At 71.4% G+C, this 114,304-nt stretch carries 106 protein-coding genes and 1 riboswitch (1 of these 107 running past the window's edge); of the genes, 32 read left to right on the top strand and 74 right to left on the bottom strand.

The window, feature by feature from the left end; genetic code table 11:
* The first annotated feature begins 92 nt into the window (after positions 1–92).
* The 5 genes from P3T39_RS20405 (at position 93) to P3T39_RS20425 (ending at position 4,805) form a co-directional block, all read left to right on the top strand.
* Entirely contained in the window at positions 93–1,919 is a 1,827-nt protein-coding gene (locus P3T39_RS20405; RefSeq protein ID WP_280699801.1) for a 5'-nucleotidase C-terminal domain-containing protein, read from the top strand.
* Positions 1,920–2,076: 157 nt separating this feature from the next.
* Positions 2,077–2,592 carry a GNAT family N-acetyltransferase gene (locus P3T39_RS20410; protein ID WP_280699803.1) on the top strand — a complete coding sequence of 172 codons (516 nt, stop codon included), beginning with the start codon at positions 2,077–2,079 and terminating at the stop codon, positions 2,590–2,592.
* Between the two features lie 143 nt (positions 2,593–2,735).
* Positions 2,736–3,233 carry an adenosine-specific kinase gene (locus P3T39_RS20415; RefSeq protein WP_280699805.1) on the top strand — a complete coding sequence of 166 codons (498 nt, stop codon included), beginning with the start codon at positions 2,736–2,738 and terminating at the stop codon, positions 3,231–3,233.
* Between the two features lie 234 nt (positions 3,234–3,467).
* Entirely contained in the window at positions 3,468–4,076 is a 609-nt protein-coding gene (locus P3T39_RS20420) for a rhomboid-like protein (RefSeq protein WP_280699807.1), read from the top strand.
* A 267-nt stretch (positions 4,077–4,343) separates the two neighbouring features.
* Positions 4,344–4,805 (top strand): hypothetical protein, encoded by a 462-nt coding sequence (locus tag P3T39_RS20425; RefSeq protein WP_280699809.1) that lies wholly within the window; start codon positions 4,344–4,346, stop codon positions 4,803–4,805.
* An 89-nt stretch (positions 4,806–4,894) separates the two neighbouring features.
* On the opposite strand, the gene P3T39_RS20430 is transcribed toward P3T39_RS20425, so the two are convergent.
* The 17 genes from P3T39_RS20430 to P3T39_RS20510 form a co-directional block, all read right to left on the bottom strand.
* Positions 4,895–6,352: an aldehyde dehydrogenase family protein gene (locus P3T39_RS20430; protein ID WP_280699811.1), complete on the bottom strand. Its 1,458-nt coding sequence runs from the start codon at positions 6,350–6,352 to the stop codon at positions 4,895–4,897.
* A 287-nt stretch (positions 6,353–6,639) separates the two neighbouring features.
* Positions 6,640–8,100 (bottom strand): glutamate synthase subunit beta, encoded by a 1,461-nt coding sequence (locus tag P3T39_RS20435; protein WP_280699813.1) that lies wholly within the window; start codon positions 8,098–8,100, stop codon positions 6,640–6,642.
* The gene (gene gltB, locus P3T39_RS20440; RefSeq protein ID WP_280700008.1) at positions 8,093–12,625 is read right to left on the bottom strand and encodes a glutamate synthase large subunit; all 4,533 of its coding nucleotides are present in this window, start codon (positions 12,623–12,625) and stop codon (positions 8,093–8,095) included. Before gltB ends, P3T39_RS20435 begins: the two co-directional genes overlap by 8 nt.
* A 675-nt stretch (positions 12,626–13,300) precedes the next feature.
* Positions 13,301–14,044: a VIT1/CCC1 transporter family protein gene (locus P3T39_RS20445; RefSeq protein WP_280699815.1), complete on the bottom strand. Its 744-nt coding sequence runs from the start codon at positions 14,042–14,044 to the stop codon at positions 13,301–13,303.
* Between the two features lie 174 nt (positions 14,045–14,218).
* The gene (gene lgt, locus P3T39_RS20450) at positions 14,219–15,154 is read right to left on the bottom strand and encodes a prolipoprotein diacylglyceryl transferase (protein WP_280699819.1); all 936 of its coding nucleotides are present in this window, start codon (positions 15,152–15,154) and stop codon (positions 14,219–14,221) included.
* A 119-nt stretch (positions 15,155–15,273) separates the two neighbouring features.
* Positions 15,274–16,131, bottom strand: coding sequence for a thioredoxin domain-containing protein (locus P3T39_RS20455; RefSeq protein ID WP_280699820.1), 858 nt, complete (start codon positions 16,129–16,131; stop codon positions 15,274–15,276).
* Positions 16,132–16,174: 43 nt separating this feature from the next.
* Positions 16,175–16,690, bottom strand: coding sequence for a MauE/DoxX family redox-associated membrane protein (locus P3T39_RS20460; RefSeq protein ID WP_280699822.1), 516 nt, complete (start codon positions 16,688–16,690; stop codon positions 16,175–16,177).
* Between the two features lie 212 nt (positions 16,691–16,902).
* Positions 16,903–17,154 carry a hypothetical protein gene (locus P3T39_RS20465; RefSeq protein WP_280699824.1) on the bottom strand — a complete coding sequence of 84 codons (252 nt, stop codon included), beginning with the start codon at positions 17,152–17,154 and terminating at the stop codon, positions 16,903–16,905.
* A 218-nt stretch (positions 17,155–17,372) separates the two neighbouring features.
* Positions 17,373–18,182 carry a tryptophan synthase subunit alpha gene (trpA, locus tag P3T39_RS20470; protein ID WP_280699826.1) on the bottom strand — a complete coding sequence of 270 codons (810 nt, stop codon included), beginning with the start codon at positions 18,180–18,182 and terminating at the stop codon, positions 17,373–17,375.
* A 2-nt stretch (positions 18,183–18,184) separates the two neighbouring features.
* Entirely contained in the window at positions 18,185–19,414 is a 1,230-nt protein-coding gene (gene trpB, locus P3T39_RS20475; protein WP_280699832.1) for a tryptophan synthase subunit beta, read from the bottom strand.
* 405 nt (positions 19,415–19,819) lie between these two features.
* Positions 19,820–20,632: an indole-3-glycerol phosphate synthase TrpC gene (gene trpC, locus P3T39_RS20480; RefSeq protein ID WP_280699834.1), complete on the bottom strand. Its 813-nt coding sequence runs from the start codon at positions 20,630–20,632 to the stop codon at positions 19,820–19,822.
* A gap of 272 nt (positions 20,633–20,904) precedes the next feature.
* Entirely contained in the window at positions 20,905–21,357 is a 453-nt protein-coding gene (locus P3T39_RS20485; protein ID WP_280699838.1) for a DUF2752 domain-containing protein, read from the bottom strand.
* Positions 21,358–21,486: 129 nt separating this feature from the next.
* Positions 21,487–21,741 carry an HGxxPAAW family protein gene (locus tag P3T39_RS20490; RefSeq protein ID WP_280699839.1) on the bottom strand — a complete coding sequence of 85 codons (255 nt, stop codon included), beginning with the start codon at positions 21,739–21,741 and terminating at the stop codon, positions 21,487–21,489.
* Positions 21,742–21,854: 113 nt separating this feature from the next.
* The gene (locus P3T39_RS20495; protein ID WP_280699842.1) at positions 21,855–22,481 is read right to left on the bottom strand and encodes a TIGR02234 family membrane protein; all 627 of its coding nucleotides are present in this window, start codon (positions 22,479–22,481) and stop codon (positions 21,855–21,857) included.
* Between the two features lie 89 nt (positions 22,482–22,570).
* A complete protein-coding gene (locus P3T39_RS20500; RefSeq protein ID WP_280699844.1) occupies positions 22,571–24,085 on the bottom strand; it encodes an anthranilate synthase component I in 1,515 nt (504 codons plus the stop codon).
* A 53-nt stretch (positions 24,086–24,138) separates the two neighbouring features.
* Positions 24,139–24,513, bottom strand: a complete 375-nt coding sequence (gene hisI, locus P3T39_RS20505; protein ID WP_280699846.1) for a phosphoribosyl-AMP cyclohydrolase — start codon at positions 24,511–24,513, stop codon at positions 24,139–24,141.
* A gap of 144 nt (positions 24,514–24,657) precedes the next feature.
* Positions 24,658–25,131 carry a hypothetical protein gene (locus tag P3T39_RS20510; RefSeq protein WP_280699848.1) on the bottom strand — a complete coding sequence of 158 codons (474 nt, stop codon included), beginning with the start codon at positions 25,129–25,131 and terminating at the stop codon, positions 24,658–24,660.
* Positions 25,132–25,296: 165 nt separating this feature from the next.
* On the opposite strand from P3T39_RS20510, the gene P3T39_RS20515 reads away from it, so the two are divergent.
* Together P3T39_RS20515 and P3T39_RS20520 are read left to right on the top strand one after the other, a co-directional pair.
* Positions 25,297–25,848: a hypothetical protein gene (locus tag P3T39_RS20515; RefSeq protein ID WP_280699850.1), complete on the top strand. Its 552-nt coding sequence runs from the start codon at positions 25,297–25,299 to the stop codon at positions 25,846–25,848.
* Positions 25,849–25,876: 28 nt separating this feature from the next.
* A complete protein-coding gene (locus P3T39_RS20520; RefSeq protein WP_280699852.1) occupies positions 25,877–26,521 on the top strand; it encodes a TIGR03085 family metal-binding protein in 645 nt (214 codons plus the stop codon).
* Between the two features lie 45 nt (positions 26,522–26,566).
* Here the strand turns inward: P3T39_RS20520 and hisF are convergent, their stop codons facing one another.
* The 8 genes from hisF to hisD are packed head-to-tail and all read right to left on the bottom strand — an operon-like array spanning position 26,567 to position 32,377.
* Positions 26,567–27,337, bottom strand: a complete 771-nt coding sequence (hisF, locus tag P3T39_RS20525; RefSeq protein ID WP_280699854.1) for an imidazole glycerol phosphate synthase subunit HisF — start codon at positions 27,335–27,337, stop codon at positions 26,567–26,569.
* Positions 27,334–27,768 (bottom strand): RidA family protein, encoded by a 435-nt coding sequence (locus P3T39_RS20530; protein WP_280699857.1) that lies wholly within the window; start codon positions 27,766–27,768, stop codon positions 27,334–27,336. Before P3T39_RS20530 ends, hisF begins: the two co-directional genes overlap by 4 nt.
* Entirely contained in the window at positions 27,765–28,490 is a 726-nt protein-coding gene (gene priA / locus P3T39_RS20535; RefSeq protein WP_280699860.1) for a bifunctional 1-(5-phosphoribosyl)-5-((5-phosphoribosylamino)methylideneamino)imidazole-4-carboxamide isomerase/phosphoribosylanthranilate isomerase PriA, read from the bottom strand. Before priA ends, P3T39_RS20530 begins: the two co-directional genes overlap by 4 nt.
* Positions 28,491–28,528: 38 nt before the next feature.
* Positions 28,529–29,164, bottom strand: coding sequence for an imidazole glycerol phosphate synthase subunit HisH (gene hisH, locus P3T39_RS20540; protein ID WP_280699862.1), 636 nt, complete (start codon positions 29,162–29,164; stop codon positions 28,529–28,531).
* 17 nt (positions 29,165–29,181) lie between these two features.
* The gene (locus P3T39_RS20545; protein WP_280699864.1) at positions 29,182–29,334 is read right to left on the bottom strand and encodes a hypothetical protein; all 153 of its coding nucleotides are present in this window, start codon (positions 29,332–29,334) and stop codon (positions 29,182–29,184) included.
* Positions 29,331–29,924 carry an imidazoleglycerol-phosphate dehydratase HisB gene (hisB, locus tag P3T39_RS20550; protein ID WP_280699870.1) on the bottom strand — a complete coding sequence of 198 codons (594 nt, stop codon included), beginning with the start codon at positions 29,922–29,924 and terminating at the stop codon, positions 29,331–29,333. Before hisB ends, P3T39_RS20545 begins: the two co-directional genes overlap by 4 nt.
* Before the next feature lie 6 nt (positions 29,925–29,930).
* Complete coding sequence (locus tag P3T39_RS20555; RefSeq protein WP_280699872.1) at positions 29,931–31,073, bottom strand: histidinol-phosphate transaminase; 1,143 nt, start codon at positions 31,071–31,073, stop codon at positions 29,931–29,933.
* Positions 31,070–32,377 (bottom strand): histidinol dehydrogenase, encoded by a 1,308-nt coding sequence (hisD, locus tag P3T39_RS20560; RefSeq protein ID WP_280699874.1) that lies wholly within the window; start codon positions 32,375–32,377, stop codon positions 31,070–31,072. The genes P3T39_RS20555 and hisD overlap by 4 nt, the downstream gene beginning before the upstream one ends.
* A 91-nt stretch (positions 32,378–32,468) precedes the next feature.
* Here hisD and P3T39_RS20565 point away from each other — a divergent pair, with 91 nt between their 5' ends.
* The 3 genes from P3T39_RS20565 (at position 32,469) to ybaK (ending at position 35,391) form a co-directional block, all read left to right on the top strand.
* The gene (locus P3T39_RS20565) at positions 32,469–34,028 is read left to right on the top strand and encodes an oxidoreductase (RefSeq protein ID WP_280699877.1); all 1,560 of its coding nucleotides are present in this window, start codon (positions 32,469–32,471) and stop codon (positions 34,026–34,028) included.
* Between the two features lie 107 nt (positions 34,029–34,135).
* The gene (locus P3T39_RS20570) at positions 34,136–34,864 is read left to right on the top strand and encodes an LON peptidase substrate-binding domain-containing protein (RefSeq protein WP_280699879.1); all 729 of its coding nucleotides are present in this window, start codon (positions 34,136–34,138) and stop codon (positions 34,862–34,864) included.
* A gap of 20 nt (positions 34,865–34,884) precedes the next feature.
* Complete coding sequence (gene ybaK, locus P3T39_RS20575; RefSeq protein WP_280699881.1) at positions 34,885–35,391, top strand: Cys-tRNA(Pro) deacylase; 507 nt, start codon at positions 34,885–34,887, stop codon at positions 35,389–35,391.
* Positions 35,392–35,437: 46 nt separating this feature from the next.
* Here the strand turns inward: ybaK and P3T39_RS20580 are convergent, their stop codons facing one another.
* The 4 genes from P3T39_RS20580 to P3T39_RS20595 all read right to left on the bottom strand — a co-directional run bounded on the left by P3T39_RS20580 (position 35,438) and on the right by P3T39_RS20595 (position 39,878).
* Positions 35,438–36,250, bottom strand: coding sequence for a hypothetical protein (locus tag P3T39_RS20580; RefSeq protein ID WP_280699883.1), 813 nt, complete (start codon positions 36,248–36,250; stop codon positions 35,438–35,440).
* Between the two features lie 153 nt (positions 36,251–36,403).
* Complete coding sequence (locus P3T39_RS20585) at positions 36,404–37,204, bottom strand: ABC transporter permease (protein WP_280699885.1); 801 nt, start codon at positions 37,202–37,204, stop codon at positions 36,404–36,406.
* Positions 37,205–37,394: 190 nt separating this feature from the next.
* On the bottom strand, positions 37,395–38,495 hold the full coding sequence (locus P3T39_RS20590; RefSeq protein ID WP_280699887.1) for an ABC transporter ATP-binding protein: 1,101 nt from the start codon (positions 38,493–38,495) through the stop codon (positions 37,395–37,397).
* 171 nt (positions 38,496–38,666) lie between these two features.
* On the bottom strand, positions 38,667–39,878 hold the full coding sequence (locus tag P3T39_RS20595; protein WP_280699890.1) for an NYN domain-containing protein: 1,212 nt from the start codon (positions 39,876–39,878) through the stop codon (positions 38,667–38,669).
* Between the two features lie 186 nt (positions 39,879–40,064).
* Here P3T39_RS20595 and P3T39_RS20600 point away from each other — a divergent pair, with 186 nt between their 5' ends.
* A complete protein-coding gene (locus tag P3T39_RS20600; protein WP_280699891.1) occupies positions 40,065–40,874 on the top strand; it encodes a hypothetical protein in 810 nt (269 codons plus the stop codon).
* Here the strand turns inward: P3T39_RS20600 and P3T39_RS20605 are convergent.
* Complete coding sequence (locus P3T39_RS20605; RefSeq protein WP_280699893.1) at positions 40,864–41,892, bottom strand: aspartate-semialdehyde dehydrogenase; 1,029 nt, start codon at positions 41,890–41,892, stop codon at positions 40,864–40,866. The genes P3T39_RS20600 and P3T39_RS20605 overlap by 11 nt on opposite strands.
* A 139-nt stretch (positions 41,893–42,031) precedes the next feature.
* Entirely contained in the window at positions 42,032–42,904 is an 873-nt protein-coding gene (locus P3T39_RS20610; protein ID WP_280699896.1) for a dihydrodipicolinate synthase family protein, read from the bottom strand.
* 72 nt (positions 42,905–42,976) lie between these two features.
* On the opposite strand from P3T39_RS20610, the gene P3T39_RS20615 reads away from it, so the two are divergent.
* Together P3T39_RS20615 and P3T39_RS20620 are read left to right on the top strand one after the other, a co-directional pair.
* On the top strand, positions 42,977–43,870 hold the full coding sequence (locus P3T39_RS20615) for a LysR family transcriptional regulator (RefSeq protein WP_280699898.1): 894 nt from the start codon (positions 42,977–42,979) through the stop codon (positions 43,868–43,870).
* A gap of 140 nt (positions 43,871–44,010) precedes the next feature.
* Positions 44,011–44,661: an RDD family protein gene (locus P3T39_RS20620; RefSeq protein WP_280699900.1), complete on the top strand. Its 651-nt coding sequence runs from the start codon at positions 44,011–44,013 to the stop codon at positions 44,659–44,661.
* A gap of 96 nt (positions 44,662–44,757) precedes the next feature.
* Here P3T39_RS20620 and dnaE read toward each other — a convergent pair whose 3' ends face one another.
* The 5 genes from dnaE to P3T39_RS20645 form a co-directional block, all read right to left on the bottom strand.
* Entirely contained in the window at positions 44,758–48,291 is a 3,534-nt protein-coding gene (gene dnaE / locus P3T39_RS20625) for a DNA polymerase III subunit alpha (protein ID WP_280699902.1), read from the bottom strand.
* A 284-nt stretch (positions 48,292–48,575) separates the two neighbouring features.
* Positions 48,576–49,196, bottom strand: coding sequence for a dienelactone hydrolase family protein (locus P3T39_RS20630; RefSeq protein WP_280699904.1), 621 nt, complete (start codon positions 49,194–49,196; stop codon positions 48,576–48,578).
* 150 nt (positions 49,197–49,346) lie between these two features.
* A complete protein-coding gene (locus tag P3T39_RS20635) occupies positions 49,347–50,222 on the bottom strand; it encodes an ABC transporter permease (RefSeq protein WP_280699906.1) in 876 nt (291 codons plus the stop codon).
* Positions 50,219–53,026, bottom strand: coding sequence for an alpha/beta fold hydrolase (locus P3T39_RS20640; protein WP_280699909.1), 2,808 nt, complete (start codon positions 53,024–53,026; stop codon positions 50,219–50,221). Before P3T39_RS20640 ends, P3T39_RS20635 begins: the two co-directional genes overlap by 4 nt.
* A 152-nt stretch (positions 53,027–53,178) precedes the next feature.
* The gene (locus tag P3T39_RS20645; RefSeq protein ID WP_280699911.1) at positions 53,179–53,556 is read right to left on the bottom strand and encodes a hypothetical protein; all 378 of its coding nucleotides are present in this window, start codon (positions 53,554–53,556) and stop codon (positions 53,179–53,181) included.
* Between the two features lie 163 nt (positions 53,557–53,719).
* On the opposite strand from P3T39_RS20645, the gene P3T39_RS20650 reads away from it, so the two are divergent.
* On the top strand, positions 53,720–54,769 hold the full coding sequence (locus P3T39_RS20650; protein WP_280699915.1) for a mechanosensitive ion channel domain-containing protein: 1,050 nt from the start codon (positions 53,720–53,722) through the stop codon (positions 54,767–54,769).
* Here the strand turns inward: P3T39_RS20650 and P3T39_RS20655 are convergent.
* The 4 genes from P3T39_RS20655 to P3T39_RS20670 all read right to left on the bottom strand — a co-directional run bounded on the left by P3T39_RS20655 (position 54,766) and on the right by P3T39_RS20670 (position 57,554).
* On the bottom strand, positions 54,766–55,221 hold the full coding sequence (locus tag P3T39_RS20655; protein ID WP_280699917.1) for a GNAT family N-acetyltransferase: 456 nt from the start codon (positions 55,219–55,221) through the stop codon (positions 54,766–54,768). The two genes, P3T39_RS20650 and P3T39_RS20655, sit on opposite strands and share 4 nt — an antisense overlap.
* Position 55,222: 1 nt before the next feature.
* A complete protein-coding gene (locus P3T39_RS20660) occupies positions 55,223–56,161 on the bottom strand; it encodes an RluA family pseudouridine synthase (RefSeq protein WP_280699919.1) in 939 nt (312 codons plus the stop codon).
* Between the two features lie 145 nt (positions 56,162–56,306).
* A complete protein-coding gene (lspA, locus tag P3T39_RS20665) occupies positions 56,307–56,855 on the bottom strand; it encodes a signal peptidase II (protein WP_280699921.1) in 549 nt (182 codons plus the stop codon).
* 192 nt (positions 56,856–57,047) lie between these two features.
* Positions 57,048–57,554, bottom strand: coding sequence for a TraR/DksA family transcriptional regulator (locus P3T39_RS20670; protein WP_348534366.1), 507 nt, complete (start codon positions 57,552–57,554; stop codon positions 57,048–57,050).
* 588 nt (positions 57,555–58,142) lie between these two features.
* On the opposite strand from P3T39_RS20670, the gene ileS reads away from it, so the two are divergent.
* On the top strand, positions 58,143–61,271 hold the full coding sequence (gene ileS, locus P3T39_RS20675) for an isoleucine--tRNA ligase (RefSeq protein ID WP_280699923.1): 3,129 nt from the start codon (positions 58,143–58,145) through the stop codon (positions 61,269–61,271).
* Positions 61,272–61,580: 309 nt separating this feature from the next.
* Here the strand turns inward: ileS and P3T39_RS20680 are convergent, their stop codons facing one another.
* The 16 genes from P3T39_RS20680 to rsmH form a co-directional block, all read right to left on the bottom strand.
* On the bottom strand, positions 61,581–62,966 hold the full coding sequence (locus P3T39_RS20680; protein WP_280699925.1) for a DivIVA domain-containing protein: 1,386 nt from the start codon (positions 62,964–62,966) through the stop codon (positions 61,581–61,583).
* A 49-nt stretch (positions 62,967–63,015) separates the two neighbouring features.
* The gene (locus P3T39_RS20685; protein ID WP_280699927.1) at positions 63,016–63,306 is read right to left on the bottom strand and encodes a YggT family protein; all 291 of its coding nucleotides are present in this window, start codon (positions 63,304–63,306) and stop codon (positions 63,016–63,018) included.
* Between the two features lie 76 nt (positions 63,307–63,382).
* Positions 63,383–63,991 carry a cell division protein SepF gene (gene sepF / locus P3T39_RS20690; RefSeq protein ID WP_280699929.1) on the bottom strand — a complete coding sequence of 203 codons (609 nt, stop codon included), beginning with the start codon at positions 63,989–63,991 and terminating at the stop codon, positions 63,383–63,385.
* A 217-nt stretch (positions 63,992–64,208) separates the two neighbouring features.
* The gene (locus P3T39_RS20695) at positions 64,209–64,997 is read right to left on the bottom strand and encodes a YggS family pyridoxal phosphate-dependent enzyme (protein WP_280699931.1); all 789 of its coding nucleotides are present in this window, start codon (positions 64,995–64,997) and stop codon (positions 64,209–64,211) included.
* Entirely contained in the window at positions 64,994–65,728 is a 735-nt protein-coding gene (gene pgeF, locus P3T39_RS20700; RefSeq protein WP_280699933.1) for a peptidoglycan editing factor PgeF, read from the bottom strand. Before pgeF ends, P3T39_RS20695 begins: the two co-directional genes overlap by 4 nt.
* The gene (ftsZ, locus tag P3T39_RS20705; protein WP_280699935.1) at positions 65,725–66,924 is read right to left on the bottom strand and encodes a cell division protein FtsZ; all 1,200 of its coding nucleotides are present in this window, start codon (positions 66,922–66,924) and stop codon (positions 65,725–65,727) included. Before ftsZ ends, pgeF begins: the two co-directional genes overlap by 4 nt.
* Positions 66,925–67,286: 362 nt before the next feature.
* Positions 67,287–68,054, bottom strand: coding sequence for an FtsQ-type POTRA domain-containing protein (locus P3T39_RS20710; protein ID WP_280699937.1), 768 nt, complete (start codon positions 68,052–68,054; stop codon positions 67,287–67,289).
* Positions 68,047–69,153, bottom strand: a complete 1,107-nt coding sequence (murG, locus tag P3T39_RS20715; protein ID WP_280699939.1) for an undecaprenyldiphospho-muramoylpentapeptide beta-N-acetylglucosaminyltransferase — start codon at positions 69,151–69,153, stop codon at positions 68,047–68,049. The genes P3T39_RS20710 and murG overlap by 8 nt, the downstream gene beginning before the upstream one ends.
* 6 nt (positions 69,154–69,159) lie before the next feature.
* Positions 69,160–70,425 (bottom strand): putative lipid II flippase FtsW, encoded by a 1,266-nt coding sequence (ftsW, locus tag P3T39_RS20720; protein ID WP_280700009.1) that lies wholly within the window; start codon positions 70,423–70,425, stop codon positions 69,160–69,162.
* 176 nt (positions 70,426–70,601) lie between these two features.
* Positions 70,602–72,032 (bottom strand): UDP-N-acetylmuramoyl-L-alanine--D-glutamate ligase, encoded by a 1,431-nt coding sequence (gene murD, locus P3T39_RS20725; RefSeq protein WP_280699941.1) that lies wholly within the window; start codon positions 72,030–72,032, stop codon positions 70,602–70,604.
* Positions 72,029–73,090 carry a phospho-N-acetylmuramoyl-pentapeptide-transferase gene (mraY, locus tag P3T39_RS20730; protein WP_280699943.1) on the bottom strand — a complete coding sequence of 354 codons (1,062 nt, stop codon included), beginning with the start codon at positions 73,088–73,090 and terminating at the stop codon, positions 72,029–72,031. The genes murD and mraY overlap by 4 nt, the downstream gene beginning before the upstream one ends.
* A complete protein-coding gene (gene murF, locus P3T39_RS20735) occupies positions 73,087–74,490 on the bottom strand; it encodes a UDP-N-acetylmuramoyl-tripeptide--D-alanyl-D-alanine ligase (RefSeq protein ID WP_280699945.1) in 1,404 nt (467 codons plus the stop codon). Before murF ends, mraY begins: the two co-directional genes overlap by 4 nt.
* Positions 74,487–76,085, bottom strand: a complete 1,599-nt coding sequence (locus P3T39_RS20740) for a UDP-N-acetylmuramoyl-L-alanyl-D-glutamate--2,6-diaminopimelate ligase (RefSeq protein WP_280699948.1) — start codon at positions 76,083–76,085, stop codon at positions 74,487–74,489. Before P3T39_RS20740 ends, murF begins: the two co-directional genes overlap by 4 nt.
* A 257-nt stretch (positions 76,086–76,342) precedes the next feature.
* Positions 76,343–78,460 carry a penicillin-binding protein 2 gene (locus P3T39_RS20745; RefSeq protein ID WP_280699950.1) on the bottom strand — a complete coding sequence of 706 codons (2,118 nt, stop codon included), beginning with the start codon at positions 78,458–78,460 and terminating at the stop codon, positions 76,343–76,345.
* Positions 78,457–79,056: a septum formation initiator family protein gene (locus P3T39_RS20750; protein WP_280699952.1), complete on the bottom strand. Its 600-nt coding sequence runs from the start codon at positions 79,054–79,056 to the stop codon at positions 78,457–78,459. Before P3T39_RS20750 ends, P3T39_RS20745 begins: the two co-directional genes overlap by 4 nt.
* 129 nt (positions 79,057–79,185) lie before the next feature.
* Positions 79,186–80,157 carry a 16S rRNA (cytosine(1402)-N(4))-methyltransferase RsmH gene (rsmH, locus tag P3T39_RS20755; RefSeq protein WP_280699954.1) on the bottom strand — a complete coding sequence of 324 codons (972 nt, stop codon included), beginning with the start codon at positions 80,155–80,157 and terminating at the stop codon, positions 79,186–79,188.
* Between the two features lie 494 nt (positions 80,158–80,651).
* Between rsmH and P3T39_RS20760 the strand changes: the two genes are divergently transcribed.
* The 4 genes from P3T39_RS20760 to P3T39_RS20775 all read left to right on the top strand — a co-directional run bounded on the left by P3T39_RS20760 (position 80,652) and on the right by P3T39_RS20775 (position 86,322).
* Complete coding sequence (locus P3T39_RS20760) at positions 80,652–81,191, top strand: carbonic anhydrase (protein ID WP_280699956.1); 540 nt, start codon at positions 80,652–80,654, stop codon at positions 81,189–81,191.
* Positions 81,192–81,600: 409 nt separating this feature from the next.
* Positions 81,601–82,551: a MoxR family ATPase gene (locus P3T39_RS20765; RefSeq protein WP_280700010.1), complete on the top strand. Its 951-nt coding sequence runs from the start codon at positions 81,601–81,603 to the stop codon at positions 82,549–82,551.
* A 1-nt stretch (position 82,552) separates the two neighbouring features.
* Positions 82,553–83,932: a DUF58 domain-containing protein gene (locus P3T39_RS20770; RefSeq protein ID WP_280699958.1), complete on the top strand. Its 1,380-nt coding sequence runs from the start codon at positions 82,553–82,555 to the stop codon at positions 83,930–83,932.
* Entirely contained in the window at positions 83,929–86,322 is a 2,394-nt protein-coding gene (locus P3T39_RS20775) for a DUF3488 and transglutaminase-like domain-containing protein (protein ID WP_280699959.1), read from the top strand. The genes P3T39_RS20770 and P3T39_RS20775 overlap by 4 nt, the downstream gene beginning before the upstream one ends.
* A gap of 89 nt (positions 86,323–86,411) precedes the next feature.
* Here the strand turns inward: P3T39_RS20775 and P3T39_RS20780 are convergent, their stop codons facing one another.
* The 3 genes from P3T39_RS20780 to P3T39_RS20790 form a co-directional block, all read right to left on the bottom strand.
* Positions 86,412–86,795 (bottom strand): DUF3040 domain-containing protein, encoded by a 384-nt coding sequence (locus P3T39_RS20780; protein WP_280699960.1) that lies wholly within the window; start codon positions 86,793–86,795, stop codon positions 86,412–86,414.
* 294 nt (positions 86,796–87,089) lie between these two features.
* Entirely contained in the window at positions 87,090–87,842 is a 753-nt protein-coding gene (locus P3T39_RS20785) for a methyltransferase domain-containing protein (protein WP_280699961.1), read from the bottom strand.
* Between the two features lie 160 nt (positions 87,843–88,002).
* Positions 88,003–88,608: an SAV_6107 family HEPN domain-containing protein gene (locus P3T39_RS20790; protein WP_280699962.1), complete on the bottom strand. Its 606-nt coding sequence runs from the start codon at positions 88,606–88,608 to the stop codon at positions 88,003–88,005.
* A 663-nt stretch (positions 88,609–89,271) separates the two neighbouring features.
* Between P3T39_RS20790 and P3T39_RS20795 the strand changes: the two genes are divergently transcribed.
* Complete coding sequence (locus P3T39_RS20795; RefSeq protein ID WP_280699963.1) at positions 89,272–89,898, top strand: DUF4126 domain-containing protein; 627 nt, start codon at positions 89,272–89,274, stop codon at positions 89,896–89,898.
* A gap of 97 nt (positions 89,899–89,995) precedes the next feature.
* Entirely contained in the window at positions 89,996–91,444 is a 1,449-nt protein-coding gene (locus P3T39_RS20800) for an NAD(P)/FAD-dependent oxidoreductase (RefSeq protein WP_280699964.1), read from the top strand.
* 7 nt (positions 91,445–91,451) lie between these two features.
* Here the strand turns inward: P3T39_RS20800 and P3T39_RS20805 are convergent, their stop codons facing one another.
* Together P3T39_RS20805 and P3T39_RS20810 are read right to left on the bottom strand one after the other, a co-directional pair.
* Positions 91,452–91,883: an SRPBCC family protein gene (locus P3T39_RS20805; RefSeq protein ID WP_280699965.1), complete on the bottom strand. Its 432-nt coding sequence runs from the start codon at positions 91,881–91,883 to the stop codon at positions 91,452–91,454.
* Positions 91,884–91,979: 96 nt separating this feature from the next.
* A complete protein-coding gene (locus P3T39_RS20810) occupies positions 91,980–92,351 on the bottom strand; it encodes a tetratricopeptide repeat protein (RefSeq protein ID WP_280699966.1) in 372 nt (123 codons plus the stop codon).
* A 174-nt stretch (positions 92,352–92,525) separates the two neighbouring features.
* Between P3T39_RS20810 and P3T39_RS20815 the strand changes: the two genes are divergently transcribed.
* Positions 92,526–92,771 carry a DUF2630 family protein gene (locus P3T39_RS20815; protein ID WP_280699967.1) on the top strand — a complete coding sequence of 82 codons (246 nt, stop codon included), beginning with the start codon at positions 92,526–92,528 and terminating at the stop codon, positions 92,769–92,771.
* A gap of 18 nt (positions 92,772–92,789) precedes the next feature.
* Here the strand turns inward: P3T39_RS20815 and P3T39_RS20820 are convergent, their stop codons facing one another.
* On the bottom strand, positions 92,790–93,659 hold the full coding sequence (locus P3T39_RS20820) for a hypothetical protein (protein ID WP_280699968.1): 870 nt from the start codon (positions 93,657–93,659) through the stop codon (positions 92,790–92,792).
* A gap of 109 nt (positions 93,660–93,768) precedes the next feature.
* A complete protein-coding gene (gene metF, locus P3T39_RS20825; protein WP_280699969.1) occupies positions 93,769–94,683 on the bottom strand; it encodes a methylenetetrahydrofolate reductase [NAD(P)H] in 915 nt (304 codons plus the stop codon).
* A gap of 149 nt (positions 94,684–94,832) precedes the next feature.
* Here metF and P3T39_RS20830 point away from each other — a divergent pair, with 149 nt between their 5' ends.
* Positions 94,833–95,939: a polyprenyl synthetase family protein gene (locus P3T39_RS20830; RefSeq protein ID WP_280699970.1), complete on the top strand. Its 1,107-nt coding sequence runs from the start codon at positions 94,833–94,835 to the stop codon at positions 95,937–95,939.
* 85 nt (positions 95,940–96,024) lie between these two features.
* On the opposite strand, the gene thiE is transcribed toward P3T39_RS20830, so the two are convergent.
* The 3 genes from thiE to P3T39_RS20845 form a co-directional block, all read right to left on the bottom strand.
* Entirely contained in the window at positions 96,025–96,669 is a 645-nt protein-coding gene (gene thiE, locus P3T39_RS20835) for a thiamine phosphate synthase (protein WP_280699971.1), read from the bottom strand.
* Positions 96,669–97,034, bottom strand: a complete 366-nt coding sequence (locus tag P3T39_RS20840; protein WP_280699972.1) for an Rv2175c family DNA-binding protein — start codon at positions 97,032–97,034, stop codon at positions 96,669–96,671. The genes thiE and P3T39_RS20840 overlap by 1 nt, the downstream gene beginning before the upstream one ends.
* A gap of 64 nt (positions 97,035–97,098) precedes the next feature.
* Positions 97,099–98,283, bottom strand: a complete 1,185-nt coding sequence (locus P3T39_RS20845; RefSeq protein ID WP_280700011.1) for an FAD-dependent oxidoreductase — start codon at positions 98,281–98,283, stop codon at positions 97,099–97,101.
* 120 nt (positions 98,284–98,403) lie between these two features.
* Positions 98,404–98,517: riboswitch (TPP riboswitch) on the top strand.
* On the opposite strand from P3T39_RS20845, the gene thiO reads away from it, so the two are divergent.
* The 4 genes from thiO (at position 98,511) to pknB (ending at position 102,506) form a co-directional block, all read left to right on the top strand.
* The gene (gene thiO, locus P3T39_RS20850; RefSeq protein WP_280699973.1) at positions 98,511–99,662 is read left to right on the top strand and encodes a glycine oxidase ThiO; all 1,152 of its coding nucleotides are present in this window, start codon (positions 98,511–98,513) and stop codon (positions 99,660–99,662) included. (Overlaps the previous riboswitch by 7 nt.)
* Positions 99,659–99,868, top strand: coding sequence for a sulfur carrier protein ThiS (thiS, locus tag P3T39_RS20855; RefSeq protein WP_280699974.1), 210 nt, complete (start codon positions 99,659–99,661; stop codon positions 99,866–99,868). The genes thiO and thiS overlap by 4 nt, the downstream gene beginning before the upstream one ends.
* 2 nt (positions 99,869–99,870) lie before the next feature.
* Positions 99,871–100,668 (top strand): thiazole synthase, encoded by a 798-nt coding sequence (locus P3T39_RS20860; protein WP_280699975.1) that lies wholly within the window; start codon positions 99,871–99,873, stop codon positions 100,666–100,668.
* Between the two features lie 119 nt (positions 100,669–100,787).
* Positions 100,788–102,506, top strand: a complete 1,719-nt coding sequence (pknB, locus tag P3T39_RS20865) for a Stk1 family PASTA domain-containing Ser/Thr kinase (RefSeq protein ID WP_280700012.1) — start codon at positions 100,788–100,790, stop codon at positions 102,504–102,506.
* Positions 102,507–102,523: 17 nt separating this feature from the next.
* Here the strand turns inward: pknB and P3T39_RS20870 are convergent, their stop codons facing one another.
* Positions 102,524–103,153, bottom strand: a complete 630-nt coding sequence (locus tag P3T39_RS20870) for a sulfite oxidase-like oxidoreductase (protein WP_280699976.1) — start codon at positions 103,151–103,153, stop codon at positions 102,524–102,526.
* Between the two features lie 201 nt (positions 103,154–103,354).
* Here P3T39_RS20870 and bfr point away from each other — a divergent pair, with 201 nt between their 5' ends.
* Positions 103,355–103,834: a bacterioferritin gene (gene bfr / locus P3T39_RS20875; RefSeq protein WP_280699977.1), complete on the top strand. Its 480-nt coding sequence runs from the start codon at positions 103,355–103,357 to the stop codon at positions 103,832–103,834.
* A 30-nt stretch (positions 103,835–103,864) separates the two neighbouring features.
* Here bfr and P3T39_RS20880 read toward each other — a convergent pair whose 3' ends face one another.
* Together P3T39_RS20880 and P3T39_RS20885 are read right to left on the bottom strand one after the other, a co-directional pair.
* Positions 103,865–104,113, bottom strand: a complete 249-nt coding sequence (locus P3T39_RS20880) for a (2Fe-2S)-binding protein (RefSeq protein WP_280699978.1) — start codon at positions 104,111–104,113, stop codon at positions 103,865–103,867.
* Between the two features lie 163 nt (positions 104,114–104,276).
* Positions 104,277–105,626 carry a 3-deoxy-7-phosphoheptulonate synthase class II gene (locus tag P3T39_RS20885; protein ID WP_280699979.1) on the bottom strand — a complete coding sequence of 450 codons (1,350 nt, stop codon included), beginning with the start codon at positions 105,624–105,626 and terminating at the stop codon, positions 104,277–104,279.
* A 313-nt stretch (positions 105,627–105,939) separates the two neighbouring features.
* Here P3T39_RS20885 and P3T39_RS20890 point away from each other — a divergent pair, with 313 nt between their 5' ends.
* Together P3T39_RS20890 and P3T39_RS20895 are read left to right on the top strand one after the other, a co-directional pair.
* Entirely contained in the window at positions 105,940–107,874 is a 1,935-nt protein-coding gene (locus P3T39_RS20890) for an anthranilate synthase family protein (RefSeq protein WP_280699980.1), read from the top strand.
* Positions 107,875–108,094: 220 nt separating this feature from the next.
* On the top strand, positions 108,095–108,790 hold the full coding sequence (locus P3T39_RS20895) for a DNA alkylation repair protein (RefSeq protein ID WP_280699981.1): 696 nt from the start codon (positions 108,095–108,097) through the stop codon (positions 108,788–108,790).
* Positions 108,791–108,837: 47 nt separating this feature from the next.
* Here the strand turns inward: P3T39_RS20895 and P3T39_RS20900 are convergent, their stop codons facing one another.
* From P3T39_RS20900 to P3T39_RS20910, 3 genes are all read right to left on the bottom strand, one after another.
* Positions 108,838–109,482, bottom strand: coding sequence for a response regulator transcription factor (locus P3T39_RS20900; protein WP_280700013.1), 645 nt, complete (start codon positions 109,480–109,482; stop codon positions 108,838–108,840).
* Between the two features lie 20 nt (positions 109,483–109,502).
* Positions 109,503–110,606 (bottom strand): DUF5931 domain-containing protein, encoded by a 1,104-nt coding sequence (locus P3T39_RS20905; protein ID WP_280700014.1) that lies wholly within the window; start codon positions 110,604–110,606, stop codon positions 109,503–109,505.
* Between the two features lie 104 nt (positions 110,607–110,710).
* Positions 110,711–111,496: a lysophospholipid acyltransferase family protein gene (locus P3T39_RS20910; protein WP_280700015.1), complete on the bottom strand. Its 786-nt coding sequence runs from the start codon at positions 111,494–111,496 to the stop codon at positions 110,711–110,713.
* Positions 111,497–111,698: 202 nt separating this feature from the next.
* On the opposite strand from P3T39_RS20910, the gene P3T39_RS20915 reads away from it, so the two are divergent.
* Both P3T39_RS20915 and P3T39_RS20920 read left to right on the top strand, forming a co-directional pair.
* On the top strand, positions 111,699–112,478 hold the full coding sequence (locus P3T39_RS20915; RefSeq protein WP_280700016.1) for an alpha/beta fold hydrolase: 780 nt from the start codon (positions 111,699–111,701) through the stop codon (positions 112,476–112,478).
* Positions 112,479–112,508: 30 nt separating this feature from the next.
* Entirely contained in the window at positions 112,509–113,090 is a 582-nt protein-coding gene (locus P3T39_RS20920; protein WP_280699982.1) for a hypothetical protein, read from the top strand.
* Positions 113,091–113,094: 4 nt separating this feature from the next.
* On the opposite strand, the gene P3T39_RS20925 is transcribed toward P3T39_RS20920, so the two are convergent.
* Both P3T39_RS20925 and P3T39_RS20930 read right to left on the bottom strand, forming a co-directional pair.
* On the bottom strand, positions 113,095–113,895 hold the full coding sequence (locus tag P3T39_RS20925; protein ID WP_280699983.1) for an endonuclease/exonuclease/phosphatase family protein: 801 nt from the start codon (positions 113,893–113,895) through the stop codon (positions 113,095–113,097).
* A 284-nt stretch (positions 113,896–114,179) separates the two neighbouring features.
* Positions 114,180–114,304: the end of an ROK family glucokinase gene (locus P3T39_RS20930; RefSeq protein WP_280699984.1), read on the bottom strand. It continues 817 nt past the right edge of the window; only the last 125 of its 942 coding nucleotides appear in the window; the start codon falls outside the window, past its right edge; the stop codon is at positions 114,180–114,182.

A 114,304-nucleotide genomic window follows, 5' to 3' on the forward strand; every position in this document is an offset into this window, starting at 1 on the left:
TCGCCGGGGTGTTTACCCGGCAGACTTCTACGCGCGTTTCTCTACGCGCGTCGCAACCCTGACGGTCCGTCTGCCCCACGTTGGAGTCGTCCATGCCCCTGAATCGTCGTGACTTCGTCGCCCGCTCGGCCGCGACCGCCGCCGGCGCGGCCCTCGTCGGCGGCGTCTCCCTCGCCACTGCCGCTCCTGCCGCGGCGAGCGAGACCCCGGACCAGGCGGACCTCAGGAGGCCGCCGCTGAAGCAGACCTTCACCGTGATGGGCACCAGCGACATGCACGGCCGGGTGCTCAACTGGGACTACTTCACCGATGCCGAGTACGACGACGCGGCGCACAACGACGTCGGCCTGGCCAAGATCTCCACCCTGGTCAAGCAGATCCGGGAGCAGAAGGGCCGCCACCGCACCCTGCTGATCGACGCGGGCGACATCATCCAGGGAACCCAACTCACGTACTACTACGCCCGGGTGGAGCCGATCACCGGCAAGGCCCGGCCCAAGCACCCGATGGCCGAGGCGATGAACGCCATCGGCTACGACGCCGCCGCGCTCGGCAACCACGAGTTCAACTACGGCATCCCGACCGTCAAGGCGTTCGAGGAGCAGCTCCACTTCCCGCTGCTGGGCGCCAACGCGCTGCACGCCAAGAACGAGAAGCCCGCCTTCCCGCCGTACGTCATCAAGGAGCTGCACCTGGGGCACGGCCGTCCGCTGCGGGTGGGCATCCTGGGTCTGACCAACCCCGGGATCGCGATCTGGGACAAGGCCAATGTCGCCGGGCAGATGGTCTTCCCCGGGATCGTGGAGATGGCCGCGAAGTACGTGCCGCGGATGAAGGCGGCGGGCGCCGACGTGGTCGTGGTCGCCGCGCACTCGGGCATCGACGAGCCCACCACCTACGGCGACCAGCTGCCCTGGCCCGAGGACGCCTCCGGTGAGATGGCCGAGACCGTGCCGGGCATCGACGCGGTGCTGGTGGGCCACACCCACAAGGAGGTGGCGCAGCGGCTGATCGTCAACAAGAAGACCGGGAAGACGGTCGTGCTCTCGGAGCCGCTCTGCTGGGCGCAGCGGCTGTCCTGCTTCGACTTCGAGGTGGAGTTCACCAAGGGTCAGTGGCACGTCACTTCGGTCAGCTCGCGGGTGCTGAACTCCAACGCGGTCGCGGAGGACCCGAAGATCGTCAAGCTGATCAACGCCCAGCACAAGAAGGTGGTGGCGTACGTCAACCAGACGATCGGCACCTGCAAGGCCCAGCTGTCGATCGCCGAGGCCCGGTTCAAGGACGTACCGATCATCGACCTGATCGGCCGGGTGCAGGCGGACACGGTCAAGGCGGCGCTGGCCGGTACCGCGTACGCCAAGCTGCCGGTGCTCGCCCAGGCCGCGCCGTTCAACCGCACCGCGCTGATCCCGGCGGGCACCGTCAAACTGCGGGACGCGGCGGGGCTGTACATCTACGAGAACACCCTGGAGGCCCGCATACTGACGGGTGCCCAGATCAAGGACTACCTGGAGTACTCGATGAAGTACTTCGCCCAGCTGGCCCCGGGCGACCAGGTCAACCTGGACACCCTCACCAACCAGCAGAACACCCCGGACTACAACTTCGATTCGGTGTACGGGGTTTCGTACGACATCGACATCAGCAAGCCGGTCGGCTCGCGGATCGTCAACCTCTCGTACGAGGGCAAGGCGATCGACGCGGCGGCGCAGTTCGTCCTCGCGGTCAACAACTACCGGGCGAACGGCGGCGGCAACTTCCCGCACGTGGCCTCGGCCAAGCAGGTCTGGACGAACTCGGACGAGATCCGCAACTCCATGATCGCCTGGGTGAAGGCCAAGGGCGTCATCGACCCGGCGGACTTCGCCGCCGTGAACTGGCGTCTGGTGCGCGCCGGGGTGCCGCTGTTCCAGTAAGCGCTCAAGGAGCTCCGGTCGGCGGCACTGCTTCCCGCAGCAGTGCCGCCGATTCGCGTTCCGCACCAGACCCGCGGCACGGTCGGTGCCGAAGGGTTGCGGGCTCGCTAGCCTGAGGGACCGTCAAGCAGTTGCAGCACCACGGGAGGCCCAGCCGATGTCCACCGACCTCACCACCGAACGGCTGACCATACGCAGGTGGCGGCTCGAAGACCGCGAGCGCGCCTTCGACCTGTACTCCAGGACCGAGGTGACGCGGTGGCTGGGCCGCAGCCGCACCCTGGAGCAGCTGTCGGAGGCGGACGCACTGATCGAGCGCTTCCGGGCGCGTTCGGCGGACCCCCGCTTCGGCGTCTGGGCGGTCGAGCGGCGGGACACCGGCGTGGTGGCAGGCTCCGTCCTGCTGGTGCCGATCCCGGACGGCGACGGCGAGATCGAGGTCGGCTGGCACTTCCACCCTGACTCCTGCGGCCATGGCTACGCCACCGAGGCGGCACGCGCGGCGGTCGCCAAGGGCTTTGCCGACGGCCTGCCCGAGATCTACGCGGTGACCCACCCGGACAACCGCGCTTCCCAGGCCGTCTGCCTCCGCCTCGGCATGGCCCCGCTGGGCCGCACCACCCGCTGGTACGACGCCGAGCTGGAGGCGTTCCGCATTCCCCGCCCGAGCTGACGGCCTGAGCCGCGGCTGCCGTTCCACCGGCCTCGGTTCCGACTCCGCGTCATGCCGTGTGCGCGCCGCCTGGACGGAACGCCCGTTGGGTCGCAATGATCGAAATGAGGCGAATCACCCAATTCAGAGCGGGAGGTGTCCTGGTGGCCGCTGCCGGATTGTCGTTCGATGTGGTGAGCATCGAGAAACCGGATGACGTCAATGTGATCATCGGCCAGTCGCATTTCATCAAGACCGTGGAGGACCTGCACGAGGCACTGGTCGGGGTCAGCCCGCACCTGCGCTTCGGCCTCGCCTTCTGCGAGGCCTCCGGCGCCTGCCTGGTGCGCAGGTCCGGCAACGACGACGCACTGGTACGGCTGGCGGTCACCAATGCGCAGGCGATCGGCGCCGGACACTCCTTCGTGATCCTGCTGCGCGAGGGATACCCGGTCAACGTCCTCAACTCCGTCAAGGCCGTGCCCGAGGTCTGCGGCATCTTCTGTGCGACCGCCAACCCCGTCGATGTCCTGCTGGCCGCCACCGAGCGGGGCCGCGGGGTTGTCGGGGTGATCGACGGCGTACCGCCGGTCGGTGTCGAGACCGAGGCCGACGCCGCAGACCGGCACCGGCTGCTGCGTCAGATCGGCTACAAGCTCTGAAGCCCCGCAGGCTCTGAAGTCCCGCGGCGTTCGGTGCTCCTGGGCACCACGGGCACGCTTCGGCCGTGCCGCACGTCGATAGGCTTCGGCGGTGGCTGCCGGCAACTGGCAGCGGCCCCGTGCGGGCTTCAGCGGACGTCGAGAGCGACAGGCACGATGAGAGATCGCGGCGGGACACGGACGAGTGCCCCGGGCACCGCCCGGCAGGAGCCCACCCACCACCCAGCCGTCCGCGTGCTGTCACGCCTCCCGCTGACGACGGCGTACGTGGTGCTGCTGACGGCGGTGGCCTGGTGGCTCTCGAACCAGAGCAGGGCCGAGCGGGCACGTTTCGTCCGGCACAACAGCAGCAATGTGCACCACATGCAGGTCGGCAAGTGGTGGACGCTCTTCACCAGCGGTCTTGTGGTCGACGGAGTGCCCGCCTGGGCCGGCATCGCGGCGGTCGCCGTCGCGGTCGGGCTGGCCGAGTGGCGCTGGGGGGCCGCCCGCGCCGGTGCGGTCTTCGTCGTCGGGCACCTGGGCGCCACCCTCCTCACCGAGGGCGCCATGTGGGTGATGATCACCACCCACATTCCGGGTGCGCTGTCCCGTGCTCGTGACGTCGGGATCAGCTACGGCCTGGTCGCCACCGTCGGCGCTCTGTTCGCACTCGGCCCGGCCCCGCTCAGGCGTTACGGCCTGCCCGCTCTTGCGCTGCTGCTGGCCACCGCCTGGGCACTGGACCAGGAACTGGCCGACGCCGGCCACCTCATCGCTCTCGGTCTCGGCGTCCTGGTCTCCAGGTCACGCCGGCTGCGCGATCACCCGTACCGGGGCGCACCGCTGACGAAGACGGCCTGAACAACGCGAGGCTCTCCATTTCTGACCACGGGTCAGAAATTGCCCGCCCTCGGGCTTCCCCTCTCGGGGGATAAAACGACCCAATACCGCCGAGAGCAGTCGAAATGCGCTTTTCCGGGCCCGACGGGGGCAATTCAGGATCCGGAGATTCCAGTCCGCGAAGCCGTTCGATGGGGCGTCAACAAGCTGCTAATCTCAGCCGCCTCAACCCGACGCCGCCGCAGCTTCCGCTGCGCCGGCCGGTATTCGACGAAGGACAGGGAACTGATGGCAATTCGCCGGGCCAAGCAGAAGGCTCAGGTCATCGAGAAGCTCAGCCAGGTAGCGCCACCCGGCGAAACCTTCATCGCATGTGTGCACGTCGAGACCGGCCCGAGCCCGTGGCTGAATGCGATCTTCGACGAGATCCCGCTGGTCGGGCTCGCCGTGGCGCTGACCCGGAAGTTCTACTTCCTGACGCTCACCAACACCTCGGTCGTGGTGAACACCGCCAGCCGCTGGACCAACCGTCCGGGCGAGGTCGTCGCCGTGTACCCGCGCAGCGCGTTCCCGGTGAGCAACGTCAAGCGCGGCACGGTGTGGAGCGTGATGTACCTGCTCTTCCCCGGCCACCAGAACCCGACCCGGCTGAATCTCCACCGCTACTGGCGGGGCGAGTTCGACCAGCTCTCGGCCGCGTTCCCGGTCGGCGCCGTCCCGGCCCAGCAGGGCGCGGGCGTCCAGGTCTGACGGCCGCCGGAAGATGCCGTCGGCCTTCACGACCTCGTTGGGTCGTGAAGGCCGACGGCGGTCCGGCCCCGGGCATCGGCCGGGCGGGTCTAGAACGGGAAGCGGCTGCGCCCGTGCTGGATGGAGATCCACTTCACGGTGGTGAAAGCCTCCACCGTGGCCTCGCCGTTGAGCCGCCCGACACCCGAGCTCTTCTCGCCGCCGAACGGGACGATCGCCTCGTCGTGGATGGTCCCGTCATTGATGTGGATCATGCCCGTCTCGATCCGCTTGGCCAGCTTCACCCCGCGCTCGACGTCCGCGGTGTGGACCGCCCCGCTGAGCCCGAACGGCGTGTCGTTGGCGATCCGTACCGCCTCCTCCTCGCCGTCGAAGGGCACCACCAGGACGACCGGGCCGAACAGCTCCCGGCGCAGGATCTCCGACTGGTCCGCCACGTCCGTGAGCACCACCGGCTCCATCAGGGTGCCCGCGGTGGAGCCGCGCAGCAGGACGGTCGCCCCCTGGGCGACGGCCTGGTCCACCTGGGCGTTGATGGCCTCCGCCTGGGCACTGTTGATCAGCGGGCCGAGCTGGGTCTGCGGATCCTGCGGGTCGCCGACCTTCAGGGTGCGGATCTTGCGCACGAACCGCTCGGTGAACTCGTCCGCCACACTGCGGTCGACCAGCACCCGGTTCGCCGCCATGCAGACCTGCCCCTGGTGGGCGAAGCGGCTGAACACGGCGGCGTCGACGGCGTAGTCCAGATCGGCGTCGTCCAGCACGATCAGGGCGCTGTTGCCGCCCAACTCCAGCACCGTCCGCTTGAAGTGGCCCGCGGCCACCTGCGCGACGTGCCGGCCCACGGTGTCCGAGCCGGTGAACGCGATCACCTTGGGCACCGGGTGCTCCAGGAAGGCATCGCCGATCTCCGCGACATCGGTGAGCAGGACGTTCAGCAGGCCGCCGGGCAGCCCGGCCTCCTCGAAGATCCTGGCGATCAGGGTGCCGCCGGTGACCGGAGCCTCCTGGTGCGGCTTGAGCACCACGCCGTTGCCGAGCGCGAGCGCGGGGGCAACCGCCTTGAGCGAGAGGAACAGCGGGAAGTTGAACGGGCTGATCACCCCGACCACGCCCACCGGAAGCCGGTAGAGCCGGTTCTCCTTGCCGTCCACCGGTGAGGGCAGGATCCGGCCCTCGGCCCGCAGCGACAGCTGCATGCACTCGCGGAGCATGTCCTTGGAGAGCGAGAGCTCGAACGCGGCCTTGAGCCGGGTGCCGCCGAGCTCGGCGACGATCGCCTCGGTGATCTCCTGCTCGCGGTCCTCGATGATCCGCAGGGCCCGCTCGAAGACCAGCCGCCTGGTGTACGGGTTCAGCTGCCCCCAGGAGCGCTGCGCGCGCTCGGCCGCCCGGTACGCCTGGTCGACCTCCTTGCCCGTCGCCACGGTGAAGGAGGCCAGCTTCTCCCCGTTGTAGGGATTGAGGTCGACGATGTCCCATGAACCGCTGCCGGTCTGCCACCGGCCGTCGATGTACTGCCGCGACAGTTCAGAGAAGTAGGACATCCGACACCTTCCACCGGGGCACGCGACAGCCCGTGCCGCGACCTGACGAACAGTCATCCTACTGGCGGGTCAACTTTTCTGAGGAAAAACTCATAACAGCTGAACAGGAGCGCACCCCGCCCTGCCCGCTCCCCGACCGGCTGGGGGCAGCACAACGGCGCCTGCCCCCAACTGGTCGGGGAGTGGGCAGGCGCCGTCTGGACCGCATGTGCCCGGCGGCTCTGGCGGGCAGCGGGTGGTGCAGCCGGGCGGGGAGCCCGACGTTCAGGTGAGGGTACGACCCGTCCTCAGACCACCAGGGGGCGATCGGTCGGACGGATCGGGGCGGGCAGCGCGGTCTTGCCGCCCAGGTACTTGTCCACCGCAGCGGCCGCGGAGCGACCCTCGGCGATGGCCCAGACGATCAGCGACTGACCGCGGCCGGCGTCACCACAGACGTACACGCCGTCCGCGCTGGTACCGAACTTCCCGTCCCTGGCGATGTTACCGCGAGCGTCCAGGTCCACGCCGAGCTGCTCCACCAGGCCGTTCTTCACATCGGTACCGGTGAAGCCCATGGCCAGGGTCACCAGCTGCGCCGGGAGGGACCGCTCGGTGCCGGGAACGGGCTCGAAGCGGCCGTCCCTGAACTCGACCTCGACCAGGTGCAGCTCCTGGACGTTGCCGTCCTCGTCACCGGTGAAGTGGGTGGTGTTGACCGCATAGACGCGCTCACCGCCCTCCTCGTGCGCGGAGGTGACCTTGTAGGTCATCGGCATGGTCGGCCAGGGCTGGTGCGCGGGGCGGTCCTCGCTCGGCCGGGGCATGATCTCCAGCTGGGTGACCGAGGCTGCGCCCTGCCGCAGCGCGGTGCCGAGGCAGTCCGCGCCGGTGTCGCCGCCGCCGATGACGATGACGTGCTTGCCCTTGGCGCTGATCGGCGACTCGACGAAGTCGCCCTCCTGCACCTTGTTGGCCAGCGGCAGGTACTCCATCGCCTGGTGGATGCCCTTCAACTCCCGTCCGGGGACGGGCAGATCGCGAGCTGTCGTAGCACCGGCGGCAACGACCACCGCGTCGAAGCGCTCGCGCAGCTGCTGGCCGGTGATGTCCTCGCCCACGTGCACACCGGTACGGAACCTGGTGCCCTCCGCGCGCATCTGCTCGATACGGCGGTTGATGTGGCGCTTCTCCATCTTGAACTCGGGGATGCCGTAGCGCAGCAGGCCGCCGACGCGGTCGGCGCGCTCGTACACCACCACGGTGTGCCCGGCCCGGGTGAGCTGCTGGGCGGCGGCCAGCCCCGCCGGGCCCGAGCCCACCACGGCCACCGTCTTGCCGGAGAGCCGCTCGGGGATCTGCGGGGTGACCCCGCCGCGGTCCCAGGCCTTGTCGATGATGGTGACCTCGACGTTCTTGATGGTCACCGCGTCCTGGTTGATCCCCAGCACGCACGCCGACTCGCACGGAGCCGGGCACAGCCGGCCGGTGAACTCCGGGAAGTTGTTGGTGGCGTGCAGCCGCTCGATCGCGCCCTTCCAGTCGTCCCGGTAGGCGAGGTCGTTCCACTCGGGGACGAGGTTCCCGAGCGGGCAGCCGTTGTGGCAGAACGGGATGCCGCAGTCCATGCAGCGGCCGGCCTGCTTGCTGATGATCGGCAGCAGGCTGCGCTCGACGTAGACCTCGTTCCAGTCCCGCAGCCGCACATCCACGGGCCGGCGCTCGGCCAGCTGCTTGTCTGTGGTCAGGAAGCCCTTGGGGTCAGCCATGTGCCGCCTCCATCATCTTGCGAGTGGTCTCGGACTCGGAGAGTCCATCGCGCTCAGCGGCGTCCTTGGCGGCGAGCACAGCCTTGTAGCCGGTCGGCATGATCTTGGAGAAGCGGGAGACCCCGCTGCCCCAGTCGGCCAGGAGCTCGGCGGCGACTGTGGAGCCGGTCTCCTCGTAGTGCTGCTGCACTGTCTCGCGCAGCCAGTCGCGGTCGGCGGCGCTCGGGGCCTCGATGCCCACCATGCCGTCGTTGACGCATCCCGGACGCAGGTCCAGGACGTAGGCGATACCACCGGACATGCCTGCTGCCAGGTTACGGCCCGTCTCGCCCAGGACGACGACCCGGCCACCGGTCATGTACTCCAGGCCGTGGTCGCCCACGCCCTCGACGACCAGGGTGGCACCGGAGTTGCGGACGGCGAAACGCTCACCGGCCTTGCCCCGCAGGTGGATCCGGCCGCTGGTGGCGCCGTAGCCGATGGTGTTGCCCGCGATCACGTGGCTCTGTGCGTCGGCCCCGATGGCGGCGGCCTCGCGCGCCGGGCGGACGATCACCACACCACCGGAGAGGCCCTTGCCGACGTAGTCGTTGGCGTCGCCCTCAAGACGCAGCGTGATACCGCGCGGCACGAACGCACCGAAGGACTGTCCCGCGCTGCCGGTGAAGGTGACGTCGATCGTCCCCTCCGGCAGGCCCTCGCCCCGGTACCGCTTGGTCACCTCGTGGCCGAGCATGGTGCCCACCGTGCGGTTGACGTTGCGGATCGGCAGCTGGATGCGGACCGCGTCGCCGCGCTCCAGGGCGTCCTCGGCCAGCTCGATGAGCTGGTTGTCGAGGGCCTTGTCCAGCGAGTGGTCCTGCACGGTGGTGTTGTGCAGGGCCGCGCCCTCGGGGAGCTCGGGCACGTGGAAGAGCGGGGCCAGGTCGAGACCGGCGGCCTTCCAGTGGTCGACCGCGGCGGCCGCGTCGATGTGCTCGGCGTGGCCGACGGCCTCCTCGATCGAACGGAAGCCCAGCTCGGCGAGGATCTCGCGGACCTCCTCGGCGATGAACTCGAAGAAGTTGACCACGAATTCGGGCTTGCCGGAGAAGCGCTCGCGCAGCACCGGGTTCTGGGTGGCGACACCGACCGGGCAGGTGTCCAGGTGGCAGACGCGCATCATGATGCAGCCCGAGACGACGAGCGGCGCGGTGGCGAAACCGAACTCCTCGGCGCCGAGCAGCGCGGCGATCACCACGTCACGGCCGGTCTTCAGCTGGCCGTCGGTCTGGACCACGATCCGGTCGCGCAGACCGTTGAGCAGCAGGGTCTGCTGGGTCTCGGCGAGGCCGAGCTCCCAGGGGCCGCCCGCGTGCTTGAGCGAGGTCAGCGGCGAGGCCCCGGTACCGCCGTCGTGACCGGAGACCAGGACGACGTCCGCGTGTGCCTTGGACACACCGGCCGCGACCGTGCCGACACCGACCTCGGAGACCAGCTTCACATGGATGCGGGCCGCCGGGTTGGCGTTCTTGAGGTCGTGGATCAGCTGCGCCAGGTCCTCGATGGAGTAGATGTCGTGGTGCGGCGGCGGGGAGATCAGGCCGACACCCGGGGTGGAGTGCCGGGTCCTGGCGACCCACGGGTAGACCTTGTGGCCGGGCAGCTGGCCGCCCTCGCCGGGCTTGGCGCCCTGGGCCATCTTGATCTGGATGTCGTCCGCGTTGACCAGGTACTCGCTGGTGACACCGAAGCGGCCGGAGGCGACCTGCTTGATCGCCGAGCGGCGCTCCGGGTCGTACAGGCGGTCCGGGTCCTCGCCGCCCTCACCGGTGTTGGACTTGCCGCCGAGGCGGTTCATCGCGATCGCCAGCGTCTCGTGCGCCTCGCGCGAGATGGAGCCGTAGGACATGGCGCCGGTGGAGAAGCGCTTGACGATCTCGGAGACCGGCTCGACCTCGTCGATGGAGATCGGGGCGCGGCCGAGCCCGTCCAGCTTGAACAGACCGCGCAGGGTCATCAGTCGCGTCGACTGCTCGTTCACCCGGTCCGTGTACTGCTTGAAGATGTCGTACCGGCGCGAGCGGGTCGAGTGCTGGAGGCGGAAGACGGTGTCCGGGTCGAACAGGTGCGGTTCGCCCTCACGGCGCCACTGGTACTCGCCGCCGATGTCCAGCGCGCGGTGCGCGGCGGAGATACCGGAGGCCGGGTACGCCTTGGCGTGGCGGGCGGCCACCTCCTTGGCGATCTCGTCCAGGCCGATGCCGCCGAGCTTGGTGGTGGTCCCGGCGAAGTAGGCGTCCACCAGCTCCTGGGAGAGGCCGATCGCCTCGAAGACCTGGGCGCCGCGGTAGGAGGCGACCGTCGAGATGCCCATCTTGGACATCACCTTCAGGACACCCTTGCCGAGCGCCTTGATCAGGTTCCTGATGGCCTTCTCGGGCTCCAGGCCCTCGATGCCCGGCTGATTCAAATAGGCGCCCTGGGCGACGAGGTCCTCGACGGACTCCATGGCCAGGTACGGGTTGACCGCGCCCGCGCCGTAGCCGACGAGCAGCGCGACATGGTGCACCTCGCGCACGTCACCGGCCTCGACGACCAGCGACACCTGGGTGCGCTGCTTGGTGCGGATCAGGTGGTGGTGGACCGCGGAGGTGAGCAGCAGCGAGGGGATCGGCGCATGCTCGGCGTCCGAGTGCCGGTCGGAGAGGACGACGATACGGGCGCCGTCGGCGATCGCGGCGTCGGCCTCGGCGGCGATCTCCTGAAGGCGCGCGGCCAGGCTCTCGCCGCCGGCGGCGACCTTGTAGAGGCCCGACAGCGTGACGGCCTTGAGGCCGGGCTGGTCGCCGTCGGCGTTGATGTGGATCAGCTTGGCCAGCTCGTCGTTGTCGATCACCGGGAAGGTGATGCCGACCGAGCGGCAGTGCGCGGGCGAGGCGTCGAGCAGGTTGCCCTCGGGGCCGAGGTTGCTCAGCAGCGAGGTGACCAGTTCCTCGCGGATGGCGTCCAGCGGCGGGTTGGTGACCTGCGCGAAGAGCTGGACGAAGTAGTCGAAGAGCAGGCGGGGCTTCTCGGAGAGCGCGGCGATCGGCGAGTCGGTGCCCATCGAACCGAGCGCCTCGCCACCGGTCCTGGCCATCGGCGCGAGGATGACCCGCAGCTCCTCCTCGGTGTAGCCGAAGGTCTGCTGGCGGCGCGTCACCGAGGCGTGGGTGTGGTGGATGTGCTCGCGCTCGGGAAGCTTGGCGAGCTGGATCTGCCCGGCGGCGACCCACTCCTCGTACGGGTTCTCGGCGGCGAGCTGGGACTTGATCTCCTCGTCCTCGACGATGCGGCCCTCGGCCGTGTCGATGAGGAACATCTTGCCCGGCTGCAGACGGCCCTTCCTGGCGACCTTCTCCTGGTCGATGTCCAGGACGCCGACCTCGGAGGAGAGGACGACCAGGCCGTCCTCGGTGATCCAGTAGCGGGCGGGCCGCAGGCCGTTGCGGTCCAGCACGGCGCCGATCTGGGTGCCGTCGGTGAAGGTGACGCAGGCCGGTCCGTCCCAGGGCTCCATCAGGTTGGAGTGGTACTGGTAGAAGGCGCGCCGGGCCGGGTCCATGGTGGCGTGGTTCTCCCACGCCTCCGGGATCATCATCAGCACCGAGTGGGGCAGCGAGCGGCCGCCGAGGTGGAGCAGCTCCAGGACCTCGTCGAAGGACGCCGAGTCGGAGTGGTCCGGGGTGCAGATCGGGAAGATCCGCTCCAGACCCTGCCCGTCGAGGCCGGCGGGGATGAGCTCGGTGGCCAGCTGGGACTCGCGGGCCGTCATCCAGTTGCGGTTGCCCTTGACCGTGTTGATCTCGCCGTTGTGCGCGACGAAGCGGTAGGGGTGGGCGAGCGGCCAGCTCGGGAAGGTGTTGGTGGAGAAGCGCGAGTGCACCAGGCCGATGGCGGAGGCGTAGAGCCGGTCCGACAGGTCGGGGAAGAAGGGTTCCAGCTGGCCGGTGGTCAGCATGCCCTTGTAGACGATGGTGCGGGCGGAGAGCGAGGGGAAGTACACCCCGGCCTCACGCTCGGCGCGCTTGCGGACCACGAAGGCGATCCGGTCCAGCTCGATGCCGGCCTTCTCGCCATGGGTGACGAACAGCTGGCGGAACCGCGGCATCACGCTTCGCGCGGTGGCGCCGAGCAGGTCGGGGGCGACGGGGACGCCGCGCCAGCCGAGGATGGTGAGGCCCTCCTCCGCCGCAATGGCCTGGATTCTGGCGACGGCGGCGAGGTCCGCCTCGTCCTCGTCGGGGAGGAAGGCGATGCCGACGGCGTAGGAACCGGCGGCGGGAAGCTCGAAGGAGACCTTGGAGCGCAGGAAGGCGTCCGGGATCTGGGTCAGGATGCCCGCGCCGTCACCGGAGTCCGGCTCGGCGCCGGTGGCACCCCGGTGCTCCAGGTTGCGCAGGACGGTCAGCGCCTGCTCGACGATGGTGTGGTCGGCGATGCCGGTCAGCGTGGCGACGAAGCCGACACCGCAGGCGTCGTGCTCGTTGCGCGGGTCGTACAGACCCTGGGCTGTGGGGCGCGCATCCGGAACGAGCGCGTACGGCCGGGTCGGCTGCGCGGGCTCGTTGGCGGAGTGCATGGATGCAGACAGCATCGGCTCTCCCGTCGTCGTCATTGGCAAGTGCTCTGTGCAATAGGGACGACGTTGGCCCTGATGCGATTTCGTGCAGGTTACATGATGCCGAAAATCCCGGGACGTGGAATATCGCGTCCACATCGCGGACAGAAGGCCCACTTCAGAGGGTGTTTCCCACTGGTGGCCGAGGCGGGGAGAGACGAACGCCTGTCCGCACGCTGCCACCAGTGTGCCCGGAGGCACCCGACCCGAAACAGTGGCGAAATCCCCTGTCCACATATCGAGAACGGCCTCGCCTGCGAATCCATCTCCGGCGGACGACCGGCGGGCATGAATCTGCGGTTCAGCGCGCTCGTCGGCGAGGTTAGGCCAGGCCGTGGCATCCAACCCATGTGTGGAACGTCACGCAACCGAGGGGATATCCATACGACGCCCTGTACAAACACGCGAACCCACCCGAGTGGGCCGATGCCTGGTGGGCCGACAAGCCCAGAGGCGCGGGGAACTGCGCGAGCGACCGTGCACCTCCGTGGAGGGCTGGTCGCGCAGTTCCCCGCGCCCCGAAGAGACTGAAGAGACTCGTGCCCGAAGGGCCCCGGGTCAGCCGACGTGGCCGCCGATCAGCGCACCGAGCAGGTAGGTCACCCCGGCCGCCACAGCACCCAGCAGCAGCTGGCGCACGCCGCTGAACCACCAGCTGCGGGCCGTCACCCGGGCGACCACCGCACCGCAGAGGAACAGGCCCAACAGCGAGAGCACCAGCGCGGGCACCAGCGAGGTCGCGCCCAGCAGGTAGGGCAGCAGCGGGAGCAGCGCACCCAGCGCGAAGCAGAGGAAGGAGGAACCGGCCGCGACCAGCGGCGAGGGCAGGTCGTGCGGGTCCACGCCGAGCTCCTCGCGGGCGTGGATCTCCAGCGTCTGGTCCGGGTCCGTCGAGAGCTGCCGGGCGACCTCGCGGGCCAGCTCCGGCTCGACGCCGCGCGAGACGTACAGCTGCGTCAGCTCGGCCAGCTCTCCGTGCGGGTTGCGGCTGAGCTCCAGGCGTTCGGCCTCGATCTCGGCCTCGACCAGCTCCCGCTGGGAGGCCACCGAGGTGTACTCACCGGCGGCCATCGAGCAGGCACCCGCGGCCAGGCCGGCGAGGCCGGTGAGCACCACCGTGCTGCTGCTGACGGCTCCGCCGACCACACCGGTCATCAGGGCGAAGTTGGAGACCAGCCCGTCCATCGCACCGAACACGGCCGGGCGGAGCCAGCCGCCGTTGACATCGCGATGGTGGCCGTCGGCCGGTATGCGCGGCTTGGGCTGCTCGTCCAGTTCGGGCTGGGCGATCGTCGCGGTCATGGTCTTTCGGCCTCCGTTCGAACACTTCTCCCCCGGGCGCACCCGGGGGCCTCACCCTCCCTAAACTAGTCCGAAACTTAGACAGATTCTAGGAAAGTAAGGCTGTCCGAACAGCGCTCCGGCCGCCTGCCGCCGAGGCGGTGGCAGGCGGCCGGGGAACAGTGGATCCGCAGGTCAGGATGGGTCGCCCGGCTTCTTTTCTACCACCGGCTTCTCTTCTGCGGGGGCCGGACTGGGCGAGGGGACGCTGTCCCCCGTGGACTCGGTCAGCTCCTCGATCCTGGCCGCAGGGTCGATCGAGTCCGGCGCCTCCCGGCCCGGGCGCTTCCTCCCGACGATCACCAGGTAGGCGACGGCGCCGAGGAAGACGACGATCGACGTCCAGTCGTTGAGCCGCAGGCCGAGGAAGTGGTGCGCCTCGTCGATCCGCAGGTACTCGATCCAGAACCGGCCCACCGTGTACGCGGCGACGTACACCGCGAAGGCCCGGCCGTGGCCGAGGGTGAAGCGGCGGTCGGCCCAGATCACCAGCAGCGCGACACCGATGCACCACAGCGACTCGTAGAGGAAGGTCGGGTGGAAGACACCGTCCACCACCGTGCCGTCCGGCATCACCTTGTGGATCTTCAGGCCCCACGGCAGGGTGGTCGGCTTGCCGTAGAGCTCCTGGTTGAACCAGTTGCCCCAGCGGCCACAGGCCTGGGCGAGCGCGATACCGGGCGCGATGGCGTCGGCGTACGCGGGCAGTGGCACGCCCCTGCGGCGTGCCCCGATCCAGGCACCGACCGCGCCGAGCGCGATGGCACCCCAGATCCCCAGGCCGCCCTCCCAGATCTTGAAGGCGTTCCAGGGGTTCATGCCGTTGCCGAAGTACAGCTGGTGATCGGTGATCACGTGGTACAGGCGGCCGCCGACCAGACCGAAGGGGACGGCCCAGACAGCGATGTCACCGACGGTGTGCTTGGCGCCGCCGCGGGCGACCCAGCGCTTGCTGCCGAGCCACACGGCCACGACGACACCGATGATGATGCAGAAGGCGTAGGCGCGAAGCGGTACGGGTCCGAGATACAGGACGCCCCGCGACGGGCTCGGGATGTAAGCGATTTCCATGGCAACCTCGACGCTACCGTGTCCCGCCCGGTACCTCGGCACCGGACGGGGTCACAGCTTTCGAACAGTCCCCCCTCCTTCTTCCCTCCGGGCGCCCCGGCCCGGCGGTGACGTCCCTCCTACGGCGAGGGCGGGGTGTTGCTCTCGGCGGCGGTGCTGCTCGGGGCCGGGCTCTCCTTGCCGGGGCCGGTAGTGCCCAGCGGCTTGCCCTGGTTGGCCGCGTCGACCCACTTGACCAGGTTCTCCGGGGAGATCTGCTCCTCACCGTTCTTCGGGTAGATCGGCTTGCCGTTGAGCAGCACCGTCGGGGTGGACTTGTAGCCGGACTTGTCGAAGTCCTGCTGGACGGAGGAGACCCAGCCGCCGTACCTGTTGTCGTTGACGCAGCTCTCGAAGGTCGGCGAGTCCAGGCCGTTGACCTGCTTGGCCAGGCTGAGCAGCGTCGCGTTGTTGCCGAAGGAGTCGGAGGTCTCCTCCGGCTGGTTGCGGTAGAGCACATCGTGGTAGTCGCGGAAGTGACCCGCATCCTGGGCGCAGGCCAGCGCGTTGGCGCCGTACTTGGACCCCTTGCCGCTGAGCGAGCGGTCGATGAACGAGACGAGGTGGTAGTTGACGTAGAGCTTGCCCTGGTCCTCCAACTGGTCGACCGTGGGCGACAACTGGCGCTCGAAGGCACCGCAGGCCGGGCAGCGCGGGTCCTCGTAGACGGTGAGCACCGAGGGCGCGTTGGCCGGCCCCGACGGGATCACCAGGTTCTTGTCGGCGACCGCCCCGACCGGGGCGGCGACCGGGGTCTCCGGCTTGGAGCGCTGGTTCTGCACCACGACACCGACCACCACGGCGACGGCGATGACCGCCGCAACCCCGCCGATCACGCCCAGCTTCTTGTTGCGCTTGGCGCGTGTCTCATCGCTCGCACGCGCCTCCAGCATCTTCTCGCGGGCGCTGCGCTTGCCTTCTCGGTTCTTCTCGCTCATACGTGCTGTGTCCAAAATGGGTCGGTTGTCGGTCGATGGGTGGCTAGGCGGCCAGCCAGGCGTCGGCCGAGAGCCTGGTGTGCGGCCGGAACACCAGCCAGGAAACGAGCAGCAGGAACCCGCAGTCGCGCAGGATCTCCTGCAGGTACTCGGTCTTGGAGGCGTCGACCGCCCCGCCGCCGCCGAAGCAGCCGCAGTCGATCGAGATCCCACGCGCCCAGGCGGAGCCGATCCCGGCGACGAAGGTGAACAGCAGCAGGGCGGAGATGACCGCGACGATCCGCACACCCAGGCCGATCAGCAGCAGCAGGGCCAGGGCCAGCTCCAGGAAGGGCAGCCCGTAGCCGATCGGCTTGACCAGGGACTCCGGCAGGATCTCGTAGGCCCGGACGGCCTGGGCCGCCTCGGCCGGGTCGGAGATCTTCGCCAGCCCGGCCCAGCCCCAGACCACCACGAGCGCGATTCGGACCGCGAGGCCGAACCACTGGGCCGTCGACCCCTCCACCGCGCGGCGCAGCGCCGGGCCGGCGTGCGGCTCGGCCATCTGCTGACTGGCCATCGGGTCTCCCCCTCGATTCCGCTCCCACTCACGCTTCCTGATGAACCGTAGGGGATGGGTGATGATTCCTCCACATTCGCGCGTTACGCCGAATGAGTGACATCTAGAGATGGATGTCCGATCTGTTCGCTCACCCGATCGGGAAGCCCCGAGGGGCGCGGACGACCAGACACCACGCGAAGACCCGCATCCCCTCCGGCCGTACAGGGGCCTCAGCGCCCGCAGCGCGCGGCCCTGACCGCCACCCCGGCCAGCGGCGGCCGTCCGTCGGCCTGCGAACGGGAGGCGTCCGTCGCCGTGGCCAGCCGGGCCGCCTCGTTGCAGATGTACGCGTCCCGCTCGGCACGCTCCGCGCCCCGCGCCGCCAGGGCGTGCCCGACGGCGGCCTCCGCACCGAGGGCCGCACAGAGCGCCAGCGCGGCGGCGGCGGCCCGTAGGAGTACGGCGCGCTGGAGGCAGGGCACAGGGTTGCTCCCTCACAGAAGGATTCGGTCACAGATGTTCAACAGTGAACGAACCACATGGGGCGATCGGCACCGCAGAGTCATCCCTCCACTCAACGCCGGTCAATCCCCACCGGTGCGACAGAGGCCCACTCTTCACCCGTACGGGTTCATCGGCTTACGGATGCACGACGGCCCGCCACCTCCGAAGAGGTGACGGGCCGTCGAGGCGGAGTCCGTCAGCGGCGGCGGACGCCCTCGGCGAGCTCACCGGCGAGCGTACGGACCGCAGCCAGCGCGGCGGCCTGGTCGCCGTCGGCGTCCAGGATGCGCTGGACGAAGGCGGAGCCGACGATCACGCCGTCGGCGAAGGAGGCCACCTCGGCCGCCTGCGCGGGGGTGGAGACGCCGAGGCCGACGCAGACCGGCAGCTCGGTGGTGGCCCGGGTACGGGCGACCAGGTCCTCGGCCAGGTTGCCGACCTGGGCCCGGGTGCCGGTCACACCCATCACCGCGGCGGCGTAGACGAAGCCGGAACCGGCGGCCGTGACCTCGGCCAGGCGGTGGTCCTTGCTGCTGGGGGCGACCACGAAGACGGTGTCCAGGCCGTGCTCCCCGGCGGCCTTGCGCCACTCCTCGGACTCCTCGACCGGGAGGTCCGGCAGGATGCAGCCCGCTCCCCCGGCGGCGGCCAGGTCGGCGGCGAAACGCGCCACGCCGTAGCGGTCGACCGGGTTCCAGTACGTCATCACCAGTACCGCGGCCTCGGGGTGGGCGGCGGCCACCTCGGCGACGGTGTGCAGCACGTCCTTGATCCGGACGCCCCCGCGCAGCGCGATGTCGTCGGCGGTCTGGATGGTCGCGCCGTCCAGCACCGGGTCGGAGTGCGGCAGGCCGATCTCGACGATGTCGCAGCCGCCCTCGACCAGGGCGTTCACGGCCTCGATGCCGCCCTCGACGGTCGGGAACCCGGCCGGGAGGTAGCCGATCAGCGCGGCACGGTTCTCGGCCTTGGCAGCGGCCAGGACCTCACTGAGCTTCGAAGCCATGGTCACTTGCCCTCGCTGTCGTAGAGACCGAAGTACTCGGCGGCGGTGTGCATGTCCTTGTCGCCGCGCCCGGAGAGCGAGACCAGGATGGTGGCCTCCGGGCCGAGCTCGCGGCCCAGCTCCAGCGCGCCGGCCAGCGCGTGGGCGCTCTCGATGGCCGGGATGATGCCCTCGGTGCGCGACAGCAGGCGCAGCGCCTGCATCGCCTGGTCGTCGGTGACCGGACGGTACTCGGCGCGGCCGGTGTCCTTCAGCCAGGCGTGCTCCGGGCCGACACCGGGGTAGTCGAGACCGGCCGAGATGGAGTGGCTCTCGATGGTCTGGCCGTCCTCGTCCTGCAGGACGTAGGTGCGCGAGCCGTGCAGCACACCCGGGTCGCCCTTGGTCAGGGTGGCGGCGTGCCTGGGGGTCTCGGCGCCCTCACCGGCCGCCTCGCAGCCGATCAGGCGGACACCGGCGTCCGGGATGAACTCGTGGAAGATGCCCATCGCGTTGGAGCCGCCGCCGACACAGGCGACGACCGCGTCCGGCAGCCGGCCCGTCCGGTCGAGCACCTGCTGCCTGGCCTCGACCCCGATCACCCGGTGGAAGTCGCGGACCATCATCGGGAAGGGGTGCGGGCCCGCCACCGTGCCGAACAGGTAGTGGGTGGAGTCCACGTTGGCGACCCAGTCGCGGAACGCCTCGTTGATGGCGTCCTTGAGGGTGCGGCTGCCGGACTTCACCGCGATGACCTCGGCGCCGAGCATCCGCATCCGGGCGACGTTCAGCGCCTGGCGCTGGGTGTCGACCTCGCCCATGTAGATGGTGCAGTCGAAGCCGAAGAGCGCGCAGGCGGTGGCGGTGGCCACCCCGTGCTGGCCGGCGCCGGTCTCGGCGATGATCCGGGTCTTGCCCATCCGCTTGGTGAGCAGCGCCTGGCCCAGCACGTTGTTGATCTTGTGCGAGCCGGTGTGGTTGAGGTCCTCGCGCTTGAGCAGGACGCGCGCGCCGCCCGCCTCGGCGGAGAAGCGGCGGACATCGGTGAGCGGGCTGGGGCGGCCGGTGTAGTCCTTGAGCAGGCCGTCCAGCTCGGCGGCGAAGGCCGGGTCGGTCTTGGCCTTCTCGTACTCCTCGGCGACCTGCTCGACGGCGGCGACCAGCGCCTCCGGGATGAAGCGGCCGCCGTACGCGCCGAAGTAGCCGCGGGCGTCGGGAACTTGGGCGCCTGGCAGGTAGTCGTTCTCGGACATGGGTTGACGTCCTTGTGTGGTGGTGGCTGTCGATGACGAACGAGCGGGAGGCTGTGGTCAGCCCTGCCCGCCGCGCCATCGACGGCCCTGCACCTGCCCGGGCTCGCAGCCGATCACATACCGCACCCGCCGCCCCAGTACCCGACGCGCGGGCGCCCGGCAGCCGCGCGGGCGGCAACCGGGAGCCGGGCCCTGTCCGGCTGATCTTGCCGGGCGCGCGACGCCGGGCATACGGCCTGGACGCACGACCGGATCGCCCGGGTGCGACCCGGTACGAGGCCCGTCCGGTCGCACGCCCAGCCGGGCGCCCAACGCCGCGCGCCCCGCGGCGTCAGCCGCAGGTGTCACAGCCGACAAGGTCAGCCGGACAGGGCCCGGACGGGTGCAGAGTGACATGGTGGCGGGTCAGCCCCGCCCGTTGTTGCGCAGTGCCGGGTGGGCACCGGCCGCGACCAGGTCGGCCACGGCCGTCTTCGGGTCCTTGCCGGTCACCAGGGACTCGCCGACCAGGACCGCGTCCGCCCCCAGGTTGGCGTAGGCGATCAGGTCGTGCGGACCGCGGACGCCGGACTCGGCCACCTTGACGATGTGGTCCGGGATCGAGTCCACCACGTTGCCGAAGGTGTTGCGGTCCACCTCGAGGGTCTTGAGGTTGCGCGCATTGACACCGATGATCCTCGCCCCGGCGTCCACCGCGCGGGCGATCTCCTCCTCGTCGTGCACCTCGACCAGCGGGGTCAGCCCGATCGACTCGGCCCGCTCGATGAGCGAGACCAGAGCCGGCTGGTCCAGGGCCGCCACGATCAGCAGGGCGAGGTCGGCGCCGTGGGCGCGGGCCTCCCAGAGCTGGTAGGCGGTGACGATGAAGTCCTTACGGAGGATCGGGGTGTCCACCGCGGCCCGGACGGCGTCCAGGTCGGCGAGGGAACCCCCGAAGCGGCGCTGCTCGGTCAGCACGCTGATCGCGGCCGCACCGCCCGCCGCATAGTCAAGCGCCAGGGCGGCCGGGTCGGCGATCGCCGCCAGCGCACCCTTGGAGGGGCTGGAGCGCTTGACCTCGCAGATCACCCGCACGCCGTCGCCACGCAGCGCGGCCACGCCGTCCTTGGCATCGGGCGCCTTGGCAGCCAGCTCCTTGAGCTCGTCCAGGGAGACCCGGGCCTGTCGCTCGGCAAGGTCCTGCCGGACCCCGTCGATGATCTCGTCGAGCACACTCACGCGGGCGCCCCCATCATTCTTCGCTAGGCATTCGGCCAGCCGGCGCCGGTGGACGGATGGTCCTCCGGCCTGGCAGATCCAGTCAAGGCCGTGGGTTCGATCCGCACACAGCGGTGAGGATCCTGTGCACATCCGACTCCATCGGCTCTTCGATGGTATCGGGCGCAGGGGGCGCGAACTGCATCAGTCCGGCGTGCGTCTCGCGGAGCGGACCGGCTTGCGCGCCGTCCGCGCTGCTCAGCGGGGTCGGTCCGGGCCGCTCCGAGCCGGTCTCAGACCAGCGGCGGGGCCAACCCGGCACCGATCGGCAGATTACGCACGACCATGAAAAGTACGAGAACCAGGGTCAGGAGAACCGCCCCGCGCAGGCCGATGCCGAACCGCGGTGCCCGGCCCCCCGTCAGCGCGGCCCAGCTCCAGCGCAGCCAGAGCACCCCCAGGAGCCCCGCCAGGAGCAGCACCAGCAGATTGTCGTGGCCCGCCGTGGTCAGATCCCCCCGGGTCAGCGCGTGCACACAGCGCAGACCGCCACAGCCCGGACACCACCAGCCGGTCGCCTGGAGCACCGGACAGGCCGGGTAGTGGCCCGGTGAGTTCGGATCCACGGCCGCGACGTACAGCGTCGGGAGACCGACGGCCACCAGAGCGGCCAGTGGTCGGCTCACCCGCCGCACCAGGGACGGCTGCGGTACGGACGGCTCGGGCTCCGCAGAAGTCGCGTTCACCCCGTCGATTCTGCCGTGCGGGCGCCGCCGTTCACCCGAGGCGCGAAGGGAGAACCCGCACAAGCGCGAACGGCGGGCGTGGTGCGCCCGCCGTTCGGTACTGCTGTCCGCTGCCCGGTGTCAGGACACTCAGGACACGGGGACGGAGACCGGAGTCGGCTCCTCGGCGTGCGCCTTGTGCAGGTGGTCGCCGGGCCGCCGGCCCATGCCCGCCATCGACATCGCCTTGCCGACCACGCCGCCGAGCAGAACAACCGCCAGGCCGACCCACACCAGCAGGACGTTGGGGAGGATCATGGCGACGCCGCTGACCGTGAAACCGAGGAAGGCGATGGTCACGCCGGTCCAGGCGGCGGGAGTGTGGCCGTGCGCTGCTGCCGACATTGATGGTGCTCCTTGAAATCTCCGGGGCCCGTCCGGATTGCCCAGGCGGCCCGGCGGGTTGACGTCATCCATTGTGCCGGGCCCGAATCGACGGACCCAAGCGGGGGCGGGAATCAGCCGGTGGGATCCTCGCCACGGTCGAGCGCCTGCCACAGCTCGGCCGGTGTCCCGGCGGCCTGCGGCGGCCTGCGCCCGGCCTTCGCCTTCCCGGCCGGGGCCTCGTAGCGGGCCCCCATCGCGGGCCAGTGCCGCCCGGACCGTACGGTCAGCAGCCCGGCCAGCGCCAGCAGCACACCACCGACCAGGGCCACCCAGGGCCAGGCGGTGTGACCAGGAGACCCGGCCTGCGCGCTCACCAGCGCCAGCTTGCGGGCCGCCTCCGCATCCAGTGCGGAGGTGTCCCGGGCACCGAGCGCGGAGCCGATCGCCACTCCGAGCCCGGCCAGCGTCGCCAGCAGCCCGACCACGATCCGCCCGCCCCCCCGGACGGCGAACACCGCCACGGCAGCGGCCATCGCCGCCAGCGTCAGTCCGCTGGGCAGACCCGAGATCGCACTGCCGGTGACCGAGATCTCCATCTTCGCCGGAAGCGTGCCCTCGGCCCAGGTCCGCCCCACGGCGGTCAGCACCAGAACGGCCCCCAGCGCGGTCAGCGACAGCATCAGCCCAAGGCTGCGCCGCCCGCCCTTGCGCTCGGCGGGGACGGACTCGGCAGGCTCGGGCGATGTAGTAGCACTCACCCGTCCACTATCCCTGACCGCTCACCGGCTCCGGTCGGGCGGGGTCCTCCGGGAACTCGCCCGTGTCCGGTCACCGGCCTGCGGCCCGCTCAACGCGGCGTACGCAGCGTGTTGGCCGTGGCGATGGCGCGCAGGACGGCGGCGGCCTTGTTGCGGCACTCGGTGTCCTCGCCCTCCGGGGTGGAGTCGGCGACCACGCCCGCGCCGGCCTGGACGTAGGCGGTGCCGTCGCGCAGGACGGCGGTGCGGATCGCGATCGCGGTGTCGGAGTCGCCCGCGAAGTCGAGGTAGCCGACGCAACCGCCGTACAGGCCGCGGCGGGTGGGCTCCAGCTCCTCGATGATCTGCATCGCCCGGGGCTTGGGGGCACCCGAGAGCGTCCCGGCCGGGAAGCAGGCGGTGAGCACGTCGAAGGCGGTCTTCCCCTCGGCCACCTTGCCGGTGACGGTGGAGACGATGTGCATGACGTGGCTGTAGCGCTCGATCGCCATGAAGTCGACCACCTCGACGCTGCCCGGCTCGCAGACCCGCCCGAGGTCGTTGCGGCCGAGGTCGACCAGCATCAGGTGCTCGGCCCGCTCCTTCGGGTCGGCGAGCAGCTCGGCGGCCAGCTCGGCGTCCTCGTGCGGGGTGGCGCCGCGGTGCCGCGTCCCGGCGATCGGGTGCAGCAGCGCCTCGCCGTCGGTCACCTTGACCAGCGCCTCGGGACTGGAGCCGACCACGTCGAAGCCGCCCTGCTCGGTGCCGTCGGGGCCGGGGAAGCGGAAGAGGTACATGTACGGGCTGGGGTTTGTGGTGCGCAGCACCCGGTAGACGTCGAGCGCGGCGGCCGGGCAGGGCGCCTCGAAGCGCTGGGAGACGACCACCTGGAACGCCTCACCGGCCCGGATCCGCTCCTTGATCTCCTCCACTGCCTCGCCGTACGGCTCGCCGCCGAACGGCGAGTGGGCGTCGACGGCGGTCGGGGTGAAGGTGGCAAGGCCGGAGGCGACCGGCCTGAGCAGATCGGCCTCCATCGCGTCGAGCCGCGCGACGGCGTCCGCGTAGGCCTCGTCCACGCCGCTGGCCAGGTCGTTGTGGTTGACCGCGTTGGCGATCAGCACCACCGAGCCGTCCCAGTGGTCGAGCACCGCCAGGTCGGTGGTGAGCAGCATGGTGAGCTCGGGGAGCTTCAGGTCGTCCGGGGTGCGGTTGGGCAGCTTCTCCAGGCGGCGGACGATGTCGTAGCCGAGGTAGCCGACCAGGCCGCCGGTCAGCGGCGGCAGGCCGTCGTCGGCGGAGCGGGGCGTGTGCAGCGCGGCGAGCGCGGCCCGCAGCACCTCCAGCGGGTCACCGCTGGTGGGGATGCCGACCGGCGGGGTGCCGTGCCAGCGGGCGTTGCCGTCCTGGTCCGCGGTGAGCGCGGCGGCACTGCGCACACCGACGAAGGAGTACCGGGACCAACTCCGGCCCTGCTCCGCCGATTCCAGCAGGAAGGTACCGGGGCGCTCGGCGGCCAGGCTGCGGTACAGCCCGATCGGCGTGAGCCCGTCCGCGAGGAGCCGGCGGGTGACCGGGATGACCCGGGTGTCTACGGCGAGCTTGCGGAAGAGCTCAAGGTCCATGGGGTTCGGCACCGTTCGTGAGCAGGGTCGGACGACGAAGGATCGGGGAAAGATTAGCGAGCGAGCGGCAGGACGTCGGTGTCGAAGCAGGTGCGCGTGCCGGTGTGGCAGGCCGCACCGACCTGGTCGACCTGCACCAGCAGGGTGTCGGCATCGCAGTCCAGCGCAACGGACTTGACGTGCTGGAAGTGGCCGGAGGTGTCACCCTTGACCCAGTACTCCTGACGGCTGCGGCTCCAGTACGTGCAGCGTCCCGTGGTGAGGGTGCGGTGCAGCGCCTCGTCGTCCATCCAGCCGAGCATCAGCACCTCGCCGGTGTCGTACTGCTGGGCGATGGCGGGGAGCAGGCCGTCGGGGGTGCGCTTGAGGCGGGCTGCGATGTCGGCGGCCAGAGCGGTGCTGCCGGGGGCGGCGGGTGAGGTGGACATACGGCCATTGTCTCAGCTCAGCGAACCCCTCAGGGGCAGGCGCGGACCCCTGCGGGCAGGCATGAACCCATAAGGGGCGCGGGGCCCTGAAAAGCTCACGCTTGCCCTGAAGGGTTCGCACCCGTCCCGGAGGGGTTGCCCGGCCTACGCCGGGCTTTCGCAGCCGTCCGGCCAGATCACCTGGACGAACAGGCCCGCGCGCTGCGCCGCTTCGACCACCCGCGCGGCTTCGCTGCCGGGCCGGCCGTCCCAGACCGCGATCAGTTCGTCGACCATCCCGACCAGCGCCCGGCAGGTGTCGTCCCCGAGGCCGCCGACCTCGACGGGGGCCAGCCGGTGGACGGCGTTGGCCTCGTTGAGCAACCGCCGTCCGGTGCGGCTGCTGCCAGGCCCGTTGAAGGCCCCGGCCCGTCCGGCACCGGCCGGGACGATCACCTCGACCTTCCCGCCGTGGTCGAGCACCGACTGCGCGAACCAGGTCTCGGGGCCCTCGGCGAGGCAGGTCACCCCGACCAGTTCGTAGGCCCCGTACTCCGTCACCAACTGCCACATCTCACCGCGGACGAGCATCTCCGAGAGGTCCGAGAGCCCTTCGTGCCCGATGATTCCGACTCGCATCAAACACCTCGTGATCCGGGCCGTGCCTGCGCCAGCGTATACCCGGAGGTGTCGGAGGTCTTCCGTCCCGACCGTTGTTGTCAATCTCCTGCCAACCGGCCGCCCACGCGGCCAGAATGTCTGCAAGCCAAGGGGGTTGAGGTGGAGCAGGGACCAATGGGGAGCATGTCACTGCCGGACGCACAGGTCCGCGGACGGCGGCGGTGGTGGCTCGCGCTGCTGGCCGTGGTCGTGGCGGCGGCGCTGGGCGGGCTGTTTCTGTGGCCGGAGCGGCAGAAGGTCGCACTGCCGCCCCCTCTGACGCCGACGCCCCGGAGTCCGTCGGCCAGCCCTACGAAGGTACTGCCGTACCCGTACTTCCTGCCGGGGACGTGCTTCGACCATCCGCAGCTGAGCAAGGTGATCACCAAGGCCGAGGAACGCCCGTGCGCCCAGGAGCACGACGGCGAGGCGATCGCCGACGTCCTGCTGCCGGAGGGGCTGACCAGCGACCTCACGATCGGCCGCAGCCTGCGCGAGCTGTGCCAGGCGCCGCTCGCCGACTGGGAGCAGCGGCAGGGCGGTGGCGGCCCGTACTACGGCTTTCCGATCGGGCCGTATCTGAAGTACTACCAGCAGGGCATGCGGGACGCGACGTGCACCATGACGGTGAGCAACCAGCAGGACGGCCGCAAGACGACCGGGCACTTCCGCTCGGCCGTCCCGGCCGACGGGTGAACACCCCGCGACGGCATAGGCTGTGGCCATGTCGAACCCTGCCCGTACGGAGCGTCAGCGGCTGGCCGAGCTGCTGACGGCTGCCGGCCCCGACGCCCCGACTCTGTGCGCGGGGTGGACGACCCGCGATCTGGCCGCGCACCTGGTGCTGCGGGAGCGGCGCGCGGATGCGGCGCCGGGGATCCGGGTGGCGGCCCTGGCCGGGTGGACGGCGAAGGTGCAGCAGGGCTACGCGGCGCGCCCTTACGAGGAGTTGGTGCAGCTCTTCAGCTCCGGGCCGCCGAGGCTGTCCCCGTTCGCGCTGCCGGGGGTGGACGAGGCGGCCAACACCGTCGAGTACTTCGTCCACGCCGAGGACGTCCGTCGAGCCAGCGACTGGCAACCACTGGACGTCCCGCCGGAGTTGGCCGCCGCTCTGTGGAAGCGCCTGCCGATGCTCACCCGCATGGAGGCCGCCCGCAAGACCCCGGTGCGCCTCTCGCTGCGCCGGCCGGGCACCGGCAGCCTGGAGTTCGGCCCCAAGGGCACCGACCTGGTCGAACTCACCGGCGAGCCGGGAGAGCTGGTGCTCTTCGCGTTCGGTCGCGGCGCCAGGACCACGCTCCGGGTGGACGGCCCCGAGCAGGCACTGGCAGCACTGGACGCAGCACTCCCCCTCCCCCGGGCCCTTTAGGGGCAAGCGCGAACTCTTCGGGGTCGGCCCTTGCCCCTGCAGGGGCTAGCGGACCGGGTGGCCGGCCTCGCGGAGGGCGTTCTTGACCTCGCCGATCCGCAGGTCGCCGAAGTGGAAGACGCTGGCGGCCAGCACGGCGTCGGCTCCGGCCTCGACGGCGGGGGCGAAGTCGGCCAGCTTGCCGGCACCGCCGGAGGCGATCACCGGGATCGAGACGGCCTTGCGGACGGCCCTGATGATCTCCAGGTCGTAGCCGTCCTTGGTGCCGTCCGCGTCCATCGAGTTGAGCAGGATCTCCCCGGCGCCCAGCTCGGCCGCGCGGCACGCCCATTCGACCGCGTCCAGGCCGGTGCCCTGGCGGCCGCCGTGGGTGGTGACCTCGAAGCCGGAGGCGGTCTCGGTGCCCTCGGGACAGCGGCGGGCGTCCACCGAGAGGACGAGCACCTGGCGGCCGAAGCGCTGGGCGATCTCGCGGATCAGCTCGGGGCGGGCGATGGCGGCGGTGTTGACGCCGATCTTGTCGGCCCCGGCCCGCAGCAGCTTGTCGACGTCCTCGACGGTGCGGATACCGCCGCCGACGGTGAGCGGGATGAAGACCTGCTCGGCGGTGCGGCGGACCACGTCGTAGGTGGTCTCCCGGTCGCCGGAGGAGGCGGTGATGTCGAGGAAGGTCAACTCGTCGGCGCCCTCGGCGTCGTAGAGCTTGGCCATCTCGACCGGGTCACCGGCGTCGCGCAGGTTCTGGAAGTTGACGCCCTTGACCACCCGGCCTGCGTCGACGTCCAGACAGGGGATGACACGTACTGCGAGGGTCACTGCTTGCCTTCCAAGGAGGTTGCGAGCCCGGGACGGTGGGCCTCGACTTCGACCTCGACCATCATCCGGGAGTCGATCAGGCCCTCCACCACGACCATGGTCGCCACCGGGCGGATCGCGTCGAAGAGCGTCTTGTGCGCCCGGCCGACCTCGTCGGAGTCCCGGACGTGGGTGATGTACATCCGGGTACGGATCACGTCCTGAGCCGAAAGGCCGTACCGGGCCAGGGCCTTGAACGCCACCCCGAAGGCGGCGAGGGTCTGGTGGTACGGATCGCCCTCGTGCTGGACCATCCCGTCGTCCCAGGCGGTGCTGCCTGCCACGAAGACGAAATCCCCGGCCGCGACGGCGCGGGCGAACCCGAACTCATCCTCCCAGGGGGAGGCGCCGGAGACCCTCAACGAACGTTGCGCGGCCGGGGTTTCGGTCATCGGGACACAGCCTCCAGGGCCTCTTCGAGGGTGAACTTCTGCTCGTAGAGGGCCTTGCCCACAATCGAGCCCTCGACACCTTCGGGCACCAGGGTGGCGATGGCGCGCAGGTCGTCGAGCGAGGACACCCCACCGGAGGCGACCACGGGCTTGTCGGTGGCGGCGCAGACGTTCCGCAGCAGCTCCAGGTTGGGGCCGGTCAGGGTGCCGTCGCGGTTGACGTCGGTGACCACGTAGCGGGCGCAGCCCTCGGAGTCGAGGCGGGCGAGCACCTCGAACAGGTCGCCGCCGTCGCGGGTCCAGCCGCGGCCGCGCAGGGTGGTGCCGACCACGTCCAGGCCGACGGCGATCTTGTCACCGTGCTCGGCGATGACCTTGGCGACCCACTCGGGGGACTCCAGGGCGGCGGTGCCGAGGTTGACCCGGGTGCAGCCGGTGGCGAGGGCGGCGGCGAGCGACTCGTCGTCGCGGATGCCGCCGGAGAGCTCGACCTTGATGTCGAGTGCGCCGGTGACCTCGCGCAGCAGCTCGCGGTTGCTGCCGGTGCCGAAGGCAGCGTCGAGGTCGACCAGGTGCAGCCACTCGGCACCGGCGCTCTGCCAGGCCAGTGCGGCGGCGAGCGGCTCGCCGAAGGAGGTCTCGGTGCCGGAGGCGCCCTTGACCAGCCTGACGGCCTGGCCGTCGCGGACGTCGACGGCGGGGAGGAGTTCGAGGCGGCTCATCGTGTGCAACTTTCGCGGCTTCGGAGGGTGCTGGCTCATCAGAGCGTGTCGACCCAGTTGGTCAGCAGGGCGGCGCCGGCGTCGCCGGACTTCTCGGGGTGGAACTGGGTGGCCCACAGCGGACCGTTCTCGACGGCGGCGACGAACGGCTGCCCATGGGTGGCCCAGGTGACCAGCGGGGCGTTGATCCGCTCGTTGGTGATCTCCAGCTCCCAGCGGCGCACCCCGTAGGAGTGCACGAAGTAGAACCGGGTGTCGGCATCCAGCCCTGCGAAGAGCCGGCTGCCCTCGGGGGCGTCCACGGTGTTCCAGCCCATGTGCGGAACGATCGGCGCGTCCAGCGGCTCGACGGTGCCGGGCCACTCGTCGCAGCCGGCGGTCTCCACTCCGTGCTCGACCCCGCGCTCGAAGAGGATCTGCATCCCGACACAGATGCCGAGCACCGGACGGCCACCGGCGAGGCGACGCCCGATGATCTGCTCGCCGCGCACCGCCTTCAGCCCGCGCATGCACGCTTCGAAGGCGCCGACACCGGGGACGAGCAGGCCGTCCGCGTCCAGGGCCTGCTGGAAGTCGGAGGTCACGGTGACGTTGGCGCCGGTGCGCTCGACCGCGCGCTGGGCGGAGCGGAGATTGCCGGAGCCGTAGTCCAGCACCACAACATTCTTGGACATGTCAGTCTTCCGGGTCTCTAGAGGCGCATGACGCCGGAGACGAGGCACAGCACGGCTCCGATGGCGAGTACGGCGATGACGCCCTTGGGCAGCTTCTGCTTCCAGAAGGAGATCACTCCGCCGGACAGGAAGAGCCCGGCGATGATCAGCAGCGTGGCGGACTTGCTCACAGCGCACCCTTGGTCGAGGGAAGAATGCCTGCCGCACGCGGGTCGTGCTCGCAGGCGTACCGCAGAGCGCGGGCGAGTGCCTTGAACTGGCACTCCACGATGTGGTGGGCGTTGCGCCCGTACGGGACGTGGACGTGCAGCGCGATCTGGGCCTGGGCGACGAAGGACTCGAGTATGTGCCGGGTCATCGTCGTGTCGAAGGTGCCGATCATCGGCGCCATGCCCTCGGGCTCGGTGTGCACCAGGTACGGGCGGCCGGAGAGGTCCACGGTGACCTGGGCGAGCGACTCGTCCAGCGGCACGGTGCAGTTGCCGAAGCGGTAGATGCCGACCTTGTCGCCGAGCGCCTGCTTGAAGGCGGCGCCCAGCGCGAGGGCGGTGTCCTCGATGGTGTGGTGGGTGTCGATGTGCAGGTCGCCGTCGGTCTTCACGGTGAGGTCGAAGAGACCGTGGCGGCCCAGCTGGTCGAGCATGTGGTCGTAGAACCCGACGCCCGTGGAGATGTCGGTCCTTCCGGTGCCGTCGAGATCGATCTCGACCAGGACCGAGGTCTCCTTGGTGGTGCGCTCAACGCGGCCGATACGGGACATTCGGGGTTACAGCTCCTGACTGGCTGCGCGCGCGAGGCGCGCTCCTGCAAGGGTGGGCGACGGGACGGCGATGCGGACGGCGTCCAGGAAGGCGTCGTTCTCGGCGGGGGTGCCGGCGGTGACACGCAGCCACCCGGGGACACCGTTGTCACGGACCAGGACGCCCTGGTCGAGGATCGCCTGCCAGACCGCGTGGGTGTCGGCGAAGCGGCCGAACTGGATGAAGTTGGCGTCGGAGTCGGTGACTTCGAGGCCGAGTTCGCGCAGGGCGTCGACCAGGCGGTCCCGCTCGGCCTTGAGCTGCTCGACATACCCCAGCAGGGTGTCGGTGTGCTCCAGGCAGGCCAGCGCGGTGGCCTGGGTGACGGCCGACAGGTGGTACGGCAGCCTGACCAGCTGCACCGCGTCCACCACGGCCGCGTCCGCGGCCAGGTAGCCCAGGCGCAGACCCGCCGCGCCGAAGGCCTTGGACATGGTGCGGCTGATCACCAGGTTGGGACGGCCCTGGAGCAGCGGCAGCAGCGAGGCGCGGTGCGAGAACTCGACGTACGCCTCGTCCACGACCACCAGGCTCGGCCTGGCGGCCTGCGCGGCCTCGTACAGGGCGAGGACGGTTTCGGCGGCGACCGCGGTGCCCGTCGGGTTGTTCGGCGAGCAGATGAACACCACGTGGGGGCGGTGCTCGGCGATGACCCGGGTGGCCTCCTCGACGTCGATGGTGAAGTCGTCACGGCGCGGGCCGGAGATCCAGGCGGTGCCGGTACCACGGGAGATGAGCGCGTGCATCGAGTACGAGGGCTCGAAGCCGAGCGCGCTGCGGCCGGGGCCGCCGAAGGTCTGGAGCAGCTGCTGGAGGATCTCGTTGGAGCCGTTGGCGGCCCAGACCTGCTCGCGGCTGCGCGCGAATCCGGTGGTCCGGGTCAGGTAGGCGGCCAGGCCCTCGCGCAGCTCGACGGCGTCCCGGTCGGGGTACCGGTTGAGGTTGCGGGCGGCCTCGGCGACGCGCTCGGCGATCCGGGCGACCAGCGGCTCGGGCAGCGGGTACGGGTTCTCGTTGGTGTTCAGCTGGACGGGCACGTCCAACTGCGGTGCACCGTACGGGGACTGGCCGCGCAGCTCGTCGCGGATGGGAAGGTCGTCGATCTTCACGAGCCGGGCACCGTCCAGTCGAAGCGGGCGCGGATGGCGTCGCCGTGGCCGGGCAGGTCCTCGGCGTTGGCAAGGTTGACCACGTGCGCGGCCACGTCGGCGAGTGCCTCGCGCGAGTAGTCCACGACGTGGATGCCGCGCAGGAAGGACTGCACCGAGAGACCGGAGGAGTGGCAGGCGCAACCGCCGGTCGGCAGCACGTGGTTGGAGCCGGCCGCGTAGTCGCCGAGCGAGACCGGCGCGTACGGGCCGATGAAGACGGCGCCCGCGTTGCGCACCCGGGCGGCGACCGCGCGGGCGTCGCGGGTCTGGATCTCCAGGTGCTCGGCGCCGTAGGCGTTGACCACGGCCAGGCCCTGCTCGATGTCGTCCACCAGCACGATGCCGGACTGCCTGCCGCCGAGCGCGGTGGTGACCCGCTCGCGGTGCTTGGTGTCGGCGACCTGGGTCTTCAGCTCGGCCTCGACCGCCTCGGCCAGCACCAGGGAGTCGGTGACCAGCACGGAGGCGGCCATCGGGTCGTGCTCGGCCTGGCTGATCAGGTCGGCGGCGACGTCGCGCGGCGAGGCGCTGTCGTCCGCGAGAACGGCGATCTCGGTCGGGCCCGCCTCGGCGTCGATACCGATCCGGCCCTTGAGCAGGCGCTTGGCGGCGGCGACGTAGATGTTGCCGGGGCCGGTCACCAGGTTGACGGGCGCGCACTCCTCGGTGCCGTACGCGAACATCGCGATCGCCTGGGCGCCGCCGGCCGCGTACACCTCGGTGACGCCGAGCAGCGCGCAGGCCGCCAGGATCGTCGGGTGCACCGACCCGCCGCACTCCTTCTGCGGCGGCGAGGTCACGGCGATGCCCGCGACACCGGCCTCCTGGGCCGGGACGACGTTCATCACCACCGAGGACGGGTAGACCGCCAGGCCGCCGGGCACGTACAGGCCGACCCGGTCGACCGGCACCCACCGCTCGGTGACCGTGCCGCCAGGCACCACCTGGGTGGTGTGGTCAGTGCGCCGCTGTTCGCGGTGGACCAGGCGGGCACGGCGGATGGACTCCTCCAGTGCGGCCCGCACCTTCGGATCCAGGCCCGCAAGGGCGGCGTCGATCTGCGCCTGCGCGACCCGGGTGGTCTCCAGCGTGACGCCGTCGAAGCGTTCGGTGATCTCGATCAGCGCCGTGACACCGCGATGGCGTACGTCCTCGCAGATCGGCCGCACCTTCTCCAGGGCGGCCTCCACGTCGAACTCGGCACGGGGCAGCACGTCACGCAGGTCCGAAGAGGAGCCGCGCAGGTCGATTCGAGAGATCACAGAGCCAAGTGTAAGGAGTGGCCAGAAGTAGCAGCCGCGCATTCCAGTCCGTGATACGAAAAGCGAGACGGCGAAACACCTGGGGGAATACGTGGCGGAGCGGGCACCGAGCGACTGGACACCGGTCGAACAGGACCTCTGGAGGGCCTTCAGACACGGCGAGGTGCACCACCTCGGGGACGACATCGGCGACGAGGATCCGGGCCCCGAGCGCACCCTGCGCGCCGAGGTACTCGCCACCCTTTTGCTCGACGCACCCGAACCCGCCCCCGGGCGCGTCGCCAGCCTGAAGATCACCGGCGCGTACATCAGCGGGGCACTGCTGCTCGCGGGCGGCACCATCGAGCACTACGTCGAGCTGCACCACTGCCGCTTCGAGCAGAAAATCCTCATTTCCGAGGCCCGCGCGAGCACCCTGCGGCTGATCGACTGCCTGATACCCAGGCTCGAGGCCTCCCGGCTCGCCACCGAGGGCGACCTGCACCTCGCCCGCTGCACCATCCCCCAGGGCATCCGGCTCACCGATGCCAAGATCGGCACCGATCTGCTGCTCAACCAGGCCACCATCGGCGCCGACCGCCACGGCCGGGCACTGGCCGCCGACGGGCTCGCCGTCCACCAGGACCTGGAGGCCGAGCGGATCACCTGCCACGGCGAGATCAGCATGCGCACCGGTCGGATCGGCGGCCGGCTCTCCTTCCGCGGCGCCCAGCTGCACGCCGCCCGCCCCGACGGCTACTGCCTCAACCTCGCCCATATCTCCGTCGGCAACACCCTCTACCTCGGCGGCTCGCTGGACGGCGGCTGGGCCGACTCCAGGACGATCTACGGCGACGGCTACGGTGCCCCGATCCCGCCCGGCACCCCGAGCACCCCGCTGCGCGCCTACGGCGGGGTCCGGCTGGTGGACGGGCGGTTCGACAACGCCTGCCTGATCACCAACGCCGAGTTCCACCTCACCGCCGACCAGGAGCTCTCGCTCCGCCGCATCCAGACCCCCGAGCTGCGGATCACCTGCCGCACCCCGCCCGACGGCCGTCTCTCGCTCTCCCGCGCCCGGGTCGGCAACCTGGTCGACGCCCCGGACGCCTGGCCCCGCGACGGCGACGTGGACCTCGACGGCTTCACCTACGAGTCGCTGCGCCCCGCCGAGCCGTTCACCGTCCAGCAGCGGATCGCCTGGCTGGAGGACTCCCTGGGCGAGTTCCAGCCCGAGCCCTACGAACAACTGGCCACCGCGCTGCGCCGGGACGGCCGGGACGAGGACGCCCGCGAGGTCCAGTACGCCAAGCAGCGCCGCCGCCGCTCCACCCTCCCGCTGCCGGGACGGATCTGGGGCCGCCTCCAGGACGCCACCGTCGGCTACGGCTACCGGCCGGGACGGGCGGCCCTCTGGCTGGTCGCCGCCTGGGCGGTCGGCACCGCGTACTTCAGCGCCCACCACCCGGCACCGCTGAAGGCCGACGAACGGCCCACCTGGAACCCCGCCCTGTACGCACTCAGCAAGGTGCTCCCGGTGGTCGACCTGAGCCAGGACGGCTGGAACCCGGACCGGGCCGGGCAGTGGGTCGTCGCCGCGCTGGTGGTCTCGGGCTGGGTCCTGGCCACCACCGTGGTCGCGGGTGCGACCAGGATGCTCCAGCGCGGCTGACGGGCCGTCGGCCGGCTGCGCGGGTGCACGGCTGATCACCTGCCCGGGAACGCCTCGTACCGAAAGGCCGGAGCGCGGCGGGCCGTCGGACAACTAGTCTGTCCGCCGTGACTGAACGGCTCCCGCTCTTCCCGCTCAACACGGTCCTCTACCCGGGACTCGTGATGCCGCTGCGCGTCTTCGAGGACCGCTACCGGCGGCTGGTCGGCGACCTGCTGGCCCAGCCCGAGGACCCGCCGCGCCGGTTCGGGGTGGTGGCGATCAAGGACGGGCGGGAAGTCGCGCCGGTCCGCGAGAACGACGGCCCGGTCGGCCCGCTGGACGGCCTCGGCACGGTGACCGGCGAGCCGAAGGAGGCGCTCTACGAGGTCGGCTGCGTCGCCTCGATCGCCTCCGTCAAGGAGCTCCCCGACGGCCAGTACGAACTGCTGGTCACCGGGACCACCCGGTTCCGGCTGCACCACGTGGACGCCACGGGGCCGTACCTGGTCGGCGAGACCGAGCCGATCGAGGAGCGGGCGGGCGACGGTGCCGGAGCTCTCGCGGCAGGCGTCGAACGGGCGTTCCTGACCTACCGCAAGCGGCTGGCGGGCGCCAGGGAGGCCAGCCTGGCCGGGGAACAGGGACTGCCCGACGACCCGCAGGTGCTCTCCTACCTGGTCGCGGCGGCCTCGGTACTGCCCGCACCGGTCAAGCAGGAGCTGCTCGCCTGCCCCGACACCGCACAGCGCCTCACGACCGAACTCGAACTGCTGCGCAGGGAGAGCGCGTTGCTCGCCTGGCTGCCCTCGCTGCCCGCGACGGATCTGACCCGGCAGGCGTTCAGCCCGAACTGACCGAACCGAGAGGGACAGCTTTGGCGAAGAAGGCGAAGGGCGGCGGCGCGAAGAACGGCCAGGGCACGCCCGCGACGGTCGCGCTCCAGGCCGCGGGGGTGCCCTTCACCGTGCACGCGTACGAGCACGACCCGGCCGCCGCCTCCTACGGCGGCGAGGCCGCCGAGGCGCTCGGAGTCGACCGCGCACGGGTGTTCAAGACTCTGGTCGCGGACGTGGACGGCACCCTGACGGTCGGCGTCGTCCCGGTCTCCGGACAGCTCGACCTCAAGGCGCTGGCCGCGGCCGTCGGCGGCAAGCGGGCAGCGATGGCCGACCCGGCGGCCGCCGAGCGCAGCAGCGGCTACGTCCTGGGCGGGATCTCGCCCCTCGGGCAGCGGCGGCCGCTGCGCACGGTGCTGGACGCAAGCGCGCTGGACCACCCGACGGTGTACGTCTCGGCAGGCCGACGCGGCCTGGAGGTCGAACTGGCGCCCGCCGATCTGGCGGCCCTCACCAAGGCCCGCACCGCGCCGATCGGCCGCTGAGGCACTTCCCGGGGCAACGGGGAACGCCGGATCGGCTGCGAACCCGTCAGGCAGGCGGGACGGGGCCGTGCTCGGGACGGAGGCTCTGGTCAGGGCCGTCCGTGCCCGGCACTCCGTCGCCCTGCTCCCGGTCGGCGGCCGGTGCCTCGGCGTCCGGGGCCGCTGCCTCATCCCCCTGCGGAGCCGGGTGCTCGGGCACCGGGGGGACACTTCCGCCCTCGGGGGCCGGCCACGGCGTGCCTGCCCAGTACGGCGGCGGGTCCTCCTCGCGCTTGCCGAGGGCCGCCGAGAGGATCAGCAGGAGCACCAGGGCCGCCATCGGCCACACCAGCAGTGCCCCCCGCGCCCCGAGGTCGATGGCGGAGCTGAACTCCACGCCCTTGCCCGCCGCCTTGGCGTTCGCGATCACATCCGTGCTCGGCCCGAGCCGCACCCCCAGCTGCCAGGCGACCAGCGAACCGGCCAGCCCGCCCAACCCGAGACCGGCCGCCACCGCGATACCGCCACCACGCTGCCTGGTCAGCAGGAAGGCCACCAGCGCGGAGAGCAGCCCGGCACCCAGCCCGAGCAGGGCGAAGACACCGTCCGCTCCGGCCCGCTGCTCGCCCTCGGGGTCGACGTACCGGATGGCGTCGCTGGTCGCGACGAGCATCACGCGAGGCGCCAGCCAGAGCCAGAGCAGGCCGACCACGACGCCGAGCAGCACACCGGCCACCGTCAGCAGCGCGCCGATCCGCAGCTCGGGCAGCAGCGGCTGCCGTTCGCGCGGGGGCTTTTGGAGGTACGGATCGACTGCGTACGGATCGGCGGCGGGCATCGGCTCGGCGCCCGGACCCGCAGGGGTGTTCGGTACGGTCACCGGCCCATCGTTTCACGACTCGCCGCATCCGCACGGGTCAGCCCTGCGCCCGGCCGGTCCGACGGGCCTTCGGCACACGGTCGGCCATGCACCGTCCGGGCGCGCGGGGCGGCGTCTGCGGAAGGATCCGACGGTGCCCGCGCAGCGGCCCGCTCAGCGCGTGGTCGCCCGGCGGTAGGCCCAGGTGGCCACGGTCAGCGAGGCGAGGCCGACCACCGCGCAGACCGTCAGGTCCCCGGCCACCGCCGCCCAGTCGGGCCCTGCCTCGAACGTCCGGGCGAAGGCCTCGACCCCGTACGTCGAGGGCAGCAGATCGCGCAGCCAGCGGACGGCCTGCGGCAGGTGGTCCACCGGCAGGACGCCCAGCAGCAGCGCGGCGGACATCCCGAGCTGCCCCAGCAGTGTGGCGATCTCCTGGCGGGGCGCGAGCAGGCCGCAGGCCGCGCCGAGCCCGGAGAGCGCGGCGCCGGCCAGCGGTACGACGGCCAGCAGCACCCACAGGTTCGTCAGCGGCAGCGCGAACATCACCGCCCCCACGGCAGCCGTCACCAGGGCGCCGGGCACGGTGAACGAGGCGTACGCGGCGGCCGTCCCGAGCACCACGGCGGCGGGCGGCACGGGCAGGGTCGCGTAGTAGTCGAGCCCACCGGTCGCGCGGAGCCTGCCGAAGTACTGGGCGAGCAGGTTGAGCGCCACAAAGGCCACCACCAGCACGCTGGAACCGGCCACCACGGCGTACGCGGCCGAGTTGGCACCGGGGTCCACCACTCCGCGCATCATCACCAGGATGCCGAGCGACTGGAAGGTGGCCACGAAGAGCAGCGGGATCCGCGCCACCCGGGCACGGGCCAGCTGGGCCCGGTAGACGGCGGCCAGCGAGGGCAGAAACCGCGCGGCAGGCGCGAGCGGCACGGCGGCCTGGGCCACCGCAACCGGACGGTCGAGCAGGGTCACCGGTCCACCTCGGAGAGAGAAAAGATCGTCACTCGGTCGACACGGGCGGAGTCGGCCCGGGCACGCCGGACGGCGCCCCCGGGCCCGTCCCCGCGAGAGCCACGACCGGGGCCCGCCGCATCCGGTCGGCGCGACTTGCCCTCGAACCCGCCCGCGCACACCGTGCGCCGGCGGGCCGGGCCACTCGACCTCACTTGGCCAGCCCCCCGCCACTGCCGCCCAGCTTGAGGTAGGCGTCCTCCAGGCTGGGCGTGGCCAGGGTGAAGTCGTCGAGAGCCGCGAAGGCAGGGCCCGTGGTGACGGCGGCGACCAGCTCGCGGGCCTGCTCGGGGGTGGTGCGGACGGTCCAGCGGCGGCCGGTGCGCTCGGCCTGTTCGGCGAGTCGCGCGACGGCGGGGACCTCGACGGGGGCCTCCGTCCGCCACACCAGGTCGAGCCGGACGTTGCCGTCGACCAGGGCCTTCAGGCCGCCGGGGGTGTCGCAGGCGATGACCTTACCCCGGTCCACCACGGCGACCCGGTCGAGGACGGTCTCCGCCTCGATGACGTTGTGGGTGACCAGCAGCACCGTGGTGCCGCGCTCGGCGCGACGGCGGTCCACCGCCGCCCAGACGGCGCGGCGGGCGACGGGGTCCATCCCGGTGGTGGGCTCGTCCAGGACGAGCAGCGGCCGCTCCCCCACCAGCGTGGCGGCGAAGCAGGCGAGGCGGCGCTGACCGCCGGAGAGCTTGGCGAGCGGACGCTCGGCGAGTGGTTCGAGGCCGAGTTCGGCCAGCACGTCGGCGGACTCGCTGCGGGCCTGGGCCCGCGTGAGGCCGCGCAGGCGCCCGGTGGTCTCGGCGGCGAGGGCGACGGTCAGCTCGTCCAGCGCGGTGGACTCCTGCCCGAGGTAGGCGAGCAGCCGGGCGGCCCGTTCGGGGTGGCGGACGATGTCGTGGCCGAGGATGTGCACACTGCCCCGGTCGGGGCGGAGCAGCCCGGTGAGCTGCCGGACCAGGGTGGACTTGCCGGCGCCGTTCGGACCGAGCAGACCGAAGACCTCGCCGCGCCTGATGTCCAGGTCGATGCCGTCGTTGGCCCGGATCTCGCCGGTTGCACCGCCCTCGACGGCCCCGTCGACAGCGCCGCTCCCGGCAGCTGTCCGGCTGCGGCCCCGGCCGGTGCCTCGGCCGGAGCTGCGGTAGGTCTTGGCAAGGTCTCGTACGGTGCAGCACTGCCCGGCGTCAGGCCCGGGACCGCCGAGGTCGCCTTGCGGCATGGCCTGCGGTGCCAGCCGGTCGGTGTCGCTCACGGTCGAAGACTCTACGCGCTGGCGGACCTGATCAGGACAAGGGGGCTGACATGCCCGGCAGCCGCCCCCGGGCGGAGGCCGTCCCCGTGCCGCGCGGGCCGCCCGTCACTCGCCCGGTCACTCGCCCCGTCACCCGTCGGCGGCGCGGGGCCCCGCATGACCGCCCGAGGTTCACCCCTCGGTTCGGCCGTCGGCGGTCAGGAGCTCGCCGCCCGGCACCCGGGTGGCCAGCTCCTTCCAGAACCCGGCCCGGATCGCATAGCGGTCGTGTTCGTCGATCTGGTCGTCCTTGTGGGCGAGCAGGCCGAAGCGGGCGGCGTAGCGGAGCAGCTCGCCGTCGAGGCGGTGCGGGATGCGGGGGTAGTCGGCCCACAGCGGGGTGAGCCGGTCGGCGGAGCCCAGCCGGTCCATCCAGCGCCGGGCGAAGACCTGTCCGACTTCGTGGGCGTCGCCGCCGATCGAGGTGATGTCCTCCTCTCGATCGGCCCAGCGCTGTTCGGCGGTGGTGAGCTGGGCGAGGATCGGCAGGCTGTCGCCGGGGGCGTGGGGCTCGGCGGCCGGTCGGTCCACCCAGCCGCGCTCGGAGGACCAGCGCAGCACGATCGAGGCGGGGACTGTGCTCGCGACGGGTGCGGGAGCCCGGTGCGCGAGGTCCCTGGGGGTCGGTACGACCTTGAGGCCGGCGTCGGAGTGGGCCACGGCAGGTTCCGCGGGCTGCCCGGGGCGCTCGGGATGGCGGCGGCGGCCCGGGTGGACCGCGGCGGGCGCGTGCGGGGCGGCGAGCAGCTGGGCGATCTCCGGTCGCGGTTCGCCCAGCGGGTGGGCGGTCGGGATCTCGCGCAGCCGTACCCACTGTTCGATCCACTCGCGGTCGAGTACCCGGCGTTCGTCCGCCTCGCCGACCAGGTCCTCGGACTGGTTGAAGTCGCCGTCGGCGGCTTGCAGGGCCCAGAGGTGGACGACCACGCCGTGCTCCTTGGCGGACATCATGCCGGGCAGCAGATCGCCGTCCCCCGTGACCAGCACCACATCGGCGCAGGCGCGGTTGCGGGCCAGTTCGGAGAGCTCGGCGTGCATCACCGCGTCCACGCCCTTCTGTACCCAGCGGCCCTCGGCCCGGGTCAGCGCGCCGAGCCTCACGGTGACTCTGGGCAGCACGCGGAGGCGGCGGTGCTCGGGCAGCGGGCGGCGGTCGGGGGCGGCGTCGAACCAGTAGATTCGTAGCAGCGGCAGCCCGGTCTCGGCCTCGGCGCGGGCCCGCAGGGCGGCGATCAGCGCAGTGTGATCCACCGCCACCCGGGAACGCGAGGGCTCCCCGGCCAGTAGGCTGGCTGCGGCCCCCAGCAGGTATCCGGCGTCCACGAGGACGACGCAGCGGTCCAAATTCCGCACCTCTTCTCCGGGTCGGCACCGGCTCGTCAGAGGCGCGCCGGCACACCTTGCGGGGGCGCTGGACCCCGGGCCGCACTACCGTTGCGCACTTCTTTACCCGCCGATCGGGCGGCGAACCGTCCGATCGGATCTTGCGTCGTAGGAACGGACGTGGCCACTGGCAATACTGAGGGACTGATGCGGAAGAGAACTGTGGCCCTGTGCGCGGCGACCGGCCTGGCGGCCGGTGCCGTGCTGCTGGTGCCTACCGTGACCACCGACACCTCGCAGGGCGACACGCGGGTGCTCGCGGTCTCCGTCAACGACGGACGCTCGATCCTGCTCGGCCCGACCGACCCGGTCACCTTCCCTCTGGAGGTGACGGCCGAGGACGACTCGGGCATCCGCTCGGTGGGCCCGATCGGCGTCTGGGGACCTTCGTACGGGGTACTGAAGGTCGGTCCGACGCAGTGCACGCCGACCTCGGCCACCGTCTCGGTCTGCCGGGGCACGGTGACGGTGGACCCGATGAAGAAGGACGTGTTCAACGACGAGGCGGGCACCTGGTTCGTGGACCTCAAGGTGAACGCCAACGACGGCGACCACTTCGTCGGTCAGACGGCGGCCGGCTTCTCGCTCAAGCGCGCGGCCCGGGTCACGGGTTACGGGATTCCCGAACAGGCCACCGAGGGCCAGGAGTTGGCGGTCAGCGGCTGGCTGGCCCGGGCGTTCTGGAGCGACAACAAGTTCCACGGTTACCGGAACGGTATGACCTACCTCCAGTTCCGCCCGGCCGGCAGCAGTCTGTGGACGACGGTCGCCACCGCCGTCTCGGACCCGACGGGGACCCTCACCGCGCACGTCCGGGCGACCGCCTCGGGCGACTACCAGTGGTACTCCCCGGGCGACAAGTGGACGGGCGACGCGACCTCGACCTCGCTGTCCGTCGCCGTCGCCGCGAACCCGGCGGCGGCGACGGACAGTCCTGGGCCCGGCGTCAGCCCCTGAGCTCGGCGGCGACCAGCTCGGCCACCTGGACGGCGTTGAGCGCCGCGCCCTTGCGCAGGTTGTCGCTGGCGAGGAAGAGCGACAGACCGTGCTCGACCGTCTCGTCCGCCCGGATCCGGCCGACGTAGGTCGGGTCCTGACCGGCCGCCTGCAGCGGGGTGGGGATCTCCGAGAGCTCCACGCCGGGTGCGGCCGCCAGCAGCTCGGCCGCGCGCTGCGGGGTGATCGGACGCTCGAAGCGGGCGTTGACCTGCAGCGAGTGGCCGGTGAAGACCGGGACGCGGACGCAGGTGCCGGAGACCTTGAGCTGCGGGATCTCCAGGATCTTGCGGCTCTCGTGGCGGAGCTTCTGCTCCTCGTCGGTCTCGAAGGAGCCGTCGTCCACGATCGAGCCGGCCAGCGGCAGCACGTTGAAGGCGATCGGGCGCTTGTAGACCTGCGGCTCGGGGTACTCCATGGCGGAGCCGTCGTGGGTCAGCGCGGCGGCGCCGTCCACCACCTTGGCGGCCTGCTCGTGCAGCTCGGCGACACCGGCCAGACCACTGCCGGAGACCGCCTGGTAGGTGGAGACCACCAGTGCGGCCAGACCCGCCTCCTGGTGCAGCGGGCGCAGCACCGGCATGGCGGCCATGGTGGTGCAGTTCGGGTTGGCGATGATGCCCTTGGGCCGATCGGCGATCGCGTGCGGGTTGACCTCGGCGACCACCAGCGGGACCTCGGGGTCGCGACGCCAGGCCGAGGAGTTGTCGATCACGACCGCGCCGGCGGCGGCGACCTTGGGCGCCAGGGCCTTGGAGGTGGCGCCGCCGGCCGAGAAGAGGACGATGTCCAGGCCGCTGTAGTCGGCCGTGGCGGCGTCCTCGACGGTGATCGCGGTGCCCTGCCACTCCAGGGTCTGCCCGGCCGAACGGGCCGAGGCGAAGAGCCTCAGCTGCTCCACCGGAAAGCTGCGCTCGGCAAGTACGCGGCGCATCACGCTGCCGACCTGGCCGGTGGCTCCTACGATGCCGATCCTCATCGGACTCCTCCTGTTGCTTCTACTGTGCTCGTTCTGGCCCCGCACCTGGCCATCATGCCTGGTCGGCGGGCTGGTGCGGGTACACGTCCCACGCTATGGGCACCCCCGGGGGCGCGGGAAAGGACCCGTGGCGTGCGCGTCAGCCGTCCAGCGCCGCGAGCAGCCCCAGGGTCCGGGTGACGGACGGCTCCCCCGCCGGGAGCAGCGGGAGCCGGACGTCCGGGGTGGGGATCCGGCCCTGGGCGTGCAGCACACCCTTGATCACGCTCGGGTTGGGTTCGGCGAAGGCCGAGCCGGAGAGCGGCGCCAGTCGGTGGCCCAGGCTGCGGGCCGATACCGCGTCGCCCTTGCGCCAGGCGTCGACCAGCTCGACGAACCGGCCGGTGGCCAGGTGCGCGGAGGCCAGGATGCCGCCGGGCGCGCCCAGTGCGAGCAGCGGCGAGAAGACCACGTCGTCCCCGCCCAGCACTCCGGCGGGGCCGCCCGCGAGCAGCTCGACGGTGCCGTCGTCGATCCCGCCGGCCGCGTACTTGACCCCGGCCACGCCGGGCAGCTCCAGCAGCCTGCGCAGGGTGGCGGCGCTCAGCGGCTGTCCGGTGCGGTACGGGATGTAGTAGACGATCAGCGGTACGGCGCTGTGCGCGGTCAGGTGCTCGAAGTGGGCGAGCACACCGGCCTCGCCCGGCCGGGTGAAGGACGGGACGGCGACCAGCGCCGCGTCCGCGCCGTCCAGCTCGGCCAGCTGCCGGGCGCTGCGCCGGGTGTCACTGCTGCCCGCGCCGACGATCAGGGTGGCGCCGCGCTCGCGGCAGACCCGGGTGCAGACCTCGGTGACCGTCCGGCGCTCGTCCTCGTCCAGGGTGGCGGGCTCGCCGGTGGTGCCGAGGGCGACCAGTCCGGCGGCGCCCTGGTCCAGTACCTCGTTGGCCAGCCCTTCCAGCGCCTCGGCGGCGACGGTGCCGTCGGCGGCGAACGGCGTGACCAGCGGTACGTAGATCCCGTTGAGTTCCATGCCCATGAGCCTGCGGCCCGGGCACCGTGCAGGTCCAGTTCACATTTCCGAGGCTTCTCGTAAGGTGGGGTGATGCTCGACGTACGCCGCCTGCGCCTGCTGCGCGAACTCGCCCATCTGGGGACCATCGCCGCCGTCGCGGACTCGCTGTCGTTCAGCCCTTCGGCGGTGTCCCAACAGCTCTCGGTGCTGGAGCGGGAGGCCGGGGTGCCGCTGCTGGAGCGCAGCGGGCGGCGAGTGGCGCTCACACCTGCCGGACGGAACCTGGTCCGGCACGCGGAGGCGGTGCTGGAGCGTCTGGAGCAGGCGGGCGCCGAGCTGGCACACGCCCGGCGGGGGCTCGCCGGTCCGCTGCGGATCGGCACCTATCCGTCGGCCGCCCGCTCGATCATCCCGGCCGCCCTCGCCGAGCTGGCCGGGCGGCATCCCGGTCTGGTGCCGATGGTGACCGAGGTGGACCCGGCCGCCGTCGCCGCGGCACTGCGCGCGGGTGAGCTGGATGTCGCGCTGATCCATGAGTACGACCTCGTCCCGGCCGAGCCCGAGCCCGGTCTTGCGGCCACCGCGGCGCTGTTCACCGAGCCGATGTACCTGGCCGCGCCGGCCCCCGGCGGGCTCGCCGAGCACCGGCACTCGCCGTGGATCATGGCGCCGCCCGGCACGCTGTGCCACAGCATGGCGCTGCGGGCCTGCGAGGCGGCCGGGTTCACCCCGCAGGTCAGGCACCGGATCGACGACTTCACCACCGTGCTGGCCCTGGTGGCGGCCGGTCAGGGTGTCGCCCTTGTGCCCCATCTCGGCACCACGGCCGGCCGGTATCCCGGGGTGACGCTCACCCGGCTGCCGATGTACCGGCGCACCCGGACCGCCTTCCGGGCCGGGGCCGGAGCCCACCCGGCCGTCGCCGCCTTCATCGCCGCCCTGCACACCGCCGTCCCGGCCGAGCTCGGCGGCCGATCCTCCTGACAGCACGCGCAATTGACGCAGCGTCACACCGACATCGGCTCAGCACCATGGACACGTAACGATTTGCCCACACTCCCCCGCGTCGGGCCGGCACCGGATACAACGACTGGGACGAACTCACCACGAGACGAGTCGGGGACATGAGCGCTAACGAGCCGTCGGGCCACGGGTATCCGACAGACCCCCAGAATCCCTACGGGCAACCCCCGCAGGGCCGGCCGGGCTACGGCCCACCGCAGCAGCCGCCACCGCCGCCACCGGGTTACGGCCAGCAGCCGTACGGCACGCCGCCACCCCCGCCGCCCTACGGCGCCCCACAGGCTGCCTGGCCGAACTGGCTGGCCGCGCCCGGCCCGTACGGCGGCGCGCCCGCACCGGGGACGCGGACGCTGGCCTCCGCCGGTGACCGCTTCCTGGCCCGGCTGATCGACACGGGCGTGCTGCTGGTACCGAGCCTGCTGATCTTCATGGTCATCGGGCCGACCCTGTTCGGCTACTTCGTGGTCGGCCTGATCAACTTCGGCTACGAGATCGCCATGCTGCTCACCCAGGGCGGCCAGACGGTCGGTAAGAAGGCGATGAAGACCCGGGTGGTGGATCTCGGGCACGGCGGCCGCCCGGTCGACGCCTCGCTCTGGATCCGGGCGGCGGTCCACTCGCTCCCGTTCGCCGTCTACTGCATCGGGGCGCTCTTCTGGGTGGTCAACGTGCTCTGGCAGCTGTGGGACAAGCCGCTCCAGCAGTGCCTGCACGACAAGGCCGCCAAGACCCTGGTCGTCAAGGAAGCCTGAGCGCCCCTACCGCCTCGGCTGCACAGGAAACCGCGTCAGCGGCGCTAGCCCGTCTGACAATTCCCACGCTGATCCGGCGGGAATTGTCAGACGGGCCTAGCTCACCAGACAGCTCGGGCCGAGCAGCTGCTTGAGGTCGCCGAAGAGCGCGGGGTCGGACTTCACCCGGTGCCGGTCGAGCCGGAGCACCGTGGTCTGCCTGGCGCCCTCCAGCCGCAGCCGTACCTCGGTGTTGCCCCGGTGATGAGTGAGCACCTCGCCGAGCCGGGCGACCAGCGGCGGGGTGATCTTCACGCTCGGGATCGAGATGACGATCGGCGCCTCGGCGTGCGCGTTGGAGAGGTCGGGCACCGAGAGCTCCATGCCCATCAGCCGCGGCACGTCCTCCCGCTTGTCGAGCTTGCCGCGGACGAACACCACGGAGTCCTCGACCAGTTGGGAGGAGACCAACTGGTAGCTGGCCGGGAAGAACATGCAGTCGATCGAGCCCGCCAGGTCCTCCACGGTGGCGATGGCCCAGGCGTTGCCCTGCTTGGTCATCTTCCGCTGGAGGCCCGAGATGATGCCGCCGATGGTGATGATGGTGCCGTCGGGGCGGTCGGCGATGTCGGCAACGGCGCAGTCGGCCTTGTCGGCGAGGACGTGTTCGATGCCGTGCAGCGGGTGCGAGGAGACGTAGAGGCCGAGCATCTCCCGTTCCTGGGTGAGCAGGAAGGCCTTGTCCCACTCCTCCTCGGAGAAGACCACGTCGAGGCCGAAGCTCGGCTCGTCGGAGACCGCGTCACCGCCGAACAGGTCGAACTGGCCCTCGGCCTCCTTGCGTTTGACCCCGACCACGTTGTCGATCATCGGCTCGAACTGTGCGGTCAGGCCCTTGCGGGTGTGCCCGAGCGAGTCGAACGCGCCTGCCTTGATGAGGGATTCGACCGTCCGCTTGTTGCAGACCACCGACTCGACCTTGTCCAGGAAGTCCGGGAAGGAGACGTACTTCCCCTTGGCCCTGCGGGTGCGGATCATCGACTCCACCACCGGGCCGCCGACGTTGCGGACGGCGGTCAGGCCGAACCGTACGGTGTCACTGCCGTGCGGGGTGAAGTCGGCGTCCGACTCGTTGACGTCCGGCGGGAGCACCTGGATGCCCATCTTGCGGCACTCGTTGAGGTAGACGGCCGACTTGTCCTTGTCGTCCTTGACCGAGGTGAGCAGCGCGGACATGTACTCGGCCGGGTAGTTGGCCTTGAGGTAGGCCGTCCAGTACGAGACCAGTCCGTACCCGGCGGTGTGCGCTTTGTTGAACGCGTAGCCGGAGAAGGGGACCAGGACGTCCCAGACGGCCTGGATGGCCGCGTCCGAGTAGCCGCGCTCCCTGCACCCCTTGTGGAAGGGGACGAACTCGGCCTCCAGGATCTCCTTCTTCTTCTTGCCCATCGCCCGGCGCAGCAGGTCGGCCTGGCCGAGCGAGTAGCCGGCCAGGATCTGTGCGGCCTTCTGCACCTGCTCCTGATAGACGATCAGGCCGTAGGTGGGTTCCAGGATCTCCTTGAGCGGCTCTTCCAGCTCCGGGTGGATCGGGGTGATGTCCTGCTGGCCGTTCTTGCGCAGGGCGTAGTTGGTGTGCGAGTTGACGCCCATCGGGCCCGGCCGGTAGAGCGCCAGCACGGCCGAGATGTCCTCGAAGTTGTCGGGCTTCATCAGGCGCAGCAGTGAGCGCATCGGCCCACCGTCGAGCTGGAAGACGCCGAGCGTGTCGCCCCGGGCGAGGAGTTCGTACGCGGGCTTGTCGTCGAGCGGCAGATCGAGCAGGTCGATCCTGATGCCCTTGTTCTTCTCGATCGCCTTGACGGCGTCGTCCATGATGGTGAGGTTGCGCAGGCCCAGGAAGTCCATCTTGAGAAGGCCGAGGCCCTCACAGGTCGGGTAGTCGAACTGGGTGATGGTCACACCGTCGGTGTGCCGGGTCCAGACCGGGATGTGGTCGACCAGCGGCTCGGCGGACATGATGACACCGGCCGCGTGCACGCCGGGCTGGCGGATCAGCCCCTCGATGCCGCGCGCGGTGTCGATGACCTTCTTGACGTCCGGGTCGGTCTCGTAGAGGCCGCGGATCTCACCGGCCTCGCTGTAGCGCGGGTGCGAGCTGTCGGTGATCCCGGAGAGCGGGATGCCCTTGCCCATCACGTCCGGCGGCATCGCCTTGGTGATCCGGTCGCCCATCGCGTACGGGTAACCGAGGACCCGTGAGGTGTCCTTGATGGCGGCCTTGGCCTTGATGGTGCCGTATGTGACGATCATGGCGACCTTGTCGGCGCCCCACTTGTCGGACACATAGCGGATGACGTCGGCGCGTCGGCGCTCGTCGAAGTCGACGTCGATATCGGGCATCGAGACACGCTCGGGGTTGAGGAAGCGCTCGAAGATCAGCCCGTGAGGGATCGGGTCGAGGTCGGTGATGCCCATCGCGTACGCGACCAGCGACCCGGCGGCCGAACCACGGCCGGGGCCCACCGCGATGCCGTTGTTCTTGGCCCACATGATGAAGTCGGCGACGACCAGGAAGTACGCCGGGAACCCCATCTGGCAGATGGTGTTCATCTCGTACTCGGCCTGGTTGCGGTGCTCATCGTCGTAGCCGTCCGGGAAGCGGCGGTCCATGCCCTTCCACACCTCGGCGCGGAAGAAGTCGTCCTCGCTGGTGAAGCCCTCGGGGACGGGGAAGCGCGGCATCAGGTTGACGAAGTCGAACATGCCGGTCGGGTCGACCCGCTGGGCGACCAGCAGCTGGCTGTTGCGGCAGCCCTCCTGCCAGACGTCCGAGGAGTCGATGGCGTACATCTCGGCGGCGGACTTGATGTAGTAGCCCGAGCCGTCGAACCTGAACCGGTCCGGGTCGGAGAGGTTCTTGCCGGTCTGGACGCAGAGCAGCAGGTCGTGGGAGGTGGCGTCGGCCTCGGTGGTGTAGTGCGAGTCGTTGGTGACCACCGGCGGGATGCCGAGCTTCCTGCCGATCTCGATCAGACCGTCGCGGACCCGCCTCTCGATGTCCAGGCCGTGGTCCATCAGCTCCAGGAAGTAGTTCTCCCTGCCGAAGATGTCCTGGTAATCGGCGGCCGACTTGAGCGCCTCGTCGAACTGGCCGAGCCTCAGCCGGGTCTGGAGCTCACCGGAGGGGCAGCCGGTGGAGGCCATCAGGCCGCCGGCGTGCTCGGCGATGATCTCCTTGTCCATCCGGGGCCACTTGACCAGCCAGCCCTCGGCGTAGGAGCGGGAGCTCAGCTTGAACAGGTTGTGCAGGCCCTCCTTGTTCCGGGCCCAGATGGTCTTGTGGGTGTACGCGCCGGAGGCGGAGACGTCGTCCCTCTTCTGGTGCGGCTGGCCCCAGAGGATGCGCTTGGTGTTGTGCCTGGCCTCCGGCGCGACGTACGCCTCGATACCGATCACCGGAGTGATACCGGCGTCCTTGGCCTGCTTGTGGAACTCGGCCGCTCCGAACATGTTCCCGTGGTCGGTCATCGCGACATGGGTCATGCCCAGGCGGTCGACCTCCTTGAACATCTGCTTCAGCCGGGCGGCGCCGTCCAGCATCGAGTACTCGGTGTGGACGTGCAGATGCGCGTACGGCTGGTCGCTCAAGGCGGGGCCTCCGGGGTCTCGGTGCTGGAAACACAGGGCGGTGAAACACGTAAGGCCCGAGCCACCTCCAGGGCTCGGACCACGGCATCCGCGTTCGCGCGACCGAGTCTAATCCTTCCTCCCAGCTCCCGGAGGTACCGCCCCGCACCAGCGCCGGCCTGATCGAACGGCTGAATTTGAACACGTTCAATATGGCCGGACACGGGGGCGCCCCGGCCTCGGGCAGTCCGGACCGGCCTGCCGCCGCGTCCCGGACCCCGGGACGCGACGGCGAGCCGGGCGCCTCAGCCGTCCAGTTCGGCGAGGAAGGCCAGCGCGACGGCCCAGGTCCGCTCGGCAGCCTCGGCGTCGTAGTCGGGCAGCTCGGGGTCGGTGAACAGGTGGCCGGCGCCCCGGTAGCGGTGCACCTCCACATCGGCCCCGGCCTTGAGCATCCGCAGGTACCAGGCGTTCAGCCAGTCCTCGGACTCGAAGGGGTCGGGCTCGGCGACGTGCAGCTGGACGGGGGCCTCCGTCTGCGCCTCGTCCCGGATGTCCGAAGTCCCGTGGAACAGCAGCAGCCCCTTGGCGTGCTCGTCCGCCAGCGCGAGGTTCTGCGCCAGTGCCCCGCCCAGCGAGAAGCCCGCGTAGACCAGCCGCTCCCCCGGCGTGAGCAGCGGCGCGACCGCCCCGACGGCCCGCCGCAGCAGCTCGTCGCTGCCGACCTCCTCCTTGTACGCCATCCCGGCCTCGACGCTGTCGAACAGCCGCCCCTCGTACAGGTCCGGGGTGTGCACCACATGCCCGGCCGCGCGCAGCCGCTCGGCAGCGGCCGTCACCGCCGGGCGCAGTCCGTAGGCGGAGTGGAAGAGGACGATCTGGGCCACTGGTTCGATCCTTCTGGCAGACACAACAGGCCCGTCCATCATCACCCATCCCACCTGCCCCGACAGACCCTCGCCGACCGGCGCGCCACCGAACGCACACCACCGCCCGCCAGCGGCTCCCCCGGGCGCCACTCGCCCCGTCGCCAGGACGGTGTTCCAGGTCTTCGACCGCCACGGCATGACGATCCGTCAGGACACCACGTCCTTGCGGGCGAAGCCGCGGAAGGCGAGGGCGAGCAGGACGACGGCGTAGCTGACCGAGAGGGAGACGCCCTGGAGCATGCCGCCCCATTCGAGTTGGGGCTGCAGGGCGTCGGCCCAGGAGTACTGCCAGTGGGCGGGGAGCCACTCGCGCAGGGAACCGAGTGCGGTGACGGCGTCGAGCACACCGGTGATGATCGTGATGAACACCGCGCCGCCGACCGCGCCGAGCGGGGCGTCGGTGGCGGTCGAGAGCCAGAACGCCAGTGCGGCGATGACCAGTTCGCTGAGGAGGACGAAGGCGACCGCGATCGCCAGCCGGGGCAGTGCGACCGAGGCGGGCAGGCTGACGCCCGTCGGCAGCTTGAGGTCGCCCCAGCCGTAGGCGGCGGTGCCGACCGCCAGGCCGAGCAGCGGCAGCAGCACGATGGTGCCCGCCGAGAACAGCAGTCCGACCAGGAACTTGCGGGCGAGCAGTCTGGCCCTGGGCACCGGCGCGGCCAGCAGGTAGCGCAGCGAGGACCAGCTGGCCTCCGAGGCCACCGTGTCCCCGCAGTACAGCGCGACCGGGATGACGAGCATGAAACCGGTGCCCATGAAGAGCATGGTGGCGGCGAAGTTGGGACCGGAGGCGGTGGCCAGTTCGATGAAGGTGGTGCGGTCGGTCCGGCTCGGCGTGCCGCCGATCTGGAAGGCCGCCAGGATGATGAACGGCATCGCCGCCAGCACCCCCGTCATCACCATGGTGCGCCGCCGCCGCAGCTGGCGGACGATCTCCACCCTCAGCGGCAGGGTGCGGCGGGCCCGGTAGCCCACCGCGTGGTCGGCAGCCGTTTCGGTAGCGGTTTCGACAGCGGCACTCACGCCGAGCCTCCGATCAGGGACAGGAACGCGTCCTCCAGCCGCCGGTGCGGGCCCACCCGCTCGACGGGGACATCGAGCCGGACCAGCTCGGCGACCAGCTGGCCGACCGTCATACCGTCCAGCTGGACCAGCAGGCCCTGTTCGGCCACCGAGACCGTGCCGATACCCGCCAGGGAGGCCGTCTTCTCGGCGGCCACCGCCAGTTCACCCGCCGGGTAGTCGGCCGGGGTGCCGACCAGCAGCAGCTCGCCCTCGCCGACGATCTCGGCGACTGCGCCCGCGCTGACCAGACGTCCCCGGTCCATCACCACCAGGTGGGTGCAGCTCTGCTCCACCTCGGAGAGCAGGTGGCTGGAGACGATGACGGTGCGTCCGGCGGCGGCGTACCGGATCATCACCTCGCGCATCTCGCGGATCTGCGGCGGGTCGAGCCCGTTGGTGGGCTCGTCCAGGATCAGCAGGTCCGGCAGGCCGAGCATGGCCTGGGCGATGGCCAGGCGCTGGCGCATGCCCTGGGAGTAGGTACGGACGGCTCGGTCCAGCGCCTCGCCCAGGTCGGCGATGGCCAGGGCCTCCGCGAAGTGGGCGTCCTCGGCCGGGCGGCCGGTGGCCTGCCAGTAGAGGTGCAGGTTGGCCCGGCCGGTGAGGTGCGGCAGGAAGCCCGCGCCCTCCACGAACGAGCCCACCCGGGAGAGCACCGGCGCGCCGGGGCGCACCGCGTGCCCGAAGATCCGGATCTCCCCGGCGTCCGGGCGGATCAGGCCCATCAGCATCCGCAGGGTGGTGGTCTTGCCCGCACCGTTCGGGCCGAGCAGGCCGAGCACCTGGCCCTGCTCCACCCGGAAGGTCAGGTCCCTGACCGCGTACCGGTCGGCGGCGCCGTGGTAGCGCTTGCTCAGACCACTGATCTGCAGCGGGACCGTCGCCGCCGCCGGGTCGGGTGTCGCCTTCCGGGCCCGGCGCGGACGCGGCCGGCGGCCGAACAGCAGCAGCGCGGCCACCACGACGGCGGCCAGCGGCAGCAGCCAGGTGCGGGCGGGCAGCGGAGCCGCCTCGGTGTGCAGCTCGGCCACGGTGGGCACGGCCAGCGCTCCGGTCACCGAGACCTTGTAGGTGGCGGGCTCGACGGGCGAGGCGTACGCCAGGTCGGTCGAGGCCAGGACCAGGCGGAGCCGGTGCCCGGACTCGAAGGTGTGGTCCACGGCGGGCAGGGCGATCTCGACGGTGCGTCCGCCGGGCGCGTCGGCGCCGGTCACCCGGAGCGGGGCGACCAGTTGCTGGGGCAGCGTCCTGGTCCCGTCCGGGCCGACGTCGTACAGCTTCGCGAAGAGCACCGCGTCGGGCCGGTCCGCCTGGACGTGCACGGAGACCGTGGGCGCGCCGGTGAGGTGCAGGCTCTGGCCGAGCCGCGCCGAGTCGAAGGAGGCGAACTGGCCGGGGAAGTCCAGCGAGAGGCCGCCGCCGATCGAGGCGAACTGGGAGAGCGCGCCGATCCCGGGCAGGGTGGAGATGTTCGGCGGCGCACCACCGGGCGGGTTGGCGATGGACTGGACGGCGCCGCTCAGCTCCACGGCGCGCGAGCCCGTACCCGACAGCCCGGGGTAGCGGTCGGCGTCCGCGCCGCGCAGTACGGCCTGGAAGCCGGTGGAGTCGACCCCGCCGGTGCGGGTGACCCGGAAGGCCGGGCCGGTGTCGTTCTTCGCGCCCTTCAGGTAGTGGTCGAACCAGCCGGTGACCCGGGCGTCCACCCGGGCGCTGCCCTCGGTCCCGCCGTCGTGGCCCCCGGCGAACCAGTCCACGCCGACCGGCGCGCCGTTGGCGGCGACGGCCCTGGCGATGGCATCGCCCTGGTCCAGCGGGAAGAGCGAGTCCTGCTGGCCCTGCACCACCAGGGTGGGAACCTTGATCCTGGCGGCCACCGAGGACGGGCTGGAGTGTTCCAGCGTGGCGATCGCCTCCGCGTCCGCGTGCCCTGCGGTCGCCACCCGGTTGTACATGGCGCAGAGCGAGTCAAGGAAGCGCCCGCAGCCGACCGGGCCGTTGGTACTGCCGGGCTTCGGGGTCGAGGGTGCGGTCAGGTCCCCGGCCGAGCCCGTGGTGAAGAAGATCCCGGCCCAGAGCTTCTTGAACACACCGTCGACCGCGTCGCCGTCCTGGCCGCCCTGCGGATTTGGCCCGCTGCCCTGCGGACCCTGTCTGATGCCCTGCGGGAAGAGTGCATCGGCCAGGTTCCACCAGGTGATCTGGCTGGCCACGGCGTCGATCCGGGGGTCGTACGCGGCGGCGAGCAGCGCGGCAGCGCCGCCGTACGAGGCGCCGGTGATGCCGACCCGGGGATCACCGGGGGCGTCGAGCTGGACTTCGGGACGCTGAGCCAGCCAGTCGACCAGGTGCTTGACGTCCTCGATCTCACGGTCGGGCGCGTCCAGGCCGATCTGCCCGCCCGAGGCGCCGAAGCCGCGCGCCGACCAGGTCAGCACCGCATACCCGGAGCGGGCCAGCTGCCGGGCCCGGTCGCGTTCGCCTTCCTTGCTGCCGCCGAAGCCGTGCGCCAGCAGGATCGCCGGGCGGGGGCTGCTGCCGGTGGTGAAGAAGGAGGTGTCCAGCCGGACGGTCTGCTTGCTGTCCGGGGTCTCGGGCATGTCGAGGAAACGATCCTCCTGATGCACCGCGGCCTCGCCGGACCCGGCCGCCACCGCAGCCGTACCGGCCCCGGCCAGCAGCACCAACGCCACCGAGCCGGCCAGCACCTTGCGGGTCGTCAGACCTCTGCGCCAGCGGCGCCATGCCCCACCGAAGCTCATGGGTACCGATCCTATCCGTTTCTTCGGTAGGAACCCTATAAGAGCCTCGCGCCTCCGGACAGTGCAACCGACTCCGGCGAGTGCCTGCCAGCGGAGCCTCCGAACGCCGGCCCGGCACCTCGGCGCCCGGAGAAGGGCTGGACCAACAGGCCCTAGCGCCACCCGCGCTCGGCGGCCTCTCGCGCCTCGCGTTCCCGGCTCTCCTCCTCGGCCTCGCGCTCCTCCTGCTCCTCACGCAGTTTCTGCGCCCGCTTCTCGGACTCCGCCCGCTCCTCGGGCGTCAACTCCTCGGCGGCCTTGCGCATCTCCGCGAGCCGGTCGCCGATCAGACCGAGGTAGCCGTCCGACTTCACCACATCGGTCATGCCGACCCGGCCGCTGAGCACGTCCTTGGCCATCCGCTGCAGGCCCTCGCCCACCGAGGGATTGTCGGCGATGGTGCGCAGCGCCTTGTGCAGCCGGTGCGCCTGCTCCGCGTCGTAGCCGACCTCCATCAGCTCCTCGTCGGCGATCTCCCGCTCGGCGCCCATGACCCGCCCCCGTCCTCTGCCTGTGCCCAACCACCGCTCGCGTTTCCGATGATATGCAGTCAGGGGACAGGCCGTCACGCCAATCACCCGAGGCGACAAATCTGCGCGGTATGGTGCAAAACTCCCCGGGGAACACCCGGTACCGACCTCGTCGAGGTGTCCCGTGCTCTGGCCGCTCGCCACGCTGCTCGCGATTGTCGCCGTGACCCTGGCCGTCGGCTGGATCGTCGACCGGGTGTTGCAACGCGTCGCGGCACGCCACCCGCAGTCACCGGTCTGGGCACTGCTGCGGCGCTGCCGGATCCCCCTCCAACTCGCGGTCGCTGCAAGTCTGTTGCTGGCCGGACGGCCGCTGGAGAAACTCCTCGGCCTGTCGGGCGACGCACTGCACCACGCCGTCCTGCTGATCCTGATCGCCAGCCTCGGCTGGTTGACCATCAGAATCGTGGCGGCGGCACTGGAGGCGGTCCTCGGCCGGTACGAGAGCGTCACCGACGACGCGGCCCGGGTGCAGCGCGTCCGGACCCAGATCAGCATGCTGCGCCGGATGGTCAGCGCGGTGATCGCGGTCGTCACGGCCGCCGTGCTCCTGCTGACCTTCGAAGCGATGCGCACCATCGGCGCCAGCCTGCTGGCCTCGGCCGGCATCCTCGGCATCGTCGCCGGTATCGCCGCCCAGAGCACCCTGGGCAACTTCTTCGCCGGTCTGCTGATCGCCTTCGGCGACACCGTACGGATCGGCGACACCGTGGTGGTGGACGGCCAGCAGGGCACGGTGGAGGAGATCACCCTCTCCTACCTGGTGGTACGGCTCTGGGACTACCGCCGTCTGATCGTCCCCGTCTCGTACTTCGTCAGCAGGCCGTTCGAGAACTGGACCCGCAAGGACCCCGGCCTGCTCGCCTGGGTGGCGCTGCACCTCGACCACAGCGCGCCCGTCGAACAGCTGCGCGCCACCCTGCACCGGCAGTTGGTGGACTCTCCGCTCTGGGACGGCATGGAGTGGTCCCTCCAGGTCACCGACTGCACGCCGAGCACACTGGTGGTCCGGGCCGCCATGACGGCCCGGACCCCGGACGACGCCGCCGTACTCCGCTTCGAGGTGCGCGAGCAGCTGTTCGCCTACCTGCGCGACGAACACCCGTACGCGCTCCCGCGCATCCGCACCGGCGAAGCCCCGCAGGGGCGCGGGGCTCCGACGGACAGGGGCTAGAGCGCGCGGGTCATCGTCCGGTGCGGTATCCCCGCGTCGTCGTAGACCGGGCCCTCGGCGACATAGCCGAGCCGCTCGTAGAAGCCCAACGCCTGGACCTGGGCGTGCAGTTCGAGCTCCACGCCACCGCGCCCGCGACCGGCCTGCTCGATCGCCCTGACCAGCTCGGCGCCCAGCCCGGTGCCCCTGGCCGCCTTGACCACGGCGAGGCGGCCGAGCAGTACCCGGCCGGTACGGCCGGTGAGCCTCAGCGCCTGCTCACCGTGGATCAGGCGGCCGGTGCCGAGCGGGGAGCCGTCCTCGGCGAGCGCCAGCAGGTGCACCGAGGTGCCGTCGTACTCGTCGTACTCCAGCTCCTCGGGCACGTTCTGCTCGTCGATGAACACCTCGCGCCGGATGCCGTTCACCAGGGCCAGTTCGGCCCCGGTCCCGGCCACCGTGATCCGCGGCATCTCAGCTCTCCGAGGCGATGATGTCGAGGGCCTTCTGCAGGTCGGCCGGGTACTCGCTGCTGAACTCGACCCACTGGCCGTCCGCCGGGTGCTCGAAGCCGAGCGAGACGGCGTGCAGCCACTGGCGGGTCAGGCCGAGGCGCTTGGCCAGGGTCGGGTCGGCACCGTAGGTGAGGTCGCCGACGCAGGGGTGGCGCAGCGCGGACATGTGCACCCGGATCTGGTGGGTGCGGCCGGTCTCCAACTTGATGTCCAGCAGCGAGGCCGCCCGGTACGCCTCGATCAGGTCGTAGTGGGTGACCGAGGGCTTGCCCTCCCTCGTCACGGCCCACTTCCAGTCCGAGCTGGGGTGGCGGCCGATCGGCGCGTCCACGGTGCCGCTCAGCGGATCGGGGTGGCCCTGGACCAGGGCGTTGTACTTCTTCTCGGTGATCCGGTCGTGGAACTGCCGCTTGAGGTCGGTGTACGCACGCTCGGACTTGGCGACCACCATCAGGCCGGAGGTGCCGACGTCCAGGCGGTGCACGATGCCCTGGCGCTCGGCCGCGCCGGAGGTGGAGATCCGGTACCCGGCGGCGGCCAGGCCGCCGATCACCGTCGGTCCGGTCCAGCCGGGGCTGGGGTGGGCGGCGACCCCGACCGGCTTGTCGATCAGCACGATGTCGTCGTCGTCGTGCACGATCCGCATGCCCTCGACGGGCTCGGCGATGATCTGCACGGGGGCGGCGGGGGCCGGGATCTCGACCTCCAGCCAACTGCCGGCCACCACCCGGTCCGACTTGCCTGCCGTCGCCCCGTCGATGGTCACCTTCCCGTCGGCGGCCAGCTCGGCGGCCTTCGTCCGGGAGAAGCCGAACATCCGGGCGAGGGCAGCGTCGAGTCGCTCACCCTCGAGGCCGTCGGGTACGGGGAGGCTGCGGATCTGCGCTGCGGTACTCACCCGTACGAGTATGCCGGACCGCGAGGCCCGGCTCGGACCCTCGGGCGATCGGGCGGCGGCGCGACGCCCGGGTACTCGCACTCCGTACCCGCCTGCGGGTCACGGCGGCCCTTCGCCGCGATGCCGCGGCTCCGTCGTTGTTCGCCTAGCCGCCCTTGACCGCCTGGTGGGTGCTCCCGTCCGGGTTGCTGCCCCGGAAGGAGAGCAGGACCACCAGGATGCCGCCGCAGACGATGGCCGAATCCGCCAGGTTGAAGACCGCGAAGTGCTGGACGGAGATGAAGTCCACCACATGGCCGCGGAAGACGCTGGGGGCGCGGAACAGCCGGTCGGTGAGGTTGCCGAGCGCACCGCCCAGCAGCAGGCCGAGGGCGATCGCCCAGGGCAGGCTGTAGAGCTTGCGGGCGATCCGCCAGATCACCACGATCACGGCGGTCGCGATCATCGTGAAGACGATCGTCATCGCCTGGCCCATCCCGAAGGCGGCGCCCCCGTTGCGGATCACCTGGAGAGTGACGACATCACCGATCACCTGGATCGGCTGGCGGCCTTCGAGCCCGGAGACCACGAGCATCTTGCCGCCCAGGTCGATCAGGTAGGCGAGCAGCGCGACGACCAGCAGCACGCCGATCCGGCGGCGGCGGCGCGCACCCGGTACCGCTCCTGCGGCGGTGGCACCGACGGGCTCGTCCACGGCGGCCTCCACGGGCGAGGCCGGGACGGCATCGTCCTGGGTCTGGGGGGAACCTGGCGTACTGATGATCCGCTCCGCTGCCGTGACAAGAGGGCCGACGTTACGGGGTCGAGCGTACGGCAACGCCCGACCCCTTGGTCCACATCGACCCGGCCGACATCTCGATCCGACCGGGGCTCACGCCCGCAGCTGCTACCTGCGCTCCTGCTTCGACTTGCAGCTGACGCACAGGGTCGCCCGGGGGAAGGCCTGGAGCCGGGCCTTGCCGACCGCCTGGCCGCAGGACTCGCAGACGCCGAAGCCGACGCCCTCGAGCCTGGCCAGCGCGCGCTCGGCCTGGGCCAGGCTGTCGCGGGCGTTGTTGGCCAGGGCGAGCTCGCTCTCCCGGTTGATGTTCTTGGTCCCGGCGTCGACCTGGTCGTCCCCCGCGCCGTCGTTGGAGTCGCGCATCAGGCCGGTGATCGCGGCCTCGGCGGCCTCGATCTCGGCGCGCAGCCGCTCCAGCTCATCGTGCAGCTCCGCGTGCAGTTCGGCGACCTCGGCCGCCGTCCAGGGGTCCTCACCCGGGCGTACGGGCAGCTCGGCCGGGTCCACCGACTCGGCGCCGCCGCGGGCACCGGAGCCCGCCGGAGTGTGGTTCCGGCTGGTGGCGGCAACGCGGCCGGTGGTGGTGCTGGTCTTGTGCCGTGCAGTGGTCACGGTCCCCTCCCCTGAGTCGCCTGCCACGGCCTTGCGTCCCCGCTTCGTGGCGGTACCGCCGATCGACTTGTCAGCCATGGCTTCGACCTCATCTACGAACGAAACGAACCGCCGGTTCCCGGCGGTCTCCAGTGCCGGAACGATAATCCCCAACGAATCCGGTCACAACGGGACATACCGATGCCTCATCGCGAAACCCACCCGAGCAGCCGTCGCCGCCACCCCACCCGAGTGCTGACCAGGTTGTGCCCAGATCGTCATCTGCTAACCGCGCCGCGCGTGGGCCGCGAAATCGACTTGTGAGGACCGATACACTGGGCCTGCAAGGCGCTGATGGGACGAGTACCGACGTACGCAGCCACGAGCGACCCGGGAACGGTGCGAGCCCGGGGGTGTGCACGGCGGGAAGATCACCCCGGAGCCGCCGGAAGAACGGCCTAAGGGCCCGGTAGAACCGGCAGCAGAACCCAAACAAGAGGGCCGCGAGCAGCAGTACAGCGGTCAAGGAGGGTGGTACCGCGGGACGGCTCGCCGTCTCGTCCCTCCGGAGGATCCAGTCCAAGCATCCGCCGGAGGTAGACGCCCGCGATGAGTACCTACAACCCCGTCCCCGCACAGGTGGACCTGCCCGCCCTCGAGCACCAGATCCTGAGCTTCTGGCGCGACAACAAGGTCTTCCAGCGCAGCCTGGAGCAGTCCGAGGGCCGCCCCGAGTGGGTCTTCTACGAGGGCCCGCCGACCGCCAACGGCATGCCCGGCGCCCACCACATCGAGGCCCGCGTCTTCAAGGACGTCTTCCCCCGCTACCGGACCATGAAGGGCTACCACGTCGCCCGCAAGGCCGGCTGGGACTGCCACGGCCTCCCGGTCGAGCTGGCCGTCGAGAAGGAGCTCGGCTTCTCCGGCAAGCAGGACATCGAGAAGTACGGAATCGCCGAGTTCAACGCCAGGTGCCGCGAGTCCGTCACCCGGCACACCGACGAGTTCACCAAGCTCACCGAGCGGATGGGCTACTGGGTCGACCTCGACCAGGCGTACCGCACCATGGACCCCTCGTACATCGAGTCGGTCTGGTGGTCGCTCAAGCAGATCTTCGACAAGGGCCTGCTGGTCCAGGACCACCGCGTCGCCCCCTGGTGCCCGCGCTGCGGCACCGGTCTGTCCGACCACGAGCTGGCCCAGGGCTACGAGACCGTGGTCGACCCCTCGGTCTATGTGCGTTTCCCGCTGACCGGCGGCCCGCTGGCCGGCCAGGCGGCGCTGCTGGTCTGGACGACCACCCCGTGGACCCTGGTCTCCAACACCGCCGCCGCCGTGCACCCCGAGGTCACCTATGTGGTGGCCACCGACGGCAACGAGCAGCTGGTCGTCGCCGAGGCGCTGGTCGGCAAGGCGCTCGGCGAGGGCTGGGAGACCACCGGGCAGTCCTTCACCGGTGCCGAGATGGAGCGCTGGGCCTACCAGCGCCCGTTCGAGCTGGTCGAGCTGGAGGGCGCGCACTTCGTCCTCAACGCCGACTACGTCACCACCGAGGACGGCACCGGTATCGTCCACCAGGCCCCGGCCTTCGGTGCGGACGACCTCGCGACCTGCCGCAAGTACGGCCTGCCGGTGGTCAACCCGGTCGAGGCCGACGGCACCTTCGCTGCGGACGTCCCGCTGGTCGGCGGCGTCTTCTTCAAGAAGGCCGACGAGACCCTGGTCGCCGACCTCGCCTCGCGCGGCCTGCTCTTCCGTCACCTCCCGTACGAGCACAGCTACCCGCACTGCTGGCGCTGCCACACCGCACTGCTGTACTACGCGCAGCCGTCCTGGTACATCCGCACCACCGCCGTCAAGGACGCGCTGATCCGGGAGAACGAGAACACCAACTGGTTCCCCGAGAACGTCAAGCACGGCCGCTTCGGCGACTGGCTGAACAACAACATCGACTGGGCGCTCTCCCGCAACCGCTACTGGGGCACCCCGCTGCCGATCTGGCGCTGCGAGGAGGGCCACCTCAGCTGCGTCGGCTCGCTGACCGAGCTCTCCGAGCTCACCGGCACCGACCAGGCCGGCCTCGACCCGCACCGCCCGTACATCGACGACGTCACCTTCGCCTGCCCGCAGTGCTCCGGCACCGCCGTCCGCGTGCCCGAGGTGATCGACGCCTGGTACGACTCGGGCTCGATGCCCTTCGCCCAGTACGGCTACCCCTACCAGAACAAGGAGCTGTTCGAGAGCCGCTACCCGGCCCAGTTCATCTCCGAGGCGATCGACCAGACCCGCGGCTGGTTCTACACGCTGATGGCGATCGGCACCCTGGTCTTCGACAAGTCCTCCTACGAGAACGTGGTCTGCCTGGGCCACATCCTCGCCGAGGACGGCCGCAAGATGTCCAAGCACCTGGGCAACATCCTGCAGCCGATCCCGCTGATGGACCAGCACGGCGCCGACGCCGTCCGCTGGTTCATGGCGGCCGGCGGCTCGCCCTGGTCGGCCCGCCGGGTCGGACACGGGACGATCCAGGAGGTGGTGCGCAAGACGCTGCTCACCTACTGGAACACCGTCGCCTTCCAGGCCCTGTACGCCCGCACCACCGGTTGGTCCCCCTCCGCCGCCGACCCGGCCCCCGCGGACCGCCCGCAGCTGGACCGCTGGGTGCTCTCCGAACTGAACACCCTGGTCCGCGAGGTGGACGCCGCACTGGAGTCGTACGACACCCAGCGGGCCGGCAAGCTGCTCTCCGGCTTCGTGGACGACCTCTCCAACTGGTACGTCCGGCGCGGCCGTCGCCGCTTCTGGCAGGGCGACGCCGCCGCGCTCGCCACCCTGCACGAGGCGCTGGGGACCGTCACCAAGCTGATGGCCCCGCTCACCCCGTTCATCACCGAGCGGGTCTGGCAGGACCTGGTCGTCCCGGTCGACGGCGAGGCCCCGGTCTCCGTCCATCTGGCCGAGTGGCCGGTCGCGGACGAGTCGCTGATCGACACCGACCTCTCCCGGCACATGGCACTCGTCCGCCGCCTGGTCGAACTCGGCCGGGCCACCCGCGCCGAGTCCGGTGTGAAGACCCGTCAGCCGCTGTCCCGGGCGCTGATCGCCGCCCAGGGCTGGGAGGAACTCCCCGAGGACCTGCGGGCGCAGATCGCCGAGGAGCTCAACGTCTCCACCCTGGAGTCGCTCGCGGAGGTGGGTGCGTCCCTGGTGGACACCACCGCCAAGGCCAACTTCCGGGCGCTGGGCAAGCGCTTCGGCAAGGGCGTCCAGGACGTGGCCAAGGTCGTGGCGGCCGCGGACGCCGCAGCGCTCGCCGCCTCGCTGCGCGCCACCGGCAGCGCGAGCGTCGAGCTGAACGGCGAGGAGATCGCCCTCTCCCCCGACGAGGTCATCATCACCGAGACCCCGCGCGAGGGTTGGGCCGTCGCCAACGAGTCCGGCGCCACCGTCGCACTCGACCTGGCCATCACCCCGGAGCTCAAGCGGCTCGGCATCGCCCGTGACGCCATCCGCCAGATCCAGGAGGCACGGAAGAACTCCGGCTTGGACGTCGCCGACCGGATCGTCCTGCGCTGGCGCGCCGCCAACGAGGAGACCGCCGAGGCCATCGCCGAGCACGGCCCCCTCGTCGCCGAGGAGGTCCTCGCGGTGGACTTCGCCGCCGGCTCGGCCGACTGGGAGTCCGAGAGCTTCTCCGACGAGAGCCTCGGCCTCGCCTTCCAGCTCCGCAAGGCATAACTCCCGACAGCTCAAGGACCGGGCAACGCCATCCAGGCGCTGCCCGGTCCTTCACAATATCCACCCATGAAAACCACGGCTCCCCCGGAGCAAGGGCGCACCCCAGGGGCGCGGGGCTCTGCTCAATCAACAGCGTGCGCGACCAGCCGTGCGCCGCCTCAGCGGAAACTGCGCGCCAACCATGCACTACCTCAGGGTCGCGGGGCCCCGAGGGGCACGCGTGCCCCTGAGGCTCAGCGAACGAGGGCGCCCCCACTGTGACTTCACGTCACGGCGGGGGCGCCCTCGAAGGTGCTACTGCGGTACTGCTTAGTTGTCGCCGTCCTCGTCGATGAGGAAGCCGCGCATCGGGGCCGGAGCCTGCTGCATCGGCTGCGGCGGCTGCGGGCGGACCGCGGCCATCGGCTGGGTCATCCCGGCAGGAGCCATCTGCGCGGAGCCGGTCGGGCCGTTCGCCTGTCCACCGAAGGAGGGCTGGCTGCCGCTGCCGCCACCGAAGGAGTTCTGACCGCCGAAGGACTGGCCGTTACCACCGAAGGAGGGCTGGCTGCCGAAGCTCGGCGAGGCGCTGCTCATCGCGGAGGCACCGGCCGGAGCCATCGACGACGCGGCCGGCGGCAGCGAGGCGGTGGCGGGGATCCGCGGCGGGGCGAGCGAGTCGTCCGCCTGCGACTCCAGCTGACGCAGCTGGGTCTCCAGGTAGGACTTCAGGCGGGTGCGGTACTCGCGCTCGAAGGCACGCAGGTCCTCGACCTTGCGCTCCAGCGTCGCGCGGGCGGACTCCAGCGAGCCCATCGCCACGCGGTGCTTCTCCTGCGCGTCCCGCTCCAGCGCGTCGGCCTTGGCGCGGGCGTCCCGCTCCAGACCCTCGGCGCGGCTGCGGGCCTCACCGACGATCTTGTTGGCCTCGGAACGCGCCTCGGAGATCGCCTGGTCGGCGGTCTGCTGAGCGAGCGCGAGCACGCGAGCGGCACTGTCGCCACCGGGGCCCTGCTGCTGACCCATCGGGCCGCCCATCGGGCCGCCACCGAGCTGCTGCTGGCCCATCGGGGCGCCCATCGGCGCCAGCTGCTGCTGGCCGCCCATGGTCTGACCCATCTGCTGCTGCGGGCCACCCAGCTGGGGCTGACCGCCCAGCTGCGGCTGGCCGCCGAGCTGCTGGCCACCGAGCTGCTGCTGACCCATCGGGCCACCCAGCGGCTGGAGCATCTGACCGCCCATCGGCTGCACCAGCTGCTGCTGGCCGCCCATGGTCTGCCCCATCTGCTGCTGGCCCATCGGGGCGCCCTGACCGGCCGGAAGCTGCGGAGCACCGGACGGCAGGCCGAGCGGCTGGTTGCCCATCTGCTGCTGCTGGCCACCCATCTGCTGCTGGCCGCCCATCGGCTGGCCACCCATCTGGGGGCCGCCGTTCTGCTGGCCAGGAATCGGCGGTCCGGATATGGCGGCGGGCACGGGTGCGCCCGGACGGGCGTCCTGCGGCTGCTGCTCCTTGCGCATGTTCGCCTGGTTCTGCGCGGCGGCCCGAGTGGCGGCGGCCAGCTTGGCGCGCAGGTCCTCGTTCTCGCGGAGCAGGCGCGTCAGCTCGGCTTCGACCTCGTCGAGGAAGGCATCGACCTCGTCCTCGTCATAGCCTTCACGCAGCCGGACGGTCGTGAACTGCTTGTTCCGAACGTCCTCGGGGGTCAATGGCATCTCTTCACCTCAACGTGATCGTCGGCACACCGGCATCCTGTCGCAGCGCTCAAGACGGCAGAGTCAGCACGAGCGATCTCAGGACAAACACAATGATCATCAGTACGAAGAAGGACAGGTCGAGCGCCACGCCCCCGAGACGCAACGGCGGGATGAATCGCCGAAGAAGCTTGAGTGGCGGATCCGTGACAGTGTACGTGGCCTCGAGGACCACGACCATGGCCTTCCCCGGACGCCACGAGCGGGCGAACTGGAAGACCCAGTCCATGACGAGTCGGAAGAGCAGGATCAGCAGGAAGACGGTCAGTGCGTAGTAGAGCACTGCCGACACGATCCCCATCGCGTTTCCCTCTCCCTGGCCGACGTACCGTCAGTCACTCACTGTCGTTGGATCCACACATAAAGTCGTGGCCGGGTCAGCTCTGGTTGAAGAACCCACCCTCGGCGATCCGAGCCTTGTCCTCCGCCGTTACATCGACGTTAGCAGGCGACAGCAGGAACACCTTCTGCGTCACTCGCTCGATACTGCCGTGCAGACCGAAGACGAGTCCAGCCGCGAAGTCTACGAGCCGCTTGGCATCGGTGTCGTCCATCTCGGTCAAATTCATGATCACCGGGGTACCTCCGCGGAACTGCTCGCCGATTGTGCGGGCCTCGTTGTAGGTTCGCGGGTGCAGGGTGGTGATTCGGTACGGCTCTCGTTCGTTGACGACCTTGGGCATGATCACCGGGGCGCTCTTCTCCAGGTTGTGGCGGCGTTCGGGTGTGATGGACGACACGGGCGCCATCCTCGGAACCTCCTGCCGGATCGGCACTGCAGCCGGGACCGGCTGCGGCCCGATGTGCGCGACGGGCGCCGGGGCGGGTACGGCAGCGGCGGGGCGCTGCAGGTCCTCCGTCCGGCCCGTCCTGATCGGCTCGGGGTCCGCGTCGTAGTCGTCGTCGGGGTCGTAACCCTGGCCGTCGTACGTCTCGTCCTCCACGAGGCCGAGGTAGACCGCCATTTTGCGCATTGCGCCGGCCATGCTCCTGTCTCCTCCGCTCTGTGGTGGATCGTCACCTGCGGCCCGAGTCTGACCTGTTGGTTTCCCGGCGGCCGCCGACGCGCCGTCACCTGGACGGCCCGTCAAGTGGTAGGGAGGCGGCTGCGGAGATGCGATCCACGGTTCGCTAGCGCTGTGGAAAAGCTGCTAGGTTTTATGTCCTGTTTTGTCCTGCAGTCTGATCTACTACCCGGTGACGTTACCCGAGCGGTGACCGCACTCCGAGTACCGCCGTACCGACGCGTACATGTGTCGCCCCGGCAGCCACGGCCTGCTCCAAGTCACCGCTCATCCCTGCCGACACCATCGTGGCAGCAGGATGGCTCGCCCGTACACCGCTTGCGATTTCCGCCAGCCTGGCGAAGGCGTCGTCCGGGTTTCCCGCCAGCGGGCCGGTCAGCGGTGCGACAGTCATCACACCGGCCATGCGCAGCCCGGGCGTGTCGGCGATCCGGTCGGCCAGCGCCATGACATCCGCTGGGGCAACCCCGGCCCGGTGCTCACCGTCACCGCTCTCCTTGTCCAGGGCGACCTGCACCAGGCAGTCCAGCGGCACCCGTTCGGACTTGAGCACGGCGGCGGAGAGCGACTCCACCAGGCGCGGCCGGTCCACCGAGTGCACCGCATCGGCGTAACGGACCACCGAACGCACCTTGTTGGTCTGCAGCTGGCCAACGAAGTGCCAGGTCAGCGGCAGTTGGACACAGAGGGTGGCCTTCGGGGCGGCGTCCTGGTCGCGGTTCTCCGCCACGTCGGTGACGCCGAGACCGGCCAGAAGCGCGGTGTCCTCGGCCGGGTAGGTCTTGGTGACCACGATCAGGGTGACGTCCTCGCGCGGGCGCCCGGCCGCCTCGCAGGCGGCGACGATCCGGCGCTCGACGACCTCCAGGTTGGTGCCGAGCTGCTCGTAGCGGGCGCGCTGCTGCTCCGTCAGCCGGGCGAGGAAGTCCGCTCCGCCCGGGAACGGTCCGTAGATGTCATTCGTCATGAGAGTTCAGAGCCCAACCAGACGTAGCTCGCGAGCCGACCGGTGCGCTGCTCGCGGCGATAGGAGAAGTGATCGGCCGACTCAAGGGTGCAGACGGATGATCGCACCACTTCGGTGATCCCGGCCTCGGCGAGCTGCGCCGCGACGCCGCCGGGGACGTCCAGTGCGGGCGTTCCCCAGGACGTCTGCGCGTAGGCGGCGGGCACCAGGGCCGTGACCTCGGCACGCAGTTCGGCCGGCACTTCGTAGCAGCGGCCGCAGACCGCGGGCCCGATGGCGGCGACGATCCGCTCCGGCGAGGCGCCCTGGGCGAGTACGGCCGCCACCAGAGCGGGGACGACCCCGGCGGCCAGTCCCGGGCGGCCCGCATGAGCGGCTCCGACGATCCCGGCGACGGGGTCGGCCAGCAGGACGGGCGTGCAGTCGGCGGTCAGCACCGCCAGGGCGAGCGGCCGGTCGGTGACCACCGCGTCCACCGCCGGGGCCTCGCCCGGCTGCTGGCGCTCCGCCACCACGGCGACCTCGGCGCCGTGCACCTGGTTCATCCAGACCACATCCGCCGGGTCGAGTCCCAGCCCGTGGGCGGCGAGGCAGCGGTTCTCCCGGACGGCGGCCGGGTCGTCCCCGACCGCACCGCCGAGGTTGAGCTCCCCGTACGGCGCGGTGCTCACCCCGCCCCACCGGTCGGTGAAGGCGAAGTGAGCACCGTTCCTTATGCGCTGTTCGATCACTTCAGAAAGTCTGGCACGTCGAGCTCCTCCGCGGGACTCTCGACGAACGGCTGCCGGACCGGCTGGACCTGCGGCGGCACCGGCGGGGCGGTCGTGGTGGTCGGCGCCTCGGACGCCCGGGACTCCTCGCGGGCCGTCACCGAACCGATGTTCCCGTAACTGGGCCGGGTGGTGGGCCGCTCGGGCGCGGCCGGCGGGGTGCTCGGCGTGGTGGCCTTCACCACGGGGTCGCGGACGATGGCCGGCGGCTGACCGCCGTCGAAGCCCGCGGCGATCACGGTGACCCGCACCTCGTCACCGAGCGCGTCGTCGATGACCGCACCGAAGATGATGTTGGCCTCGGGGTGGGCCGCCTCGCTGACCAGCTGGGCCGCCTCGTTGATCTCGAACAGGCCGAGGTCGGAGCCACCGGAGATGGAGAGCAGGACGCCCCTCGCGCCGTCGATGGACGCCTCCAGCAACGGCGAGGAGATCGCCATCACGGCGGCGGCCTTGGCGCGGTCCTCGCCCCGGGCCGAGCCGATACCCATCAGGGCCGAACCCGCGTCCGACATGACCGACTTGACGTCGGCGAAGTCGAGGTTGATCAGGCCGGGGGTGGTGATCAGGTCGGTGATGCCCTGGACACCGGAGAGCAGTACCTGGTCGGCGGAGCGGAACGCGTCCAGCACGCTGACCTGGCGGTCGGAGATGGAGAGCAGCCGGTCGTTCGGGATGACGATCAGGGTGTCGACCTGCTCGCGCAGGGACGCGATGCCGTCCTCGGCCTGGTTGGCGCGGCGGCGGCCCTCGAAGGTGAAGGGGCGGGTGACCACACCGATGGTCAGTGCGCCGAGCGAGCGGGCGATATTGGCCACGACGGGCGCGCCGCCGGTTCCGGTGCCGCCGCCCTCGCCGGCGGTGACGAAGACCATGTCGGCCCCCTTGAGGACCTCCTCGATCTCCTCGCGGTGGTCCTCGGCGGCCTTCCGGCCGACCTCGGGGTTGGCGCCGGCGCCGAGGCCCCGGGTGAGTTCACGGCCCACATCGAGCTTGACGTCGGCGTCGCTCATCAGGAGGGCCTGCGCATCGGTGTTGATCGCGATGAACTCGACGCCCTTGAGACCGACCTCGATCATCCGGTTGATGGCGTTGACACCACCGCCGCCGATACCGACGACCTTGATGACTGCGAGGTAGTTCTGCGGTGCTGCCACGTCGAAGGCCTCTCGCCTCGAATTTCCGGGTCGGCTTCCCCGTGTCGTGAAGGCCGACGGATGTCGATGGGTGGGGAGCAGGGTTTCAGGACTGAATGTCCGAAATGCCGACCACCGACCCGAACCCTAAACTTGAGCTTTAGGGTTATAGCTGTGTCTGCGTCATATCACCGTGGGACACAGCCTGGTGACACAGGACAGTAGGTCGCATCTGGCCCGTGTTCAACGAACACGCCGAGCTTCCCGTTTTTCTTTTGAGCCTATGTGATCATCAACCGCCCGGTGAAACCGGGGTGACCACCAAGGGTCGGCATGGAGCCATGGCTCCGTCAACACCGCCCTCGGGAGGAGAACTTACCGGATCAAGGCGACACAGCCGGGGCGTCCGGCGCACTCACGTCATAATTCGTGCCCCGCTGCCCGAGCAGCGCGGTCAGGACAACGGCCTTGCGCGCAGTGCGTTCCGGACTCCCCCAGTGCACCGTCGCACCCCCGCTGAGCTGCAGTCGAATGTCGTCGTACGAGTGAACCTGGAGTACGCCCGCACGCTTCGCCACCTCGGGAGGCAGCCCTGCGGCCACCGTGACCGCCGCCCGCAGCAGGGTCGGCCTGTCCATCACCGTCAGGGCGTCATTTCCCTGTTGACTGAGCGCTAGCTCCACCACCGGAACCCCCGCCGGGGCGGCCGGCTCGGTGGCGAAGCTCACGCCACCGGCGTCCACCTGCGAGAACGTGCCGTCCTGGTTCTTCAGGGCGGCGACCGGCTTGCGTTCGACCAGCTTGACCTGGAGGGTGTGCGGCCAGCCGCGCCAGATCTCGGCCTTGGCCACCAGGGGGATGCCCTCCACCCGGTGCTCGGCCTCGGTCAGGTCGACCCGGGCCAGCGGCCCGTGCTGGAGGCTGCCGAGCGCCTCGCGCACCTGGCCGTCCGTCAGCTTTCCGCTCTCCAGGCCCTGGACGGCGACACTGCGCACGTCCAGGGCGGAGGAGAAGTAGACCAGCCAGCAGAGCGCGCCGAGAACCAGCGCGCCCAAGGCACTCAGCACCACGATCCCGCGCCGGGAGAGCCGGAGCCTGGGTACGGACTCCGGTTCCTCCACCAGCGGGTCGTGGACCGAGGCATCAGCCACGACGACGGCCGCTCCTGGCTGCCTCGATCGCCTCGTAGACCATCCCCACCAGCAATTCGTCCGCGTCCCGGCGGCCGAACTCGGCGGCGGCGCGGCTCATGTCCCAGAGCCTGCGCGGGTCGGTGAGCACCGGCAGGACGTTCTGCAGCACCCAGTCCGGGGTCAGCTCGGCGTCGTCCACCAGCAGACCGCCACCGGCCTTGACCATCGGCTGGGCGTTCAGCCGCTGCTCGCCGTTGCCGATCGGCAGCGGCACGAAGGCGGCGGGCAGCCCGACGGCGGCCAGCTCGGCCACGGTCATGGCACCGGCCCGGCAGAGCATCAGGTCGGCGGCGGCGTACGCGAGGTCCATCCGGTCCACGTACGGCACGGCCCGGTACGGCGGCATCCCCGGGATGTCGTCGATCACCGGCAGCTCGTTCTTCGGGCCGACCGCGTGCAGGATCTGCACACCGTACTGCTGCAGGCGCGGGGCGATGGCCTGGACGGTCTCGTTCAGGCGGCGGGCGCCCTGCGAGCCGCCGGAGACCAGCAGGGTGGGCAGGCGCTGGTCGAGGCCGAAGTAGTGCCGGGCCTCGGGGCGCACCGCGTTGCGGTCCAGGGTGGCGATGGTGCGGCGCAGCGGAATTCCGATGTACCGGGAGTCGCGCAGCTTGGAGTCGGGGGTGGAGACCGCGACGAAGTCCGTGTAGCGGGCGCCGATCTTGTTGGCCAGCCCCGGGCGCGCATTGGCCTCGTGCACCACGATCGGCACACCGGCGCGTTTGGCGGCCAGGTAGGCGGGCATGGCGACATAGCCACCGAATCCGACCACCGCATCGGCCTTGACCCGCTCGATGATGTCCTGGGCGGCACGGACGGTGCCGCGCAGCCGGCCGGGGACGGTGATCAGCTCGGGGGTTGGCTTACGTGGCAGTGGGACGGCCGGGATCAGCGCCAGCTCGTAGCCGCGCTCGGGGACCAGCCGGGTCTCCAGGCCGCGCTCGGTGCCCAGGGCGGTGATCCCGCAGCTCGGGTCGTGCCTGCGGAGGGCGTCCGCGAGGGCGAGGGCCGGCTCGATGTGACCGGCGGTCCCGCCGCCGGCGAGTACGACATGCACCGAAATTCACCGCTCCCTGCGCGCCGGCCGGGGAGCAGGTCGCGCTGTGGTTCGTCGTCGTGGCAGCACCCGGGCCAGGAGTCCCCTGGATCGGGAGTTCTTGCTCCGGGCGGCCAGGGCCGCCTTCGCCCCCGGGCTGTTGCGTGCGAAGCACAGCAGCACCCCGATGGCGCACATGGCCGACAGCATGGCGGAGCCGCCGTAGGAGAACAGCGGGAGCGGGACGCCCGCGATGGGCAGGAGTCCCAGCGCCGACCCCAGGTTGATCATGGCCTGCGCCATGATCCACGTGGTGGCGGCACCCGCCGCGTACCTGACGAAGGGATCCTTCGTGCCGATGGCCACACGGATACCCGCATACCCTAGTGCCGCGAAGAGACCGAGTACTGACAGCGTCCCCACCAGACCGAGTTCCTCGCCGGTCGCGGCGAAGATGAAGTCGGTGTGGGCCTCCGGCAGTTGGCCCCATTTCTCCACTCCGGCACCCAGTCCGGATCCGAACGGGCCACCGGCCGCGAAAGCGTAGAGTCCGTGCAGCGCCTGGTAGCAGTCCACGTTGGGCCCCGCGCTGGTGACGCCGACACAGGCCAGCCGGTCGAGCCGGTGCGGGACGGTGATGACCAGGGCGGTGCAGGCGACCGCGGCGATGCCGAGGGTCGCGCCGAACAGCCGCAGCGGAGCGCCGACCATCCAGAGCAGGCCGAAGAGCATCGCGATCAGGATCATCGTGGTGCCCATGTCGCCGCCGAGCATGATCAGCAGCATCAGCAGCACGGTCCCGGGGACCAGCGGCACCAGCAGGTGCTTCCACTGGTCCAGCAGTCTGCCCTTCTGCTTGCGGGCGAGCAGGTCGGCGCCCCAGAGCAGCAGGGCCAGCTTGGCGAACTCGGAGGGCTGGACCTGGAAGAAGCCCAGGTTGATCCAGTTCCGGTTGCCGTTCACCTCCATGCCGATGCCCGGGATGGCGACCAGTACCAGCGCCCCGATCACGCCCGCAAGCAGCGGGTAGACCAGCGCCCGCTGGATCCGTGGCGGAGTCCGTGCCAGCACGACCATCAGCACCAGGCCGAGCAGGGCGGCGATCAGCTGCTTGCGGAAGAAGAAGGTGATCGGCAGGTGCCGCTGCATCACCAGGATCTGCGAGGACGAGAAGACCATCACCAGGCCGAGCACCAGCAGCAGCAGCGTCGCACCCAGGATCAGGTAGTACGGCGTCAGCGGCCGGTTGAGGGTGTACCTGGCCCGCTCCCTGAAGGCCCGCAGCCGGGCGATCGGCCCGGCCGACTTGAAGGTGGTGGTGGTCGCCGAGATCAGCCGCAGCCTGGAGCCACCGCGCTCGGGTGGGGCGGCTGTGCCCGCCCTTCCCTCACCCGCCACGGCGGCTCCCCCTCACCACTCGGGACGGCGCGCCTCGGGGGTCGTTGCCCGTCCCCCTCGGCTCGCACGTCCTACTTCTTCAGCTCGTGGACGGCAGTGGCGAACAGATCGCCGCGCTCGCCGTAGTTGGTGAACATGTCCATCGAGGCGCAGGCCGGAGCCAGCAGGACGGTGTCACCCGATCGGGCGAGTTTGGCAGCCTCGCGGACCACCTCGGTCATCGCCACCGCGCCAGTGTGGCCCGTGGCCGCCTCGATCACCGGGACATCCGGTGCGTGTCGCGCCAGCGCCTCGCGGATCAGCCCGCGGTCGGCACCGATCAGCACCGCCGCGCGCAGCCGCGTCGAGGCGCCCCGCACCAGTTCGTCGAAGGTCGCGCCCTTGGCCAGGCCGCCCGCGATCCAGACGATCGACTCGTACGCGGCCAGCGAGGCCGCCGCCGCGTGGGTGTTGGTGGCCTTGGAGTCGTCGATGTACCTGACCTCGTCCACGACCGCCACCTCGGCGATCCGGTGGGCGTCCGGGCGGAAGGCCCGCAGGCCGTCCCGGACGGCCTTGGTGTCCACCCCGTAGGCCCGCGCCAGCGCCGCCGCCGCCAGGGCGTTGGCGATATTGTGCGGGGCCGGCGGGTTCACGTCCTCGATCGAGCCGATCTCGGCGGCACTCGTCTGCCGGTCCGGGACGAAGGCCCGGTCCACCAGCAGGCCGTCCACCACGCCGAACTGCGAGAGCCCGGGCGCACCGAGGCCGAAGCCGATCGCCCGGCAGCCCTCCTCGACGTCCGCCTCGCGGACCAGGTCCTCGGTGGCGGGATCGGCGAGGTTGTAGACGCAGGCGACCTGGTTGCCCTGGTAGATCCGGCCCTTGTCGGCGGCGTACGCCTCCATCGAGCCGTGCCAGTCCAGATGGTCGGGCGCCAGGTTGAGCACCACGGCCGAGTGCGGGCGCAGGCTCGGCGCCCAGTGCAGCTGGTAGCTGGAGAGTTCGACGGCCAGGACGTCGTACGGCTCCTCGGCGAGCACCGCGTCCAGCACCGAGACGCCGACGTTGCCGACGGCGGCGGTGCGCAGTCCGGCCGCCGTCAGGATCGAGGCGAGCATCTGGACGGTGGTGGTCTTGCCGTTGGTGCCGGTGACGGCCAGCCAGGGCGCGGGCGCACCGGTGCCCGGCAGGGGCCTGCGCAGCCGCCAGGCCAGTTCGACATCGCCCCAGACCTCGACACCGGCCTCGGCGGCGGCCTGGAACAGCGGGCTGTTCGGCGGCCAGCCGGGCGAGGTGACGATCAGCCGGGTGCCCTCGGGAAGGCTGTCCGCGTCGCCCAGGCGGACCTGGACGCCCAGCTGCGCGAGGTCGGCGGCACGGGAGCGCAGGCCCTCGCTGTCACCGCCGTCCACCACGGTGACCTCGGCACCGAGGCCGCGCAGCACCCTGGCCGCGCTGATTCCGGAGACGCCCAGACCGGCGACGGCGACGTGCAGCCGGTCCCAGACGATCTCGGTCATCCGGTCACCCACCCCGCGTAGAAGAGGCCGAGGCCCACGGCGACGCAGAGGCCCTGGATGATCCAGAAGCGGACCACGATCAGCACCTCGCTCCAGCCCTTGAGCTCGAAGTGGTGCTGCAGCGGCGCCATCTTGAAGACACGCTTGCCGGTCATCCGGAAGGAGCCGACCTGGATGATCACCGACAGGGTGATGATCACGAAGAGGCCGCCGAGCAGCGCCAGCAGCATCTCGGTACGAGAGCAGATCGCCAGACCGGCCAGCGCGCCGCCGAGGGCCAGCGAGCCGGTGTCACCCATGAAGATCTTGGCGGGCGAGGTGTTCCACCACAGGAAGCCGAAGCAGGAACCCATCAGGGCGGCGGCCACCACGGCGAGGTCCAGCGGGTCGCGGACGTCGTAGCAGTTGGCGGTGGCGGTGATCATCGAGGCGCAGCTCTGGCCGTACTGCCAGACACCGATGAAGGTGTAGGCGCCGAAGACCATCACCGAGGCACCGGTGGCCAGGCCGTCCAGACCGTCCGTCAGGTTCACGCCGTTGGACATCGCGGCGATCATGAAATAGGCCCAGATGACGAACAGCACCGGGCCGACCGACCAGCTGAAGTCCTTGACGAAGGACAGGTGGGTCGAGGCCGGGGTGAGCCCCCGGTCGTCGTGGAACTGGAGCGCCAGGATCGCGAAGGCGAGGCCCACGAAGGACTGGCCGAGCAGCTTCGCCTTGGCCCGCAGACCCAGCGAACGGCGCTTGACCACCTTGATGTAGTCGTCCAGGAAGCCGACCAGGCCCAGACCCGTCGTCAGGAACAGCACCAACAGGCCGGAGGCGGTGGGCTTCTCGCCCGTTATCACCTTGGTGGCGAAGTAGGCGATCAGGGTCGCCAGGATGAAGGCGATACCACCCATGGTGGGCGTACCGCGCTTGCTGTGGTGGGCCTTGGGGCCGTCGTCACGGATGTACTGCCCGTAGCCGTGCCTGGCCAGCAGCTTGATCAGCGCCGGGGTGCCGAGCAGGGACAGGACCAGCCCGATCATGCCCGAGAACAGGATCTGCTTCACCGGGCAGCACCGTCCACGAGCAGGGCCTCGGCGACCTTCTCCAACCCCACCGAACGGGAGGCCTTCACCAGCACCACGTCCCCTGGTTGCAGCCCCGCCCGCAGCAGCTCGATCGCCGCGTCCGCGTCGGACACCAGCACCGACTCCTCACCCCACGAACCTTCGTTCCTCGCGCCGAGTTCCATACAGGCCGCGTCGCGTCCGCCGACCGCCACCAGCTTGGTGACGTCCAGTCGGACCGCGAGCCGCCCGATGGCGTCATGCTCGTCGAGGCTGTCCTCGCCGAGCTCCCGCATCTCGCCGAGCACCGCCCAGGTGCGGCGGCGCTCCGGGCCCCGGCCCCCCATCGACACCAGAGCCCGCAGCGCGGCCCTCATGGACTCGGGGTTCGCGTTGTAGGCGTCGTTGACGACGGTGACTCCGTCGGCCCGGTCGACGACCTCCATGCGCCAGCGGGACAGCGCACCCGCCTCGCCCAGGGCGGCGGCGGTGTCGTCGACGGACATACCGAGCGCCACCGCCACCGCAGCGGCGGCGAGGGCGTTCGAGACGTGGTGTTCACCGTACAGGCGCAGCTGTACCGGTGCGGAACCGGCCGGGGTGATCAGCGTGAACGATGGCCGACCGGTAGCGTCCAGACGAACATCCGCCGCCCGCACATCGGCCTGCGGGTGCTCGCCGAAGAGCAGCACCCTGGCCTTGGTCCGCTCGGCCATCGGCCGCACCAGCGGGTCGTCGGCGTTGAGCACGGCGACGCCCTCGGTGCTGAGTGCCTCCACCAACTCGCCCTTGGCCTCGGCGATCGCGGCCTTGGAGCCGAACTCGCCCAGGTGCGCGGTGCCGATGTTGAGCACCACGCCGACGTGCGGCGGGACGATCCCGGTCAGGTAGCCGATGTGGCCCTTGCCGCGGGCGCCCATCTCCAGCACCAGGTGCCGGGTGGAGTCCTCGACCCGCAGCGCGGTCAGCGGCATGCCGATCTCGTTGTTGAACGATCCCGGAGGGAAGACCGTCTCGCCCCGGCGCTGGAGCACCTGGGCGATCAGGTCCTTGGTGCTGGTCTTGCCGGCCGAGCCGGTGACCGCCACCACCTCGGTGCCGCTCGCCCGGTCCACCACGGCGCGGGCGAGGCGGCCGAGCGCCATGACCACGTCCTCCACCAGCACGGCGGGCACGCCGACCGGACGGGTCGCCAGCACCGCGACGGCCCCGGCCGCCACGGCCCGGTCGGCGAAGTCGTGGCCGTCCACGCGCTCGCCGACGACGGCCGCGAACAGGCCGCCGGGGCGCAGCTGCCGGGAGTCCACTTCCACCGGGCCAGTCACCAGGGTCTGGGGGTCGGCGCCGTCCAGGGTGCCGCCGACGGCGGCTGCGACCTCGGCAAGGGTCAGTGCGATCACTGCTGCTCCACTCCACGGCCGCCCTGGGTCCCCGCGGGGTCCTCGGCGGCCTGGCTGTGTTCGGCGTGGCTGTGCGCGATGGCCTCGCGCAGCACCTCGCGGTCGTCGAAGGGGCGGATGTCGTCCCGTACGTACTGGCCCAGTTCGTGGCCCTTGCCGGCCACCAGGACGGTGTCCCCGGCGTGGGCGCGGGCGATGGCCTCGGCGATGGCCTCGGCCCGGTCGGGGACGACCAGGACCTCGCCGCGCTCGGCCTCGGGCACGCCCGCGGCACCGCTCAGCATGGTCGCAAGGATCGCCAACGGGTCCTCCGAGCGCGGGTTGTCGCTGGTCAGGACGGCGGTGTCGGCGATCCGGGCGGCGATGGCGCCCATCGGGCCGCGCTTGTGCGGGTCGCGGTCACCGCCACAGCCGACCACCACGTGGAGCCTGCCCTTGGTGACCTCGCGCAGCGAGGTCAGTACGGCCTGAAGGGCGTCCGGCTTGTGCGCGTAGTCGACCACGGCGACGTACGACTGGCCGACGTCGACGCGCTCAAGTCGTCCTGGCACGCCGCTGATCGAGGCGACCCCGGCGACCGCCGCCTCCAGCGGCACCCCGGCGGTGACCAGCGCGGCGATGGCTCCGAGCGCGTTGGCGACGTTGAAGGGGCCGGGCAGCGGCACGGCTGCGTCGGCGGCCGCCCCGCCAGGACCGAGCACCCGGAAGGTCGAGCCCACCGGGCCGAGCTGGACGTCCACGGCACGCCAGTCGGCGGCCTCGTCGCCCTTGGCGGAGAAGGTGGTGACCGGGATCGGCGCCTCGGCTGCCAGTCGGCGGCCGTACTGGTCGTCCAGGTTGGCCACGCCGCGGCGGGCCTTGTCCGGCTGGAAGAGCCGGGCCTTGGCCCGGTAGTAGTCCTCCATGTCCGGGTGGAAGTCCAGGTGTTCGGGCGTCAGGTTGTTGAACAGGGCGACGTCGTAGACGACCCCGTCCACCCGGCCGTAGACCAGGGCGTGGCTGGAGACCTCCATGACCACCGCGTCGGCGCCGCGCTCGCGCATCACGGCGAGAATGGCGTGCAGGTCGGTGGCCTCGGGGGTGGTGCGCTCGCTCTTGATGCGCTCGTCTCCGACCCGCATCTCCACGGTGCCGATCACCCCGGGCACCAGGTCGGCGCCGCGCAGGCCGCCCTCGACCAGGTACGAGGTGGTGGTCTTGCCGTTGGTACCGGTCAGGCCGATGGTCAGCAGCTGCTCGCTGGGGCGGCCGTAGATCGCGGCGGCCAGCAGGCCCATGGCGGCCCGCGGGCTGTCCACGACCAGCAGCGGCGCGCCTGCGGCGGCGGCCAGCTCGGCCCCGGCCGGGTCGGTGAGCACGGCGACGGCTCCGGCGGCCACCGCCTGGGCGGCGAAGGCCGCACCGTGGTGGTTGGCGCCGGGGAAGGCCACGTACACGTCTCCGGGGCGCACCGCGCGGGAGTCGTGGGTGATGCCGGTGACCTGCGCGCCCTCGACGGGCTCCAGGCCCAGCAGTCGGGCGACCTCGGCGAGCGGGGTCACCGCCGGGCTGGTCGGGCGGGGCGGGGTCGCGTTGGTTTGATCGGGTTTCGGCACGGCGGGAAGGCTATCTGCCGATGGGCCCCCAGAGCCAAACCGGGCACCTCCCTCATTTTTTCCCGACCCGCCTCCGGGCGCTTCGAGCCGCTCCCGACACTCCTCGCTGCCGCGCTCCCGCGTACCTCGGCCGCTTCCTCGCTCGTCGCTTTCGGCACCGGCGCGCCCTTCGGCTCGCCGAGCAGCGCCGACGCCCTGCACGGGCTGGGAAGTCGGGTGCGGAAGAGGACCGGGAACGGGGCCGGGAAGGTGGCTCATCAGGGCTTCCAGTCGACGGGCAGGTTGGGCGCCTCGCTGCCGCTGGGCGCGACGTGCAGGGTCTTGAGAGTGAACTCCATCACCTGCTTGAACACCGGTCCGCAGAGCTGGCCGCCGAAGTGGCCGTTGACCGGGTCCTGGATGACGCACGAGACCGTCACCCTGGGCGCCTCGGCGGGCGCGAAGCCGATGAAGGAGGCGGTGTAGCCGGAGTACTTGCCGGTCTTGGGGTCAACCCGGTTGGCGGTGCCGGTCTTCCCGGCCACCCGGTAGCCGGGGATCTGCGCCTTCCCGCCGGTGCCCTGCTCGTCGGAGACGACCGACTCGAGCATCTGGGTGAGGGTCTTGGCGGTCTCCGGCTTGACCACCTGGGTCTGCTCCCCGGCCGGGGCCGGGGTGTACCGGCCGTCGGGTCCGGTGGTCCCGGCCAGCAGACTCGGGGTCACCCGCACTCCGCCGTTGGCGATGGCGGAGAAGACCGAGGTGGCCTGCAGCGCGTTGACGGACAGGCCCTGGCCGAAGGGGATGGTGTACTGCTGCGAACCGCTCCAGGTCTCCGGCTTGGCCAGGATTCCCCTGGTCTCGCCGGGGAAGCCGAGCCCGGTGGGCTGGCCGATGCCGAAGCGGTGCAGGTAGTCGCCCAGGATCTGGTTGGACTGCTGCTGGGACTTGCCCAGGTGCTCGGCGGCCTCGATGGTGCCGATGTTGGAGGACTTGGCGAGCACCCCGGCCAGCGTCAGGTACCAGGTCTCGTGGTCGATGTCGTCGTGGAAGACCCGGTCGGAGCGCTGCAGCGTGTTGGGTACGGTGACATGGGTGTCCCACTGCGCCGAGCCGGTGTCCAGTACCGCGGCCATGGTCATCAACTTGGCGGTGGAGCCGGGCTCGTAGGCGTCCTGGACGGCCGCGTTGCCGAGTTGGTCGGCCTTGGCCGAGGAGAGGTGGTTGGGGTCGAATCCGGGCGAGGTGGCCATGGCCAGGACCTGACCGGTCTTCACGTCCTGGACGATCACATAGCCGCTCGAAGCCCCGGCGTTGGCCACCTGGTCGGTGATGGCCCGCTGGGCCGCCCACTGGATGTCCCGGTTGATCGTCAGCCGCAGGTCCTGGCCCGGTACCGGGGACTGCAGGCTGCCACCGGCGGAGGTGGGCACCGTCCGGCCGGCCCCCGGGGCGTAGGTGACCCGGCCGTCCTTGCCCGCCAGTTCCTTCTGGTACTGGAGTTCCAGGCCGCCGGTGCCGGTCCCGTCGGCGTTGACGAAGCCGACCAGGTTGGCGGCCAGGCCCGCGGCCGGGTAGACCCGCCGCTTGGCCGCGGTGAAGCCCAGGCCGACCAGCGGGTTGGCGCAGGCACTGTCCAGGTACTGGCGGCCGCCCTGGTCGGCGGGCTTGCCGAGCAGGGCCCGCTGGGCCCGGCACTCCTTGGTGTCCGTCTGCTTGCTGAGCGCCGTCCTGAGGTCGGTGACCTGCTTCTTCACCTCAGGGCTCTGCCGGGGCGCGAGCATCACCCACCTGGTCTTCGGGGTGTGCAGGGCGGCGGCCAGCTGCTCCTTGCTGCGGCCCAGGATGGGGGCCAGCAGAGCAGCGGCCTGTTCAGGGGCGTCCGGGATCCTGGTCTTGTCGGCGGGGTAGAACGTCGGGTCGGCGATGACGTCGTACGCGTCCACGGTGGTGGCCAGGGCGACGCCGTCCGAGGACGTTATCGAGCCGCGTTCGGCGGAGAGCTTGGCGTCGGAGTACTGGTTGGCGCCCGCCGACGCGGCCAGCGCGTCCGAGTCGAGCAGCTGCAGCTGGACCAGCCGGCCCGCGAAGACCGAGAAGACCGCCGCCAGTGCGATGGTGATCAGCCGCAGGCGGCGACGCGGGTTGCCGAGCTTGACGCTCCTGGGTTGCGGGCGGGCGGCCGGCGGGCGAGGGCGCCGCTCCGGCGGACGGCGCGCGTCGGAGGTGCGCGGTCGCGGGGCGCGCGGGCGCTCACCCGGGGTTCGCGCCGGGGTACGGCCTGCGCCGCGCGCCGGGTTGCGTCCGGGGTCACCGGCGGGCCTGGGCCGGGCGCCGCCGGGGTGCGGCGGCTTGCGTTCGCCGGAACCGCGCGGGGGTTGGCGGGGCGTACTCATCGCGGCGAACCTCCGGCCGAAGCTGACGGGGTGACGGGCGGCGCCGGGTCGATCTGCACCGTGCCGTCCCCGGTGGGGCTGGGCGGCGCGGACGGCGACGGGGTGGCCGGGGCAGCGGTACTGGGGGCGGCCGAGGTGCTCGGCTGGGCGGTCCTGTTCTGCTGCTGCTGCCACAGCTCGGTGGTGGAGCGTTTCACCGGCGGGCTGTCCTGCGCCTGCCCCGGATTGCCGAGGACCCTGCCGTCGTCCTGCAGGAAGGCCGGGTCGCCGCCGGGCACCATGCCGAGCTCACGGGCCCGCCGCTCCAGTGCGTCGGGGGCCGAGGCCTGGTCGATCTGCTGCTGCAGGGTCTGCTGCTGGTCGGTCAGCTCGGTGGTCTGCTTCTGCAGCCGGGAGAGCTCGAAGGAGCCCTCGTTCAGCGCCGTGTTCAGCATCAGCAGCCCGAGCAGCCCGCCCGAGAGCAGCACCACCACCAGCACTGCGAACGGAGTACGCCCGCGGACCGACCGCTTCCCCGGCCGTACGGTGATCCGTGCTCTGCCGCCCTGGCCGGGCAGCATCCTGTTCTCCCGGACGCGTCCGCCGGCCACCGGCACTGCACTTCTCCCTCGCCGCTCTTCTCTCCCCCCGGCCGGATCAGGCCCGAGTCGGGACCGACCAACGACAGGGCCCGGGTCACGACCCGGGGGTGCGCACCCCCGGCGCCGTTGCTTCTCCCGTGCCCCCTACCGCCGGCCGGTCTCCCTGATCCTCTCCGCCACGCGCAGTCGTACGGGCGCGGCGCGCCGGTTCTCCTCGATCTCCGCCTCCGTGGCCAGCTCGGCACCCCGGGTGAGCAGCTTCAGCCAGGGCTGGTTCTCCTCCGGAATGAACGGCAGCCCCGGCGGGGCGGTGTTGGTGGCACCGGCCGCGAAGTACTGCTTGACCAGCCGGTCCTCCAGTGACTGGTACGACATCACCACGATCCGGCCGCCCATGGCGAGCGAGTCCAGCGCGCCGGGGATGGCCCGGTCCAGGACCTCCAGCTCGCCGTTGACCTCGATCCGCAGGGCCTGGAAGGTCCGCTTGGCCGGGTTGCCCCCGGTCCGCCGGGTGGCGGCGGGGATGGCGTTGCGTACCAACTCCACCAGACGCGCGCTGTTGGTGAACGGTTCCTTCTCCCGCTCCCGGACGATCACCGAGGCGATCTTTCCGGCGAACCGCTCCTCGCCGTAGAACTTGAGGATCCGGGCGAGCTCGCCGTGGCTGTAGGTGTTCAGCACCTCGGCGGCACTCAGGCCCCGGCTCTGGTCCATCCGCATGTCCAGCGGCGCGTCCTGTGCGTACGCGAAGCCGCGGTCGGCCTCGTCCAGCTGCATCGAGGAGACGCCGAGGTCGAAGAGGATGCCCTGCACCCTGGGGATGCCCAGGTCCTCCAGCACCGCCGGGATCTCGTCGTACACGGCGTGCACCAGGGTGGCCCGGTCACCGAAGGGGGCGAGCCGCTCGGCGGAGAGCTTGAGCGCGGCCGGGTCGCGGTCCACGGCCACCAGCCGGACCTCGGGGAACTGGCTGAGCAGTGCCTCGCTGTGGCCGCCGAGGCCCAGGGTGGCGTCCACCACCACGGCACCGGGTGCGGAGATCGCCGGGGCCAGCGCGTCCATACACCGCTGGAGCATCACCGGGACGTGCTTGGGTGCCGAGTTCTCGCTGCTCATCCCACCATTCTGGACCACCGGGCGGGCCGAACACGCACGCCGCCTCTGGTCCCCACCCGCTCACCTGGGGAAGGAGTGCCGCCCGGCACCGGGGAAGGTGCGCCAGGAGGCACGGAGCGGGAGGAGGCCGAAGGCGGCGTACGGAGCCTACCGACCGGCCGGAAAGGCACAGTTGACGGTGCATGACACCGGTGCTTCACTGCGCCGCAACTCTATCGCGCCAGGGGGGGCAGTCAATCGTCCGCGACGGCGCACCACCCGGGCGGACGCATGGGTTCCGCGCAGGTCGGCGGCGGTCCTGCGGCGGCCGGGCCCGCTTCGGAACCGCCGAATCACAGGTGCGCACCGTGCCCGGCGCGCGCCGGACAGAACGGTACAGAGCGGACAAGTCCGTCGAGACAGCGCACGTGTACCGCTATGCGCTCCATCACACCGTCGAAAAAGCGGCGGCCCGCCCCCACCACGGGGCGGGAAATCCTATTACCGTCGTCGGCATGACAGTGACTCCCGACCGGCCCACGCCGTCCGCCGCTGCCGAACCCGCCCCGACCATCATCGACCGCTTCGTCGAGGCCAACCGCGCCTATGCGGTCGGCTACCGCGACGGCGGGATGGACGCCCGGCCCGTCCAGAAGGTCACCGTGGTGGCCTGTATGGACGCGCGACTCGACCTGTTCGCCGCGCTCGGCCTGGAGCTCGGCGACGCGCACGTGATCCGCAACGCCGGCGGCGTCGTCACGGACGACACCATCCGTTCGCTCACCATCAGCCAGCGCGCCCTCGGCACCCGCTCGATCGCACTGATCCACCACACCGGCTGCGGCCTGCTCGGACTCACCGAGGACTTCCGCCGCGAGCTCGAACTGGAGGTCGGCCAGCGCCCGCAGTGGGCCGTCGAATCCTTCATCGACCTGGACGGCGACGTCCGCCAGTCGATGCAGCGGGTGCGCACCTCGCCGTTCCTGCTGCACACCGACGATGTCCGGGGCTTCGTCTTCGACGTCCACACCGGCCTGCTTCGCGAGGTCCGCTGACCCCCACTCACCCCGTCGGCAGCCCGGCCAGCGTCGTCCGGGCTCTGCCCACCCCACCGCCTCCCACCGGCGTTCGCCCGGGTACGAACCCGGACAGTGTTCGCGTATCGGCCTCCCGAGTGACTTTCGGCCGTCCGGCAGGGAAGAATGCGCCTGCAGGCTGACCCCGCACCACCTGGGGCTGCCTGACCGCGCGCCACCGACCCGCACCGGTCCCCGGACCGTTCCATCGGGGCCTGTCAGGACCCGTCGGGTCTCCTCGGGAGCCGAGACGGCGGTCGGCCGCGTAATCGGGGTGGGGCCGGTCTCGTGACGAGGCCAGGCGTGACTGGGTCATGGGAGTTTACGGGTGACGACCTACAACGGACAGACCGCCGCCGTCGGCGCGGGGGTACCGCGCCCGGCCGGACTGCACGAGCTGAGTGCGGTGGTGGAACGGGTCCGGGCTTCGGTCGAGAGCGTCATCGAAGGCAAGCCGGAGGCCGTCCGGATCGCCCTGACCGTCATGCTGGCCGAGGGCCATCTGCTGCTGGAGGACGTGCCCGGCGTCGGCAAGACCATGCTCGCCAAGGCGCTCGCCCGCTCGCTGGACTGCTCGGTCCGCCGGATCCAGTTCACCCCCGACCTGCTGCCCTCCGACGTGACCGGCACCAGCATCTTCGACCAGCAGCGGATGGACTTCGAGTTCCGCCCCGGCGCGATCTTCGCCCAGATCGTGGTCGGCGACGAGATCAACCGGGCCTCGCCCAAGACCCAGTCCGCGCTGCTGGAGTCGATGGAGGAGCGCCAGGTCACCATCGACGGCACCAGCTACGAACTGCCCTCCCCGTTCATGGTGGTGGCCACCCAGAACCCGGTGGAGATGGAGGGCACCTACTCCCTCCCCGAGGCCCAGCGCGACCGCTTCATGGCCCGGATCTCGATCGGCTACCCCAGCCCCGAGGCCGAGTTCGCCATGCTCGACCACCATGCCGGCGCCAACCCACTGGACGACGTCCAGCCCGTCGCGCACGCCGACGACCTCCTCAAGCTGATCGAACTGGTCCGCTCGATCCACCTGGCCGACCCGGTCCGCCGCTACGCCGTCGACCTGGTCGGCGCCACCCGCAACCACCCGGAGCTGCGCCTGGGCGCCTCCCCCCGCGCCACCCTGCACCTGGTCCGCGCCGCCCGCGCCGCCGCCGCCCTGGACGGCCGCGAGTACGTGCTGCCCGACGACATCCAGGCACTGGCCGTCCCGGTCCTGGCCCACCGCCTGCTGCCCACCGCCGAGACCCAGCTCAGCCGTCGCACCGCCGAGCAGGTCGTGCTCGACCTGGTGGCCCGGCTGCCGATCCCCCGTCCGCAGGGACGCGGCTGAGGTGGCGCAGGCCGACAACCCCGCAGACCTGCGCGCCGGCCTGCGCGGCCTGACCACCAGGGGCCGGTCCTTCCTCGCCGCCGGGATCACCGCCGCCGCGTGCGCGTACGTCTTCGGCCAGGACACCCTGCTCCAGGTCGGCATCCTGCTGGCCGCGCTGCCGCTGAGCGCCGCCGCGCTGCTGCTGCGCACCCGCTACCGGGTGGCCGGCGGCCGACGGCTCAGCCCGCACCGTGCCTCGGCCGGGCAGGAGGCCCGGGTGCATCTGCGCCTGGACAACGTCTCCCGCGTCCACACCGGCCTGCTGCTGCTGGAGGACCAGGTCCCGTACGTACTCGGGCCGCGCCCCCGCTTCGTGCTCGACCGGGTCGAGCCGCGCGGCTACCGCGAGGTCTCCTACCGGGTCCGCTCGGACGTGCGCGGACGCTATCCGCTCGGGCCGCTCCAGTTGCGGGTCGCCGACCCCTTCGGGATGTGCGAGCTGACCAGGTCCTTCACCGCTGCCGACATCCTCACCGTGGTGCCGCAGGTGCAGCCGCTGCCCCCCGTCCGGCTGGTCGGCGAGTGGACCGGCCACGGCGAGAGCAGCGCCCGCACCCTCGCCCAGGCCGGGGACGACGACGTCATCCCGCGCGAGTACCGGCACGGCGACGACCTGCGGCGGGTGCACTGGAAGTCCACCGCCAGGTACGGCGAACTGATGGTCCGCCGGGAGGAGCAGCCGCTCAAGGCCCGCGCCACCGTCCTGCTGGACACCCGGGAGCTCGCCCACCGCGGCACCGGACCCGCGTCCTCCTTCGAATGGGCCGTCAGCTGCGCCGCCTCGCTCGGCGTCCATCTGATGGAGCTCGGCTACCAGACCCGGCTGCTCACCGACACCGGCCGGACCGTTCCCGCCGTCGAGGGCGCCACCAGGACGGTCGCCGAGTCGGCCGGTCTGCTGCTGGACGCGCTGGCCGTGGTCGAGCACTCCGACGGCGGCGGCTTCAGCCGCGCCGAGGACGTCCTGCGGCTCGGGGGCGAGGGACTGCTGGTGGCAGTCCTCGGCGAACTGGACGAGGAGCAGGTCAGGCGACTCGGTCGGCTCCGCCGCCGGGCCGGCGCCGGCGTCGTCTTCCTGCTCGACACCCCGGCCTGGGCCGGACTGCGCGCGGTCCTGCCCGACGCCCCCGACGACCAGGCCGCCCAGCAGCTCCGGCTGCTCCGCGAGGCCGGCTGGATCGTGCTGCCCGCCAGGGCCGGCGACTCCGTCCCGGCCCTGTGGCGCCTCGCCGACCGCACCGGCCTGAGCACCTCCCGCGTCCAGCCGCAGGGCCACGGCACGCCCGGGCCCGGCCAGGCCCCGCTGCGGACCCCCTACCGAGACGAGGCCGGTTCGTGACCACTCGGGCCAAGTTGACGCTCTACTCGGCGCTGGCCACCGCACTGACGACGCTCTGCCTGACCCCCCTGGTCAAGCCGAGCAGCTGGTACGCCGCCGCCCTGGTCCAGATCGCCGCCGTCGCGGCGGTGGGTGCCGGACTGCGGCGCCTCGCCCTCTCCCGGGCCCTGGTGGTGCCGCTCCAGCTGCTCGCCGCGCTGTATCTGCTGACGCTGATCACCGTCACGTCCTCGATGACCGCCGCAGTACTGCCGGGACCTCGCGCCATCGACGCGATCGGCACCCTGCTGGCCGACGGCACCACGACCATCCAGCAGTACTCCATCCCGGCGCCCGCCTCCGACGGGCTCCAGCTGATCCTGGTCGGCTCGGTCACCCTGATCGCCGTCGTGGTGGACGCCCTCACCGTGACCTTCCGCCGGGCCGCCGCCGCGGGTCTGCCGCTGCTCGCGCTGTACTCGGTGGGCACCGGGCTGGCCGGATCGGGCCTCTCCTGGTTCTGGTTCCTGTTGGCGGCCGGCGGCTACCTGCTGCTGCTCTTCGCCGAGGGCCAGGACCGGCTGTCCCGCTGGGGCCGGGTCTTCCACGGCACAGACCGACCGGGGGCCCGTACGGTCTCGCACAACGGCCAGCTGGTCGGTCTGCTCGCCCTGGTGTGCGCGCTGGTCCTCCCGGTGTTCCTGCCGCACGGCAACCTCGGCCTGATCGGCAACGGGTCGGGCACGAGCGGCAGCGACGGCTCCATCGGCCGGATCACCTCGCTCAACCCGGTGGTGGCACTGTCCGCCAACCTCAACCGGCCCGACAACGTCGAGATGTTCCGCTACAGCACGGACGCCAGCAACGCGAGCCAGATGTACCTGCGGATCAACGCCCTGGACAGCTTCGACGGCGTGGAGTGGAAGATCTCCGACCAGCGCCTGGCGGACGTCCCCACTCCGCTCCCCGCCGTCGAGGGCCTCGGACGGAACGTGCCGGTCACCCCGGTCCGAACCACCGTCAGGATCACCGACAACCTCAGCACCCAGTGGCTCCCGATGCCGTACCCGGCCGACACGGTCTCCGTGCCGGGCCGCTGGCAGTACGAGGCCGACACCCGCACCCTGGTCGCCGGCGACGGTCAGCAGACCAACGGCCTGCAGTACCAGGTCGACAGCCTGGACATCGAACCGTCCCCGGCCCAGCTCCGCTCGGCCGGGGAGGCACCCGCAGACTTCGCGCAGAAGTACCTAGAGCTGCCGCAGGGCCTCCCGTCGGTGGTCGCCGAGACCGCCCGGAGCGTCACCGCAGGGAAGACCAACGCCTACGACAAAGCGGTGGCCCTGCAGACCTGGTTCAACTCGTCCGAGTTCCACTACAGCCTGAAGGTGGCTCCCGCCACCGGAAGCGACGCCGTCGTCCGCTTCCTCCGGGACAAGACCGGCTTCTGCGTGCACTTCGCAGCCACCATGGCCGCGATGGCCCGCACGCTCGGCATCCCCGCCCGAGTGGCCATCGGCTTCGCACCCGGCAGCGACGAGGGCAACAACACCTACGTGGTCCACAGCCAGGACTACCACGCGTGGCCCGAGCTGTACTTCCCGGGTTCGGGCTGGCTGCGCTTCGAACCGACGCCGAGCCGGGGCATCGCTCCGAGCTACTCCCAGGAGCAGGCCGCGCCCGCGCCCAGCGCCACCGCGGCCGAGCCCACCACCGCACCGGCCCAGGGCGCCTCGGCCGCCCCCAGCGCGAGCAGCAGCTGCGACCCGCAGCAGCGCCGGGCCGGGGACTGTGCGGACCGCAGCACGGCCGTGGCGCACAGCGCCGGGCCGGCGCCGTGGTGGCTGAGCCGGCAGACGCTGATCTCCTGCGCCGTGGCTCTCGTCGCCCTAGCACTGCTCGCCACGCCGATGCTCTGGCGGGCCCGCCTGCGCCGCCGGAGGATCGGCACCGGCCGACACCTGCCCGGCGGTCCGGCCGTCGGCCTGACCGACCAGCAGGTACTGGCCGCCTGGGAGGAGCTGATCGACACCGCCTGGGACCTCGGTATCCCACCGGACGAGGCACGCACCCCGCGCCGCGCGGCCCAGCGGATCTCCGAGGCCGGCCGGCTCGACGAGGCTGCCACGGCCGCCGCCGGACGGGTCGCCCTGGCCATCGAGCAGGTGCTGTACGCGCGCGAGGCGCAGCCGCAGACCTCGCTGGGGGGCGACGTACGGGCCGCCTCGGCGGGCCTGCGGGCCTCGGCCGGACGGCGTGGGCGGGCCAGGGCCGTACTGCTGCCGCCGTCCTCCGCCCGCCTGCGGTGGCGGCTCCAGGACCGACTCGCGGCCGGACGCGAAGCCCTCGCGCGGATGATCACCCGGTGCACCGAGCCGGTACGGGCCCTGCTGCGCCGCCGCGACCGGTAGGTCCCGCTCCGCGGACGGCACCGGAACGGGTGAGGGCGGGCAGTCGATTGACTGCCCGCCCTCACCCGTCTGTCCAGCCTGCCGACCGACTACACGCCGTCGTGCTCGTCCCTGCGGCGCTGCCAGCGTTGCTCCATCCGGTCCATCACACCGGCCTTCCGGCGCGAGGCCGGGGCCGCCTTGGGGCCCGCCCCGTGTCCGGCGGGGTTACGCCTCCACCCGGTAACGGCGAGGACCGCGCAGCCCAGCATCACCAGGAACCCGACGACGCTCACCCAGATGATCTGAGCGACCATACCCCCCATGAGGAGGGCGATGCCCACCACGAACCCTGCGGCGGCCTGGTAGACCCTCCGACGGGTGTAGGTGCGCAGCCCGGTTCCCTCGAGCGCTGACGCGAACTTGGGATCTTCTGCGTACAGCGCTCGCTCCATCTGCTCGAGCAGTCGCTGCTCGTGCTCCGAGAGCGGCACGGAGTCCTCCTACTCGTCGGTCGCGGGGCGACCGGTATGCCACCCCTGGCTCGGCCCTGTGTGGTCCATATGCCCCATGGTTCTGGCTGTCATGCTTACCGGCTTTACCCAGATCATACGGTCCGGGGGCACACTTCGGGGTGGTCAAGCACACGTGGCTCCGGCCACGTGCCTGCTTGCTTCCCGTACGGTGCCCAACGCCGAAGCACGGGTACAAGTGCCCGGATGAGCGGAATCTTTCCCGGACGCGGTCGCAGTGGGGACCGGTCTGCGACCGCGGCGGTGACCGGAGGGTCAGACGAGCGAGGCGAGCAGGTGCAGCTGGGTGGCGACGGCGTGGAAGGCCGGCTGCCCGGCGGCGGCCTGCTCCAGCTTGAGCAGCGCCTCCATCGCGCCGGGCTCGGTGTCCACCAGGACGCCGGGGACGAGGTCGGCGAAGACCCGGACACCGTGCACCGAGTCCACTCGCAGGCCGGCGCTGCGGGCCAGGTGCTCCAGTTCGTCGCCGCTGAAGCGGCGGGGCATCGGGTCCTGCTCGCCCCAGCGACCGTCGGGGGCGTCCAGAACGGCGCGGGCCTCGGTGAAGTGACCGCTCAGGGCCCGGGCGAGCACGGCGCCGTTGCGGTTGGCGGCGAGCAGGCTGACCAGGCCGCCCTTGTGCAGGGTCGCGGTGAGGTTGCCGAGCGCCTCGGCCGGGTCGTCCACCATCTCAAGGACACCGTGGCAGAGCACCGCGTCCACGCTGGCCGGGTTGACCACCTCGGGCAGGGTCTGGGTGTCGCCCTGTACCGCACGGACCAGTTCGGTGACACCCGCTTCGGCGGCCCGGCGCTCCAGTGCGAACAGCGCGTCCGGGCTCGGGTCGACCACCGTCACCCGGTGGCCCAGCCGGGCCACCGGCACGGCGAAGTTACCGGTGCCGCCACCGGTGTCCAGCACATCCAGCACAGGCTGGTCCAGCTCGGCGGCCCGGCGCTCCAGGGCCGTCTTCACCACCTCCCACACCACGGCGGTACGCAGGGCGCTGCGGGGACGCGTCGGGTACAAGGCGGAAGCTCCTCGTCGCGGGGGTCTGGCTGATCACCCCCACCTTAGACCGCCAGGACCCTCGGCACCCCGCCCCACCCCAGCCGCACCGGACACGGCCCGGCCGCCGCACCCGGCCATTCCCTCCTCTTCCCTCCTCGCCGCGGCCGGCGGTGCCCCGCTACTCGACGTCCCCCGCCGCCGCAGAGCGGATGTCGAGCGGCTGCGCCGACGGCTCGGGGTGAAGACGCAGGAGGCGCAGGACGATGCGGTGGTAGAGCGCGGTGTTGCGGATCAGGTCGTCCGCCTCGCGGGTGCTGGCCGAGCCCCGGATACCCGCCTCGGCCGCGGCCCGGCGGCGGGCGCCCGCCGCGAAGTAGAGGGCCCACTCGGCGAGTTCGGGGGCGACCTCGGGCAGCACGTCCCAGGCGCTGCGGATGGCCCGGCGCCGCCGTGGGTTCTTCTCCGGGCGTCCGCGCACGGCGAGCACGGCCGCGGTGGTCCGCAGTGCGGCCAGGTGCGCGGCGGCGTACCGCTCCAGCGGATCCTCGTACTGGCGGGCGCGGGTGAGCGTCGCGTCCGCGTGACGGAGCAGGTCGAGGGCGGCGGGCGGGGCGGCGGCCCGGCGCAGCACAGGGTGGACGTCGGCGCCCCGGCTCTGCGGCGACGGAATCGGGAGTGCCGGGATCCGCACCCCGGGGCCGTCCGGCTGGGGGCTCTGCGGTGCGGCACCGCGAAAGTCGGCGGCTGGGCGGCGGGTAACGGTCTCAGGATGGCTGATGGTCATGGCATCCCCCGGTCCTAAGCGGGTGGCACAGGCCGGACGACCCGTGCAGTCCCATCGTGAACGGCACCACTGACAATCCATGCCCACAACGTCCACCGCGTGCACACCTGGGATCCGGACCGGCTCGCACATGGCAAGGGCGGTCCCGCCCGGCTCGCCCCGACTCCCCCGTCGGCCTGCCGTGCGGAACCGCCCTGCACGTCCACCGGTGTGCGGAGCGCTGCGGCCCCGCACTTCCCCGGTACTCCCCCGTCGGCCGTCCTCCCCACGGCCCCGCTCCGCCACCCCCGGGTCGGCGTCGCGCGGCCGTCCGGCCTGGCTGCGCGGCCCGCAAAGGCTGCCCATCAATCCCCCACGGCTGATGGACGCGAGACCGCTGCCGGGGCGACCGACCCTCTGACAGGCCGTCGTCCCGATGCCATCACTCTGCCCGTTTCCGCAGGCAGGAGGCCATCCGCTGAACTACTCAAGTCTGGGACTGAGTATCCGTACTCATCTTCCGCAGACCTCCCCCGGGCCGGAACCGCCCGGCTGCCGTCGGCGTCCTGAGAACCCGGACCCACCGGTGCGGGTACGGTGTGGGGCCCGGCCGTTCGAAGTCCGTCCTGTACTTCGGAGCGGTCGGACGGATTGTCAGCGGTGGTTTCGGAGGGGAGCACAAGGGTGGGCATCGTCCCATTGATCTTCACCAGCGGCTGGGCGAGCGGCATCAACGCCTATGCCGTGGTGATGCTGCTCGGTCTGTTCGGGCGGTTCGGCGGGGCCGACTCGGTGCCGCCCGTGCTGGAGCGCACCGATGTACTGATCGCCGCGAGCGTGCTCTTCCTCTGCGAGGCGGTGGCCGACAAGATCCCGTACGTGGACACCGTCTGGGACGCGATCCACACGGTGATCCGCCCGATCGCCGGTGCGACCGTCGGAGCGCTGCTGGCCAGTCAGCACCCGGGCTCCCTCGGCGAGGTGGCGGCCGGTGCGATGGGCGGCACCACCGCTCTGGTCAGCCATGGCATCAAGGCCTCGTTGCGGATGGCGGTCAACACCTCTCCGGAGCCCGCCAGCAATATCATCCTGAGCCTGGCCGAGGACCTCTCGGTGGCCGGTCTGGTCACCCTGGCGATCTTCCACCCGTGGTTCGCCGCGTCGATCGCCGCGACGCTTGTGGTCATCGGTGCGGTCCTGGTCTGGTTCGCGATCTCCCGGATCCGCCGCTTCCGGCAGCACCGCCGCGAGCGCAAGACACAGCGAGCGCAGCGCAGCGCGCCCCAGCCCGTCGGCGCCGGACCGTACTGAGCCGGACACTGGCCCGGGGTCCCACGGAACCGCAGGTCACCCGAACCCCGAGGTAGCGCCCGGCCTCCGTCTCCGGAGGGTCTTAGGATCGGGTCCCATGGCACGGATCGTCATCATCGGCGCAGGAATCAGCGGCCTGGCCGCCGCCGCACGGCTGGCCACCCTCGGGCACCGGGTGACGGTCTGCGAGGCCGGCAGCACGTTCGGGGGCATGCTCGGCCGCTACGAACGGGACGGTTTCACCTTCGACACCGGCCCCGGCCTGCTCACTCTTCCCGCCGTCTACCGCGACCTGGCCCTGAAGTCGGGCCGCGAGCCGCTGGAACAGCTGGTCCAACTGGCCCCGGTGAGCCCGGAGAGCCGGCACCTGTTCCCCGACGGTACGGACCTCGTGCTGCCCAACGCCTCGCGCGGCGGGGTCGGCCAGGCACTGGACACGGCCTTCGGTCCCGGTTCGGGCGAGCGCTGGAACGAGGTGATGAACCGGGCCCGCGCAGTCTGGGAGGCCACCCGGCGCCCCCTGCTCGAAGAGCCGCTGCCCGCCGACCCCCGGCCGCTGCACACCGATCCGTACCCCGCGCCGCCGCGCCGCGGCCTGACCCGGCTGAGCCGCCGCACCAGCACCCTCGCCCAGGTCGCCGAGCGCGAACTCGGCGGCCACCCCGGCCTCACCGCCCTGCTGTACGAGTACGCGCTGCGCTTCGGCCTCCACCCGGACGACGCCCCGGCCGGGGCCTGCGTGCTGCCGTACATGGAACAGTCCTTCGGCGTCTGGTACGTCACCGGTGGAAACCGGGCCCTGGCCGAGGCGGTGTACCGGCGGTGCGAGCAGCGCGGTGCGGAGTTCCACTTCGACACCCCCGTCACCGAGCTGCTGGTCGCGGACGGCCGGGCCTGCGGGATCGCCGCCGGCGAGCGCACCTTCGAGGCGGACCTGGTGCTCTCGGCGATCGACGCACGCACCCTGGCCGAGCGCGGCATCGCGCCGGGCCTCGGCCTGGAGCCCAGCCGGGTCGAGGCCACCGGCCGGCTCACCGTCCTGCTGGCGCTGCGCGGAGCGCGCCCGGCCGGGACGGCGTACCGCACGGTCGTGCACGCCCGGGACACCGAACGCGAACTGGACCAGGTCTTCCGGCACCCGCAGCTGCCGCAGCACCCCACCGTGCAGGTGCACCGAGCCGACGATCCCACGCTGCGCCCGGACGACCGGCACGAGGCCGTCACCCTCACCGTCACCGTGCCAGGGCCCGACGAAGTCGCCCGGCTCGCACCGGACTCCGAGTCCTATGCGGACCATCTGCTCGACCACCTTGCCGCCTCCGGGATCGACCTCCGTGACCGTGTGCTGTGGCGAAAGGTCCTGCCGCCGGCCGAGGCGCTCACCCACCCGTCGCTGGCAGGCTCCGGCGGCCGCTACCTCAACCCGGCGAACGAGTCCGGCATCCCCGGCCTGCACCTGGTCGGCGAGACCGTCCACCCGGGCGGCGGGCTGGCCCGCGCAGGTATGTCCGCCTCGATCACGGCCACCGGGATCGGCCCGGCCTGACGCGGCGTCAGGTCTCGGCCCGCTCGGCGGCCCGCTTCAGGCCTGCCGCCTCGATGTCCAGGTAGCGGCGGGTCAGCGGCCCGTAGACCACGGCGAGCAGCGGGGCCGCCGGGCCCGTCTGATCAAGCGTCAGAGTTGCGCTGGAGCCGCCGGGTCGCGGGTCGATGCGGTGCAGGGCGGTGGTCAGGACGCCCGGGGCGGCGCTCTGCCAGGCGAAGCAGCGGCCCGCTTCGTACACCGTCACGCGCCAGACGGCCGGGCGCAGCCGGGGCTGCCGGATCCGCACCGTGCTGCCCACACCGAACGGGCCGTCGTCCAGGCGGTGGATCTCCGCCATGGACGCCGTCCAGGCGGGCCAGCGTTCGACCTCCGCCAGCACCTGCCAGACCCGTGCGGGTGGAGCGGCGATCTCGACGGTGACGGAGTGGGACACAGGCACCCCCGCAGGCTTGCGACAGACTGACGGCGCATCGGCTCCCACCAGCGTACGAGCCGCCGCCCGGCCGGGACAGCCCCCTGATCGGGCCGTGGCGGATCAGGGACGCTGCGAGCCGTCCACCAGATCGGCGGCGGTCAGCGAGAGCACCACAGGCTCGGCGCTCCGGCCGCCCATCGCGCGGGCGAGCTTGCGGTAGCGGGCCGCCCCGGCAGCGTCACCCCGGCGCTCCAGCGTCCGGCCGAGCACCTCGTACGCCCAGTCGTTGCCCGGGTCCAGCTCCACCAGGCGCCGGAAGACCTGCTCCGCGCGGCCGAGCTGGGCGCTGTGGAAGTACGAGCGGCCCAGCAGTTCGACGGCGGACCGGTTCGCCGGGTCCTGCTCGACGATCGGGGCGAGGATCTCGGCCGCCCCGATGTAGTCCTTCGACTCGAAGAACAGGGTGGCGCGCCGGTACTCCTGGTAGCTCATGGGAACGGCTCCTTCCTCGGTGGACGACCCCACTGTGCCCGGACGTCGGACGGCCGCTTCAACCACCGGTGGCACCGCACTGTTCCCGCCGTCTCGCGCCGCCGGATGCGGCCCGTCCGAGGCGGATCGAGGATGAACGGTGAAGCCACTCCTCACCCCGCCAGGGAGGACGCCATGACCGACTCCGACATCCTCGCCACGATCGGCGACATGGTCACGGCCGAGAAGGGCCTGCGGGCCAAGATCGCCTCCGGCCAGGCCGACGCAGCAGCCACCCAGCAGGAACTCGCCGCTCTGGAGATCAGACTCAATCAGTGCTGGGACCTGCTGCGCCAGCGCCGCGCCCGCACCGAGTACGGCGAGAACCCCGACGAGGCCCACGTCCGCCCGGCCTCCCAGGTCGAGGGCTACGAGTCCTGACCCGGCCCGACCGGCGGCTCAGCCCTGCTGGTAGCCCCAGGGGCCGGGGTGCTGGCCGTAGACGGTCTGCTCGGGAACGACCGCGGGCTGCTGCTCCCAGGACTGGGCGGCGTACCCGGACTGGTCGTACTGGTACTGCTCGTGCAGCTGGTCGTACTGGGGCTGGGGCTGCCCGTACGGGTCCTGGTAGGGAGCGGCGGCGGGGTAGGACTGGTCGTAGCCGAAGGCGGGCTGCTGCGGCCAGTACTGACCGGGATACGCACCGGCGGCGGCGGGCTGGAACTGGAAGCCGTCGTTCTGCGGGTACTGATCGGGCTGCTGCGCGAAGGCTGCCGGGGCGTCGGTGTACACGCCGTCGTTGCCGATCTCCTGCAACTGTCCGTACGGCTCATAGGACTGGTAGGGCTCGTAGGGCTCGTAGGACTGGTGCGTCTGGTGCGGCGCATAGGCCGCGAACGGCGCGTCGGCGGGAACGCCGGTCTCCGTGGCGGACAAGGGCTCCGCCGGCTCGACCGGACCGACCTCGCCGACCGGCTGCACCACCACGGCCGCAGCGGCGGCGGCCGCACCGCCGGTCGCGGCGCTGAGCAGCGGGATCCGGGCGAGCGGCCCCGGGAGGCGGCCGTCCGAGCGGCGCAGCGACCACGCGACGGCCCGGCCGCGCTTGACCGAGAGGGTGACGAAGACCTGGCCGAGCGCGAAGGCGGCCGCACCCGCCCCGATCACCACCACCGCGCTCAGCCCCATCCCGGCGACCACCGCGAGGAAGCCGGCCAGGGCGAGGGCCCGCCAGTGCAGCGGAGCGCGGTTCTGCAGCAACAGCTCGGCGAGCAGCCAGAGCGCCACCATCGCCAGCGCGACGTACAGCACCAGATAGCCGATGCCCATCCCGCTACCTCCAGTCGCGAACGGCGCGTGTGCGGGCGACTGTACCGCCTCGGCGGCCCCGGACCCACATCACTGCGGGCCCGCCCTGAGGCGCCTGCGGGCGCGCGGCTCAGCGCTGGTGGAGGCCGAGGTTCTGGTAGATCTCCAGCGTCGAGGTGGAGTGGTTGAGGGTGATGAAGTGCAGCCCGGGGGCGCCCTCCGCGAGCAGCCGCTCGGACATCGCGGTGGCGTGCTCGATGCCGATGGCCCGCACCGCGGCCTTGTCCTCGGCGACGGCCAGGAAGCGGCGGACCAGGTCCTCGGGGAAGGCCGAGCCGGAGAGCTGCGGGAAGCGCTCCAGCTGCTTGATGTTGGTGACCGGCATGATCTCCGGGATGATCGGCGTCTCGCAGCCGGCCGCCGCAACCCGGTCGCGCAGCCGCAGGTAGTCCTCGACCTCGAAGAACATCTGGGTGATCGCGTAGTCGGCGCCCGCGCGGATCTTGTTGACGAAGTGCCGGATGTCGTCGTCCCAGTCGGCCGAGCGCGGGTGCATCTGCGGGAAGGCTGCCACGCCGACGCAGAAGTCGCCGATCCCCTTGATCAGCTCGACCAGTTCGTACGCGTAGGTGACGCCCTCCGGGTGGCGGACCCAGTCGCCCTGCGGGTCGCCGGGCGGGTCGCCGCGGACGGCGAGGACGTTCCGGACGCCCTGGTCCGCGTAGTGGCCGATGATGTTGCGCAGTTCGGCCAGCGAGTGGTCGACGGCGGTGAGGTGGGCGACGGGGGTCAGGGTGGTCTCGGTGGCGATCCGGCCGACCATGTCCACGGTGCGGCCCCGGGAGGAGCCCCCCGCGCCGTACGTCATGCAGACGAAGTTGGGGTTGAGCGGTTCCAGACGGCGGATCGCGTCCCACAGGCGGCGCTCGGCGTCCTCGCTGCGCGGGGGCATGAACTCGAAGGAGAAGGAGCGGTCCCCCGCCGCCAGCAGATCGTGGACCGTCTGTGCGCGGTCGGTCCTGGTGGAGGAGATGCCTAGTGCCATGCTGGCAGGTTAGCGGCCCTTGGGAAGGGCCGGGCAATCGTGGTCCACCAAGTGAGACGCCTGCCGGACATCCAGGGGAAGCCCTTGATATCGGGCCGGAGAGGCAGCCCAGTTAGTCTGATTGTCACCCCAGTGATCCGGAGTCCCTCGTGCCCTCGTCCACCAGCCAGTCGGTCGACCCCATCGCCGTGGAGGCCGTCCGCGAGCGCGTCAACGCGGCCCTCGCGGAGTTCATGGCCGGGCAGTCAAGCCTGCTCGCCGGGATCTCCCCGCAACTGCGGCCGGTGACCGACGCACTGCGCGAGTTCCTGCTGGACGGCGGCAAGCGGCTGCGCCCCGCCTTCTGCTACTGGGGCTGGCGCGGGGCCGGCGGCTCGGCCGAGGACCCGTCGATCGCGCATGCCGCCGCCGCCCTGGAACTGCTCCAGGCCAGCGCCCTGGTGCACGACGACCTGATGGACCGCAGCGACACCCGGCGCGGCCTGCCCTCGGTGCACCGCCGGTTCGAGGCACTGCACCGGCGCAGCGACTGGCGCGGTGACCGTGAGCAGTACGGCGCCTCGGCGGCGGTCCTGCTCGGCGACCTGCTGCTGATCTGGTGCGACGAACTGTTCCTGCGCTCCGGCCTGCCCGCCGAGCGGGTACTGGCGGCCAAGCCCGCCTTCGACCTGATGCGCACCGAGGTGATGGTCGGTCAGTACCTGGACGTACTCGAACCGGTCGCCGGGGACTCCACCGACGAGGGTGCGCTGGAGCGGACGCAGACCGTCCTGCACTACAAGTCGGCCAAGTACACCATCGAACGACCGCTCCAGGTCGGCGCCCTGCTGGCCGGAGCCGGGCCCCAACTGCTCGCCGCGTACTCGGACTTCGGGCTGCCGCTCGGTGAGGCGTTCCAGCTCCGCGACGATCTGCTCGGCGTCTTCGGCGACCCGGCGGTCACCGGCAAGCCCGCCGGGGACGACCTGCGCGAGGGCAAGCGGACGCTGCTGATCGCCCACGCGATGCGCGGGCTGAGCCCCGCCGGCGCCCGGCAGCTGGACCGGCGGCTCGGCGCCCCCGACCTGACTGCCGAGGAGATCGGGGCCCTGCGCGGCCTGGTCGAGCGCAGCGGCGCGGCCGAGGTGGTGGAGCAGCGGATCGCGGAGCTGATGCGGCAGTCGCTGGACGCTCTGGACACCGCCCCACTCGCCGACGGCCCGGCCCGTCCGGCACTGCTCGCCCTCGCGGAGGCCGCGACCGTCCGCAAGTACTAGCCGGAAGGGCACCCCGCAACCGGAAGGGCACCCCCAGGGGCGCGGGGCTCGCGCCCCGTTGGTGGGGCGGTGTGCCCGGCAGGGGTTATGCCGCGCGGATCCTGCGGGCCAGCTCCGCGGCGGCTGCGCCCGGGTCCTCGGCCGCGGTGATCGCGCGGACCACGACGATCCGGCGGGCGCCCGCGGCGAGGACCTCGTCCAGGTTGGACAGGTCGATGCCGCCGATGGCGAACCACGGGCGGTCGGTCACGGCCTTGGCCGCGTACGAGACCAGGTCGAGGCCGGGCGCGTGGCGGCCGGGCTTGGTCGGGGTCGGCCAGACCGGTCCGGTGCAGAAGTAGTCGACTCCGGGCTCGGCGATCGCCGCGTCCACCTCGGACTCGGCGTGGCAGGACCGTCCGATGATCACATCGTCACCGAGGATCGCCCGCGCCGCCGGAACGGGCAGATCGTCCTGCCCGAGGTGCAGTACCTGGGGGCGGGCGGCGTGCGCGACATCGGCGCGGTCGTTGACCGAGAAGAGCTTGCCGTGCCGCCGCGCGGCGTCGGCGAAGACCTCCAGGCACTCCAGCTCCTGCTTGGCCTCCAGGCCCTTGTCGCGGAGCTGGACGATGTCCACGCCACCGGCCAGCACCGCGTCCAGGAACTCGGGCAGGTCGCCCTGCTCGCGCCGGGCGTCGGTGCACAGGTAGAGCCGGGCCTCGGCCAGCCGTGTGCGGGCGTCCGTCATCAGAGCGCCATCGCCTGGGCGCGGCGCTTGACCTCGGTGCCCCGGTTCTCGCGCAGTGCCTGGATCGGGCTACCGGGCAGCGACGGGTCCTCGGTGAACAGCCATTCGATGATCTCCTCGTCGGTGAACTTGCAGTCCCGCAGCACGGTCAGCGTGCCGCTCAGGTGCTTCACCAGTCCGTCGGGCTCGATGAACGCGGCCGGGACCTGGAGCGACCGGTTCTCGCCGCGCCGGATGGCGATCAGCTGGCCGGTCTTCACCATGTTGCGGACCTCGGTCACCTGCACACCCCACAGTTCGGAGATGTCGGGCAGGTAGGTCCACTCGGGGACCAGGGCTTCAATCTTGGGATTGATCTCACTCACGGGACCAGACTCTCACCTCGCGGCGCTCCGGCGCACCTATCGCCTCCGGCAGATGCCCCGGGGCCTATCCCACCGCCGCCTTCAGCTGGACGGCCAGGTCGGCCGCCTTCGCCGGGTCGAGTACGGCTCCGGCCGCGATCAGCCGGCGTGCCTGGCTGAGGTCGCGCGGCCGGTCCACCGAGAGCATCCCGACCAGTCGGCCCTCGCGCAGCCAGAGCACCGACCAGGACGGGTCCTGTGCCGAGCCGCGCCACAGCAGCTGGTCCGCCTCGGCATGCCGCCCGGCGTACTGGACCATCCGCCCGAACTGCTCCGACCAGAAGTACGGCACCGGGTCGTACGGCTCGCCGGAGCCCTGCCCGAGCGCCGTCCCCAGCACCGAGGCGGCCACCGCGCGGCCGGACTGCAGCGCGTGGTCCCAGTGCTGGACGGACAGCCGGGTGCCCGAGCGGACCGAGGGGTACGAGACGCAGTCGCCGGCCGCCCAGACGCCTGCGGCGGTGGTCCGCAGCTGCCCGTCCACCAGGACCGCACCGCTCGCGTCCAGCTCGACGGCGCTGCCCGCGAGCCAGCGGGTGGCCGGGCGGGCGCCGATGCCGACCACCACCTCGTCGGCGGGCAACCGGGTGCCGTCGGTGAGCAGGACCGCGCCCGGTTCGACGGCTTCGACACCGGTGCCGCAGCGCAGCTCGGCCCCGGCGCCGGCGTACCAGTCGGCCATCAGGGCGCCGAGCTCGGCGGGCAGCGCACCGGCCAGCGGCGCGGGGCCGGCCTCGACCACCGTGACCTCGCAGCCCAACTCCCGTGCCACAGTGGCCGTTTCGGCGCCGATCCAGCCCGCCCCGACCAGGACCACCCGGGCGCCGGGCACCAGCCTCGCGCGCAGCGCGAGTGCGTCGTCCACGGTGCGCAGCACCCGGGCGCCGTCGGACCCCGGCAGCGCGATCGGCGCGGCACCGGTGGCGATCACCAGGCCGCCGTAAGGGAGTTCACCGCTCTCGGTGTGCAGTACGCCCGGTGTCACGGCGGTGGCGCGGCGGCCCTGCAGCAGCTCGATGCCCAGGTGCTGCCAGTCGATGTCGAGCTCGGTGGAGTCGCGCTTGCCCAGCAGGACGTCCTTGGAGAGCGGCGGCCGGTCGTACGGCGGGTGCGACTCCTCGCCGACCAGGGCTATCGGCCCGCGCCAGCCTCCCTGCCGCAGCGCGAGCGCCGCCTGCGCCCCCGCCATCCCGGCGCCCACGACGACCATCGGATCCGTGATGTTCAGCTCTGCCACCCGCCCACCCTACCGAGCTCCGTACCGGCATCCGGGCGACTGTCCACATTACGTATGCACCTTCGGTTGCGGCGGCCCCCGGCGTTATGGTGGTTGGACCATCACGGGAGCCCGGTGCACCGGGCTGAGAGGCGGGCTGAAGCGGCCTGCGACCGTCCGAACCTGATCCGGGTCATGCCGGCGAAGGGAGAATCGAGACTGTGGCACGTACCGACACCGACGTGCTGGTGATCGGCGGCGGCATCATCGGGCTGGGCGTGGCCTGGCGGGCCGCGCAGCGCGGACTCGCGGTCACCGTGGCCGACCCCGACCCGGGGCACGGCGCCGCCCAGGTCGCGGCCGGGATGCTGGCCCCCGTCACCGAGCTCCAGTACGGCGAGGAGCCGCTGCTGCGGCTCGGTATGGCCTCCAACGAGCGGTACGCGGCCTTCGCCGCCGAGCTCTCCGAGGTCACGGGCCTGGACACCGGCTACCGGCAGACCGGCACCCTCGCGGTGGCACTGGACTCCGACGACCGCGAGGAGCTGCGCGAGCTGCACTCCTTCCACCAGCGGCTCGGCCTGGAGTCGCACTGGCTGACCGGCCGCGAGTGCCGCAGGCTGGAGCCCATGCTCGCCCCCGGTGTGCGCGGCGGCCTCCAGGTGACGGGCGATCATCAGGTGGACGGCCGGCGGCTGACGGCCGCGCTGGTGGCCGCCTGCGAGCGCGCCGGGGTGGATCTGCACCGCGCCGAGGTGACCGAGCTGCTGGTCGAGGCCGGCCGGGCGGCGGGCGTACGCCTGTCCGGCGGCGAGATCCTGCGCGCCGAGCGCATCGTGCTCGCCGCAGGTTCCCGCAGCCACCTGCTGCCCGGCCTGCCCGAGGGAGTCCTGCCCGCGATCCGACCGGTCAAGGGCCAGGTGCTGCGGCTTCGCATTCCGGAACAGTACGCACCGTTCCTCTCCCGCAACGTCCGTGCGGTGGTGCGCGGACAGCACATCTACCTGGTGCCGCGCGCCGACGGCGAGTTGGTGATCGGCGCGACCACCGAGGAGCAGGGCTACGACACCACGGTCACCGCCGGCGGCGTGTACGAGCTGCTGCGGGACGCGCACGAACTGGTCCCCGGGCTGACCGAACTGCCGCTGGTGGAGACCAACGCCGGTCTGCGGCCCGGCTCTCCGGACAACGCCCCGCTGCTCGGCCCGACCGCACTGCCCGACCTGATCGCGGCCACCGGCCACTACCGCAACGGTGTACTGCTCACCCCGGTGACGGCCGACCTGCTCGCCGAGTACCTGGCCACCGGGGCCACCCCCGAGCTCGCCGCCCCCTTCTCCCCCAGTCGCTTCGGCTCAAAGGTCCCCGCATGAACGAGATCTCACTCACCGTCAACGGCGAAGAGCGCCGGGTGCCGCCCGCGACCACGCTGGCCGAGCTGGTGGCCGCGCTGAGCAAGGCACCGACCGGCGTGGCCGCCGCGCTGAACGAAGCCGTGGTCCCGCGCAGCTCCTGGGCCGACACCGTGCTCGGCGCGGGCGACCGCGTCGAGATCCTCACCGCCGTACAGGGAGGCTGACCATGGCTGACGATCTGTTCAACATCGCCGGGACCACCTTCAACTCCCGTCTGATCATGGGCACCGGCGGCGCGCCGAGCCTGGAGATCCTGGAGCAGGCGCTGCAGGCTTCGGGCACCGAACTGACCACTGTCGCGATGCGCAGGGTCAACCCGGGCACCCAGGGCTCGGTGCTGGACGTCCTGACCCGCAACGGCATCCGGATCCTCCCCAACACCGCCGGCTGCTTCACCGCCGGAGAGGCCGTACTGACCGCCCGGCTGGCCCGCGAGGCGCTCGGCACCGACTGGGTCAAGCTGGAGGTCATCGCGGACGAGCGCACCCTGCTGCCCGACCCGATAGAACTCCTCGACGCCGCCGAGACCTTGGTGGACGACGGCTTCACCGTCCTCCCGTACACCAACGACGACCCGGTGCTGGCACGGAAGTTGGAGGATGTCGGCTGCGCGGCGATCATGCCGCTCGGCTCGCCGATCGGCTCCGGCCTGGGCATCCGCAATCCGCACAACTTCCAGCTGATCGTGGAGAGTGCGAACGTCCCGGTGATCCTGGACGCGGGCGCGGGCACCGCCTCAGATGTGGCGCTGGCGATGGAACTCGGCTGCGCCGCAGTCATGCTGGCCTCGGCGGTCACCCGGGCGCAGGACCCGGTACTGATGGCCGAGGCGATGCGGCACGCCGCCGAGGCCGGCCGCCTCGCCCGGCGGGCGGGCCGCATCCCGCGCCGCTTCCACGCCGAGGCATCCTCCGCGATGGCCGGACGCGCCGACCTCGACCACCGCGAGCGGCCGGCCTTCTGAGCAAGGGGTACCCCCAGGGGCGCGGGGCCCTGCTTGATTGGTCTCGTCCTGGGGAGGACCGACTGTCCGCGCCCCTGGGGCCGTCGCCGCTGGGCCCCCAATACACTCCTCTGGTGGACATGACGCTGGACGACCCCCTGATCGGCACCCTCCTCGACGGCCGGTACCGAATCGAGCAGCGCATCGCGGCAGGCGGTATGTCCACGGTCTACCGAGGCACCGACATCCGCCTCGACCGGGTCGTCGCCCTCAAGGTGATGCACCCCTCCCTGGTGGACGATCCCGATTTCACGGCCCGTTTCATCCGCGAGGCCAAGGCCGTCGCCCGGCTCTCCCACGCCAATGTGGTCAATGTCTTCGACCAGGGCGCGGACGGCCGTACGGTCTTCCTGGCCATGGAGTACGTACCCGGCTGCACCCTGCGCGACGTGCTGCACGAGCGCGGCGCGCTGAGCATGCGGGCCGCCCTGGACATCCTGGAGCCGGTCCTGGCCGCGCTGGGCGCCGCCCACCGGGCGGGTCTGGTGCACCGGGACGTCAAGCCGGAGAACGTCCTGATCACCGATGGCGGTCTGGTCAAGGTGGCCGACTTCGGCCTGGTCCGGGTGCTCTCCGGTGCGGACGGCTCGGTCACCGCCACCACGTCGGCCACCACCGTGCTCGGCACGGTCTCCTACCTGGCTCCCGAGCAGATCCAGCCCGGCTCGCCGACCGACCAGCGGGTGGACGTCTACGCCGCGGGCATCCTGCTGTACGAGATGCTGACCGGCACCAAGCCGCACACCGGCGACAACCCGATGCAGGTGATCTACCGCCATCTGCACGAGGACGTCCCGCCGCCCTCGCTGGCCGCGCCCAACGTCAGTCCCGGCCTGGACGCCATAGTGACGGCCGCCACCGCCCGCGACCCGCAGGGCCGCCCGTACGACGCCGTCGAGCTGCTGGCCACCCTCCAGCGCGCCCGGCGAGCCCTGACACCCGGCCAGCTGGACGCCGAGCCGCCCGCCTCGGCCCTGCCCACCCCGCAGCACCCCACCGGCGAGGTGACCGCCCCGGTGCAGCGGGTGGTGGAGCACACCAGCGTGATGGACGTCCCCACCCTGATGCTCTCCCGCCCCTACGACGAACCCCTCCCGGCCCGTCCCGAACGGCCGCGCCGCTCCCGCAGGCCGCTGATCTGGGCCGCGGTGGCCGCCGTTCTGCTGGCCCTGGTCGGCGGGGCGACGTTCTTCCTGTCCGGCGCGGTGTACGCGACGGTGCCCAGCGTGCTCGGGCAGAGCCAGGCACAGGCGGTCCAGACGCTGGACAGGGCCGGGCTCCAGGGCGCGTTCAGCCAGCAGTTCAGCGAGAGCGTCCCGGCCGGGCAGGTGATGACCTCGGACCCGGGCGTCGGCCAACGGGTCCGCAAGAGCGATCCGGTGAAGGTGACCCTCTCCAAGGGTCCGGAGCGGATCGCCGTGCCCGAGGTGACCGGGAAGCCGCTGGACCAGGCCCGCAAGGCGCTCACCGACGCCCGCCTCACACCGGGGACGACCACCGAGGAGTACAACGACACCGTGCCGAAGGGTTCGGTGATCAGTGCCGCCCCGGCTGCGGGCCAGCAGGTCGCGGTGAACACGCCGGTGGCTCTGGTGGTCAGCAAGGGCATGACCCCGGTGCCCAATGTGGTCGGCCTGAGCAAGGACGATGCCACCAAGGCGCTGGCGGACGCCGGTTTCCAGGCGCAGGCCAGCGGACTCAACTTCTTCGGCACCGGCAAGGTGACCAGCCAGAACCCGCCCGCCGGTCAGCCGAGCCCGCAGGGCACGGTGGTGGCCCTCAAGCTCCCGGCGTTCTAGTTCCTGCGGGACACGCCCTAGCGCAACGGCCCGTCGCCGGGCTCCTCCTGGTAGGAGTAGCGCTGCTCGGCCCACGGGTCGGCCAGGTTGTGGTAGCCGCGCTCCTCCCAGAAGCCACGGCGGTCGGCGCGCATGTACTCGACCGCGCGAACCCACTTGGGGCCCTTCCAGGCGTACAGGTGCGGCACGACCAGGCGGACCGGGAAGCCGTGCTCGACGGTGAGCGGCTCGCCGTTGCGGTGGGTGGCGAAGACGGTGCGCGGATCGGCGAAGTCGGCGAGGCGCAGGTTGGAGCTGTAGCCGTACTCCGCCCAGACCATCACATGGGTGACGTCGGGGGCGGGCGGCACCAGGTCGAGGACGGTCGCGGCCGACACGCCTCCCCACTCGCTGCCGAGCATCGAGAAGCGGGTCACGCAGTGGAAGTCGCCGTGCACCGTGGTCCGGGGCAGGGCATGGAAGCCCTCAAAGTCCCAACTGGCCTTCTCGGCCGAGGCGGTCGCGCCGAATACCTGGAAATCCCAGGTCAGCGGCTTGAAGCGAGGCACCGGACCGTAGTGCAGCACCGGCCAGCCGCGCTGTAGGCGCTGGCCCGGAGGGAGCCTCGGGTCAGTCGGCTGGAGCTGTTCTCGTTCGTGCTGACCCATGGCTCCATGGTGACAGACGGCGGGGTGGACACCGCGCGCGCCCCTGGTCGGAGCCCCTGGCAGTCACAAAAGTGTCAAACCGGACATTGCGCACCATGTTCCAGTAAGTGTGAACTTACTGGAGTTTTCGTCCGCGGGGGTGTCACGATGCGATCACAGCCGTGGTTTCGCGCGTGACGCATGAGGCAGGAAGGCACCGCCATGAAGGGCGACCCCGAGGTCATCGAGTTTCTCAACGAGCAGCTCACCGCCGAGCTGACCGCCATCAACCAGTACTTCCTGCACGCCAAGATGCAGGAGAACTTCGGCTGGACCAAGCTCGCCACGTACACCCGGCACGAGTCCTTCGACGAGATGAAGCACGCCGAGGTGCTCACCGACCGGATCCTCTTCCTCGACGGCCTGCCCAACTACCAGCGGCTCTTCCACGTCCGGATCGGCCAGACGGTCAAGGAGATGTTCGAGTCCGACCGCCAGATCGAGGTCGAGGCCATCGACCGCCTGAAGCGCGGCATCGTGGTGATGCGGGCCAAGAACGACGTCACCTCCGCCAATGTCTTCGAGGCGATCCTGGAGGACGAGGAGCACCACATCGACTACCTCGACACCCAGCTCGAACTGGTGGAGAAGCTCGGCGAGGCGCTCTACATCGCCCAGCTGATCGAGCAGCCGTCCAGCTGACCGGGCACAGCCCGAGCCGCCGCCCCTGCCTCAGGCGGCGCGCAGCGGCTCGACGAGCTCGGTGTCCGGCTCGGCGAGACCGAGCTTGGCGGCCAGCCGCGCGGTCGGGCACGGGCGCGCGCCGTGCTCGCCCAGCAGGGCCTGGATCCGGCGGACGCAGGAGCCGCAGTCGGTACCGGCCTTGCAGCCCTTGGCCACCTGACGCGGGCTGTTGGCCCCGTCGTCTATCTGCTTCCTGACCTGGTCCTCGGTGACCGCATGGCACATGCACACGTACATCGCGGTCTCTCCCGGGGGTTGCACTCACAGATCTCAGCGAAGGCTTGCCTTAGCTTGCCAAGCCTTACCTTACCCAATGGCCGGAGTACGAAAAAGCCCCTCCGCTCCCGGTTTCCCGGAAAGCGGAGGGGCCTTCGTCACACTGGTTCAACCTGGACGGACCTCAGTGACCGCGGTACATCTCCGCGACCAGGAAGGCCAGGTCGAGGGACTGGCTGCGGTTGAGCCTCGGGTCGCAGGCCGTCTCGTAGCGCTGGTGCAGATCGTCGACCATCACCTCGTCGCCACCGCCGACGCACTCGGTGACGTCGTCACCGGTCAGCTCGACGTGGATGCCGCCCGGGTGGGTGCCCAGGGCGCGGTGCACCTCGAAGAAGCCCTTGACCTCGTCGAGCACATCGTCGAAGCGGCGGGTCTTGTGGCCCGTCGCGGCCTCGAAGGTGTTGCCGTGCATCGGGTCGCAGATCCAGACCACCTGGGCGCCGGTCGCGGTGACCTTCTCCACCAGGGTGGGCAGGTGGTCCCGGACCTTGCCCGCTCCCATCCGGGTGATGAAGGTGAGCCGGCCGGGCTCGCGCTCCGGGTCGAGGCGGTCGATCAGGGTGAGCGCCTCGTCGACCGTGGTGGTCGGGCCGAGCTTCACACCGATCGGGTTGCGGATCCTGGACGCGAACTCGATGTGCGCGTGGTCCAGCTGACGGGTGCGCTCGCCGATCCAGACCATGTGGCCGGAGACGTCGTACAGGTCGCCGGTCCGCGAGTCCACGCGGGTCAGCGCGGTCTCGTAGTCGAGCACCAGCGCCTCGTGCGAGGAGAAGAACTCGACCGTCTTGAACTCCTCGGGAGCAACCCCGCACGCCTTCATGAAGGCCAGCGCGTTGTCGATCTCCTTGGCGAGCGACTCGTAGCGCTGCCCGGCGGGCGAGTTGCGCACGAAGTCCTGGTTCCAGGCGTGCACCTGGCGCAGGTCCGCGTAACCACCGGTGGTGAAGGCGCGCACCAGGTTGAGCGTCGCGGCGGACGCGTTGTACATCCGCTTCAGGCGCTCCGGGTCCGGAATGCGGGACTCGGGGGTGAACTCGAAGCCGTTCACCGAGTCGCCCCGGTAGACGGGCAGCGTCACGCCGTCCCGCGTCTCGGTGGACTTGGAACGCGGCTTGGAGTACTGACCGGCGATCCGGCCGACCTTGACCACGGGGACGGAGGCGGCATAGGTGAGCACCGCCGCCATCTGCAGCAGGGTCTTGAGCTTGTTGCGGATCTGCTCGGCCGACACGCCGTCGAAAGCCTCGGCGCAGTCACCGCCCTGCAACAGGAATGCCTCACCGCGCGCGACGGCACCGAGCCGGGCGCGCAGCTGGTCACACTCGCCGGCGAAGACGAGCGGCGGATACGAGGCGAGCTCCGCAAGTACCTTGCGCAGAGCCTCTTGGTCCGGCCATTCAGGCTGCTGCGCCGCGGGAAGGGACTGCCAGCTGTGGCCAGGCCCGTTTGTCTCAGTTGTCACGGTCACAGGGTCAAGGCTACGGGTTGCGACAAGTGAATTGTGACTGCCGCCCGATGGGTGAGACGACACGTGGACATTCGGGTGGGCCCTTTCATAGCCGATTCACAGCCGGGTCTGATCCGCTACTCTCGTCCCCATGAGCGCGCCACACACCCTCTGCTGGTGGTGGGCCAACCCTCCGGGTGGCCCACGACTCGCGCGTCCCTAGACGACACGACGGCCGCCCCTCGGGGCGGCCGTCGGCGTATCGGAAGCAGCCGGCCCTCCGGGAAGAGCGGACCACCCACCGCCCTGCCATCCACCGGAAGGAAGCCGTACCGTGCACCTCGCCGATCTGCTCACCCGTCTCACCGCCCCCGGCGCCCCGGCCTTCGCCCTGCTGCACCGCCACGCGCCGCGGCTCGCCCCCGACACCGTCGAGGTCCTGCTGGGCGAGGTTGGTGCGTACGACGCCCTGGCCGACCTGCCCGTCCCCACCGGTGCGCCCGAGGGCGGACCGCGCCACGACCTGCTCGCCCTCGTCCCGTACCGGCAGATCCGCGAGCGCGGCTTCGAGGCGTACGACGACGGCACTCCGCTGCAGGCGATCCGGATCCGGGAGCAGTACGCCGTCCCGCTCGCCGAGCTGCGCCCGGCCCTGCCCCAGCTGCCCGTCACGCTCTCGGGGGGCGGCTTCGACATCGACGACGCCGAGTACGCCGAGATCGTCCGGCGGGTGATCGAGGACGAGATCGGGCACGGCGAGGGCGCCAACTTCGTCGTCCGCCGCGACTTCCGGGCCCAGCTGGCCGACTTCACCCCGGCCCTGGCCCTCTCGCTCTTTGGACGGCTGCTGGAGCAGGAGCGCGGCGCGTACTGGACCTACCTGGTGCACACCGGGGATCGGGTGCTGGTCGGCGCCTCCCCCGAGGTCCACGTCCGGCAGAGCGGCGGCACGGTGGTGATGAACCCGATCTCGGGCACCTACCGCTATCCGGCCGGCGGCGCGGACATCGACTCGCTGCTCGACTTCCTGCACGACCCCAAGGAGCTGGAGGAGCTCACCATGGTGGTCGACGAGGAACTCAAGATGATGTGCACCGTCGGCGACCTGGGCGGCCAGGTACTCGGCCCGCGCCTGAAGGAGATGTCCCACCTCGCGCACACCGAGTACGAGCTGCGCGGGCGCACCTCGCTGGACGTCCGGGAGGTGCTCAAGGAGACCATGTTCGCGGCCACCGTCACCGGCAGCCCGGTGCAGAACGCCACCCGCGTGATCCGCCGCTACGAGAGGACGGGCCGGGGCTACTACTCCGGCGCGCTAGCGCTGATCGGCCGCTCGGCGGGCGGCTCCCAGCAGTTGGACTCGCCGATCTGCATCCGCACCGCCGACATCGACCCGGCCACCGGACGGCTGCGGGTCGGCGTCGGAGCCACCCTGGTGCGCCACTCCCGCCCCGAGTCGGAGGTCGCCGAGACCCATGCCAAGGCCGCCGGGGTACTGGCGGCGATCGGGGCCCGCCCGGCACCGGCCCGCCACGCGGCCGGCTCCGAGGGTCCCCGGCTGGCCGACGACCACCGGGTCCAGAACGCGCTGGACGCCCGTCGGCGCAACCTCGCCTCGTTCTGGCTGCGGATGCAGCAGCCCACCGAGGCCACCGAGCCGCTGGAGACCCTGGTGGTCGACGGCGAGGACACCTTCACCTCTATGCTCGCCCACCTGCTCACCTCGCTCGGGCACCGGGTCACCGTACGGCGCTTCGACACTCCCGGGCTGCGCGCACTGGCCGCCGCCCACCCCGGGCCGCTGGTGCTCGGCCCCGGCCCCGGCGACCCGGCCGACCCCGCCGACCCCAAGATGGCGCTGCTGCGGCCGATCGTCGCCGACGCGCTCGGCGCCGTCCGGGCCGGGACCAGGACGTCTCCACTGCTCGCCGTCTGCCTCAGCCACCAGCTGCTCGCCGCCGAGCTCGGACTGCCGCTGGCCCGCAAGGCCGTCCCGTACCAGGGCGCCCAGGAGAGCATCGACCTCTTCGGCACCCGGCGGACCGTCGGCTTCTACAACGCCTTCACCGCCCGCTGCACCCCGGCGGACGCCGTCCGGCTGGGCACCGAGGGCATCGAGGCCGCCCGGGACGCGTTCACCGGGGATGTCCACGCCCTGCGCGGGCCCGGCTTCGCCACCCTCCAGTTCCACCCGGAGTCCGTCCTGACCCGCGAGGGCGTCGACATCGTTGCCGACCTCCTGCACAACGCCAGCACCGTCCGCAGCTGACCCACCCCGGGGCCAACGGTGACCACCGTAGACCGACCGGCGATAGGGCCCGCGGCGTCGCGACGCGCGCTCCCTATTGCCGGTCGGTCCTGAGCGGCGCCGGGCAGAGCCCTGCGCCCCTCAGTGATTGCCCCGTCCGGAATAGTTACCCCGCGCCCCTGATCGGTTCGCCCTTGCCCCCGGGTGGTCGGGCGTCGGTGGCAGGCGGGAGCATGGCTCCATGGCCACCCCAGCTGCGCCGACCGGCGCCGTCGCCGAGTCGCTCCTGCACCGGCTCGAACCCGCCTTCCGCGCCGCCGCCGACCCGGTCCAGGCGGCCCGGATGTCCGCGTACATGCGCCATCAGTTCAGCTTCCTCGGCCTGCCGGCCCCGGCCCGCCGAACCCTCGCACGTACCGTCCTGGAGGGCACCCCGCATCCGGCCGAGGCCGACTGCACCGCCCTGGCGCTCGCCTGCTGGGAGCTGCCGGAGCGGGAGTACCAGTACTTCGCCACCGACTACCTCGCCCGGTACGCCGACCGCTGCTCCTCGGCCTTCCTCCCCACCGTCCGGCACCTCATCAGTACCCGTTCCTGGTGGGACACGGTGGACCCGCTGGCCTCCCACGTCGTCGGCCGGCTGGTCGCCGCCGACCCGGGGCTGCGTGCCGAGATGGACGCCTGGATCCGCTCCGACAACCTGTGGATCGCCCGTACCGCCCTGCTCCACCAGCTGCGCCACCGGGGCCGCACCGCCGCCGACCGCCTCTTCACCTACTGCACCCTGCGCTCCGGCGACTCGGACTTCTTCATCCGCAAGGCCATCGGCTGGGCCCTGCGCGAGTACGGCAAGACCGAACCCACCGCCGTCCGCCGCTATGTCGAGCAGTCCTCCCTCTCCCCGCTCTCCGTCCGCGAAGCCCTCAAGAACCTCTGAACCTCTGGCCCGGGGGGGAGTTGGACGGTCGAGCAGCTGGGCCGACGTCAGATCTCGTCGTCCAGGCCCTGCTCTATCGCGTAACGCACCAGCTCCACCCGGTTGTGCAACTGGAGCTTGCCGAGGGTGTTCTGGACGTGGTTCTGCACCGTGCGGTGGGAGAGCACCAGCCGGTCGGCGATCTGACGGTACGAGAGGCCCTTGGCGACCAGGCGCAGGACCTCGGTCTCCCGGGCGGTGAGCTTGGGGACGGCGGGAGAGACGGCTGCCGGGGCGGGTTCGGCGGCGAGACGGCGGAACTCTCCCAGCACGAGACCGGCCAGTCCCGGGGTGAAGACGGGGTCGCCGACGGCCGTACGGCGTACCGCGTCCAGCAGTTCCTCGCGCCCGGCCGACTTGACCAGATAACCGGTGGCCCCGGACTTGACCGCCTCCAGGACGTCTGCGTGCTCACCGCTCGCCGAGAGCATCAGAATCCGCACCGCCGGGTCGTACGCCACCACCTGGCGGCAGACCTCGACGCCGGACAGTCCCGGCAGGTTGAGGTCGAGGACCACCACCTGCGGGCTGGAGGCGCGGGCCCGGCGGACGGCCTCCTCGCCGTCCCCTGCGGTGGCCACCACGGTCAGGCCCGCCTCGGTGAGGTCCCGGGAGACCGCGTCCCGCCACATCGGGTGGTCGTCCACCACCATGACGCGGATCTGATCGACGGTCACTTGCCCTCCCTGGGCACTCGCAGTTCCACCTCGACGCCCTCGCCGGGCGCGGAGTACAGCTCGGCGCTGCCGCCGAGGTCCAGCAGCCGACCGCGGATCGACTGGGTGACGCCGAGCCGCCCGGCCTGTTCGGCCTCGCCGAGCCGCCCCGCCGGGTAGCCGGGACCGTCGTCACGGATGCTGACCGTGACGGCCTCCGGCTCGTCCTCGATCAGGATCCAGGCGCGGGCCTGCTCGCCCGCGTGGCGGTGCACGTTGTCGACTGCCGCGCCGACGGCGGCGGCCAGCTCGTCCGCGACCCGACCCGGCAGCAGGACGGGCGTGCCCGGCGCGGAGACGGTGATCCGCTCGTCGGCGTACGGGGTGAGCAGCGCACGCAGATCCTGCTCGGCGCCGGTGGAGCGGCGCGACAGCGGGCCTCCCGTCATCAGGGCGCGCAGCGCGCGCTCCTGCTCACCGGCCAGTCTGCCCAGCTCGCCGACGTCGCCCTCGCGGCGTTGCACCAGCGCAAGCACCTGGAGCACTCCGTCGTGGATGTCCCGGGAGAGCCGCTCGCGTTCGCGGGTGGCCGCCTCGACCTGGAGGGCCCGGACGAGTGCCGCCTCGCTGGCCCTGGCCAGTTCCATCACGTACCCGATGGCGCAGCCGGCCACCATCAGCAGCACGATGTTGTGCACGTTGTCGCCGGTGATGCCGCCGTGGCCGGCGAAGTTCGCCACGCCGATGACGCCGCCCGCGAAGGCGGCGGCCTGCCAGCCGCCCTTGCCCGCGAAGCCGAGGACCGTCCCGGCCGCCCAGATGGTGGGCAGGGTCAGTGCCCCGGCGTGGATCCGTGCGGGCGTGTCGATGATGCCGCTCATCACTATGCCGGTGACGACGAGGGTGAGGTCGGCGCCGAGGACGTAGCGGGAGCAGCGGTGCGGGTTGGCGAAGGCCCGGGTGCTGGCGATCGTCCAGAGGGTGAGGACACCGAGGTAGATCCAGCCGGAGACCGGGTGGAGGTACTCCAGGTAGGAGTGGAAGTAGCGCAGGACCGCGTAGGTGAGAGCCAGGACACGGAAGAAGGAGATGGCCCGCCAGAGCGGCATCTCGACCGACATCCCGCCCGCGGTGATCGTCCCGCCTGGCCCGGACGCGAGTTCGGCGGAACGGCCGGCCCCGGCTCTGTGGTCCGCCATCTTCCCCCCTGCCCTGGTTTTCCGCGCTACTCGGCGCCCTTCTCCCTTTCTGACGCCTTTTCGACCTCCGCCTTCTCGGCCTCCTGCTGGGCTTTCAGAGCTTTCTGCTCGGCCTTGCGTTCGGCGTCGGCGCGCTTCTTGTCCTCGACGATCTGCCGTTTGGCGGCGGTCGCGTAAATGTCCACGTACTCCTGCCCGGAGAGCCGCATGATCTCGTACATCACCTCGTCGGTGACGGAGCGGAGAATGAAACGGTCGTTCTCCATGCCCTGGTAGCGGGAGAAGTCGAGCGGGCGGCCGATCCGGATGCCGGGCCGGATGCCGAAGTTGGGGACGACCTGGCCCGGGGGCTGCACCTTCTCGGTGTCGATCATCGCGACGGGGATCACCGGAGCGCCGGTCGCCAGCGCGACGCGGGCCAGCCCGCCGACCTTGCCCCGGTACAGCTTGCCGTCGGGCGAACGGGTGCCCTCCGGGTACACGCCGAACAGCTCGCCGCGCTCGATCACCGCGATCGCGCTGCGGATCGCCGCCTCGCCCGCGCCCCGGACACCGGAGCGGTCCACCGGCAGCTGGCCGACGCCCTTGAAGAAGGCGGCGGTGAGCTTGCCCTTGAGGCCGGGAGTGGTGAAGTACTCGGCCTTGGCGATGAAAGTGACCCGGCGCTTCATCAGCGCGGGCAGGAAGAAGGAGTCCGAGAACGAGAGATGGTTGCTCGCGATGATCGCGGCGCCCTCCTCGGGGATGTTCTCCGCACCCTCCATCCACGGCCGGAAGAAGATCCGCAGCAGCGGTGCGACGATCATCTTCATCAGTCGGTAGAACAACCCGGGCCTCCTGTTATTCGGACCGGTTGATCCTAATGCTTTCGGCCTGCGCATTGTGCACCCGCGCCGGGCGGTGCGGCCGGGGAACGGCCGAGGCGGGCGGCGGGCGGGCCTGTACGGGGCCGGTGGGTGCGTGCGACGATGCGGGTTCCAGTGCTGCCCGCGAAGGAGCCCGCAGATGCCGGTGTTGCCGCTGATGCCCGGTGCCGAACCGTTCCGCCACCGGGGCGGGCGGGTCGGAGTACTGCTCGTCCATGGCTTCACCGGCTCCCCGCAGTCGCTGCGCCCGTGGGCCGACCACCTGGCCGCCGCCGGGCTGACGGTCGCCCTGCCTCTGCTGCCCGGTCACGGCACCCGCTGGCAGGACCTGCGGCTGACCCGCTGGGAGGACTGGTACGCCGAGGTCGACCGCGAGTTCCGCGAACTGGCCGACGAGTGCGAGCAGGTCTTCGTCTGCGCGCTCTCCATGGGCGGTTCGCTCGCCCTGCGACTGGCGGCCCGGCACGGCGAGGCCGTGGCGGGCCTGGTACTCGTCAACCCGTCCGTACGCTCCGACAACCCAGCGAGCGTGCTGTTGCCGGTGCTGCGTCACCTGGTGCCGAGCCTGCCCGGGGTGGCCAACGACATCGCACTGCCGGGCGCGGCGGAGGTCGGTTACGACCGTATGCCGCTGCCCGCCGTCTGGTCACTGGGGCGGCTCTGGCAGGACGTTCAGGCGCTGCTGCCCGAGGTGCGCCAGCCGGTGCTGCTGCTGCACAGTCCGCAGGACCATGTCGTCTCCCCCGCCAACTCGGAGCTGGTACTCGCCCGGATATCCTCGACCGATGTGACCGAGCTGCTCTGCGAGCGCAGCTACCACGTGGCGACGCTGGACCATGACGCCGAGCTGATCTTCGAGGCGAGCCTCGACTTCATCCGGCGGCTGGCACCTCTGGCGACCGTCGAGGCCGAGAACCACCTGGGCTGAAGGGCCGGTTGTGCAGAAAAGGCAGTACCGATGAGCACGGCAGCGGGCGGCGACGACGAGCTGCCACGGGACGGCGAGGCCAGGGGCGAGTCCCCGGGCGAGCCCGACGCGCCCGCCCGGCGCCCGGCGGCCGGCAGTCAGGCCGAACAGGACGCGATCTTCGCCGCCCTGGTCGCCCAGTTCGACGACCCGGTGGACCTCACCGACCCCGAGTGGCCGGAGATCGAGAACCTCCGCACCAAGGGCGAGACCGGCCGGGGGTCGACGACCCCGCCCGAACTCGCCGACCTGGCCCCGCAGCCCAGACCCCGCCCGACGGCCACCCCTGGGCCGCGCGACTACGAGGTGGACGAGGACCCGGACGAGGGCCACTTCGTCCAGCCCGACCCGCCGCTTCCCAAGGCCGACGCCACCGCCAAGTTCGCCTGGCTCGCGGTGCTCGGCGGTCCGGCCCTGCTGCTCTTCGACGTCTTCGTCTGGCGCGAGGTCTCCGGCTGGCCCGCGTGGGTCGGCGTCTCCGCCTTCCTCGGCGGCTTCGTCACCCTGGTCGCCCGTATGAAGGACCGCGACGAGGACGAGCCCCCGGACCCGAACGGCGGCGCGGTCGTCTGACCGCTCACCCCTTGTTCCCCAGGGGCTCCTCTCCGTCGGCCGTGACCGGCTTCCCCGGCGGCGGCACCCGGAGGACCGCCAGGACGGGCAGGTGGTCGGTGGCGTCCTGCAGATCCGCCGAGCGGAGACCGGGCAGGCCCCGGGGGACACCGCAGGCGAGGACCTCCAGGCCTGGGGTGGCGAAGACGGCGTCGATGCGCTGGTACGGGTTCTTCGGGACGGACGTGAACGTGCCGCCCCAGGGGGCGGTGAGGTGCGCGTCCTGGAAGTCGGCGGCGAGGCGCTGCCAGCCGGGGCCGTCGGGGTGCTCGTTGAAGTCGCCTGCGATGACGCCGTGTTCGCCGGGCGAGAGCCGGGCGGGCAGCAGGCCGAACTGCCGGTAGCGTTCCTCGGCGTCGAGGCTGAGATGGCAGCTGGTCACCACGAGCGGGGCTGCGCCGCCGAGGCGGACCACTGCGGTGGCGAGACCCCGGGCGTGCAGACCCCGGGTCTTGGGGAGCAGCAGGTCCCGGGTTTCGATCACCCGCACCTCCGGCCTGCCGAGCAGCAGCGGCCCGGCGGCGATCCGGCCGCCCCCGGAGAGGATCACGGTGCCGGTCCGCCGGGCGAGCCACGCGGCCTGGCCTCCGGGGCGCCAGTAGCGGGGGGCTTCCTGAAGGCAGATCAGGTCCGGTTCGCAGGCGCGGATCACCCGGACGAGCGCCCGTCGGTCGTCCCGCAGCGAGCGGATGTTGTAGCTGAGCAGGCGGACGCGTCGTCCACCGTCGGGCTCGTCCCCGGAGGGCGGCAGCGGAGGAAGCGGCATACGCACATGATCAGCCATGCAACCCACCGCGAGCGCGGGACCTGAACCCGAACGTGCGCTGTCCAGGGGCGCGAGGCTTTGCTTGATCAACTGCGTGCGCGAGATCGGAAGGCAACGGTCTGCAGCCACCCGCCTCGCGCAGTTCCCTGCGCCCTGGGATGCCCCGTCCTGATGGGTTACCTACTGGCGGAACGCTCCAAGCAGGGGCGCGGAGCTCTGGACGTCGCAACCATCGCTACCGGGTTCAGCGCCGTGAGAGCGCCTTGCTCCCGCAGAGGAAGGGGTCAGATCCGGGCGAGGTCGCCCGCGCCCACGATCCCTGCGGCCGAGCCCATGGAGGCCAGCACCACCTCGGCGCGCGGCCGGTGCACACCACCGGTGAGGTACTTGTCGAAGGCCTTGGCAACCG

The organism is Kitasatospora sp. GP82, assembly GCF_029892105.1.
Taxonomy (GTDB): Bacteria; Actinomycetota; Actinomycetes; order Streptomycetales; family Streptomycetaceae; genus Kitasatospora.

Excerpts from the sequence above, each read along its gene's own strand:
- P3T39_RS20405 (WP_280699801.1), top strand. The coding sequence starts at position 93 with ATGCCCCTGAATCGTCGTGACTTCGTCGCCCGCTCGGCCGCGACCGCC.
- P3T39_RS20410 (WP_280699803.1), top strand. The coding sequence starts at position 2,077 with ATGTCCACCGACCTCACCACCGAACGGCTGACCATACGCAGGTGGCGG.
- P3T39_RS20425 (WP_280699809.1), top strand. The coding sequence starts at position 4,344 with ATGGCAATTCGCCGGGCCAAGCAGAAGGCTCAGGTCATCGAGAAGCTC.
- P3T39_RS20430 (WP_280699811.1), bottom strand. The coding sequence starts at position 6,352 with ATGTCCTACTTCTCTGAACTGTCGCGGCAGTACATCGACGGCCGGTGG.
- P3T39_RS20435 (WP_280699813.1), bottom strand. The coding sequence starts at position 8,100 with ATGGCTGACCCCAAGGGCTTCCTGACCACAGACAAGCAGCTGGCCGAG.
- P3T39_RS20445 (WP_280699815.1), bottom strand. The coding sequence starts at position 14,044 with ATGACCGCGACGATCGCCCAGCCCGAACTGGACGAGCAGCCCAAGCCG.
- lgt (WP_280699819.1), bottom strand. The coding sequence starts at position 15,154 with ATGGAAATCGCTTACATCCCGAGCCCGTCGCGGGGCGTCCTGTATCTC.
- P3T39_RS20455 (WP_280699820.1), bottom strand. The coding sequence starts at position 16,131 with ATGAGCGAGAAGAACCGAGAAGGCAAGCGCAGCGCCCGCGAGAAGATG.
- P3T39_RS20460 (WP_280699822.1), bottom strand. The coding sequence starts at position 16,690 with ATGGCCAGTCAGCAGATGGCCGAGCCGCACGCCGGCCCGGCGCTGCGC.
- trpA (WP_280699826.1), bottom strand. The coding sequence starts at position 18,182 with ATGGCTTCGAAGCTCAGTGAGGTCCTGGCCGCTGCCAAGGCCGAGAAC.
- trpB (WP_280699832.1), bottom strand. The coding sequence starts at position 19,414 with ATGTCCGAGAACGACTACCTGCCAGGCGCCCAAGTTCCCGACGCCCGC.
- P3T39_RS20490 (WP_280699839.1), bottom strand. The coding sequence starts at position 21,741 with ATGTCGGCAGCAGCGCACGGCCACACTCCCGCCGCCTGGACCGGCGTG.
- P3T39_RS20500 (WP_280699844.1), bottom strand. The coding sequence starts at position 24,085 with ATGGACCTTGAGCTCTTCCGCAAGCTCGCCGTAGACACCCGGGTCATC.
- hisI (WP_280699846.1), bottom strand. The coding sequence starts at position 24,513 with ATGTCCACCTCACCCGCCGCCCCCGGCAGCACCGCTCTGGCCGCCGAC.
- P3T39_RS20510 (WP_280699848.1), bottom strand. The coding sequence starts at position 25,131 with ATGCGAGTCGGAATCATCGGGCACGAAGGGCTCTCGGACCTCTCGGAG.
- P3T39_RS20515 (WP_280699850.1), top strand. The coding sequence starts at position 25,297 with ATGTCACTGCCGGACGCACAGGTCCGCGGACGGCGGCGGTGGTGGCTC.
- P3T39_RS20520 (WP_280699852.1), top strand. The coding sequence starts at position 25,877 with ATGTCGAACCCTGCCCGTACGGAGCGTCAGCGGCTGGCCGAGCTGCTG.
- P3T39_RS20530 (WP_280699857.1), bottom strand. The coding sequence starts at position 27,768 with ATGACCGAAACCCCGGCCGCGCAACGTTCGTTGAGGGTCTCCGGCGCC.
- priA (WP_280699860.1), bottom strand. The coding sequence starts at position 28,490 with ATGAGCCGCCTCGAACTCCTCCCCGCCGTCGACGTCCGCGACGGCCAG.
- hisH (WP_280699862.1), bottom strand. The coding sequence starts at position 29,164 with ATGTCCAAGAATGTTGTGGTGCTGGACTACGGCTCCGGCAATCTCCGC.
- hisB (WP_280699870.1), bottom strand. The coding sequence starts at position 29,924 with ATGTCCCGTATCGGCCGCGTTGAGCGCACCACCAAGGAGACCTCGGTC.
- P3T39_RS20600 (WP_280699891.1), top strand. The coding sequence starts at position 40,065 with ATGCGGAAGAGAACTGTGGCCCTGTGCGCGGCGACCGGCCTGGCGGCC.
- P3T39_RS20605 (WP_280699893.1), bottom strand. The coding sequence starts at position 41,892 with ATGAGGATCGGCATCGTAGGAGCCACCGGCCAGGTCGGCAGCGTGATG.
- P3T39_RS20610 (WP_280699896.1), bottom strand. The coding sequence starts at position 42,904 with ATGGAACTCAACGGGATCTACGTACCGCTGGTCACGCCGTTCGCCGCC.
- P3T39_RS20615 (WP_280699898.1), top strand. The coding sequence starts at position 42,977 with ATGCTCGACGTACGCCGCCTGCGCCTGCTGCGCGAACTCGCCCATCTG.
- P3T39_RS20620 (WP_280699900.1), top strand. The coding sequence starts at position 44,011 with ATGAGCGCTAACGAGCCGTCGGGCCACGGGTATCCGACAGACCCCCAG.
- P3T39_RS20630 (WP_280699904.1), bottom strand. The coding sequence starts at position 49,196 with ATGGACGGGCCTGTTGTGTCTGCCAGAAGGATCGAACCAGTGGCCCAG.
- P3T39_RS20640 (WP_280699909.1), bottom strand. The coding sequence starts at position 53,026 with ATGAGCTTCGGTGGGGCATGGCGCCGCTGGCGCAGAGGTCTGACGACC.
- P3T39_RS20645 (WP_280699911.1), bottom strand. The coding sequence starts at position 53,556 with ATGGGCGCCGAGCGGGAGATCGCCGACGAGGAGCTGATGGAGGTCGGC.
- P3T39_RS20655 (WP_280699917.1), bottom strand. The coding sequence starts at position 55,221 with ATGCCGCGGATCACGGTGGCCGGGACCGGGGCCGAACTGGCCCTGGTG.
- ileS (WP_280699923.1), top strand. The coding sequence starts at position 58,143 with ATGAGTACCTACAACCCCGTCCCCGCACAGGTGGACCTGCCCGCCCTC.
- P3T39_RS20680 (WP_280699925.1), bottom strand. The coding sequence starts at position 62,966 with ATGCCATTGACCCCCGAGGACGTTCGGAACAAGCAGTTCACGACCGTC.
- P3T39_RS20685 (WP_280699927.1), bottom strand. The coding sequence starts at position 63,306 with ATGGGGATCGTGTCGGCAGTGCTCTACTACGCACTGACCGTCTTCCTG.
- sepF (WP_280699929.1), bottom strand. The coding sequence starts at position 63,991 with ATGGCCGGCGCAATGCGCAAAATGGCGGTCTACCTCGGCCTCGTGGAG.
- P3T39_RS20695 (WP_280699931.1), bottom strand. The coding sequence starts at position 64,997 with ATGACGAATGACATCTACGGACCGTTCCCGGGCGGAGCGGACTTCCTC.
- murD (WP_280699941.1), bottom strand. The coding sequence starts at position 72,032 with ATGACCGAGATCGTCTGGGACCGGCTGCACGTCGCCGTCGCCGGTCTG.
- P3T39_RS20745 (WP_280699950.1), bottom strand. The coding sequence starts at position 78,460 with ATGAGTACGCCCCGCCAACCCCCGCGCGGTTCCGGCGAACGCAAGCCG.
- rsmH (WP_280699954.1), bottom strand. The coding sequence starts at position 80,157 with ATGAGCAGCGAGAACTCGGCACCCAAGCACGTCCCGGTGATGCTCCAG.
- P3T39_RS20760 (WP_280699956.1), top strand. The coding sequence starts at position 80,652 with ATGACAGTGACTCCCGACCGGCCCACGCCGTCCGCCGCTGCCGAACCC.
- P3T39_RS20790 (WP_280699962.1), bottom strand. The coding sequence starts at position 88,608 with ATGACCATCAGCCATCCTGAGACCGTTACCCGCCGCCCAGCCGCCGAC.
- P3T39_RS20800 (WP_280699964.1), top strand. The coding sequence starts at position 89,996 with ATGGCACGGATCGTCATCATCGGCGCAGGAATCAGCGGCCTGGCCGCC.
- P3T39_RS20810 (WP_280699966.1), bottom strand. The coding sequence starts at position 92,351 with ATGAGCTACCAGGAGTACCGGCGCGCCACCCTGTTCTTCGAGTCGAAG.
- P3T39_RS20815 (WP_280699967.1), top strand. The coding sequence starts at position 92,526 with ATGACCGACTCCGACATCCTCGCCACGATCGGCGACATGGTCACGGCC.
- P3T39_RS20820 (WP_280699968.1), bottom strand. The coding sequence starts at position 93,659 with ATGGGCATCGGCTATCTGGTGCTGTACGTCGCGCTGGCGATGGTGGCG.
- metF (WP_280699969.1), bottom strand. The coding sequence starts at position 94,683 with ATGGCACTAGGCATCTCCTCCACCAGGACCGACCGCGCACAGACGGTC.
- thiE (WP_280699971.1), bottom strand. The coding sequence starts at position 96,669 with ATGACGGACGCCCGCACACGGCTGGCCGAGGCCCGGCTCTACCTGTGC.
- P3T39_RS20845 (WP_280700011.1), bottom strand. The coding sequence starts at position 98,283 with ATGGTCGTCGTGGGCGCCGGGATGGCGGGGGCGCAGGCGGCGCTCGCG.
- thiS (WP_280699974.1), top strand. The coding sequence starts at position 99,659 with ATGAACGAGATCTCACTCACCGTCAACGGCGAAGAGCGCCGGGTGCCG.
- P3T39_RS20860 (WP_280699975.1), top strand. The coding sequence starts at position 99,871 with ATGGCTGACGATCTGTTCAACATCGCCGGGACCACCTTCAACTCCCGT.
- pknB (WP_280700012.1), top strand. The coding sequence starts at position 100,788 with ATGACGCTGGACGACCCCCTGATCGGCACCCTCCTCGACGGCCGGTAC.
- P3T39_RS20870 (WP_280699976.1), bottom strand. The coding sequence starts at position 103,153 with ATGGGTCAGCACGAACGAGAACAGCTCCAGCCGACTGACCCGAGGCTC.
- bfr (WP_280699977.1), top strand. The coding sequence starts at position 103,355 with ATGAAGGGCGACCCCGAGGTCATCGAGTTTCTCAACGAGCAGCTCACC.
- P3T39_RS20880 (WP_280699978.1), bottom strand. The coding sequence starts at position 104,113 with ATGTACGTGTGCATGTGCCATGCGGTCACCGAGGACCAGGTCAGGAAG.
- P3T39_RS20895 (WP_280699981.1), top strand. The coding sequence starts at position 108,095 with ATGGCCACCCCAGCTGCGCCGACCGGCGCCGTCGCCGAGTCGCTCCTG.
- P3T39_RS20900 (WP_280700013.1), bottom strand. The coding sequence starts at position 109,482 with ATGGTGGTGGACGACCACCCGATGTGGCGGGACGCGGTCTCCCGGGAC.
- P3T39_RS20905 (WP_280700014.1), bottom strand. The coding sequence starts at position 110,606 with ATGTCGGTCGAGATGCCGCTCTGGCGGGCCATCTCCTTCTTCCGTGTC.
- P3T39_RS20910 (WP_280700015.1), bottom strand. The coding sequence starts at position 111,496 with ATGAAGATGATCGTCGCACCGCTGCTGCGGATCTTCTTCCGGCCGTGG.
- P3T39_RS20920 (WP_280699982.1), top strand. The coding sequence starts at position 112,509 with ATGAGCACGGCAGCGGGCGGCGACGACGAGCTGCCACGGGACGGCGAG.
- P3T39_RS20925 (WP_280699983.1), bottom strand. The coding sequence starts at position 113,895 with ATGCCGCTTCCTCCGCTGCCGCCCTCCGGGGACGAGCCCGACGGTGGA.